Genomic DNA, 115343 nt, shown 5'->3' with positions numbered 1-115343 from the left:
AGCCAGTCCTCGGTGAAGCGGGCGAAGCGGATCTCGTCGCGGGCGTCGACCGCGCCGCCCTCGTACAGCAGGCCCACCGTCGTGCCGTCGACGGCCGCCATGTCGGAGTAGCCGGACCAGTCGGTGGTGACGACCGTGCCCCGGTCCACGGTGTCCCAGGTGCGCCCGCCGTCGTAGGAGGAGCGGACCATCATCGTCCGGCGGCGGTCGGGGTCGGCCGGAGCGGACAGCAGGAGCCGGTCGCCCAGGCGTACGGTCGCGCCCTGGACCTGCGGGGTGTAGAGGTCCGGGAGGTCGCGGAAGGGCGTGGCGAAGCTGTCGCCGCCGTCCCGGCTGAGGGTCTGGGCACGGTGGCCCAGATCGGTGCCGTCCTGTTCCCGGCCGCTGACGAGGACGGCGCCGTCGGTGCGCTCGGTGAGCGTCACCTCGGACGGCTTCTGCCGGAACGTGCCGTCCTGGGCTATGGGCCAGGAGTCAGTGGCGCCGACCCGCCAGCGGTCGCCGCCGTCGTCGCTGACGATGAGGGCGGCGTGGTTCGCGGTGACCCGGCTGCCGTCCCACGTCTCGGTGTTGACACCGAAGACGAGCCGCCCGGCGTGCTTGCCGCGGGTGAGCTGGATGCCGTGCACGGGCCCGGTCGCGTACCAGGAGTTCCAGTGCGCGGGCAGGATCTGGTCGCTCAGGTCGCGCGGCTTCGACCAGGTCCTGCCGTCGTCGTCGCTGTACTGCAGATGCGGGGTGCGGTCGCAGGGGACGGTGCAGTTCCCGGCGTCCGTACGGCCGGTGTTGTACGTCTCGGCCAGCAGGATCCGGCCGGTCCTGCGGTCCACGAGGGGCGCCGGGTTGCCGTGCGTGTCGCCGGCGCCCTCGGTGACGACCTGGAGCGGTCCCCAGGTGCGGCCGCCGTCGGTGGAGCGCTTGAGGACGAGGTCGATGTCGGCCGCGTCACCGCAGTTGAGGACGCGGCCCTCGGCGAAGGCGAGCAGCGTGCCGCTCGTGGTCCGCACGATCGCCGGGATGCGGAAGCAGGCGTAGCCGGGGTCCTGGGAGGCCTTGAAGAGGACCTGCTGTTCGAACTCCGGTAAGGCCGTGGCCGGTCGGGCCTGGGCGGGGAGGGCCGGCGCGAGCAGCGCGGCGGCGGCGAGAACGGCTGTCAGGGTGGATCTCAGACGTGCGCGAAGACTTGACGGCATGGTGCGACCTGCCCTTCATGCGTCTGTCGGCTGGACCACCGAGCCATGGGAACGGACATCCGGGCAGCTGATGCGGACAACCGGACATCCCACGTCCCATGTGTGGGGCCACAGACGGTACTTGGACTCACAGACCCCCCACAAGAAGCGTGCGTCAGGGGATCAGGACGACCTTTCCGCGGTTGGCCCGCGCCTCGATCTCCCCGTGTGCCTTCGCGGCGTCCGCCAGGGCGAACTCCCCGTGGACGGCGGGCTCGATCTCTCCCGCCGCGAACAGCCGCCACAGCTCCTCGCGCCACCGCTCATACAACTCCGGCTGCCCGCGGGCGATACGGGCCATCTGGAACCCGATCACCGACTTGGCGCCCACGAGCAGGTCGTGTGCCCGGACGGTGCCGCCGCCCGAGCTGTACGCCACCAGTCGTCCTCCCGGGGCGAGTGCGCCGAGGGCCGGGGTGAGCAACTCTCCGCCGACCGCGTCCAGGGCGTAGTCGACCGGGGCGCCCCAGCCGTCCTCGCCGTAGGTGACGACGTGGTCGGCGCCCAGGCCGCGGACGAAGCCGGTCTTCGCCGGGTCGGAAACGGCCCCCACGACCCGTCCGGCGCCCCGCGTCCTGGCCAGCTGAACGGCCAGATGGCCGACGCCGCTCGCCGCCGCCGTGACCAGGGCCGCCTCGCCGGGCTCGGGCCGTGCCGCCGCCAGGGCGCCTAGGGCGACCAGGCCGCTGCGGACCAGGGCGACCGCGTCGACGGCGCGGGCACCGTCCGGGACCGGGGAGGCCATGGCCTCGTGCAGGAGGGCGAAGTCGGCGTAGCCGTGGCCGAAGCAGAGCCCGGTCACGCGGTCGCCGGTGCCGAAGCGGGTGACGCCCTCGCCGACGGCCGTGACCTCCCCGGCGATCTCGCCGCCGAGCGGGACGGGCTCGGCCGCCTCGGTGACCTTGCGTACGACCGGGAGCGTGACGCCGATCGCCTGCGCGCGTACGAGCAGTTCTCCGGGGCCGGGCTCGGGGACCGGAGCCTCCTCCACGAACAGGGGGCCGCCTCGGGATTCGTAGCGGACGCGGCGCATCGCACCTCCGGAGTCATTGGTCATCCCAACGAATTCATTGGGGAGCCCAACGGTATAGGACGATCATAGGAAGGACCAACGATTTCTTGGCTAGGCTGCGGCCATGTCGGAAGCCCCTCTCCCCGCGATCCGCTCCCTGCCCAGCTGGCTGCTCGGCCGCGCCGCCGCCCGCGGCCGGACCCTGGTGGCAGAGGCGCTGGCCGAGGAGGACATGAGGATGTGGCACCACGTGGTGCTGTCCGCCGTCCGTGACCTGGGGCCCGTCGCCCAGGCCGACCTCGGCCGCGGGATCCGGCTCGACCCCAAGGACCTGGTCGGCATCCTCGACGACCTCCAGTCCGCGGACCTGGTGCTGCGCGAGCCCGACCCGAGGGACCGCCGCAAGAACGCGGTGTCCCTCACCCCACGGGGAGCCCGGCTGCTCAAGCGCTGCGAGAAGGCGGCCCGGGCCGCCAACGACGAGCTGCTCGCCCCGCTGTCGGCGTCCGAACGCGAACAGTTCACCGGGATGCTGCGCCGGATATCCGGCACCGCCGACTGAAGGCGTGAGACGTCGCCTCCCGCCTGAGACGGGGCCCCTGCGGCGCAGGGGGCGCTCCCCGCCGGTCGGGGCCCCGCCGCCGTGTCGCGGAGGAACCTGCTCAGCCCTGGGCGGCCGCGGCCCGCAGAGCGATCCGGTCCTCACCCGCGTACACGTTCATGGAGCCGCCCCGCAGGAAGCCCACCAGCGTCAGGCCCGTCTCGGCGGCCAGATCCACCGCAAGCGACGACGGCGCCGACACCGCGGCCAGGACCGGCAGGCCGGCCATCACGGCCTTCTGTGCCAGCTCGAAGGAGGCCCGGCCCGAGACGAGCAGGATCGTCCGCGACAGCGGCAGGTCCCCGTTCTGCAGGGCGCGGCCGACCAGCTTGTCGACCGCGTTGTGCCGGCCGACGTCCTCCCGGACGTCCAGCAGCTCGCCCTCCTCGGAGAACAGCGCCGCCGCGTGCAGGCCCCCGGTCCGGTCGAAGACCCGCTGGGCCGCGCGCAGCCGGTCGGGCAGGCTCGCCAGCAGCTCCGGGGTGACCCGGACCGGGGGAGTGTCGGCGATGGGCCACCGTGCCGTCGTGCGCACCGCGTCCAGCGACGCCTTGCCGCACAGGCCGCAGGAGGAGGTGGTGTAGACGTTCCGCTCCAGCGTGATGTCGGGGATCACCACGCCGGGGGCCGTCTTCACGTCGACGATGTTGTAGGTGTTCGAGCCTCCCCCACTCTCGGCTCCGCTCGAGCGGGAGGTGCCCCCAGCCGTCGCCCCGGCGCAGTAGACGATGTTCTGGAGGTCGTCCTGCCCGCCCAGCACCCCCTCGCTCACCAGGAATCCCGCAGCCAGGGCGAAGTCGTCGCCCGGGGTGCGCATGGTGATCGCCAGGGGCTTGCCGTTGAGCCGGATCTCCAGGGGTTCCTCCGCGACGAGCGTGTCCGGGCGGCTGGAGACCACCCCGTCCCGGATGCGGAGTACCTTGCGTCGTTCCGTGACCCGTCCCATGTCCTGATCAGCCCCGGTTCTGTACGTGCTGGTAGCCGAAGCGGCCCTTGATGCAGAGATTGCCGTGGGTCACCGGGTTGTCGTGCGGCGAGGTGACCTTCACGATCTCATTGTCCTGCACGTGCAGCGTCAGGTTGCAGCCCACTCCGCAGTACGCGCACACCGTGGTCGTCTCCGTCTGGCGCGACTCCTCCCACGTACCCGCCGCGCGCATGTCGAACTCGGACTTGAAGGACAGCGCACCCGTGGGGCACACCTCGATGCAGTTCCCGCAGTACACGCACGCCGAGTCGGTCAGCGGCGCGTCGTGCTCCACGGCGATCCGGGCGTCGAAACCGCGCCCGGCGACCGAGATCGCGAAGGTGTTCTGCCACTGGTCGCCGCAGGCGTCCACGCACTTGTAGCAGAGGATGCACTTGTCGTAATCGCGCACGTACAGGTCGTTGTCGACCTTCGGTTCCTCGTTGAGCCGGGCCGCGTCGGGGCCGAAGCGGTCGGGCTTCGCCTCGTACTCCTTGAGCCACGCGGCGACCTTCGGCGTCGTCGACAGGTCCACGGAGGACGCGAGCAGTTCGAGGACGATCTTCCGGCTGTGCCGGGCCCGTTCGGTGTCCGTGCGCACCTCCATGCCGGGCTCGGCCTTGCGGGAGCAGGCCGGCACGAGTGTCCTGGCCCCCTCCACCTCGACGACGCAGACCCGGCAGGCGTTCTTGGGCCGGAGCGTGTCGCCCTCGCACAGCGTCGGGACGTCCTTCCCGGCGGCCCGGCAGGCGTCGAGGATCGTCGAGCCCTCGGGTGCCCGCACCGGCTCCCCGTCGAGCGTGAACTCCAGCAGCCGGCGCGGGATCCCCAGCGGTGTGACGGTCATTCGTACGCCCCCAGACGGTCGATGGCGGATTCCACGGCGTTCCACGCGGTCTGCCCGAGACCGCAGATCGAGGCGTCCCGCATCGCGCGGCCCACCTCCCGCAGCAGCGCGATGTCCCCGGCGGCGTCGGCGCCGGTGCGCTCCACGATCCGGTGCAGCGCCTCTTCCTGCCGCACGGTCCCGACCCGGCAGGGCACGCACTGCCCGCACGACTCGTCCCGGAAGAACTCGGCGATGCGCAGCAGGAGCCGGGGCAGGGGCACGCTGTCGTCGAAGGCCATCACGACCCCCGAGCCGAGCGTCGTGCCGGCCTCCCGCGTCCCCTCGAAGGTGAGCGGAACGCCGAGCTCGTCGGCCCGGACGAAGCCGCCGGCCGCCCCGCCGAGCAGTACCGCCCGCAGCCCGTCCCGCACCCCGGCGAGCGTGAGCAGGTCGCCCAGCGTCGCGCCGAACGGCAGCTCGTAGACACCGGGCCGCTCCACGCTCCCCGAGACGCAGTACAGCTTCGGCCCGGTGGACCGGTCCGTGCCGATCGCCGCGTAGGCCGGGGCGCCCATCGTGAGGATCGGCAGGACGTTGACCAGCGTCTCGACGTTGTTCTCCACCGTCGGCTTGCCGAACAGGCCCTTCTCCACCGGGAACGGCGGCTTCGAGCGGGGCTCGCCCCGGTAGCCCTCGATGGAGTTGAACAGGGCCGTCTCCTCACCGCAGATGTAGGCGCCCGCGCCGCGCCGGATCTCGATGTCGAAGGCGTAGCCCTGGCCGAGGATGTCGTCACCGAGCAGTCCACGCGCGCGTGCCTGCGCGATCGCGTGCTCCAGCCGGCGCAGGGCGCGCGGGTACTCGCCGCGCAGGTACAGATATCCCCGGTGGGCGCCGGTCGCGTACGCGGCGATCGTCATCGCCTCCACCAGCGCGTACGGGTCGCCCTCCATGAGCACGCGGTCCTTGAAGGTGCCCGGCTCCGACTCGTCGGCGTTGCAGACGAGGTAGTGCGGATGGTCCGGCTGGGACGCCGTGGCCTGCCACTTGCGGCCGGTCGGGAAGGCGGCTCCGCCGCGCCCGGCCAGGCCCGAGTCGGTGACCTCGCGGATGACCCCGGCCGGGCCCAGCTCGAAGGCCCGGCGCAGGGCCGTGTAGCCGCCGTGGGCGCGATAGTCGTCGAGGGACGCCGGGTCGACCACGCCGACGCGGTGGAGCAGCATCAGGCCGTCCTGCCCGGCCTGGGGCACCGCCAGGGCGGCGGGCGGCTCCTCCGGCGCCGAGTCGGGGGCGCTCGCGGCGAGGACGGCCTTCTCGACGGTCGCCGGCGCCGGCACCGCCGTACGCACGGGATCCCCGGCCCTGATCGCGAGCGCGGCCGGGGCCCGTTCGCACAGACCCAGACACGGGCTGCGCTCGACCGACACACCGCTGCCGAGACCGAGCCGGGCCTCGATCCCGGCGCACAGCTCCGGCGCCCCGGCCGCCGCGCACGCCAGGTCCGTGCACACCTGGAGCACGGTCGCCGGGCGGGGCTTGACCGAGAACATGGCGTAGAAGGTGGCCACCCCGTACGCCTCCGCCGGCGGCACGGTCAGCCGCCGGCACAGATAGTCGAGGGCGCCGTCGCTGATCCAGCCGATCCGGTCGTTGAGGGCGTGCAGCCCCGGCAACAGCAGGTCGCGGCGGTCCCGGGCCGCGCGCCCGCCCCGCGCCCACCGGAGATCGGCATCGGAGCGATCGGCGCCCTCCCAGGAGGACTCCGGAGGCCCGAGCAGGGCGTCGACGGCCGCCCGTTCCTCGTCCGTCGGCTTGCTGTCACCGAAGTGCAGGTCCACAGTGCGTCACCCCACGATCGTCGCGATGGGCAGCTTCTCGATCCGGATCGCCGACGCCTTGAACTCCGCCGTCCCCGCGATCGGGCAGTTCGCCTCGATCGTCAGCGCGTTGGTGTCCACCTCGTCGGGGAAGTGCATGGTCATGAAGGCGAGCCCGGGCCGCAGCGCGGTGTCCACCCACACGGGCGCGGTCACCGACCCGCGCCGCGAGGTGACCTGGACCTGCTCACCGACCACGACCCCGTAGCGCTCGGCGTCCTCCGGGCACAGCTCGATGAACTCGCCGCGCCGCAGCGGCGAGGCGTAACCACCGCTCTGCACCCCGGTGTTGTACGAGTCGAGCCGCCGCCCGGTGGTCAGCCGGATCGGGTACTGCTCGTCGGTGAGGTCCACGGGCGGGTCGTGCTGCACGATCCCGAAGGGGGCGAGCCGGCCACGTGCCGAGGGGTCGGGCTCCCACAACCGGCCGTGCAGATAGGCCGGTTCGAGCCGGTCCGTGCTGGGGCACGGCCACTGGATGCCCTGGTGCTCCTCCAGACGCTCGTACGTCATGCCGTAGTGGTCGGGCGAGACGGACCTCAGTTCGTTCCACACGGTCTCGGCGTCGGCGTACTTCCAGTCGTGGCCGAGGCGGGCCGCGAGGTCGCAGAGGATGTCGATGTCCTCGCGCGCCTCGCCGGGCGGAGTGACGGCCCTGCGGACGCGCTGCACCCGCCGCTCGCTGTTGGTGGTCGTGCCCTCGGTCTCCGCCCAGCCGGCGGTGGCCGGCAGGACGACGTCCGCGAGTTCGGCCGTCTTCGTGAGGAAGATGTCCTGGACGACGAGGAAGTCGAGGGCGTTGAGCCGCCGTACGGCCTGCTCGCTGTCGGCCTCCGACTGGGCCGGATTCTCGCCGATGCAGTAGACGGCCTCGATGCCGCCGTCCTCCATCGCCTCGAACATCTCCGTGAGATTCAGTCCGTAGTGCGGCTGGATGACGGTGTCCCAGGCCGACTCGAACTTCAGCCGGGTGTCCGGGTCGAGGATGTCCTGGAAGCCCGGCAGCCGGTTGGGGATCGCCCCCATGTCGCCGCCGCCCTGCACGTTGTTCTGCCCGCGCAGGGGCTGCAGGCCCGAGCCGTAGCGGCCGACATGGCCGGTGAGCAGGGACAGGTTGATCAGGGCGCGGACGTTGTCGGTGCCGTTGTGGTGCTCGGTGATGCCGAGGGTCCAGCACAGCTGGGCGCGTTCGGCACGGGCGTAGGCGTGCGCCAGCTCGCGGATGGCGGTGGCCGGTACGCCCGTCACCTTCTCGGCGAGCGACAGCGTCCACGGCTCGACCAGCGCCCTGTACTCCTCGAAGCCGGTGGTCGCCCGCTCGACGAACGCCTCGTTGGCGAGGCCCGCGTGGATGATCTCGCGGCCGATCGCGTGCGCCATCGGGATGTCGGTGCCGACGTTGAGGCCGAGCCAGCTCTCCGCCCACTCGGCGGTCGAGGTCCGGCGCGGATCGACCGCGTACATCCGGGCCCCGTTCCTGATCCCCTTCAGCACGTGCTGGAAGAAGATCGGATGCGCGAAGCGGGCGTTGGAGCCCCACATCACGACGAGGTCCGTGTGCTCGATCTCCTCGTACGACGAGGTCCCGCCGCCCGAGCCGAACGCCGCCGACAGGCCGGCCACGCTCGGGGCGTGACAGGTGCGGTTGCAGGAGTCGACGTTGTTGGTGCCCATGACGACCCGGGCGAACTTCTGCGCCACGTAGTTCATCTCGTTGGTGGCACGGGCGCAGCTGAACATCCCGAAGGCGCCGCGGTTGCGGGCGATGCCCCGGGCGGCCCGGTCCAGGGCCTCCTCCCAGCTCGCCTGCCGGAAGGGCTCGTCGCGGGAATCACGTACGAGCGGGTGGGTCAGCCGGGTGTAGGTCTTCGGGCTTCGATCGCGTTTCCTCATGCGGCGCTCCTCAGCGCGAGCAGGTCCGAGATGGCGTGCACGGTGCGCAGGGTGGGCACCTCCACGCCGGTGATCTCCGCCAGCTCGACGACCGCCGCGAGGAGTACGTCGAGTTCGAGCGGCTTGCCACGCTCCAGGTCCTGGAGCGTGGAGGTGCGGTGGTCGCCGACCCGCTCGGCGCCCGCGAGCCGGCGCTCGATGGAGACGCCGACCTCGCAGCCGAGGGCCTCGGCGACCGCGAGCGTCTCGGTCATCATGATCTCGATGACCTTGCGGGTGCCGCCGTGCAGGCACATCTGCCGCATGGTCGCGCGGGCCAGCGCGCTGATCGGGTTGAAGGAGATGTTGCCGAGCAGCTTGACCCAGATGTCGTCCCGCAGACCGGACTCCACCGGGCACTTGAGCCCACCGGCCTGCATCGCGTCGCTGAAGGCGAGACAGCGGGCCGAGAGGCTGCGGTCGGGCTCGCCGATCGAGAACCGCGTGCCCTCCAAGTGCCGTACGACGCCCGGCCCTTCGAGCTCGGTCGCCGCGTAGACGACACATCCGACGGCCCGTTCGGGCGCGAGCACCGCACTCACCGCGCCGTCCGGGTCCACGCTCTCGACGCGGTGGCCGTCGAACGGGCCGCCGTGCCGGTGGAAGTACCACCAGGGGATGCCGTTCTGGGCCGCGACGACCGCCGTCGTCCCGTGCAGCAACGGCGCGATCAGCGGCCCGCACGCCGCGTACGCGTTGGCCTTCAGGCCCAGGAAGACGTAGTCGACCGGGCCCACTTCGGCCGGGTCGTCGGTCGTGTGGGGGTGAGCGGTGAAATCGCCGCGCGGGCTGCGCACCCGGACTCCGTGCTGCCTCATGGCCGCCAGATGCGGTCCACGGGCGATGAGATGTACATCGGCACCCGCGCGGTGGAGCGCGGCGCCGACGTAGGCGCCGATGGCACCGGCGCCGAGGACTGCGACTTTCACGGGAACACTCCGTTCGGTTTGAGGGATACCGCGGAGGTGTGACTGCCGTACGACCGCTCAGGAACCGCCGTGCGGCTTGTGTCGACGAAATATTGTCTACAGTATGGAGGTTGGGGCGGCAAGGGTCCGTGCGGCGACCGTTCGGCGCATGCTGAATACCGCTCACCGCATACGATCGACGCGCCGCCTTTTCAACTCCCGTGCGACTGCCTACCGTCCGGGAATCATGAGTCCCCCAGTCGCGCCCCCGGGCTGGAGCCGCTGGCTCGTCCCGCCCGCTGCTCTCTCCGTACATCTCTCCATCGGCCAGGCCTACGCCTGGAGCGTGTTCAAGCCGCCCCTCGAGTCCGCGCTCGGTCTCAGCGGCACGCAGAGCGCGCTGCCCTTCCAGCTGGGCATCGTCATGCTGGGCCTGTCCGCCGCGTTCGGCGGCACGCTCGTGGAACGCAACGGCCCCCGCTGGGCGATGACCGTCGCCCTGGTCTGCTTCTCGTCCGGCTTCCTGCTCTCCGCGCTGGGCGCGTCCCTGGAGCAGTACTGGCTGATCGTGTTCGGCTACGGCTTCGTCGGCGGCATCGGCCTCGGCATCGGTTACATCTCGCCCGTCTCCACACTGATCAAGTGGTTCCCGGACCGGCCCGGCATGGCCACCGGCATCGCCATCATGGGCTTCGGCGGCGGCGCGCTCATCGCCTCCCCGTGGTCGGCGCAGATGCTGGAGTCGTTCGGCGGGGACAGCTCCGGGATCGCGATGGCGTTCCTGGTGCACGGCCTGTCGTATGCCGTCTTCATGCTGCTGGGCGTGCTGTTGGTCCGGGTTCCGCCTCATGCCTCAGGGGCGCGGGGAACTGCGCGACAAGCCCCCATCGGCCCGCAGGTATCCGCGAAACAGGCGCTGCGCACTCCCCAGTTCTGGCTCCTGTGGACCGTGCTCTGCATGAACGTCACCGCCGGCATCGGCATCCTGGAGAAGGCCGCGCCGATGATCACGGACTTCTTCGCGGACACCTCCACCCCGGTGTCCGTGACGGCCGCCGCCGGCTTCGTCGCCCTGCTGTCGGCGGCGAACATGGCGGGCCGCATCGGCTGGTCCTCGACGTCCGACCTGATCGGCCGCAAGAACATCTACCGCGTCTACCTGGGCGTCGGCGCGCTGATGTACGCGCTCATCGCCCTGTTCGGCGACACCTCCAAGCCGCTGTTCATCCTGTGCGCGCTAGTCATCCTCTCCTTCTACGGCGGCGGCTTCGCGACGATCCCGGCGTATCTGAAGGACCTGTTCGGCACGTACCAGGTCGGCGCCATCCACGGGCGGCTGCTCACCGCCTGGTCCCTGGCCGGTGTGCTCGGGCCGCTCATCGTGAACTGGATCGCCGACCGGCAGGAGGAGGCGGGCCGGCACGGCGCGTCCCTGTACGGGCTGTCGTTCGTCATCATGATCGGCCTGCTCGTCGTCGGCTTCGTCGCCAACGAACTCGTCCGGCCCGTCCACCCCCGCCATCACGTCCCGCAGCCGAAGGAGGCCGAGAGTGTCCAGCAGCAGTCAGAGTCCGCCTAGCCCGGACCGGCGGTGGCTGATCGCCCTCGCCTGGGTGTGGGTGGGCGTACCGCTCGCCTACGGGCTGTACGAGCTCGTCCGGAAGGCGACACAGCTGTTCACCGGGTAAGGCCTGTGGCGGGACCGGGCCCCGGCGACAGGTGCCCGGGCGTCCGAGGTCCTGACCGAAGCTGACAACCCTGGTGCTCGTTTCCTGTTGCCTTGGCTGCCGTCGTACCCGTGAGTCACTGATCAGACTGGTGGGTCACGCTACCCAAGGCAACGAGGGGGACCCACCCACATGAACGGCTCGCGCATCGCCGCCGTCGGCCACTACCAGCCCGCCAAGGTGCTCACCAACGAGGACCTGGCGGGCCTGGTGGACACCAGTGACGAGTGGATCAGGAGCCGGGTGGGCATCCGCACCCGCCACATCGCCGGGCCCGACGAACCGGTCGACGAGCTGGCCGCCCACGCCGGCGCCAAGGCCCTCGCGGCGGCCGGCCTCGCCCCCGCCGACATCGACCTGGTGCTGGTCGCCACATCCACCGCCGTCGACCGCTCGCCCAACATGGCCGCCCGGGTCGCGGCCCGCCTCGGGATGCCGCAGCCGGCCACGATGGACCTCAACGTCGTGTGCGCCGGTTTCACCCACGCCCTGGCCACCGCCGACCACACCGTTCGCGCGGGGGGCGCGAGCCGTGCGCTGGTCATCGGGGCCGACAAGATGTCCGAGGTGACCGACTGGAGCGACCGCAGTACCTGCGTGCTCGTCGGGGACGGGGCCGGGGCCGCGGTGGTCGAGGCCGCCGAGGAGTCCGGCATCGGGCCGGTGCTGTGGGGTTCGGTGCCCGAGATGGGGCGCGCGGTGCGGATCGAGGGCACGCCCCCGCGTTTCGCCCAGGAAGGGCAGAGCGTCTACCGATGGGCGACCACGCAGCTGCCGCCCATCGCGCGCCGGGCGTGCGAGCGGGCCGGTCTTGAGCCGGCGGACCTCGCCGGGGTCGTCCTGCACCAGGCGAACCTGCGCATCATCGAACCCCTCGCCGAGAAGATCGGTGCCGTGAACGCCGTCGTCGCGCGCGATGTCACCGAGTCCGGCAACACCTCCGCCGCGAGCATCCCGCTCGCCTTCTCCAAGCTCGTCGAACAGGGCGCGGTCTCCACCGGCGACCCGGTCCTGCTGTTCGGCTTCGGCGGGAACCTGTCGTACGCGGGACAGGTCGTCCGCTGCCCCTGAGCCCTCAGGCGGCCGTGGTGTGACGCGGCCAACTGCCCGAAACCCTGGCCCTTGTGCGCCGTAGACTGTAGACGAAAGACAATCGATACTGACTCTGCGGCGACACCGGCTGCCGCCGCGCTGTGCACGGCCCTGCCGAGGAGGGGGACCGCGATGCTGTCGACAGGCCTGCCCCAGGGGGCGGTACCCAAGCTGGAACGCCCGGGTCCGCTGCGTGACCGTGTCTACGAGGCACTTCTCGAACTCATCACCACGCGTGCCCTCCAGCCCGGCCAGCACCTCGTCGAGAGCGAACTCGCCGGGCATCTGGGGGTCTCACGGCAGCCGGTGCGCGAGGCGCTGCAGCGGCTCAACACCGAGGGGTGGGTCGATCTGCGGCCCGCCCAGGGCGCGTTCGTGCACGAGCCGACGGAGGAGGAGGCCGACCAGCTCCTCACGGTCCGTACGCTCCTGGAGGCCGAGGCGGCCCGCCTCGCGGCGGCCAACGCGAACAGCGCGGGCCTCGCCGCCCTGGAAACCCTCTGCGCGGAGGGCGAGAAGGCCGTCGAGGCCGACGACGTGGACGGCGCCGTCGCCATGAACGCCCGCTTCCACGCCAAGATCATGGAGCTCGCCGGCAACGCCGTCCTCGCCGAACTCGCCGCCCAGGTCGACCGCCGCGTGCGCTGGTACTACACGCCGGTGGCCCGCCGGCGCGGCCACCAGTCCTGGATCGAGCACCGCGAACTGATCGCGGCGATCGCCGACCGGGACGAAGGGCGGGCCACCCAGCTGATGCGCGAACACACGGAGCACACGCGGCGGTCGTACCACGCGCGGGCGCGTTCGTAGGGCCCTCAGCCGGCTGCCAGCACCGCCTGGGTCTGCGTCGTCTGGCCCACCAGGGTGCCGTCCTCGTCGTGCAGGTCCGTCCGGACGGCGATGAACGAGCGTCCCACGTGAACGGGCCGTGCCTCGGCGCGGACGACGCCCGACCGCATGGCGCGGAAGAAGTTCGTCTTCGACTCGACCGTCGAGGTGCCCGCGCCCGGCGGCAGATTGAGGAAAGCGCAGACCGCGCCGGCCGTGTCGGCGAGCGCCATCAGGGCTCCCCCGTGCAGCGCTCCGCCCACCGTGCACAACTCCGGAGCCCAGGGAAGCACGGCCCTGACCCGGGCGGGGGTGGCCTCCTCGAGGGCGATGCCCAGCTTCCCGGCGAAGGGCACCGCCTTCACCAGTGCTTCGGGGGCAGGGGTGTCGCTCATGGGGACCTCCGGACGTCGACGACGCGTGCTGGTGCCAGCCTGACCTGGGCCGCGCTCACGGTCGATTACCTGCCACGTAAGACCCGCCCTTCGTGTCTTTGTCCTGTGAGTGGAAAAAGTAGAGGGCAATTCCTGCGCGACTTCTTCCCACCTCCGGCAGCCGCTGCTACGTTCCCTTCGAAAGCAAGCCACTGATGTGGCGGAAAACCGGCGCGCACAGGCCGATCGAGGCGGGGAGGGGCTCGTGAGACGTATGACCGCACGACCCGGAAACGCCCACCAGGCCCGACTGCTCACGCTGTTGCGCGACGGCGGACCCAACTCCCGTGCCCAGCTGGGCGACCAGGTCGACCTCTCGCGGTCCAAGCTCGCCGTGGAGGTGGACCGGCTGCTGGAGACGGGGCTGGTCGTGGCCGACGGACTCGCCGCCTCGCGCGGTGGCCGCCGCTCCCACAACATCCGGCTCAACCCCGGTCTGCGCTTCCTCGGCGTCGACATCGGCGCGACCTCGGTCGACGTCGCCGTCACCAACGCCGAACTGGAGACCCTCGGCCACATCAACCAGCCCATGGACGTACGCGAAGGTCCGGTCGCGGTCTTCGAGCAGGTCCTGGCCATGGCCGCGAAACTGAAGGCCTCCGGGCTCGCGGAGGGGTTCGACGGCGCCGGTATCGGCGTGCCGGGCCCGGTCCGTTTCCCCGAGGGCATCCCGGTGGCACCGCCGATCATGCCCGGCTGGGACGGCTTCCCCGTGCGGGAGGCGCTCAGCCAGGAACTCGGCTGCCCGGTCATGGTCGACAACGACGTGAACCTCATGGCGATGGGGGAGCAGCACGCGGGCGTCGCCCGCACCGTCGCCGACTTCCTCTGCGTCAAGATCGGCACCGGCATCGGCTGCGGCATCGTCGTCGGCGGTGAGGTCTACCGCGGTACGACGGGCAGCGCCGGCGACATCGGGCACATCCAGGCCGTGCCCGACGGCCGTCCCTGCGCCTGCGGCAACCGGGGCTGCCTGGAGGCCCACTTCAGCGGGGCGGCCCTCGCCCGCGACGCCACGGAGGCCGCCCAGCAGGGGCTTTCGGCCGAACTGGCATCGCGGCTGGAGACGAACGGCGGCCTCACCGCCGTCGACGTCGCCGCCGCGGCCGCCGCGGGCGACGCCACCGCACTCGACCTGATCCGCGAGGGCGGCAATCACACCGGCCAGGTCATCGCCGGCCTGGTCAGCTTCTTCAACCCGGGCCTTGTGGTGATCGGCGGCGGGGTGACCGGCCTCGGCCACACGCTGCTCGCTGCGATCCGCACCCAGGTCTACCGCCAGTCGCTGCCGCTGGCGACCGGCAATCTGCCCATCGTCCTGGGCGAGTTGGGACCCGCCGCCGGTGTCATCGGCGCGGCCCGGCTCATCAGCGATCACCTGTTCTCACCTGCGTAAGCACTCGTACGACAGGCTCACCCGCACGATCCGCTGCTCTGCCCTGCCCTGCCCTGATCACGCCTGTTCGAAAAGCGCCCTGAAACCGGCCCGCACGCCCGCCAAGGGGAATTCGCATGGCACCAGAACCACCGCTGCTCAGCATGTCCGGCATCACCAAGTCGTTCCCCGGAGTCCGGGCGCTCGACGGCGTCGACCTCGACGTCCAGGCCGGTGAGGTGCACTGTCTGCTCGGCCAGAACGGCGCCGGCAAGTCGACCCTCATCAAGGTCCTGGCCGGTGCCCACCAACCCGACACCGGCACCATCCGCTGGCGCGGCGAGGAGGTCACGCTCCGCTCGCCGATCGCCGCCATGCGCCTCGGCATCGCCACCATCTACCAGGAACTCGACCTGGTCGAGCATCTGTCGGTCGCCGAGAACGTCCACCTCGGTCATGAGCCGACCGCCGCCGGGTTCGTCGTACGCGGGAAGACGGCACGCGAGTCGACCGCTCGGCTCCTCAAGCGACTCGGGCATCCGGAGGTCGATCCGGCCCGCCTGGTCGGGGAGTTGTCGGCCGCGCAGCAGCAGATCGTGTCCATGGCGCGGGCGCTCTCCCACGACGTGCGGCTCATCGTGATGGACGAGCCCTCCGCCGCCCTCGACCCGGACGAGGTCGACAACCTCTTCCGCATCGTCGGCGATCTCACCGCCGCCGGAGTCGCCGTCGTCTACATCTCGCACCGTCTGGAGGAGATCCGGCGCATCGGCGACCGGGTCACCGTGCTGAAGGACGGGCGGGCCGTCGCGAACGGGCTTCCGGCGAAGTCGACACCGACCCGCGAGGTCGTCGCACTGATGACGGGCCGCAACGTCGAGTACGTCTTCCCCGACCGGCCCGTCTCCCCGCCGACCGGAGAATCGGTTCTCCGGATTCAAGGGCTGGCCCGCCAGGGGGAGTTCGAGCCCTTCGACCTGGAGGTGCGGCCCGGCGAGATCGTCGGCCTCGCCGGACTCGTCGGCTCGGGCCGCTCCGAGATCCTGGAGACCGTCTACGGGGCCCGCAAACCGACGTCCGGTCAGGTACTGGTCGACGGACGGCCCTTGAAGCCGGGCAGCGTACGGGCCGCCGTCCGGGCCGGACTCGGACTCGCCCCCGAGGAACGCAAGGCCCAGGCCCTGCTGATGCTGGAGTCCGTCACCCGCAATGTGTCGGTCTCCTCCATGTCCCGCTTCTCGCGCGGCGGATGGATCGACCGGGGTGCCGAACTCGGTGCCGCCCGGGCCGCGACGCGCGAGCTGTCGCTCAGGCCGGACAACCCCTCCGTTCCCGTGCGCACCCTGTCCGGCGGCAATCAGCAGAAGGCCGTCCTGGCCCGCTGGCTGCTGCGCGGCTGCCGGGTGCTGCTGCTCGACGAACCCACCCGCGGCGTCGACGTCGGCGCGCGCGCCGAACTGTACGCCGTGGTCCGCCGGCTGGCCGACGAAGGCCTCGCCGTGCTGCTGGTCTCCAGCGAGGTGCCCGAGGTACTCGGCCTCGCCGACCGCGTCCTGGTGCTGCGCGAGGGCCGTGTCGTCCACACGGCACCCGCGCGCGAACTCGACGAACACCGCGTACTCGACCTGGTCATGGAAGGAAGCCCGGCGTCATGACGCAGCCCGTCTCCCCGCCGCGGGACAGCACCGCCAAGGTGCCCCAGGCCCAGCCCCCGGCCTGGCGCGGCCTGCTGGCCCGCGCCGACGTCCGCACCCTCTCCCTGCTCGGCGTGCTCGCCGCGCTGATCCTCGTCGGCGGCATCACCAAGCCCGACGAGTTCCTCGACACCCGCAACCTGCAACTCGTCCTCACCCAGGCCTCCGTGGTCGGCGTCGTCACCGTCGGCATGACCTTCGTCATCGTCTCCGGCGGCATCGACCTGTCGGTCGGCGCGATCGTCGCCCTCGCCTCGGTGTGGGCGACCACGGTCGCCACCCAGGAGTACGGCTTCGCCGGAATCCTCTTCACGTCGATGATCGTCGGAGTCGGCTGCGGCCTGGTCAACGGGGTGCTCATCGCCTACGGCGCGATGGTGCCGTTCATCGCCACCCTCGCCATGCTGGCCTCCGCCCGCGGCCTCGCCCTGCAGATCACCGACGGCAAGACACAGATCGTCACCGTGCCCTCCGTCCTCGACCTGGGCGAACGCGACGCCTACATCCTCGGCATCCCGCCCCTGGTCCTGGTCTTCGCCGCCGTGACGGTCATCGGCTGGCTGGTGCTCAACCGCACCACCTTCGGCCGCCGCACCGTCGCCGTCGGCGGCAACCCGGAGGCCGCCCGGCTCGCCGGCATCGACGTACGCCGCCAGCGGCTCTACCTCTATCTGCTGTCCGGGCTGTGCTGCGGCATCGCCGCCTTCCTGCTGATCGTCCTGTCCGGCTCGGGCCAGAACACCAACGGCAACCTCTACGAACTCGACGCCATCGCCGCCGCGATCATCGGCGGCACGCTGCTCACCGGCGGCCGCGGCACCATCACCGGCTCCGTGCTCGGCGTCCTGATCTTCTTCACGATCACCAACATCTTCGCCCTGAACAACCTGCAGAGCGACGTCCAGCAGATCGCCAAGGGCGCGATCATCGTCGCCGCCGTGCTGGTCCAGCGCCGTACCGCGAGCACGACCTGAGGAAAGGGTTCACCGCCATGACAGAGATCACGAGCCGCAGAGGACTGCTCTTCGGGGCCGCCGCCGTCTCCGCCGGTGCCCTCCTCACCGGCTGCACGAGCAACGAGCCCTCCGACTCCAAGGACGAGCCGGCCGGCAACGACCAGCCCGCCGCCGACGACAAGCCGGGCAAGAAGGTCACCATCGGCTTCGCCGGACCGCAGGCCGACCACGGCTGGCTCAACGCCATCAACGACAACGCCAAGGAGCGCGCCGAGAAGTACTCGGACGTCACGCTGGAGATCACCGAGGGCTCCAACGACACCGCCCAGCAGATCGGCCAGATCGAGACCCTCATCAACAAGAAGGTCGACGTCCTGGTGGTGCTGCCCGCCGACGGCAAGGCCCTCACCCAGGTCGGGCTGAAGGCGATGCGCGCGGGCATCCCGGTCGTCAACCTCGACCGGATCTTCAACACCCCGCAGGCATACCGCTGCTGGATCGGCGGCGACAACTACGGCATGGGCCTCAACGCCGGGCACTACATCGGCGAGAAGCTCAAGGGGAAGTCGGGCGCCCGCGTCATCGAACTGGCGGGCCTGGACAACCTGGAGCTGACCAAGCAGCGCACCAAGGGCTTCGACGACGCCCTGAAGAACTACCCCAACATCAAGAAGGTCGCCCGCCAGGCCGCCGACTTCACCGTCGAGTCCGGCCAGGCCAAGATGGCCCAGCTGCTCCAGGCCCAGTCCAAGTTCGACGCGCTGTGGAACCACGACGACGACCAGGGTGTGGGCGCGCTGCGGGCCATCGAGCAGGCCGGGCGCGACGGCTTCCTGATGGTCGGCGGCGCGGGCGCGCTCTCCGCCTTCCAGGCCATCAAGCAGGACGACGGCGTGCTCAAGGCGACGGTTCTGTACCCGCCGACCATGGCCGCCTCCGCGATCGACCTCGCCCGCGCCCTCGGCCAGGGCAAGGGCGTCGGCGGCATGGCGGAGTTCGAGATCCCCGCGTCGATCACGCTCTACTCGGCCGTCGTCGACAAGACCAACGTCGACCAGTACATGCCCACCGGCTTCCAGTGACCGGTTCCGCCCCCGCACCCCCCACGTGCGCGACCCCGACCAGGACGAGGAGGACTCCCACATGGGACAGCCGCAGCAGCAGTCAGAAGGGACCGAGGAGGCAGGCAAGCCACCCCTGCGCGTGGGGATGGTGGGCTACGCCTTCATGGGCGCCGCCCACTCCCAGGGCTGGCGCACCGCGGGCCGCGTCTTCGACCTGCCGCTGAACCCGGTTCAGGCCGCGATCTGCGGCCGGGACCGGAACGCCGTGCGGGCGGCGGCCGACCGGCACGGCTGGGCGTCCACCGAGAGCGACTGGCGTGCCCTGGTCGAACGGGACGACATCGACCTCGTCGACATCTGCACCCCCGGCGACAGCCACGCCGAGATCGCCCTCGCCGCCCTGGCCGCCGGCAAGCACGTCCTGTGCGAGAAGCCCCTAGCCAACACCGTCGAGGAAGCCGCGTCGATGGAACGCGCGGCCGAAGAGGCGTACGCGCGCGGCCAGGTGGCGATGGTCGGCTTCAACTACCGTCGGGTGCCGGCCACCGCCCTGGCCCGCCGGATGGTCGACGAGGGCCGCCTGGGCAGGCTGCGGCACGTGCGCGTGACGTACCTCCAGGACTGGCTCGTCGACCCGGAGTTCCCGCTGACCTGGCGGCTGCGCAGGGAGCAGGCCGGCTCGGGCTCGCTCGGCGATCTGGGCGCGCACATCATCGACCTCGCGCAGTACCTGACGGGGGAGCGGCTGGCGGGCGTCTCCGCGCTGACGGAGACCTTCGTACGGGAGCGGCCGCTGCCCACCGGCGCCACGAGCGGCCTGGCCGCGGTCTCCTCGGCCGGCACCGGCCAGGTCACCGTGGACGACGCCGCCCTGTTCACCGCCCGCTTCCCCTCCGGCGCCCTGGCCTCCTTCGAGGCCACCCGCTACGCGACCGGCCGAAAGAACGCCCTGCGCATCGAGCTCAACGGCGAGCGCGGCTCGCTCGCCTTCGACCTTGAGCGGCTCAACGAGCTGTCGTTCCACGACGGCACCGAGCCGGGCGCGGAGGCCGGCTTCCGCCGGATCCTCGTCACCGAACCCGACCACCCCTACCTGGACGCCTGGTGGCCGCCGGGCCACGGCCTCGGCTACGAGCACACCTTCGTCCACCAGGCCCGCGACCTGGTCCACGCCGTCGCCGAGGGCCGCCGCCCCGAACCCTCCTTCGCCGACGGGCTGCAGGTGCAGCGCGTGCTCGCGGCGGTCGAGGAGAGCGCGGAGAAGAACTCCGTCTACACGCCGATCGCCCTCTGAGGAGGCTGACGCGGATGCCGCGTACGTTCACGCTGTTCACCGGCCAGTGGGCGGACCTGCCCCTGGAGGAGGTCTGCCGGCTCGCCCGCGACTTCGGCTACGACGGCCTCGAACTCGCCTGCTGGGGCGACCACTTCGAAGTCGACAAGGCGCTCTCCGACCCGGGGTATCTCGACGGTCGCCGGGCTCTGCTCGACAAGTACGGCCTCAAGTGCTGGGCCATCTCCAACCACCTCGTCGGCCAGGCCGTCTGTGACGCCATCATCGACGAACGCCACCAGGCCATCGTGCCGGGCGCGGTGTGGGGCGACGGAGACGCGGAAGGCGTACGGCAGCGGGCCGCGGAACGCATGAAGGACACCGCGCGCGCCGCGGCCGCCTTCGGTGTCGACACCGTCATCGGTTTCACCGGCTCCGCCATCTGGCATCTGGTCGCCATGTTCCCGCCCGCTCCCGACGCGATGATCGAACGCGGCTACCAGGACTTCGCCGACCGCTGGAACCCGATCCTGGACGTCTTCGACGCCGAGGGCGTGCGGTTCGCGCACGAGGTGCACCCCAGCGAGATCGCCTACGACTACTGGACGACGGTCCGCGCGCTGGAGGCGGTCGGCCGGCGCCCCGCCTTCGGCCTCAACTTCGACCCGTCGCACTTCGTGTGGCAGGACCTCGACCCGGTCGGCTTCCTCTGGGACTTCCGCGACCGGATCTACCACGTCGACTGCAAGGAGGCCCGCAAGCGCCTCGACGGACGCAACGGCCGGCTCGGCTCCCACCTGCCCTGGGGCGACCCGCGGCGCGGCTGGGACTTCGTCTCCGCCGGGCACGGCGACGTCCCGTGGGAGGACGTCTTCCGGATGCTGCGCTCCATCGACTACCAGGGCCCGGTCTCGGTCGAGTGGGAGGACGCCGGCATGGACCGGCTCCAGGGGGCGCCCGAGGCGCTGACCCGGCTGAAGGCCTTCGACTTCGACCCACCGAGCGCGTCCTTCGACGCGGCGTTCAACAGCTGAACCAGGACATCGAACCTCCGGGGTGACGGCGCACCCCGGCGCCCGCACCGCACGTCTACGCACCCACCCCGTACGGCCCACCCCGTTCCCGGAGGGACTTCGTGCACAGAACCAGCCTCAGAAGCACCCGCACCCCCAGGCATCCCGGGCGTCCCGGGCTTCGCGCCACCGTCGCCCTGTTCACCGGCCTGCTCCTGGCCGTGGGCACCCCGGCCACCGTCGCCGGCGCCCACCCCGGCCACCCGGAACACGACGATCCGGCGGCCGCCGAGGGCCAGTTCCAGCAGGTGCCGCTCGCCAAGGGCGAACCCGAGACGGGCGAGCCGATGTCGCTCGCCGTGCTCCCGGACCGCAGCGTGCTGCACACCTCGCGCGACGGCACGCTGCGCCTCACCGACCAGGGCGGCGTCACCAAGGTCGCCGGCAAGCTCGACGTCTACAGCCACGACGAGGAGGGCCTGCAGGGCGTCGGCATCGACCCGGACTTCAAGAACAACCGGGCGATCTACCTCTACTACGCCCCACCGCTCGACACCCCCGCGGGCGACGCCCCGGAGACCGGCACCGCCGAGGACTTCAAGAAGTTCGACGGCGTCAACCGCCTCTCCCGCTTCACCCTCAACGCCAACGGCACGCTGAACAAGGCCAGCGAGAAGAAGGTCATCGACGTCGCGGCCTCCCGCGGCATCTGCTGCCACGTCGGCGGCGACATCGACTTCGACGCGGCCGGCAACCTCTACCTGTCGACCGGCGACGACACCAACCCCTTCGCGTCCGACGGCTACACGCCCATCGACGACCGTGAGGGCCGCAACCCCGCCTTCGACGCCCGCCGCAGCTCCGCCAACACCAACGACCTGCGCGGCAAGATCCTGCGGATCAAGGTCGCCGAGGACGGCTCGTACACCGTCCCGGACGGCAACCTCTTCGCCCCGGGCACGGACAAGACCCGCCCCGAGATCTACGCGATGGGCTTCCGCAACCCGTTCCGGATGAGCGTCGACGACAAGACCGGCACCGTCTACGTCGGCGACTACGGCCCCGACGCGGGCGCCGCCGACCCCAAGCGGGGCCCGGGGGGACAGGTCGAGTTCGCCAAGGTCACCAAGGCCGCCAACTTCGGCTGGCCGTTCTGCACCGGCGACAACGACGCGTACGTCGACTACGACTTCGCCACCAAGGAGTCCGGCGAGCCGTTCGACTGCAACGCCCCGAAGAACACCTCGCCGTACAACACGGGCCTGACCGACCTGCCGCCCGCGCAGGCCGCCTGGATCCCGTACGACGGCGGATCCCTGCCCGAGTTCGGCAGCGGCTCCGAGTCCCCGATGGCCGGCCCGGTCTACCGCTACGACCCCGAGCTCGACTCCAAGGTGAAGTTCCCCGAGGCCTACGACGGTGACTTCTTCGCCGGTGAGTTCGGCCGCCGCTGGATCAAGCGGATCGAGGAGAACACCGACGGCTCCGTCGCGAAGATCAACGACTTCCCGTGGACCGGCACGCAGATCATGGACATGGAGTTCGGTCCGGACGGCGCGCTCTACGTCCTCGACTACGGCGTCTCCTGGTTCCAGGGCGACGAGAACTCCGCCCTGTACCGGATCGAGAACGCCGAGGACGGCTTCTCGCCGATCGCCGAGGTCAGCGCCGACAAGACGTCCGGAGCGGCCGGCCTGAAGGTCAAGTTCACCGGCTCGGCCAAGGACGCCGACTCCCCGGACCTCACCTACAGCTGGGACTTCGGCGACGGCACCAAGGGCGAGGGCCTCAACCCCACCCACAGGTACAAGAAGGTCGGCACCTACACCGCGACCTTCACCGCCAAGGACGCCGAGGGCAACACCGGCAACGCCAGCACCCGGATCGTGGTCGGCAACACCGAGCCCAAGGTGCGGATCGACATCCCGGCCAACGGCGCCCTGGCCGAGTTCGGCAAGCCCGTCCCCTTCAAGGTGACCGTCACCGACCCCGAGGAGACCGTCGACTGCTCCAAGGTCAAGGTCGCCTACAGCCTCGGCCATGACTCCCACGCCCACGAGCTGACCAGCGAGATGGGCTGCGAGGGCACCCTGAAGCCGCCCCCCGGTGACGGCGGCCACGACCCCAACGCCAACATCTACGGCGTCGTCGGCGCCAGTTACACCGACGGCGGGGCGAACGGCCAGGAGACGCTGACCGGCACCGCTCGCGCCGTGCTCCAGCCGCTGCACCGCCAGGGCGAGCACTTCACCACCCAGTCGGGCGTGACAGTGATCGAGAAGACCGGCGCCAACGGCGGCAAGACCGTGGGCAACATCGACGACGGCGACTGGATCTCCTTCAGCCCCTACCGGTTCGACGGGCAGAAGAAGATGACCGTGCGGGCCTCCTCCGGCGGCGCGGGCGGCTTCATCGAACTGCGCACCGGCTCGCCCGACGGACCGCTGCACGGCTCGGCGTACATCCCGCCGACCGGCGGCTGGGAGACCTTCCAGAACGTCGACGTACCGCTGCGGTCCCTGCCCAAGAAGACCACGGACATCTACCTGGTCTTCAAGGGCGGCGAGGGCGCGCTGTACGACGTGGACGACTTCGAGTTCTCCAAGGAGCCGTTCAAGGGCGGCAAGAAGGTCCTGGTCTTCTCCAAGACCGCCGGCTTCCGGCACGACTCCATCCCGGCAGGCATCGCCGCCCTGAAGGAGCTCGGCGGCCCGGCCGGCATCACGGTCGACGCGACCGAGGAGGCCCGTCAGTTCACCACGACCAACCTCGCCAAGTACGACGCGGTGGCCTTCCTGTCCACCACGGGTGATGTCCTCAACGCCGAGCAGCAGAAGGCCTTCGAGGACTACGTGGCGGGCGGCGGCGGTTACCTGGGCATCCACGCCGCGGCCGACACCGAGTACGACTGGCAGTTCTACGGCGGCCTCGTCGGCGCCTACTTCGACTCGCACCCGGCCATCCAGAAGGCCACCGTCCGCGTCGAGGACCACGACCACCCGTCCACCGGGCATCTGGACGACGCCTGGGAGCGCACGGACGAGTGGTACAACTACCGCACCAACCCGCGTGAGCAGGCCAAGGTCCTCGCCACCCTGGACGAGACCAGCTACCAGGGCGGGAACATGAAGGGCGACCACCCGATCGCCTGGTGCCAGAGCTACGGCGGCGGCCGGTCCTTCTACACCGGCGGCGGCCACACCAAGGAGTCCTACGCCGAGGAAGCCTTCCGCGCCCACCTGCTCGGCGGCCTGCAGTACGCCACCGGCCAGGTGAAGGCGGACTGCAAGCCCAGCAAGGACTACCGGAAGATCTTCAACGGCCAGACCCTGGACGGCTGGAAGCAGGCAGGCCCCGGCAAGTTCACCGTCAAGGACGGCGTGATGGAGTCCGAGGGCGGCATGGGCCTGCTCTGGTACCAGGCCAAGGAGCTGAAGTCGTACTCCCTCAAGCTCGACTGGAAGATGCGGGGCGACGACAACTCCGGGATCTTCGTGGGCTTCCCCGCCTCCGACGACCCCTGGTCCGCGGTGAACAAGGGCTACGAGATCCAGATCGACGCCACGGACGCGGCCGACCGCACCACGGGCTCCGTCTACTCGTTCAAGTCGGCGAACATCAAGGCCCGTGACCAGGTTCTGCGGCCGCCCGGCCAGTGGAACTCCTACGAGATCAAGGTCCAGGGCGAACGCCTCCAGGTGTTCCTCAACGGAGTCAAGATCAACGACTTCAGCAACAAGGACCCCCAGCGGAGCCTGACCGACGGCTACATCGGCCTCCAGAACCATGGCGCCGACGACCAGGTCTCCTTCCGCAACATCCAGTTGAAGGAACTGCCCGTCAAGGGCGACTGAACGGCGGCGGGCGGGGGACGCCGGACCCCCGCCCGCCGTCTCCCTTCCCCCCTCGGGTTCGCGCACGACCAGGAGGCTGCCCATGTCCGCGTCCCTCTCCCGACCGCGTGCGGGGGTGTGGCTGATCGGAGCCCGGGGCTCCGTCGCCACCACCGTCGTCACGGGGTGCGCCGCCATCACCGCGGGACTCCACCCGCCCACCGGCATGGTGACCGAGACCCCGGCGTTCACCGACAGCGGTCTGCCCGCGCTGTCCGACCTCGTCTTCGGCGGCCACGACACCCTCGACTGCCCCCTGCCCAAACGCGCCGAGACCCTGACCGCCGGCGGTGTCCTCCCGCCGGGCGTCGCCACCGCCGTCGCCGCCGACCTCGCCGCCGCCGACCGGGAGATCAAACCCGGTGGCCCCACCCCGGGGGACACCAGAAGCGAGGCCGAGCTGATCACGGCCTTCGCCGACGACATACGCGACTTCGCGCACCGCCACGAGCTGGAGCGAACCGTGGTGGTGAACGTCGCCTCCACCGAACCCGCGTCCCAGGGCCCCGACGCCCCGCTCCCCGCCAGCACCCTGTACGCGCTGGCCGCCCTGCGCGCGGGCTGCCCCTACGTCAACTTCACCCCCTCCGAGGGCATCCACCACCCCACCGCCGCCCGCGAGGCCGAGCGGAGCGGCCTGCCGTACGCCGGCCGGGACGGCAAGACCGGACAGACACTGCTGCGGGCCGTGCTGGGCCCGATGTTCGCGCAGCGGTCGCTGAGGGTCCGGGCCTGGTCCGGCACGAACCTGCTGGGCGGCGGCGACGGCGCCGCCCTCGCCGACCCGGCCGCCGCCGCGGCGAAGAACGCCGGCAAGGAACGCGTCCTCGCCGACACCCTCGGCACCGTCCCCGAGGGCGAGGTCCACATCGACGACGTCCCGGCCCTCGGCGACTGGAAGACCGCCTGGGACCACATCGCCTTCGACGGCTTCCTCGGCACCCGCATGATCCTCCAGACCATCTGGCAGGGCTGCGACTCGGCGCTCGCGGCACCCCTCGTACTGGACCTGGCCCGCCTCACGGCCCGCGCCCACGAGGCAGGGCTGTCCGGTCCGCTCGACGCCCTCGGCTTCTACTTCAAGGACCCCGTCGGGGACGGGCCGTCCGGTCTTGCCGAGCAGTACGAGGGACTGGTCCGGTTCGGGCGGAGCCTGGGGCAGGCCGGTGAAGAGGGCCAGGGCAGCAGGTCGGTGACACAGCCCGACGGGACGGGGGAGGCGCTGTGACGCCGCGCGAAAACTCTTGCGGATGCCTTGAGGGCGCGTCCACAGCCGCTCCTGGAGGCGGCGCCGGTGACACGACCCCCTGTGCATGCACCGGCCGGTCACAGCGCGGACGTGCCTGGGCCGAACTTCTCCGTCTGCCCGCCCTGTTCAGCGTCCCGGGCGACGCCCTGGCCGGCACGGCCGCCACCGGCGCGGCACCCAACGCCCGCACCCTGCTCGCCATCGGCTCCTCCCTCTGTCTCTACGAGGCCGGCATGGCCCTCAACGACTGGGCGGACCGCGACATCGACGCCGTCGAACGCCCGCACCGCCCCCTGCCCTCCGGCCGCATCCGCCCCTCCGCCGCCCTCACGGCGGCCTGTGCCCTCACCGGCGCCGGACTGGCCCTCGCCTCCGGCGCCGGCCGCCCCGCCCTGGCCGTCGCCGTGCCCCTCGCGGCGACCGTCTGGGCGTACGACCTCGGCCTGAAGCACACCCCCGCGGGCCCCGTGGCCATGGCCGCGGCTCGTGGACTCGACCTGCTCCTGGGAGCCGCCGCGACGACCGGCCGCACCCGACCGGCACTCCCCTCAGCGGCCCTCCTCGGCATCCACACGCTGGCCGTCACGACGGTCTCCCGTCAGGAAGCCCAGGGCGGTTCGCCTCTGGCCCCCTTGGCGGCGCTCGCGACGACCGCCCTGCTGACCCGTGTGGTGACGCATCGGCCTTCAGAGCACCGAGGGGTAACCGCTCGTGACCATCTCGGGCCAGGAGCGACTCGGCCTCCAGGACCTGTGCCCGGCCGGAAACCCGCGGCACACCTCAGTCCCGCGAGGCCGCCGGAGAGCGGCATGGCGGTCACCACCGCTCTCGCGGCCGCCTACGTCGCGGCCACCGCCCGCCCCTACTTCCACGCCACGCTCAACCCCTCACCTCCGCTCACCCAACGAGCCGTCGGCGCCGGCGTCCGCGCCACGATCCCCCTTCAGGCCGCCCTGACCGCCCGCTCCAAGGGCAAGGCCACGGCCCTCCTCATCGCGGCCCTGGCCCCGCTGGGAGCGAGGTTCGCGAAGAAGGTGAGTGTGACGTGACTCCGGAGAACTCTCCTCTCGATCCCCTCCAGCCCCTGCAGCCGCTCCGCTTCGGCTACGGCACCAACGGTCTGGCCGACCTCCGGCTCGACGACGCGCTCTCCCTCCTCGCCGATCTCGGCTACGACGGCGTCGGTCTGACGCTCGACCACATGCACCTCGACCCCCTCGCCCCCGACCTCGGCACCCGCACCCGACGGGTCGCGCGGCGGCTGGACGCGCTCGGCCTGGGCGTCACGGTGGAGACGGGCGCCCGCTATGTGCTCGACCCGCGCCGCAAACACGGTCCCTCCCTGCTGGACCCGGACCCCGGTGACCGGGCGCGCCGGGCCGACCTCCTCGTCCGTGCCGTGCGGGTCGCGGCCGACCTCGGCGCCCACGCGGTCCACTGCTTCAGCGGAGTCCTCCCGGACGGCACCGACACGGACACCGCGTGGAAGCGTCTCGCCGAGACCCTCACGCCCGTCCTGGACGCCGCCGCCTCCGCCGGCATCCCGCTCGCCGTCGAACCCGAACCGGGCCACCTCCTCGCCACCCTGGCCGACTTCCACCACCTCCGCCGCACGCTCGGCGGCCCCGAGCCTCTGGGCCTCACTCTCGACCTCGGCCACTGCCAGTGCCTCGAACCCCTCTCTCCCGCCGACTGCGTGCGCGCCGCCGCACCCTGGCTGCGGCACGTCCAGATCGAGGACATGCGGCGCGGTGTCCACGAGCACCTCCCCTTCGGAGACGGGGAGATCGACTTCCCGCCGGTCCTGGCGGCCCTCGCCGCCACCGGCTACCAGGGCCTGACCGTCGTCGAACTGCCCCGCCACTCCCACGCCGGCCCGCACTTCGCCGCGCACTCCCTCCCGTTCCTCCGCCACGCCGAGCGGACCGCGGCCACCACGTCGCCCCACCCCGCTCCGGCCCTCCAGCAGGCCGCGCCACCCCACGGCGCTCCCTCCGCCACCTCTGAAGGGAGCAGCACCCCATGACCCAGCCCGGCGCCACACCGGCGGCGAGAACCGACAGCACCACCCACACCGGCCAACCCGGTCCCGGTACCGCTCTCACCCCCTCGCCCGCCGATCTCCGCCGCCACCTCACCACCCACCTCGACCGAGCCGCCCGGTCCTGGCTCGAGCACGCCCTCGACGAGGCCGCCGCCCACCCCGGCATCCACGGGCCGATCTCCCCGTGGGAGCTGCGTCTCGCCGAGGCCGGTCGCCGCTGCGGTGCCGCGCACGCCGACGTCGCCCGGGTCCTCATCCTCCACGCGGCCCGCGCCGGCGCCGACGCCCTGACCCGGGTGTACTTCCAGGGCACCGCCGACGAGCGCCGCGCCGTCCTGCACGCCCTGCCCCACCTCGTGTCCGGCCCCGCCGCCCTCCCCCTGGTCGAGGACGCCTTGCGCACCAACGACACCCGGCTCCTCACCGCCGCCGTCGGCCCGTACGCCGCCCGGCACCTGGCCGCCCACGACTGGCGCCACGCCGTGCTGAAGTGCCTGTTCACCGGCGTCCCCGTCGAGCACGTGGCCGACCTGCCCCGGCGCGCCCACGGCGACGGCGAACTCGCCCGCATGCTGGGCGACTACGCCGCCGAGCGCACCGCCGCCGGCCGCACCGTCCCCGAGGACCTGTACCGCGTCCTGGACCTGACCGAGTCCGTGACCCCGGCCCCCGGCACGGACCACCCCCACGGCAAGGAGTCCTGATGCGCATCTTCGACCCCCACATCCACATGACCTCCCGGACCACCGACGACTACGAGGCCATGTACGCCGCCGGCGTCCGCGCCGTCGTCGAGCCCTCCTTCTGGCTCGGCCAGCCCCGCACCTCGCCCGCCTCCTTCCGCGACTACTTCGACTCGCTGCTCGGCTGGGAACCCTTCCGCGCCGCCCAGTACGGCATCGCCCACCACTGCACGATCGCCCTCAACCCCAAGGAGGCGAACGACCCGCGCTGCGCGCCCGTCCTCGACGAACTGCCCCGGTATCTCGTCAAGGACAACGTCGTGGCCGTCGGCGAGATCGGCTATGACTCGATGACCCCCGCCGAGGACACCGCCCTCGCCACACAGCTCCAGCTCGCCGCCGACCACGGCCTGCCCGCCCTGGTGCACACCCCGCACCGCGACAAGCTCGCCGGCCTGCGCCGCACCCTCGACGCCGTCCGGGAGTCCGCCCTGCCCCCGGAACGCGTCCTGGTCGACCACCTCAACGAGACCACCGTCAAGGAGGCCAAGGACAGCGGCTGCTGGCTGGGCTTCTCCGTCTATCCGGACACCAAGATGGACGAGGAACGGATGGTCGCGATCCTGCGCGCCTACGGCACCGAGCAGGTCCTGGTGAACTCCGCCGCCGACTGGGGAAGGAGCGACCCCCTCAAGACCCGCAAGGTCGGCGACCTGATGCTGGCCGAGGGCTTCGACGAGGACGACGTCGACCGGGTGCTGTGGCGCAACCCCGTCGCCTTCTACGGGCTCAGCGGCCGGCTGAACCTCGACGTCACCGGCACCGAGGCCACGCACGAGGGCAACTCCATCCTCCGCGGCGCCCCGAAGGATCCGCACGAGCCGGATCCGGGCCCGGGAGACGGCGACGAGCCGGCTCGCGTCCCCGTCGCGGAGGCGTGAACCATGCGCTTCCGCCACCCCGACGGGTCCACCGTCCACCTCGCCTACTGCACCAACGTCCACCCCGCCGAAACCCTCGACGGGGTCCTCGCCCAGCTCCGTGACCACTGCGAGCCCGTCCGCCGCCGGCTGGGCCGCGACCGGCTCGGGATCGGGCTGTGGCTCGCCAAGGACGCCGCACACGCCCTCGTCACCGACCCGTCCGCGCTGCGCGGCCTGCGCACCGAACTCGACCGGCGCGGCCTCGAAGTCGTCACTCTCAACGGCTTCCCCTATGAGGGCTTCGGCGCCGAGGAGGTCAAGTACCGCGTCTACAAGCCGGACTGGGCCGACCCGGAACGCCTCGACCACACCACCGCCCTGGCCCGCGTCCTCGCGGGGCTCCTCCCCGACGACGTGGCCGAGGGCACCATCTCCACCCTGCCCCTCGCCTGGCGCACCGCGTACGACGACGAGCGCGCGGAGACCGCCCGCACCGCCCTGCGCACCCTCGCCGAACGCCTCGACGTCATCGAGGAACTGACCGGCCGCTCCATCCGCGTCGGCCTGGAACCGGAACCCGGCTGCGTCGTCGAGACCACCCGCGACGCCATCGCCCCGCTCACCGAGATCGGCCACGACCGCATCGGCATCTGCGTCGACACCTGCCATCTCGCCACCTCCTTCGAAGATCCGGACACCGCCCTGGACGCCCTCACCGGGGCCCGTGTCCCCGTCGTCAAATCCCAGCTCTCCGCCGCCCTGCACGCCGAGCACCCCCATCTGCCCGAGGTCCGCGAGGCACTCGCCGCGTTCGCCGAACCCCGCTTCCTGCACCAGACCCGCACGGCCACCGCCGCCGGCCTGCGCGCCACCGACGACCTCGACGAGGCCCTCGCGGGCCACACCCTGCCGGACGGCGCACCCTGGCGCGCCCACTTCCACGTCCCCCTGCACGCGGCCCCCGCCGCGCCTCTCACCTCCACACTTCCGGTCCTGAAGTCCGCACTGACCCGGCTCGTCGGCGGCCCGGCCCCGCTCACCCGCCACCTGGAGGTCGAGACCTACACCTGGCAGGCCCTCCCGCCCGAGCTGCGCCCCCGGGGCCGCACCCAGCTAGCCGAGGGCATCGCCGCCGAACTCACCCTCGCCCGCGACCTGCTGACGGACCTCGGCCTGAAGGAGCTGCCATGAGCACCCACCCTTCCGCCCCGGGCACCCACCCGGCCCCGGCAGGCCCCACACCCCTCCTCGTCCTCGACGTCGTCGGCCTCACCCCCCGGCTCCTCGACCACATGCCCCGTCTCAAGGCGCTCGGACAGTCCGGCTCCCGCGCAGCGCTGGGCACCGTCCTGCCCGCCGTCACCTGCGCCGCCCAGTCCACGTTCCTCACCGGCACCATGCCCTCGGAGCACGGCATCGTCGGCAACGGCTGGTACTTCCGCGAACTCGGCGACGTTCTCCTGTGGCGCCAGCACAACGGGCTCGTCGCCGGCGACAAGCTCTGGGACGCCGCCCGCCGCGCCCACCCCGGCTACACCGTCGCGAACATCTGCTGGTGGTACGCCATGGGCGCCGACACCGACTTCACCGTCACTCCCCGTCCGGTGTACTACGCCGACGGCCGCAAGGAACCCGACTGCTACACCCGGCCGGCCGAGCTGCACGACGAACTCACGGAAAAGTTCGGCACGTTCCCCCTCTTCCACTTCTGGGGCCCCGGAGCCGACCTCTCCTCCAGCCGGTGGATCATCGACGCGACCCGCCACATCATCCGCACCCGGCACCCCGACCTGACGCTCTGCTACCTCCCTCACCTCGACTACGACCTGCAGCGCTTCGGCCCCGACGACCCGCGATCCCTGAAGGCGGCCGCCGACCTGGACGCCGCCCTGGCCCCGCTCCTGGACGACGCCCGCGCCGAGGGCCGCACGGTCGTCGCGCTGTCCGAGTACGGCATCACCCGTGTGAGCCGGCCCGTCGACATCAACCGTGCTCTGCGCCGCGCCGGCCTCTTGGAAGTGCACACGCAGGACGGCATGGAGTACCTCGACCCGATGGCGTCACGTGCCTTCGCGGTCGCCGACCACCAGATCGCCCATGTCTATGTGCGCAGCCCCGAGGACCTCGACGCCACCCGGGCCGCCCTCGACGGTCTGCCCGGCCTCGGCCAACTCCTCGACGACGAGGGCAAGAAGGCCCATCACCTCGACCATCCGCGCGCGGGCGAACTCGTCGCCGTGGCGGAACCCGACGCCTGGTTCACGTACTACTACTGGCTCGACGACGCCCACGCGCCCGACTTCGCGCGACTCGTCGAGATCCACCGCAAACCCGGCTACGACCCGGTCGAGCTCTTCATGGATCCCCTCGACCCCTACGTCAAGGTCAAGGCGGCCACCGCACTGGCGCGCAAGAGACTCGGCATGCGCTACCGCATGGCGGTCGTGCCCCTGGACCCCTCACCTATTCGCGGCAGCCACGGCCGCCTTCCGGCGAGCGACGACGACGGTCCGCTCCTCATCTGCTCCACCCCCCGTGCTGTCGGTGACCGCGTCGCGGCCACCGATGTGAAGTCACTGCTGCTCGAACTCGCCGGTCTCGGCTGAGGACAGAGCCTCAGTCCCGACTGGTCACAAGTGAAGCACTCACCACTGACAACGCCCCGCGATCACGAGGAGTTCCACGCATGAGCCGCTTCTCCCAGCCCGATCCCGAGCTCACCCACCGCCTCAGCAGACGCGGCATGCTCGGCGTGGCCGCCGGCGCCACCGCGGCCGCCCTGCTCGGTGCCGCCGCCCCCGCGACCGCCGCCGGCGGCAACGCGACGGCCGCCACCGGCACCGCGTCCGGCGCCAAGGGCCGCGGCCGCCCCGTGCTGCCGCCCGGCCGCCTCGGCATCCAGCTCTACAGCCTGCGCGACAAGGTCTCCACCCTCGGCTTCGGCCCCGTCTTCGCCGAACTGGAGAGATACGGCTACGACGAGGTCGAGTTCGCCGGCTACACGCAGGGCTCGGCGGGCCCGATCACGCTGGCCCAGCTCAAGCGGCTGGCACGGAACCACGGCCTGAACCCGATCGGCAGCCATGTCGGCTACTACTCCAACGACCCGGCCGCCTACACCTTCGCCCAGAACCTCACCAAGGTCCTCGACGACGCCCAGGCCCTCGGTCTCAAGCACATCGGCACGGCTGCGGGCCCGTTCCGCTACGGCTCCACCGTCGACGCCTGGAAGCGCGCCGCCGAGGACTTCAACACCTACGGCGCCGCGGCGAAGGCCCGGGGCATGAAGTTCTACCAGCACAACCACTCCGAGGAGTTCTCCTTCGCCACCGACAACCCCAAGGTCCGCCTCTACGACATCCTGCTCAAGGAGACCGACCCGGACCTCGTCTACCTGGAGATGGACATCTACTGGGCGTACGTCGGCCAGTTCCGCTTCTCCAAGCGGCCCGACGGAACACCCGCGCCGTTCGAGCCGCTGAACTACGTCCTCCGCAGGCCTGACCGCTACCCGCTGTTCCACGTGAAGGACGGCGAGAGCGACCCGTCGAACCCGTACGGCTACAACATGACCGACGTGGGCGACGGCGACATCGACTACCAGCGGTTCATCTCCGCCGTCACCCGGCTGCGCGGCCACCGCATGGCCCACCACTGGCAGGCCGAGCACGACAACCCGGCCGAGTCGTTCACGTTCGCGCGCCGCTCCAGCGCGCACCTGCACTCCCTGAGGGAGAAGTGCTGAGGGCCGTACCGGCATGAGGAGGCCCCTCCCGCGTCAGGGAGGGGCCTCCTCACAGGTGGGACGGTCAGCCCACGAGCCCTGTCCGGGCGCGTCACGGTCAGGCCGTGTCCTCGCCGAGCGGTTGTGGATTGGGAACGATGCGGCTCTCTTCCTTGTCGCGTCCCGGTGGGGAGAGGAACAGTGCCACGCAGCCGGCGAAGAGCGAGATCGATCCGGCCAGGATGAAGGCACCGGAGTGCCCCCAGGCGCCGACGACCACGGCACCCATGCCCGCTCCCAGACCGGAGACGAGCTTGGCGCTGTAGACCATGCCGTAGTTGGACGCGTTGTTGTTCTCGCCGAAGTAGTCCGCGGTGAGGGCCGCGAACATCGGGAAGATCGCGCCGCCGCCGAAGCCGGAGATCGCGGAGAAGATCAGGAACAGGGTCAGGTTCTTGCTGTCCGCCGACCAGAGGATGCCGAACTGGGCCAGGCCCAGGATGACGCACACGGCGAGCAGGCACCGCTTGCGGCCGTAGAGGTCGGAGAGCCAGCCGATGACGCCACGGCCGGTACCGTTGACGATCGCCTTGAGGGACATGGCCGTGGCCACGATCCCGCCCGCGAATCCGGCCTCCTCGCCGATGTCCACCTGGAACGCGATACCGAAGATGTTCACGCCGGACGTGCACGCCAGGCAGAACCACATCAGGGCCACCCGGCCGGTCTTCCACGCCTCCTTGGGGGTGTACTGGTGGACCGCCGGCGGGTTCATCCGCAGCGAGCGCGCCGCACGCGGGTCGGCGGGCGGGTTCAGCGGGTCGATCGCGGCGGGCCACCAGTTCTTCGGCGGGTCCCTGAAGAAGTAGCCGGAGAACGCGACGATTCCGGCCAGGAACACACCCACCGAGACCAGCACCCAGCGGAAGTTGGTCAGGTCCATGTAGCCGTTGAAGAGGAAGACGAAGGGCACCGAGCCGTAGGCGAAACCGCCGTTGACGAAGCCGGTCTTGCCGCCCTTGCGCTCCGGGTACCACTTGCCGACCATGTTGACGCAGGTGGCGTACACCATGCCCGCGCCCATGCCGCTGAACATGCTGAAGCCGATGTAGGCGAAGACGACGTGCGGCGCGAACGCCAGCGACAGATAGCCCAGCAGGGTGCCCGTCGCCCCACACATCATCGCCCAGCGGGCCGGCAGCTTCCCGCTCTCACGCAGTTTGCCCGCGGGGAAGGCCACCGCGGCCTGGAAGAAGACCCAGACGGTCATCATCCAGAAGATGTGCATGCTGTTCCAGCTGTGCGCCGTGTGCAGGGTGTCCTCGGCGGAGGCGAACGCGTACTCGGCGGAGGAGATGCCCATCATGCCGATCCACGGCAGGATCACCATCCACTTGCGCTTGCGCCCCATGATGTCGATGTCGGACTCGCCGACGCGATAGACGCGTCCGTTCTTGTCGGTCAGCTCGCGATAGGCGGCGACCCGTGGAACGTCGGTGGTTGTCACGTGGATTGCACCCCTTGCGTCGAAAGATCTGGCCAGCGCCCCCTGTCCCATGCCTTTCGTGCGCGTACGGGTCCCGGGGCCGGCCGACGCGCACCGTCGGCCGGCCCCCGCTCCCTCACCTCATGTACCGCCCCCCAGCACCCCCGCCTCCCGCGCCCAGCGGTACTTGGCGCCGAGCACGGCCACCGGCTTCTCGGTCGTGTACGGGTACGCCACGACCCCGCGCTCGAAGAGGTACTGGCAGGCCTCCTCGACCTCCACATCGCCCGCGAGCGACGCCACGACGGGCTTCTCGATGCCCCGCTCCCGGAACTCGGCCACCACGCGCGCGGTGAGCTCCGCGAAGACCATCGGAGGGGTGACGATGGTGTGCCAGTAGCCGAGGACGAGCGCGTGGATGCGCGGGTCCTCCATCCCCAGCCGGATCGTCGCCTCGTACGTCGACGGCGGCTCGCCCCCGGTGATGTCCACCGGGTTGCCGGCGGCCCCGAAGGGCGGGATGAACTTCCGGAACGCCTCGTCCAGGTCGGGCGGGATCTCCATCAGCGACAGGCCGTTGTCCGTCACCGCGTCCGAGAGGAGCACGCCGCTGCCGCCGGCCCCCGTGATGATGACGACGTTGTCGCCCTGGGGTGCGGGAAGCACCGGCAACGCGCGCGCGTACTCCAGCATCTCGTTCAGCCCAGGGGCCCGGATGACCCCGGCCTGCCGCAGGATGTCGTCGTAGACGGCGTCATCGCCCGCCAGGGCACCGGTGTGCGAACCGGCCGCCTTGGCGCCCGCCGCCGTACGCCCCGCCTTCAGCACGACCACCGGCTTCTTCGGTACGGTCGCCCGCGCGGCCTCCACGAAGGCGCGCCCGTCCTTGAGGTCCTCCAGGTGCATCGCGATGCACTCGGTGTGCGGGTCCTCCCCGAACCAGGTCAGCAGGTCGTCCTCGTCCAGGTCCGATTTGTTGCCGAGCCCCACGATCGCCGACACACCCGTCTTGGTCGTGCGGGCGAAACCCAGGATCGCCATCCCGATGCCGCCCGACTGCGAGGTCAGCGCGACCCCGCCCTTGACGTCGTACGGCGTGCAGAACGTGGCGCAGAGATCCTGCCAGGTGGAGTAGTAGCCGTAGATGTTCGGACCCAGCAGCCGTACGCCGTGCCGTTCGGCGATCTCCACGATCTCCGCCTGGAGTTCGTGCTCGCCGGTCTCGGCGAAGCCGGAGGGGATCAGCACGGCGTTCGGGATCTTCCTGCGTCCCACCTCCTCCAGGGCCGAGGCCACGAACTTGGCGGGGATCGCGAAGACCGCCACATCCACCTCACCGGGAACGTCCGTGACACTCTTGTACGCCTTGCGGCCCAGGATGTCATCGGCCTTGGGATTCACCGGGTGGATGTCCCCGGCGAAGCCCCCGTCGACGAGGTTGCGCATCACGGAGTTACCGATCTTGCCCTGCTCGTTGGAGGCGCCGATCACGGCGACCGAGCTCGGCTGCATCAGCCGGCGCATGGACGCGAGGATCTCGTCCCTGGAGTACCGACGGCGCGGCGGGGGCTGCGACTCGGCGAGGATCACCCGGATGTCGGCCGCGACCGCGCCCTCCGCCGTCGCGATCACCGGATTGAGGTCCACCTCGGCGATCTCCGGGAAGTCCGCTACGAGTTCGGACACCCGGCGGATCTGCTCGGCCACGGCCCACCGGTCCACACCCGCCTGGCCGCGCACCCCGCGCAGGATCTCCGCCGAGCGGATCGAGTCCAGCATCGACAGGGCCTCGTCGGCGTCCACCGGGGCGAGCCGGAAGGTGACGTCCTTCAGGACCTCGACGAGCACCCCGCCGAGCCCGAACGCGACCACCTTCCCGAACGTCGGGTCGGTGACCGCGCCGACGATGACCTCCTGCCCCTTCGGCAGCAGCTCCTGCACCTGCACACCGTCGATGCGGGCGTCCGCGTCGTAGGCGCGCGCGTTGTCGACGATGGTGTGGAACGCGGCCCGTACGTCCGCGGCTCCCTCGACGCCGACGACCACCCCGCCGGCGTCGGTCTTGTGCAGGATGTCCGGCGAGACGATCTTCATCACGACGGGCCCGCCGAAGCGCGCCGCGAACGCCACGGCCTCCTCGACGTCGGTAGCCAGCTCCTCGCCCGGTACGGCGATCCCGTACGCGTCGGCGATCACCTTGCCCTCGGGCGCGGTAAGCGCGGTCCGCCCCTCGGCCCGCACGGAGTCGAGGAGGCCGCGTACCCGCAGAAGGCGGTCTTCTGCCATCACGTCAGATCACTCCGTTCGACTTGAGCAGGCGCATTTCCTCGTCGCCGAGGCCGAGTTCGCCGACGTAGACCTCTTCGTTGTGCTCGCCGAGCAGTGGTGAGCCGGTCACCTCGACGGGGGAGTCCGACAGCTTGAGCGGGCTGCCGACGGTCACGAACTCGCCCCGCTGCGGGTGCGGGACGGTGACGACCATCTCGTTGGCGACCAGCGAACGGTCCTCGATGATCTCCCGGGTGGACAGGATCGGCCCGCACGGGATGTTGTGCGCGTTGAGCCGCTCCAGCACCTCCCACTTGGGCAGCGTCGAGGACCACTCCTCGATCAGCTGGAACATCTTGTTCAGCTTGGGCAGCCGCGCCTCGGGCGTCGCCCACTCGGGGTCGTCGGCCAGTTCGGGCCGGCCGATGAGCTCGCTGATCGGCTGCCAGCCGACGGGCTGCACGATGACGTACACGTAGTCGTTCGGGCCGCCCGGCGCGCACTTGACCGCCCAGCCGGGCTGGCCGCCGCCGGACGCGTTTCCGGACCTGGGAACCTCGTCGCCGAAGTCGTCGTTGGGATATTCACGGAGCGGGCCATGTGCCAGCCGCTGCTGATCCCTCAGCTTCACCCGGCAGAGGTTGAGGACGGCATGCTGCATGGCCACGTTGACCCGCTGACCGCGCCCGGTGTTCTCCCGCTGGTACAGCGCCGCGAGAATCCCCGCCACGGCGTGCACCCCCGTCCCCGAGTCCCCGATCTGGGCTCCCGTCGCCAGCGGCGGCCCGTCCTCGAAACCGGTGGTCGACATCGACCCGCCCATGGCCTGCGCGACGACCTCGTACGCCTTGAAGTTGGTGTACGGGCCCTCGCCGAACCCCTTGATGGAGGCATAGACGATCCGTGGATTGATCTCCTGGATGCGGTCCCAGGTGAAGCCCATCCGGTCGACCGCGCCCGGTCCGAAGTTCTCGACCATGACGTCGGAGCGCCGGATCAGCTCCGTGAGGATCTCCTTGCCGCGTTCGGTCTTGGTGTTGAGGGTGATGCTCCGCTTGTTGCAGTTGAGCATCGTGAAGTACAGGGAGTCGACGTCCGGCAGATCACGCAGCTGCTTGCGCGTGATGTCGCCGGTCGGCGCCTCCAGCTTGACGACGTCCGCGCCGAGCCAGGCGAGCAGCTGGGTCGCGGAGGGCCCGGACTGGACGTGGGTCATGTCCAGGACGCGGATGCCTTCGAGGGCCTTGGTGGACGGAGCAGTCATCGGGGCACCTCACTTGTACATGGTCTGGTTCATGGTTCCGGGGGCGTACGCGTCGGGGTCGACCCAGACGTTGATCAGGGACGGCTTGCCCGACTCGCGGGCGCGCCTCAGGGCCGGGCCGATGTCGGCGGGGTCGCGGACCTCCTCGCCGTAACCGCCCAGCATCTGGGCGAACTTGTCGTAGTGGACGTCGCCGAGGGTGTTGCCGATCCGCTCGCGGTCCTTGCCGTACTTGGCGGCCTGGCCGTAGCGGATCTGGTTCATGGAGGAGTTGTTGCCGACGATGCCGACGAACGGGAGGTCGTAGCGGACGAGCGTCTCGAAGTCCCAGCCGGTGAGGGAGAACGCGCCGTCGCCGAAGAGCGCGACGACCTCCTTGTCGGGCCGCGCCTGCTTGGCCGCGAGCACGAAGGGGACGCCCACGCCGAGCGTGCCCAGGGGGCCTGGGTCCATCCAGTGCCCGGGTGACTTGGGCTGTACGACCTGCCCGGAGAAGGTGACGATGTCGCCGCCGTCTCCGATGTAGATCGAGTCCTCGGTGAGGAAGTCGTTGATCTCGCTGACCAGGCGGTACGGGTGGATGGGTGAGGCGTCCGACCTCAGGCTCGGCAGCCGCTTCTCCAGAGCGGTCTGCTCGGCCGCCCGCAGCTCGTCCAGCCACTCCTTGCGCCTGGACGCACCGCCGTTGACGCGTCCGGAGGCCGCCTCGGTCACCGCCTTCAGCACCAGCCCGGCGTCGCCCACGATGCCGAGGTCGATGTCGCGGTTCTTGCCGACCGTGCGGTAGTCGAGGTCGATCTGCACGACGGTCGCCTCCGGTGACAGCCGCTTGCCGTAGCCCATGCGGAAGTCGAAGGGCGTACCGACGATGACGATCACGTCGGCGTTGGAGAAGGCGTACCGGCGCGACAGCTGGAAGTGGTGCGGGTCGCCGGGCGGGAGGGTGCCGCGGCCGGCGCCGTTCATGTACGCCGGGACGTTCAGGGTGCGCACCAGCTCGATGGCCGATCCGGTGCCCCGGGTCGTCCACAGCTGGCTGCCGAGCAGGATGGCCGGCTTCTCGGCGTGCACCAGCAGGTCGGCGAGCTTCTCGATCGCCTCGGGGTCGCCGGCCGAGCGGGTCGAGGCACGGTAGGCACCGGACTGGGGCACCCGGGCCTTGGCCGCGGGCACCTTGGCGTCCAGCACGTCACGCGGGATCTCCAGGAAGGAGGGCCCGGGCGCGCCGTGGAAGCACTCGCGGAACGCCATGGAGACCAGGTCCGCCGCGCGTGCCGTGTCCGGCACGGTCGCCGCGAACTTGGTGATGGGGCTCATCATGTCGACGTGCGGCAGGTCCTGGAGGGACCCCATCTTGTGCTGGGTGAGGGCCCCCTGACCGCCGATCAGCAGCATGGGCGACTCCGCGCGGAAGGCGTTGGCGACACCGGTGACGGCGTCGGTCGTCCCCGGGCCCGCGGTGACCACCGCGCAGCCGGGCTTGCCGGTGATGCGCGCGTAGCCGTCGGCGGCGTGGGCGGCGACCTGCTCGTGGCGTACGTCGACGACCTCGATGCCCTCGTCGACGCAGCCGTCGTAGATGTCGATGATGTGGCCGCCGCACAGCGTGTAGATGCGGTCGACCCCCTCGGCCTTGAGCGCCTTGGCTACGAGATGACCACCGGAAATCACGTCCTGGGTGTCGTCGGGCATGGCGAAGTCCTGTCCCTTCGTAGGGGGTTGGAACGGCTCGCAGTACATTGCATACAGTCGACGAATACTGTATGAAGCTTGTTATCCCGCATCCGGTGGGTGGTGTCCAGGGGGCGTGCGCCATTTCTCGGGAGTCTGGGGGCCGCTCCCCAGAAGACTCGGCAGTCAGGAGCCTGAATGGACCTGTACGAACACCAGGCAAGGGAACTCTTCGAAGAACACGGCATCTTGGTGCCGCGGGCCGAGGTGACGGACTCGGCCAAGGAGGCCCGCGAGATCGCACGTCGCCTCGGCGGACGGGTCGTGGTCAAGGCGCAGGTGAAGACCGGAGGGCGCGGCAAGGCGGGCGGTGTGAAGCTCGCCGCCGACCCGGCCGCCGCCGAGCTCACCGCCCGTCAGATCCTCGGCATGGACATCAAGGGCCACACGGTCGGCAAGGTGATGCTGGCCCAACCGGTCGACATCGAGACCGAGTTCTACGTGTCCTATGTACTCGACCGCGCCGCCGGCCACTTCCTCGCGATCGCCTCGGCGGAAGGCGGCATGGAGATAGAGGAGGTGGCGGCCGGCCGTCCCGAGGCCGTGGCCCGTGTCCCCGTCGACCCCGCCGAGGGCGTCACCTCCGCCAAGGCCGGCGAGATCGCCCGGGCGGCCGGGCTGCCGCCGCAGACCGTCGACGTCCTCGTACGTCTCTGGGACGTCCTGGTCCGCGAGGACGCCCTCCTGGTCGAGGTGAATCCGCTCGTCCGCACCCGGCAGGGACAGATCCTCGCCCTCGACGGCAAGGTCACCCTCGACGACAACGCCCGTTTCCGACAGGCGAGATGGGGTGCTGACGAAGGAGGGCACGACGACGCACTCGAGGCCGCCGCTGCGGCCAAGGGCCTCAACTACGTCAAGCTCGACGGTGAGGTCGGCATCATCGGCAACGGTGCCGGACTCGTCATGTCGACCCTGGACGTGGTCGCGGGCTGCGGCGCGCGCCCCGCCAACTTCCTCGACATCGGCGGCGGAGCGAGCGCCCAGGTCATGGCGGACGGACTGTCGCTGATCCTCTCCGACCCGGACGTGAAGTCCGTCTTCGTCAATGTCTTCGGCGGGATCACCGCCTGCGACGCGGTCGCCGACGGCATCGTCCGGGCCCTGGCCACCGTCCGGCTGACCAAGCCGCTCGTCGTGCGCCTCGACGGCAACAACGCGGCCCGGGGCCGGGCCGTCCTCGACGAGCACGCACATCCGCTGGTCCAGCAGGTCACCACCATGGACGGCGCCGCCCGCCGCGCCGCCGAACTCGCCACCGCGGCCTGAGGAGAGGGAACGCCATGGCCATCTACCTCACCAAGGAGAGCAAGGTCCTCGTCCAGGGCATGACCGGCGGCGAGGGAATGAAGCACACCCGGCGCATGCTCGCGGCCGGTACGGACGTCGTCGGCGGAGTCAACCCGCGCAAGGCGGGCCGCACGGTCGACTTCGACGTCCCTCATGGCCTGAAGGGCCCGGGAGGCGCCCCCACGGCCGTGCCGGTCTTCGGCTCGGTCGCCGAGGGCATGCGGGCGACCGGAGCGGACGTCACCGTCGTCTTCGTACCGCCCGCCTTCGCCAAGGCGGCCGTCGTCGAAGCCGCCGACGCGGGCATCGGCCTCGCGGTCGTCATCACCGAGGGCATCCCTGTCCACGACTCCGTCGCCTTCACCGCGTACGCCAAGGAGAAGGGCACCCGCATCGTCGGCCCCAACTGCCCGGGCCTCATCACCCCCGGCGAGTCCAACGCGGGCATCATCCCGGCCGACATCGCCAAGCCGGGCCGTATCGGCCTGGTCTCCAAGTCGGGCACGCTGACGTACCGGCTCATGTACGAGGTGCGCGACATCGGCTTCTCCACGTGCGTCGGCATCGGCGGCGACCCGGTCGTCGGCACCACGCACATCGACTGCCTCGCCGCCTTCCAGGACGACCCCGACACCGAACTGATCGTCCTCATCGGCGAGATCGGCGGCGACGCGGAGGAACGCGCGGCGGCGTACATCCGCGAGCACGTCACCAAGCCGGTCGTCGGCTACATCGCCGGATTCACCGCACCCGAGGGCAAGACCATGGGCCACGCGGGCGCGATCGTGTCCGGCTCCTCCGGCACCGCGCGGGCGAAGAAGGAGGCACTGGAGGCGGTCGGGGTGAGCGTGGGAAGCACACCGACCGAGACCGCGAAGCTCGTGCCGGCGCGTCTCGAAGGCCGATAGCGGTCCGCCCAAGGCCGATCCCCGCCCCCGACTGTGCACCGAGAGCGGAGCAACCCCATGGCACCCACCCTCACCCTCAAATCCGGCACGTCATGGCCCGACGCGTGGCAGCGCTGCCGCACCGTCGCGCCCGAGGCCTTCCGCGACGACCGGGTCCTCAACCTCTGGAACTCCGCCTGGCAGGCGGACGGCAGTGTCCTGCCCGCCGTCAGCCCGGTCGACGGCAGTCCCATCGCCGGGCCGCCACGCCTGGACGGATCCACCGCCCACCGGGCCGTGCGCGCGGCCCTCGATCAGCACCGCGCCTGGCGGCACGTCCCCCTGCCGGAGCGCAGGGCCCGCGTCGCCGCCACGCTCGACGCCCTCGCCGAACACCGCCGGCTGCTCGCACTCCTGCTCGTCTGGGAGATCGGCAAGCCCTGGCGGCTCGCCCAGGCGGACGTCGACCGGGCCATCGACGGGGTCCGCTGGTACGTCGACGGCATCGAACCGATGGTCGCCGAACGGGCCCCGCTCGACGGCCCGGTGTCCAACATCGCCAGCTGGAACTACCCGATGAGCGTGCTCGTTCACGCATTACTGGTGCAGGCACTGGCAGGCAACGCGGTCATCGCCAAGACCCCGACCGACGGCGGTGTCGCCTGCCTGACCCTGGCCAGTGCCCTCGCCGCGCGCGAGGGGATCCCCGTGACCCTCCTCAGCGGCAGCGGAGGCGAGCTGTCCCAGGCGCTGGTGCGGGCGCCCGAGATCGGCTGCGTCTCGTTCGTCGGCGGCCGCGACACCGGCGCCGCGGTGGCCACGGCCGTCGCCGACCTCGGCAAACGACACGTACTCGAACAGGAAGGACTCAACACCTGGGGCATCTGGAACTACTCGGACTGGGACGCGCTCACCGCGCTGGTTCCCAAGCTCTTCGACTACGGCAAGCAGCGCTGTACCGCGTACCCGCGCTTCGTCGTCCAGCGGCACCTGTTCGACGCGTTCCTGGCGGCGTACCTCCCGGCGGTCCGCGACGTCAGGGTCGGCCACCCGCTCGCCGTCGAGAGGACCGACGACCCGTACGCCGAGCTGGACTTCGGGCCGGTGATCAACGCCGCCAAGGCCAAGGAGCTCCAGGACCAGGTCGCCGAGGCGATCGAGCGCGGCGCCGTGCCGCTGCACCGCGGCAGCCCGGCCGACGCCCGCTTCCTGCCCGGCCAGGACACCTCCGCCTACGTCCAGCCGGTCACCCTCCTCAACCCGCCCTCGTCCTCTCCGCTGCACCACGCGGAGCCGTTCGGCCCGGTCGACACGATCGTCCTGGTCGACACGGAGGCGGAGCTGCTCGCCGCGATGAACGCCTCGAACGGCGCGCTCGTGGCCACGCTGTCCACCGACGACCGGGCCACCTACGAGCGGCTCGCCCCGCACATCCGCGCCTTCAAGGTCGGCCACGGCAGGCCCCGCTCCCGTGGCGACCGCGACGAGCTCTTCGGCGGGCTCGGCGCGTCCTGGCGCGGCGCGTTCGTCGGCGGCGAGCTGCTGGTGCGCGCGGTGACGCGGGGACCGGCGGGGGAGCGGCTGCCGGGCAACTTCCCGGAGTACCAGCTCCTGCCGTGAGGAGGAACCCCTCGGACTCAGCCGATGCCCTGTCGGTCCGGGCGCAGGGCGAACGCGCGGTCCGATGGGGACGGTTCGGCCTGGTCGACCGCCTGGCGGAGCAGTGCGCGGTGGCGCAGCAGCGGCTCCCGCCGTTCCGCCGGCACGAGCAGGAGCAGGTCGTCCAGTCCGGCCAGCATGCGCCGGGAGACCTGCGGGCTCCCGATGGCGCACCCCCGTACCTCGGTGAACCCGAGATCCACCAGCTCGGTCCACCCCGGCACGGGCTGCACCAGCCGCACCGCACCGGCCCGGTCCCGGTGCAGGGCGGTGTCCAGCGGGCGCCGGCTCAGCGAGGCCAGGAACTGGATGACGCGGTCCAGCGCCTGGACGGCGGTCGTCGGATCGTTGATCGCGGGCGACAGGGCGCGCAGCGCGATGTCGGACAACTGGCGCAGTCCGAAGCCGAGATCCTGGTGGTAGGTCCGCTCCACCCCGACCGAGGCCGTGTAGCGCAGCGCCCCGCGTGGCGGGGCCGGACCTCCGTGGACGGCCAGTACGGGCGTACCGGGCACCACGAAGTCCCCGATCCGCGGGATCAGCCGCAGCACGACCCCGTGCTTGCGCGCCACCCGCACCAATCGCGCGATGTGCACGTCCCGCAGCACACCCGCCCGGCCCTCGTGCGGTACCCACGCGGTCGCGGAGCCGAGGAGGGCTGCTTCTTCGTGCCCGTCGCGCCCGTCGTGTCCGCCCGTCGGCACGGGCATCGAGGCGGCCACCCGGAAGGACTCCGTGGCGATCCGCGCGATGACATGGCTGATCCGCATCAGTCGCAGAGTGGTGTTCACGTACAGCACGAAGAGGAACAGGCTCAGCGCGACCATGCAGAGCGTGAGGACCGACTGCACCAGCGGCACCGACGCCACGTCACGAGGGTCGTCGGCGGTGTCGAAGGACGTCAGGACCAGCAGGGTCAGCACGAAGGTCGCCAGGAACACCGCGAAGGTCGCCTTGGTGATCCGGCTCCGCACGAAGAGCCGCACCACGCGCGGGGTGAACTGCCCGCTCGCCATCTGCACGGCCACCAGCGAGATGCTGAAGACCACACCGATGAAGGTCATCATCGCCGAGCCGACCACGGTCACGACGGCCTTCGCGTCCTCCGCGAAGCGCAACAGCTCGTCGAGCGTCTCGTAGTCGCCGTCCTCCTGGAGCGCGTCGACGATGACCGTGTCGAGAACCTGCGCTCCCACCCAGACCACGAAGACGCTCACCATGGCCAGGGTGGGAGCGAACCAGAACGTGTCCCGCAGATGCTCCCGGAGCGGCGACAGCGCACGCGGGCGGCGACCCGGAGCGGGGCTCTGCGTAACCATCCAGTCACTCATGGTGTGACCCTAGGGGTATCGGGCCGCGAGGTCCCGGACCCCCGCCAGGCGGACGGAAACGCAGGTGAAAGGCACTCCGAAACCTTGGTATTGTTGTCCATGTCGCCGCGGGGAGCACTCCTGGCCAGGCGACGGACACCTTGTCCGGGTGGCGGAATGGCAGACGCGCTAGCTTGAGGTGCTAGTGCCCTTTATCGGGCGTGGGGGTTCAAGTCCCCCCTCGGACACAGATCAGCTCGGGCGGGTCGGGAAGTTTCCCGACCCGCCCGAGCTGTTTGCTCACTCCCTGTATCCCCGCAACTTGCGGTACAGCGTCGCCCGGCCGATGCCCAGCGCGGCCGCCGCGCGTGCCTTGTTGCCGCCGTGGCGGCGCAGTGCCTCCAGGATCGCGGCGCGCTCGGCGTGCTCCATCGGGCTGAGGGGGCGCGCGGCCGGTCCTTCGCGCACCGGGTCCGGGAGTTCGGTCCGGCGGACGGGGCCGGACATCCGCCGCTGCTCCGCCAGGGCCCGGACGACATGGGCCAGCTCGGTGACGTTCCCGGGCCACGGGTACAGCTCGAGCGCGCGCAGGGCGTCCAGGGTCCAGGTCAGCGGGGGCTGTCCGGGCACCGGCCGAGGCGCGAGGACCGGCAGCAGTTCCCGGATGTCCTCGGCGCGTTCCCGCAGTGGGGGCAGGGTCACCGAGCGGGCGGACAGTTTGTCCAGCAGGCGCTGCAGGCAGGGGCCGACCTGCGCGCCGGGCGTGTAGGTGACCAGGACGCGGGCGTCAGGGCGCGTGTCGAGCAGGGAGTTGAGCGCGGCGACGCCCGGCTGTTCGAGGCGCTCGGCGTGCCGCAGCAGGAGGGGCCGGTCGGCCGGCCACGCGGTCAGGGCCCCGTCGAGCCCGGTGTCCCGCGCCGCGTCGGCGATCCGGACGGCACCCTGGCCGAGCAACTCCCGGGCCAGCGCGGACTTGCCCGTTCCGCGCTCACCGGTCAGCAGCAGCGGCTCCGGGGAGCGCGCCAGTTCGACGGCACGCGCGACGGCGTGCCGCCATGGGACCGAGGAGCCGGTCAGGGTGACGGGCGGGCGCGGCGAGGCCGGCGCCTGCGGTACGGGATCGGCGACTGGTTCCAGTACGGCGACGATCCCGAGGACCGTGCCGTCGTCCAGACGCGCGGGGGTGATTCGCGCGGTGTACCCGGCTCCCTCGATCACCCCCGCCCCACTCACACCGCCGTCATCGAGCCGCGCGGTGAGCCCGCCGGGCCGCGCGGTGAGTCCGCCGGGCCCGGCGGGCAGGGCGGTCCCTTCCGTCTCACCCGCGCCGCCCCCAAGTCGCGCGGTACGCCCGGCTTCCCAGGCGGACTCCTCCGTCCCGCCCGCGCCATCCCCACGCCGCACGCTCACCGCCGTACGCTCCAGCGCATCGAGCACCTCCGGCGTCAGCAACCGCTGCGCAGCGTCGCTGACCAGCCGGTTGCGGCCGTCCAGGGCGACCACGGCCAGGTCGGGTCCACGCGTCCCGTCCGGCCCGGCCGCCCGCAGATACGCGTCCAGCAGCACCCGTTCGGCCCGCCCCGCCCGCGCGCGCAGTTCCGTCTCGACCGCGGCCGCGGCGGCCTCGGCGAGTGCCGCCTGCGGATGCGGTGAACGCGTGGTGCTCAGCCGCGAGGCGACGGTCACCGTGCCGAGCACCTGGGCGCTCTCCGGGTCGAGCAGCGGGACGGTGACCGCGGACACGTCCTGCCACCGGTCGAGGAAGTGCTCCGGCCCGTGCATCTCGGCCCGGCGCCGGGTGCGCAGGGCCAGGGCCGCGCTGTTGTTGCCGACCTCCTGCTCCGACAGAACGGGGCACGTCTCGAGCCCGGGCACGCTCCCCGCCGTCCAGAGCACGCGCAGCCGCTCGTCGGTGAGGATGAGCAGCGGCCTGCCCGCGCCCAGGGCGGGGACGATCCGGTCGAGCACCGGGCGGGCGGCGTCGAGCAGGGCCGACTCCACCGGTGGTACCGGACGAACCGCCGGTTCCTTCAAGTCGTGCGGCACGCCGAAGAACCGCGCCCGCCGCCACGCCGCGGCCACTTCCTCCGGTACGCCGTCGGGCAACGCGCGCCCCGTCAGGAAGCGTTCGCGGGCGTCGTACAGCGAGGGAAGGGCGGCGGCGGAGGTGTGCTCTGTGGTGGTCACGACATGTTCCACCGTATCGGGCTCCGTTGAACGGACAACAACTGCCGTGTCCGGAACGTCCGGCCCACACGATGTCTCGTAATGAGACACCCGCCTTCCGCCGATCCCCTCCATGATCATGAATGGCCGAAGTCCGATTCCCCCCGCAGGAGCGCCCCGTGTCCACCGTCGTCGAGACCGACGTCCTGATCGTGGGCAGCGGCCCGGCCGGTGCCTCGGCCGCGCTCGCCCTGAGCACCTACGGCGTGCCCAACCTCGTGGTGACCCGCTACGCGAGCCTCGCCGACACGCCCCGTGCGCACATCACCAACCAGCGCACCATGGAGGTGCTGCGCGACCTCGGCGTGGAGCAGGAGGTCGTCGCGCAGGCGACCCCGCAGCACCTGATGGGCAACACGACCTTCTGCACCAGCCTGGCGGGCGAGGAGCTGGGCCGGGTGCGCTCCTGGGGCAACGACCCGCTCGTCCAGGCGGAACACGAACTCGCCAGCCCCACCCGCATGTGCGACATGCCCCAGCACCTCATGGAGCCGGTCCTCGTAGACGCGGCCGTCGCCCGTGGCACCCGGCTGCGCTTCGAGACCGAGTACCTGTCCCACACCCAGGACGCGGACGGCGTCACGGCCACCGTCCGCGACCGGCTGCGCGGGGACACCTACGAGATCCGCGCCAAGTACCTGATCGGCGCCGACGGCGGCCGGTCGAAGGTCGCCGCGGACGCCGGGCTGCCGATGGGCGGCCAGATGGGCGTGGCCGGCAGCGTCAACATCGTGTTCGAGGCGGACCTGACGAAGTACACCGCCCACCGGCCGTCCACCCTCTACTGGGTCCTCGCGCCCGGCGCGACGGTCGGCGGCATCGGCGCGGGTCTGGTGCGCTGTGTCCGGCCCTGGAACGAGTGGCTGATCGTGTGGGGCTACGACGTCACCGCGGGCGCCCCCGATCTGACCACGGCGTACGCGGAATCCGTCGTCCGCCAGCTCGTCGGCGACGACGACATTCCCGTGACCATCAAGTCGTCCTCCGCGTGGACGGTCAACGAGATGTACGCGGAGAGGTACGCCAACGGCCGCGTCTTCTGCGCCGGCGACGCCGTGCACCGGCATCCGCCGTCCAACGGCCTCGGCTCCAACACCTCCATCCAGGACGCCTACAACCTGGCCTGGAAGCTCAAGCTCGTCCTCGACGGCGCCGCCCACCCCAGGCTGCTCGACAGCTACACCGCCGAACGCGCACCCATCGGCCGGCAGATCGTCACCCGCGCCAACCAGTCCATCCGCGAGACCGCCCCCGTCTTCGAGGCCCTCGACGGGCTCTCCCCGCAGACCCCCGAGCAGCTGTGGGCCAACATCGCCGCCCGCAAGGACGCCACCGAGGCCGCCGAGAAGCAGCGCGCTCAACTGCGCGAGGCGATCGCCTTCAAGGTGTACGAGTTCAACGCGCACGGCGTCGACCTCAACCAGCGCTATCCGGCCGAGAGCTCTGCCGCGATCGTCCCGGACGGCACGCCCGACCCCGGCTTCGCCCGCGACCCCGAGCTGCACCACCAGCCGTCCTCCCGCCCCGGCGCCCGGATCCCGCACGCCTGGATCACCTCCGGCACCCGCACGCTCTCCACCCTCGACACGGTCGGCCGGGGCCGCTTCACGCTGCTGACCGGCATCGGGGGAGAGGACTGGGTGCGCGCGGCCGAGGCCCAGGACATCGAGATCGCCACCGTGGTGATCGGTCCCGGGCAGGAGTACGAGGACCCGTACGGCGACTGGGCGCGGCTGCGCGAGATCACGGACACCGGCGCCCTCCTCGTACGCCCCGACGGCTTCGTCGCCTTCCGGCACGCGTCCGCTGCTCCGGACGCCGGAGAACTGCTCGCGGACACGCTGCGGCGGATCCTCGGTCACGCCTGAACGCGCGATCATGGAGGAAGCGGACGCCTCATGGAAGAAGCGGACGTCGACGAAGGGGAGCCGACATGACCACCGACGCGACGGGGGCCGGCGTCACGGAGCAGGCCCTCGCCAGCCTCCGCGGGAGCGCCGACCCGCGGCTGCGCGAGCTGCTCACCGGACTCGTCCGCCATCTCCACGACTTCGCGCGGGAGACGCGGCTCACGCAGGAGGAGTGGGAGCGGGCGATCGCCTTCCTCACGGCGACCGGGCAGGCCTGCACCGACACCCGGCAGGAGTTCATCCTGCTGTCGGACGTGCTCGGTCTGTCCATGCTCGTGGAGACCGTCAACGCCGACCGTGCGCCCGGGGCCACCGAGTCGACCGTGCTGGGTCCCTTCCACATGACCGAGTCGCCCGTCCGTGAACTCGGCGACGACATCGACCTGGTGGGCGGCGGCGAGCCGTGCGTGATCAGCGGCCGGGTGCTGGCGCGGGACGGCACACCGCTGCCCGGCGCCGTCGTCGACGTCTGGCAGGCCGACGACAAGGGCTACTACGACGTCCAGCAGCCCGGCGTCCAGCCCGCGGGCAACGGACGCGGGCTGTTCACCGCCGACGCCGAGGGCCGCTTCTGGTTCCGCACCTGCGTTCCCGCCGCGTATCCGATCCCCACCGACGGTCCGGTCGGCGGGCTGCTGAGCGCGACCGGCAGGCACCCGTACCGTCCCGCGCACATCCACTTCATCGCCACGGCCGAGGGACACACGCCCGTCACCACCCACATCTTCGTGGCGGGCGGGGAGTACCTGGAGAGCGACGCGGTGTTCGCCGTGAAGCAGAGCCTGGTCAAGGATTTCGCGGAGACCGACGACCCCTCCCTGGCGAAGGAGTTCGGCGTGCCGAACCCCTTCCGGCTCGCCCGGTTCGACCTCGTCCTGGAGCGTGCCGTATGACGTTCCGGAGCGAGTTCTCGTACGAGACCCGGCCCGTGCGGGTCGTCTTCCGGCCCGGCGCGGCCGTCACCGCGACCCCGGACGAGGCCGCGCGCCTCGGCCTGCGGCGCCTGCTCGTGGTGTGCGGCAGCCGGGGCGAGACGGTCGCCCGGGCGGTGGCGGACGCGCTCGGCGACACCTGTGCGGGAGTGCACGCCGAGGCCCGGATGCACGTACCCGCCGAGGACGCCGACCGCGCCGTCGAGGCGGTGCGCGCGGCCGGGGCGGACGGGTGCGTCGCGGTCGGCGGTGGCTCCGCGATCGGGCTCGGCAAGGCCATCGCCCTGCGCACCGGGCTGCCGCTGATCGCCGTGCCGTCGACCTACTCGGGCTCCGAGATGACTCCGGTCTGGGGCCTGACCGAGCACGGCGCCAAGCGCACCGGCCGCGACCCGGTCGTCCAGCCCCGCAGCGTCGTCTACGACCCCCGGCTCACCCTCTCCCTGCCCGTGCCGCTGACCGTGACCAGCGGCGTCAACGCGCTGGCGCACGCCGTCGAGGCGCTGTACGCCCCGGACGCCTCGCCGCTCGTCTCGGTCATGGCCGAGGAGGGCGTGCGGGCGATGGCCGGCGCACTGCCGCACCTGGTCGCCGACCCGCAGGACCTGGACGCGCGCGGCCGGGCGCTGTACGCGGCGTGGCTGTGCGGCGCGTGCCTGGGCGCGACCACCATGGGGCTGCACCACAAGATGTGCCATGTGCTGGGCGGCACCTTCGGGCTGCCGCACGCCGAGACCCACACCGTGGTGCTGCCGTACGCCCTGGCCTACAACGCCCCCGCCGCCCCGGAGGCGTTGACCGTACTGGAGCGGGCCCTCGGCACCGACGACGTGCCGCGCACCCTGTGGGAGCTGGCCGGACGCCTCGGCGCACCCCGCTCCCTCGCCGAACTCGGCCTCACGGAAGCCGACCTGGCACCGGCGGCGGCCCGGGTCGCGGGCGAGCCGTACGCCAACCCGCGCCCGGTGACGGCGGACGGGGCCCTGGCCGTGCTGCGGGCGGCGTACGAGGGAGGGCGGCCAGGGCCCGCCTAGAGCCGGTGGGAAACCGGGTGCGGGCTGTCGGTCCCGTGGTGTGTGATCGGGGCATGGCGATTGTCTTGGGCGAGCCGGGACCCGACGGGCTGGGCGAGGCCGTGGGCGTGCTGCGTGAGTGGCAGTACGAGGGGGCGCCGATGCAGTTGCATCCGGGCGACCTGGGCTGGTTCTGGCGGTCCGGCGCCGAAGCGACCGCCGCGGCGGTCCGGACCTGGAGCCGGAACGGACGGATCCTCGCCGTCGGTCTGCTGGACGGGCCCGGGCTGCTACGGCTGACGATCGCGCCCGCCGCCCATCGGGACGAGGAGCTGGCACGGCAGCTGGTCGCGGACGTGACCGAGCCGGAACGCGGCGTGCTGCCCGAGGGGAAGGCGAACATCGAGGCGCCGATGGGCGCGCTGGTCCAGGACCTGTTGTCCGAGAACGGCTGGAACACCGACGAGCCGTGGACCCCGCTGCGCCGCGACCTCACGGAGCCGGTGAAGGACCCGGGCGTACGGATCGAGGTGGCCGGACCGGAGCAAGCACATGTCCGGGCCGCCGTACAGCGAGCATCGTTCGACGGGTCCAGGTTCACGGACGGGCACTGGCGCGCGATGGCGGCCGGACTGCCGTACGCCGACGCCCGGTGCCTGGTCGCCTACGACGACCAGGGCAACGCGGTGGCGGCGGTGACGGTGTGGTCGGCCGGTCCGGGCAGGCCCGGGTTGCTCGAACCGATGGGTGTGCACCGGGAACATCGCCGTCACGGCTACGGCAAGGCGATCACCGTCGCCGCGGCGGCCGCACTCCAGGAGTTGGGCTCCTCGAGCGCGCTCGTCTGCACTCCGAGCTCCAATGCCGGCGCCGTCGCCACCTACAAGGCAGCCGGCTTCCGTCAACGCCCCGAGGTCCGGGACCTGTACCGGCCCGCCTAGGCCCTGTCCGGGAAGGTCCCCGGAACCCCATGTGCCCGGCGCGGCGTCTTGGATCTTGTCACCACAGATCCGCACGGAGGCCGGCCCAGCTCATGGCACACGACGGAAACCGCTCGACCGACGGCATAGGCGGTGCACTCGACGTCATCAGGCGCCACCGTCGCCCGCTGTACAGCTTCACCTTGCTCGTGTCCGTCCTGACCGCCACGCTCGGCTGCGCGATCCTGGCCGGCGGATTCGCGGCGGCATGGGACGCCTTCGAGAACGTCCGGGACTACGCGGACCGCAACATCGCCAACGAGGACTCCTACGTGGCCTACGCCGACGGCGGCCTGCCCCCGCTGGTACGGGTCGGCGCCGTGGTGTCGGTGCTGCTGCTCGTGCTGGGACTCCTCGTCGTCTCCGTCCTGCACACCGCGTACGCCGTCGGCGACTCTCATGCCACGCGCGACGGCGGGCCGCTCTCCATCCGCGAGTTGTGGCGGCGCACCCGTCGGCGGTTTCCCGCCGCCCTCGCGGTCAACGCGCTGACCGGACTGGCTGTGGGCGCCGTAGAGCTGGCGGCCCTGGTGCTGTGGGGCCTCGTCGAGAGCGGCGAGGTGCCGGGTGTCGAGCCCACGCCGCTGGGCGAAACCGCGTCCCCGCAGTACACACTGGTCGGGTGGGTGCTGCCGATCGCCGTCGGGTGTCTCGGCCCGCTGCTGTACTCCCGCCTGGCGCCGGCCACCGCCGAGACGGTGCTGGAGCGCCGTTCCCCGTTCGTGGCGCTGTACCGCTCCTGGGTGCTGACCCGCCCCGCACGATGGCGTGTCCTCGGCGTGGGCGCGCTGGTCACCGCGGTCGCCGTGCTCGTCTTCTGGTTGGCCCAATACGCGGCCGCTCCCCTCGCCCACTTCGCCGGACTCGGCATGCTGTGGCTCAGCGACGACAATGTGTGGATCACCGGCGTGCTGGTGCTGATCCTGCCCACAGCCGTGGCCCTTCTCCTGCTGCCCCCGGTGGTGATGCCGCTGGTGTGCGCGGTGTTCGCCCGGCTCCACGGAGAGCTGCGCGCTCGTGAGGACGCGGGGACCGCGTCCGGTTGACCGGCCCCCGCAAGCCAGACCTCTCCATGGAGAGGCCACGCGATCGCGGACGGTAGGTGACCGCAAGGGCTCCTACGGTCGTGGCATGACGCAGACGCAGAAGATTCTTGTCACCGGTGCCACCGGAACCGTCGGCCGCCAGGTGGTCACCGAACTGCTCGCCCGGGGCCACGCGGTCCGCGCCCTCACTCGGGACGCCGCGAAGGCCGTCTTCCCGGACGGTGTCGAGGTCGTCGAGGGCGACCTGACCGACCCGGGCAGCGTGGCCCCCGCCCTGGAGGGGATCACCGGACTTCATCTGATCACCTTCGGCGGGGCGGCCTTCACCCCGCTGGAGACCGGCCCCCGGATCCTGGAACTGGCCCGCTCGGCCGGTGTCCGCCGGATCACCGTGCTGCACGGCGGCGGGCCCACCCCGTTGGAGGACGCGGTGCGCGGCGACGACGGAGTGAGCTGGACCGTGCTCATGCCCGTCGAGTTCATGGCCAACGCCCTGGAGTGGGCGGACGGAATCCAGGCGGCGGGCGAGGTGCGGGAGCCGTTCGTCGCGCGGCTGAGTGCCATGGTCCACGAGGGCGACATCGGAGCCGTCGCAGCGGTCGCGCTCACGGAGGAGGGGCACGCGGGCCAGGAGTACGTCATCACCGGGCCCGAAGTGCTCACCGTCGGCGACAAGGCGGCGGCCCTCGCCGCCGCGGCCGGCCGGGAGATCGCCTTGGTCGAGCTGACCGAGGAGCAGGCCGTCGCCCAGTGGCGGGCGGCGTTCCTCCCCGAGGACGTGATCGGCTTCCTGCTCGAGGCGTACGGGAACACACCGGAGGTGGGCCGTACGGTGTCCGGCACCGTCGAGAAGGTCACCGGCCGCCCGGCCCGGACCTTCGCCCAGTGGGCCGGCGAACACGCCGAGGTTTTCCGGAAACGGGCCTGACTGTCTCGTATTGAGACACCCGTCCCGGAGCCCGCTGCCGCAAGATCGAAAAGGGGGGTGTGACCGCAACAGGGTGCGGCCGTCGGCGTGCGCTGAACCGCCGTGCGTACGGCCGTGCCACCTGATGAAAGGTGAACATCATGGCCCTCGCACTGCTCCGGCGTCGGCGGCTCAAGGGCGCCTCCGCCGCGGCGGCGGGCCTCGCGCTCCCCCTTCCGTCCGGCGCGGGTGCCGTGGCCCGTGAGGTCGTGGACCCGATGGGCTCGCCCCTGGCGGCCGCGGACGTCACCGTCACCGCCCTGGACACCCACCGGGTGGCCGCCCGCGGGACGACCGACCCGTACGGCTACTTCCTCGCCGCGCTGCCGCCCGGCCGGTACAGCCTGATGGTCGCGGCGGAGGGCCTGCGGCCGCACCGCGAGACGATCGAGATCGGCACGGGTACGTCGACGCCCACCGAGCGCGTCTGGCTGCAGCCGGCGGAGGCGCTCCAGCTGCCGGCGCCCGGAACCTGGCTCTTCGACCCGCCGCACACCGCGATCCGGTTCATCGCCAAGCACGTCGGCATGGCCAACGTCCACGGCCGATTCGAACGCTTCGACGGCGGGATCCAGATCTCCCAGGACATGACCGACTCCCGGGTGTCCGTCCGCATCGACGCCTCCAGCATCACCACCGGCAACACCACCCGCGACAACCATCTGCGGTCAGCCGACTTCCTCGACGTCGAACGCTTCCCGTACATCGACTTCAACAGCACCCGCTTCGCCTATCGCGGCGGCAGCAAGTGGTCACTGCTTGGCTCCCTCACGATGCACGGCGTGAGCCGCTCCGTCTCGCTCGACACGACGTATCTCGGCACGGTGAACGGCGGCTACGGGCAGGAGCTGCGCTGCGCGGCCCTGGCGACGGCGGAACTGCACCGCGAGGACTACACCCTCAACTGGCGCACCATGCTGGCCCGGGGCATCGCCGTGGTCGGGCCGACGGTCCAACTGGAGCTGGACGTCCAGGCGATGTACCGCACCCACGACACCCCGACCCCGCCGGAATAATCCCTGGCCCGATTCCACCCGCCCTCCCTACACTCACGGAGTACCCGGCGCCGCCCACGACGTGAGCGGCGCGCGCCGTCGTGACGAATGAAGGGAGACCGCCATGCGTGACCACACCGCTGTCGCCGTCTCCCTGTCGCGCTACGAGGTGATCCTCGTGTCCTCGTCGCTCCGGTGCCCGCTGCGCGGCCGGCGCCGGATGACCGGGACGAACGCCTGAGAAGCGCTTCCTTCGGCCTGCTGACCTAGCGTCACAGGCCGAGGCAAGCGTGTGTCACCACACCTGCCTCGCCCGGAAATCGCGCTGCCCCCTTCCTGATCGCCTCGAAAGGCCATGGGCCGTGCGCACCAACCACAACCCGCTCGCCGTCGTCCGCAACCTCGGCATCCTCGCCCACGTCGACGCCGGCAAGACCACCGTCACCGAACGGATCCTGTTCGCCACCGGAACCACGCACAAGCGCGGCGAGGTCCACGACGGCACGACCGTCACGGACTTCGACCCGCAGGAGCGGGACCGGGGCATCACCATCTTCGCCGCGGCGGTGAGCTGCGCCTGGGACGGTCACCGGATCAACCTGATCGACACGCCGGGGCACGTCGACTTCGCCGACGAGGTGGAGCGTGCGCTGCGGGTACTCGACGGTGCGGTGGCCGTGTTCGACGCGGTGGCCGGGGTGGAGCCGCAGAGCGAGTCGGTGTGGCGGCAGGCCGACCGGCACGGCGTACCGAGGATCGCGTTCGTCAACAAGATGGACCGTGCCGGAGCCGACCTCGACGCGGTCGTGGCATCGATCCGGGAGCGGCTGCACCCGGCACCGCTGGTCGTGCAGTTGCCGGTCGGCGCGGAGGACGCCTTCACCGGCGTCGTCGACCTCGTACGCCTGCGCGCGCTGCTGTGGACCGACGGTGACGCCTGCGAGGAGGTGCCGGTCCCGGACGATCTCCGGGACGAGGCCCTGGCACGTCGCCGGGCGCTGGAGGAAGCCGTGGCGGAACTCCATCCGGGCGCGCTGGAGGAGTTCTGCGACACGGGCACGCTCGGCGAGCGGACCCTCTCCTCGGCGCTGCGGGACCTGACCCGGGACGGCGACGGCGTGGTCGTGCTGTGCGGCTCCGCCTACCGCAACCGCGGTGTCGAGCCGCTGCTCGACGCGGTCGTGGCGTATCTGCCGTCGCCGCTGGACGTGCCGCCCATCCGGGGCACACACGACGACGAACAGCAGGAACGGCCCGCCGACCCGGCGGCACCGCCGGCGGCCCTCGCCTTCAAGGTGCACGCCACCCCGACGGGCCGGCTGACCTACCTGCGGATCTACTCGGGGACGATCGAGAAGGGAGACACCCTGTGGGACGCGAGCGCACGGCGCACCGAGCGGATCGGCCGGATCCTGCGCGTCCAGGCCGACCGGCACGCGCCGCTGGACCGGGCGGTCGCCGGCGACATCGTCGCCGTCGTCGGGCTGAAGTCCGCCCGTGCCGGCTCGACCCTGTGCGCGCCGGATGCCCCGCTCGTCCTGGAGCCTCCGGGCGTGCCCGAGCCGGTGGTCTCGGTCGCGGTCGAGTCCCGCAGGGCCGGTGACACCGACCGGCTGGCGTCGGGGCTCGCACGGCTGACCGAGGAGGATCCCTCGCTGGTCGTGCGGACCGACCCGGAGACCGGGCAGACGGTGCTGTCGGGCATGGGTGAACTGCACCTGGAGGTGGCGGTGGAGAAACTCCGGCGCGAGCTGGGAGTGGACGTCAACATCGGCCGTCCCAGGGTCAGTTACCGCGAGACGGTCGGCCAGGGCGTCTCCGGGCTGGTGTTCCGGCACGTCAAACAGGACGGCGGTGCGGGGCAGTTCGCCCATGTCGTCCTCGACGTGGAGCCGTACGACGGTGGCTTCGCCTTCCGCTCGGCCGTCGTCGGCGGGCGTGTGCCGCAGGAGTACGTCCGGGCGGTCGAGGCCGGCTGCCGGGACGCCCTCACCGAAGGGCCGCTCGGCGGCCACCCGGTGACCGGGCTGCGCGTCACGCTCACCGACGGGGCGACCCATGTGAAGGACTCCTCGGACACGGCGTTCCGCACGGCCGGCCGCCTCGGCCTCCGCGAGGCCTTGCGCGCCTGCGCGATGATCCTGCTGGAGCCGGTCGTCGAGGTCACGGTCACCGTGCCCGAGGACGCGGTGGGCGGTGTGCTCGGCGACCTCGCCGCCCGGCGTGGCCGGGTGACCGGCTCGGCCACCCGGGCGAGCGCGGCGATCGTCACCGCGACCGTGCCGCTGGCCGAACTGTTCGGCTACGCGACCCGGTTGCGCAGCCGCACCCAGGGCCGCGGCACCTTCACGGCGCGGCCGACCGGCTATGCGCCGGCGCCGGTCGCTACGCCCGTGCGGTAGCGCTCGGCCGGGCCTCTCCCGTTCCGGCAAGGAAAGGGGAGAGGCCCGGCCCGCTCATGGCCCGGAGCAGTGCGGCGAGGGTGGTGCCCTGCCCGGGTCGAGGAAGCGCTGAAGGGGGCTTCGGGGCGCAGTCCCTACCGCGGGCGACACGGCGGGCGACGCAGGCGGATATCGCGGGTGCTGTAGACCACTCGCAGCCGCCGTACGTCCGCACCGCCTGCTCAAGGCCGGCGCGCCTGCTCAAGGCCGGCGCGTCGGCTGGTGGCCGGTGTCGCCCCGGTCATCGTTCGCCGATCCTCAGACCTGGTCGGCGATCGGGGTGGAGTGCGCCCGCCTGGTGTGGTTGGCGATGCTCGCCGGGGCGCCGGCGTAGTCGCAGGACGAGCACCTCTGCCACACGCCCTCGGACACGGCCCGGGTGCTCACCGAATGTCCCGGACCGTATCCGTGTCCGTGCAGCAACTGGGCCACGGAGGAGCCGTACTCGACTGCCAGCAGTGCCGCCTCGGCCACCTTGTCGTGACCGGGGGCGAAGAAGGATCCGGCGCCGACCTTCTTGGCGCATCCGCACCAGCAGGTGCCGGTCGGGGTGAGGTGGGGGAGAGGCTTCGTCGTCATGGCGTCACCGTAGGTCAACGACGATGTCCGGACAGGGAGTTTGCCGTGTTCGCGGAGACGGGCTCGACCGGGCGAGAGGCCGTGACGGGTCGGCTGGGGAGTCCTCGGGCAGTCGGCCGCAGCCGGCGCTGTCTCTGGCCAACGATGACGTGCGGCGTGAGGCCCCAGAATGCTCACTGGAGGAGCGCAGCAACCGCCGATCCCGTGAAGCACCGCTTCCCACACCGCCTGTTTCACGCGATCGGGTGATGCTGCGGAGGGGCGGGCACGGGCCGGCTTCGCGGGCCGTTCGAGCTGGTGACGGGGAACTTCTCGTCCATTGTCATCACGGCAGCGGGAGCACACCATGGGCCTGCACTTCCACCGCAACCCCGACGGCACGACGACCGGGCGCAACGAGGCGAACGGCTTCACTGTGACGCATGCCGAAGAGGAAGAGGTGAAGCGGCAGTTGTACGAGGACGCCGGGTGGGAGTACACGCCTCCTCCGCCTCCGGTTCCGCCCGGGTTCCATCGGTTCTCCTTGGTGCACGACGAGTTCCGGACCACCGGGTTCGGGGACGAGCGGTATGCGGGGCTGCGGGCGCGTCCGCCGGACGGGTGCGTGCCGGTCGACTGGGGGTGCTTCGCCCTGGAGTGCGAGCGCCAGGGAAGGACGCTCATGGACGCGGTCGTCGGCACCGTCGCGGAGGTCCGCCGAGAGCACGGGCTGGTGATGAACAGCCTGGGTGTGGAGAAGCCCGAGGAATGGTTCGACGCGGACAACAAGAACGGATACGCGGCGAAGATCGTCGCGCACTTGGTGCTGATGGCCGCCGACCGCGCCAGACTGCTCGGGTACGGGCGAAAGGACGTGGTCCGGTTACTCGATGCCACGGGGATCGAGTAACCGGTGGGATGAGTCAGCGCAGGGCGGCCGGTCCCGGGACGAAGTCTGGATCCACCTGTGCCGCCAGGTCCTCTCCCGTGCGTGCGTCCGCCCAGGCCCGGACGTTGCGCACGTGGAACTCGACGGCGTGCCGGTGGAGTCGGTCCCAGTCGCGGGGGTGGGAGTCGACTGCCTCGCGGAGGACGGTGAGGGCGTGACGGTTGTGGGGCTCCAGGGATGCCAGGGGGTCCGGGCCGCCCTGTACGCGGCCCTGCTCGGCGGAGCGGACCCAGGGGGAGTGGACCAGGTGGGTCAGGAGGTCGTCCCCTACCTCTTCCTTGAGGAAGAGCAGGTCCTCCTCGCACGTCACCTTGTTGCCGACCACGGCGACACGGATGCCGAACTCACGGGCGTGGTCGCGGTACTGGCGGTAGACCGAGACGCCCTTGCGGGTGGGTTCGGCCACCAGGAAGGTGAGGTCGAAGCGGGTGAAGAGGCCGGAGGCGAAGGCGTCCGCGCCCGCTGTCATGTCGACCACGACGTACTCGCCGGGGCCGTCCAGCAGATGGCCGAGGTACAGCTCGATCGCGCCGAGCTTGGAGTGGTAGCAGGCCACGCCGAGGTCGGACTCGTCGAACTCGCCCGTGACCATCAGGGGCACGCCGCCCGCGCGGCCGACGTGCCGGGCGTGGAGTTCGTCGTCGCCGAGCGGGCGCAGAAGGCGGGAGCCGCGTCCTGGGGGAGTGGTCTTGATCATCGCCTCGCGGGAGGTGATGCGGGGGTTCGTGCCGCGCAGGCAGTCCTTGATCGAGGACAGGTGGGCGCCCAGGGGAAGGGCGGACTTCTCCTGCCCGCCGAGCGCCTCGGCCAGGTGCTGGTTGATGTCGCCGTCGATGGCGAGGACCGGGGCGCCGGAGCGTGCCAGGTGGCGGGAGAAGAGTGCCGACAGCGTGGTCTTGCCGCTGCCGCCCTTGCCGACGAACGCGATCCTCACGGCCGCTCCACCTTGTTGAAAATGGATGTCATGTGGCTAGGTTTAGGGAGTGGTCACCGTCACTGTCAAATCGGTTGGGCCGTATGGGACTTGTCCTTTACCCAGGGCCCGGTTCACCCGGCCGATCGCTCGCGTCCGCCTGATGCATATGCTGTGCAAGTGCGTCCCCACAGCATCAAGAGCCGCCCCCGGTTCCTCGCCGCCCTTGTCCTCGTTCCGTGCCTGGCCGGCTGCTTCGCCTCCCCGGGAGGGGAGTCGTCGTCGAACGGCGGGCAGTCGGGCTCCCGGCTGCGCGTGGCCCTCGCCTTCCCGCCCGCCGAGAACTTCTCGCCGTACGGAGCCGACGCCACGCTCCTCAGCCGTCTCGGCGTCACCGAGGGCCTGACCGCCCTGGACGCCAACGGCGCCGCGGCCCCCGCGCTCGCCGAGTCCTGGCGCCGCGAGGACGACCGCACCTGGAGGTTCACCCTGCGTGAGGCCACCTTCCAGGACGGCGCGGACGTCACCCCGTCCGCCGTGGCCGCGGCTCTCACCCGCGCCACGAAGGCGAAGCCCGCGCCCGCCGCCCTCGCCGGTGTCTCGCTCGACGCGAAGGCCGACGGCGACCGCGGCCTACGCGTCACCACGGCCGCCGCCGACCCCGTCCTGCCCATGCGGCTGTCCAGCCCGAGCCTCGCGATCCTCTCCCCGAAGGCATACGGCGAGAAGGGCAACCCCGACCCGGTCGGAACCGCCACCGGGCCCTTCGAGATCACGAAGGTCAACGGCGGCGGCTCCGCCACCCTCGACCGCTTCGACGACTACTGGGGCGGCCGCGCCCAGGCCTCCGGCATCGACGCCCGCTTCGTCAAGGACGGCACCGCACGCTCCAACGCGGTCCGCACCGGCGACATCGACATCGCCGAGGCGATCCCCGTCGCCCAGGCCGCCACCCTCGACAAGGCGACCCTGAAGGAAGCCGGCACCACCCGCACCACCAGCCTGCAGCTCAACACCAGGACCGGTCCCTTCAAGGACCCGAAGCTGCGCGCCGCCGCCCGCACGGCGATCGACTCCTCCACCATCGTCAAGGGCGTCTTCGAGGGGTACGCCGACCCGGGCGCGGGCATCTACGGCCCCGCCGTCACCTGGGCCGAGAGCAAGCGGGTGAAGCCGGCCGGACGTGCGGACGCCGCCGAGCCCGACGGTGAGCGGATCACCCTCGCCACCTACGACAACCGGCCCGAGCTGCCCGAGACCGCCCAGGTGGTGCAACAGCAGCTGGAGAAGGCCGGCTTCAAGGTGAAGCTGGAGGTGCGCGAGTACTCACGGCTGGAGAGCGACGCGCTCGCCGGGAAGTTCGACGCGTTCATCGGCGCTCGCAACAGCCTCCTCGACACCGGCGACCCCGTCGGCGTCCTCGGCAGCGACTACACCTGCGACGGCAGCTACAACCTGGCCCTGCTGTGCGACAAGAACGTCGACCGGGCCGTCACCAAGGTCGACGGCACCGACGGCACCGGTGAGCGGCAGGACGCCGCCATGGCCGCCGAGGCCGCGATCCTCGGCACGGACGCCGTCGTGCCGCTGGCCCACCAGCAGATCATCGCCGGCGTCTCCACCGAGGTCCGGGGCGTCGTCCTCGACCCCTACGAGCGGACCCTGGTGGGTACCGGGACGCGCCGTTGAGGCTCCTTCACGCGGGCAGCTTGGTGTCGACCACGCAGCTGATCTCGACCAACTGCCCGGGGAAGGTCAGCTCGGTGACGCCGAGGGCCGTGCTGACCGGGCGGTGGGCGCCGAAGTACGCCCGGTTGGCCTTGGCCAGCACATCGGTGTGGCGCACCAGGTCCACCGCGTACAGCGTCTGGGAGACGATCTGGTTGCGCGTGACGCCGTAGTGGGCCAGGACCTTGTCGATGTTGACATGGGTCCGCTCGAGCTGCGTGGCCCAGTCGTCCTCGGGGCGGAAGCCGCCCGCCTCGTCGAACGCGAGCTGCCCGGAGACATGGATCAGGTCGCCGGACCTGATCGCCTGGGCGTAGCCGAAGTGGGTCTCGGCGGGAATGGCGTGGTCGTAGACATCGGGAGTCGTCACAGTTCCAGTCCTTCCGTCGAGCACGCGCCTGCGTGCTCTCTTGCGGTTACTCGGGAACTGTAGGAGAGTGACCGCCGACCTGGAAGAACGCACTTTTCGGTGACTGGGGAACCAGATGGTGACCAAGCAGGAGTTGAGCGGTCTGCCCGCGGACGCGGATCTGCGGCGGGCGGACTCGCTGGCGCGTGAGATCTTCTCGGACGTGGCCAACAAGTGGGCGCTGCTGATCATCGAAGCCCTCGGTGAACGCACCCTGCGCTTCAGCGAGTTGCGTGACGAGGTCGAGGGCGTCAGCCACAAGATGCTCACCCAGAACCTGCGGATGCTGGAGCGCAACGGCCTGGTCGACCGGAAGGTGCACCCCACCGTGCCGCCGAAGGTCGAGTACACGCTCACCGAGCCGGGCCGGGCCCTGCGGGCCACGGTCGACCTGCTCTGCGGCTGGACCCACCAGTACCTCGGTCATATCGAGACGGCGCGAGGGCGCTTCGGGGCCTGACCGGCCGGGGCGTCAGCTCGCGACCAGTTCCCGTACCTGCCGCCGGGCCGCGCTCTCCTCGACCCGCGAGGTCCGGTACAGCCACAGCACGTCACGCCCGAACGACCACACCAGCAGGCCCAGGGCCAGGGCGGCGACCCCGAAGTTGCCCGCGTACGGCAGCAGACCGGCGCCCGCCACCAGCAGGAGCACGCCCTGGAGTGCCGCGACCGTCTTGCGGCCGGTGCTCGGCGGGAGGGCGGCGGTCAGCCAGGGCCAGACCCGCGCGGCGGCGACGAAGACGTACCGCATACCGCCGATGAGCAGCACCCACGGGCCCAGCTCCATCGACACGTACACGCTCAGCACCAGGATCAGGAACGCGTCCACCTCCATGTCGAAGCGCGCGCCCAGCGCCGTCGAGGTGCCCGTGCGGCGGGCCACCTTGCCGTCGACGCCGTCGAGGATCAGGGCGACCGCCGTCAGGCCGACGAACAGCGACACGGGCGGCGAACTCTGGAAGGAGTCCGCGACGAGCGCGGTGACCCCGCCGACGAGGGTGGCGCGGCCGAGGGTGACCCGGTTGGCCGCGCCGAAGGAGCGCAGCCGGGAGCGGTGCAGGGCCCGGGAGAGCACCGCCCAGGTGGCGAGGGCGAACGCGAGGCCGGTCAGCCAGCCCGCAGGGCCCATCCCGATCGCAGTGCCGATCAGGGCGAGCAGCAGGATCTGCACTCCCGCCCCCAGGGCGGTCTCCTGCTGTACGAGCCTCGCGTCGTAAGTGTTGTTCAGGGCCACCGAACACCCTCCGGCCGTGTGACAGAGTCGATCAACGCCGCTACCTTGTGCGCGGCCTGTGCACCCCTCGGTACGCAAGCAGCTTCCCGATCGTTCAGGAGGACTTCGATGAAGCACACCGCACGGGCGTTCTGGATCGACTCGCCTGGGCGAGGCGGCATCCGGGACGTCACCCTGCCGGACCCCGGCGAGGACGAGGTCCTGGTCCGCACGCTGTATTCCGGCGTGAGCCGCGGCACGGAGACGCTCGTCTTCCGCGGCGGCGTGCCGGCCAGCCAGCACACGGCCATGCGGGCACCGTTCCAGGAGGGTGACTTCCCGGGCCCGGTGAAGTACGGCTACCTCAACGTCGGCCTGGTGGAGAAAGGGCCCGAGGAACTGGTCGGCCGTACGGTGTTCTGCCTCTATCCGCACCAGAGCCGGTACGTCGTCCCTGCCCATGCCGTCACACCCGTACCGGACACCGTGCCGGCCGAACGGGCCGTGCTCGCCGGGACCGTGGAGACCGCCGTCAACGCCCTGTGGGACGCCGCGCCCCTGGTCGGCGACCGGATCGCCGTGGTCGGCGGCGGCATGGTCGGCTGCTCGGTGGCCGCCCTGCTCGCCCGGTTCCCCGGCGCTCGCGTCCAGCTGGTCGACGCCGACCCGTCCCGCGCCGCCATCGCCAAGGCCCTGGGCGTCGGCTTCGCCACCCCCGCGGAAGCCCAGGTCGAGTGCGACCTGGTCGTCCACGCCAGCGCCACCGAGCAGGGACTCGCCAGGTCCCTGGAACTCCTCACCGCGGAAGGGACCGTGCTCGAACTGAGCTGGTACGGCGACCGGCAGATCAGCCTGCCGCTCGGCGAGGCCTTCCACTCCCGGCGGCTCGTCATCCGCTCCAGCCAGGTCGGCACCGTCTCCCCGGCCCGCCCGAACCGCACCTACGCCGACCGGCTCGCCGTCGCCCTCGACCTGCTCGCCGACCCGGCGCTCGACGCCCTCGTCACCGGCGAATCCGCCTTCGAGGAGCTGCCGGACCTGCTGCCGAGGCTCGCCTCCGGCGAGATCCCCGCGCTGTGCCACCGCGTTCGCTACGACGAAAGCGAGTGACCCGTACGACGAGAGCGATTGGCGCATCGGATGACGATTCGTTCCATCCGGTACGACATCGGTACGACAAGAGCGCCTGACCTGAGAAAAGACGTAGCGGAGGCTGAACAGGGGAAGGCAAGCAGCCGTATTACCCGGCATCCCCGGCAGCCAACAGCGGGGGAGCAGACGCGCCGCACCTGGAGGGTCGTCCGTTGTTCAGCATCACCGTCCGCGATCACATCATGATCGCCCACAGCTTCCGTGGCGACGTCTTCGGACCGGCGCAGCGCCTGCACGGGGCCACGTTCCTCGTGGACGCCACCTTCCGGCGCGAGCAGCTGGACGAGGACAACATCGTCGTCGACATCGGGCTGGCCACCCAGGAACTCGGAGCCGTTGTCAGCGAGCTGAACTACCGCAACCTCGACAACGAACCCGACTTCGCCGGTGTCAACACCTCCACGGAGTTTCTCGCCAAGGTCATCGCCGACCGGCTCGCCGAGCGCATCCACAAGGGGGCGCTGGGCGAGGGCGCCAAGGGCATCGCGGGCCTGTCCGTCACCCTGCACGAGTCGCACATCGCCTGGGCGAGTTACGAGCGTGCGCTGTGACCGACACGACCATCGAGCGGCCCGGGCAGACCGGCCCGGCACGCCTGAACTACGTTCCGGTGCAGCACGCCGCCCTGAAGAACGCCGAGATCATCCCCATGTCCCTGCGCACCGTGCACTTCGTGCTCCCGGGCGGCATCGACGACCCGGCGGCACCCAGCGGCGGCAACGCCTACGACCGGCGCGTCTGCCTGGACCTGCCCGGCTTCGGCTGGCAGGTCACCAAGCACGCCGTCGCCGGTGACTGGCCCCGGCCGGGAGCTGCGGCCCGTACGGAACTGGCCCGCGCCCTGAGCGAACTGCCGGACGGTGCCGCCGTCCTGCTCGACGGCCTGGTGGCCTGCGGGGTCCCGGAGATCGTCGTGCCGGAGGCGGAACGGCTGCGCATGGCCGTCCTCGTCCATCTCCCGCTCGGCGACGAGACGGGGCTCGACCCGGCCGTGGCCGCCGAACTGGACGCCAAGGAGCGGGCGGTGCTGCGGGCGGTGCCGGCGGTCATCGCCACCAGCGACTGGGCGGTCCGCCGCCTGGTCTCCCACCACGGCCTTCCCCCGGAGCGGGTCCACGTCGCGGCCCCGGGTTCCGACATCGCACCCCTCGCGCCCGGCACCGACGGTGTCTCGCGTCTGCTGTGCGTGGCCGCCGTGACCCCGCGCAAGGGGCAGCACCGGCTGGTGGAGGCGCTGGCCACGGTGACCGACCTGCGGTGGAGCTGCGTCTTCGTCGGCAGCCTCACCCAGGAGCCCGAGTACGTCGCCCATCTGCGGTCCCTCATCGCCGAGCACGGCCTCGAGGACCGGCTGGAGCTGGCGGGCCCGAAGTCCGGCGCCGCACTCGACGCCAGTTACTCCACCGCCGACCTGATGGTCCTCACCTCCTACGCCGAGACCTACGGCATGGCCGTCACCGAGGCACTGGCCCGGGGCATCCCGGTCATGGCCACGGACGTCGGCGGGCTCCCCGAGGCGGTCGGCCGCGCCCCCGACGGCGGCGTGCCGGGCATTCTCGTCCCGCCGGAGAACCCCGCCGCCATCGCCGCCGAACTGCGCGGCTGGTTCGGCGAGGCGGATGTACGGCGTCGCCTCAAGGCCGCCGCCCGCAGTCGCCGCGCCTCCCTCGGCGGCTGGGCGACGACCGCACAGAGCCTGGCGGCGGTACTGCGCCGGCTTCCGACCGAACCCCGGAGGGCCGCATGACGAACCCGGCGACGACCCAGCAGAGCGGGGCGATTCCGACGCAGCCCGGACCCAGAGAGGTCGCCGAGCCGAAGGAGGCCCTCATGCCGGTGGACGCCACGGCTCCGAAGCCGGGTGGCACCGCGACGGCACCGGGGGACGCGGTGATCGCGTGGGCGGGTGACGCCGTTCCCGACGGCGCCGTCATCCCGGGCGCCGGCCCCAGTGGCACACCCGGCTCGCGGCCCACCGTGAAGCTGCGCGAGGCCGACCCCGACGATCCGCCCCGCTACGCGCCCGAGTGGCTGGAGCTGCGCGAGCCGGCCGACGCCGCCGCGCGGGCGCACGACCTGCTCGACCCGCTGCGCATCCGGCTCGCCAACCTGCCGGGGAAGTCGGGCGTCGCCATCCACGACCTGGGCTGCGGCACCGGGTCGATGGGCCGCTGGCTCGCCCCCCGTCTGGACGGTGCCCAGCACTGGGTGCTGCACGACCGCGACCCCTACCTGCTGCACTTCGCCGCCGTCGCCAGCCCGCGCTCCGCCGCCGACGGCAGCCGGGTCTCGGTGGAGACGCGGCGCGGTGACGTCGCCCGCCTCACGCCGGACGCCCTGAAGGGCGCGTCCCTGGTGACGGCCTCCGCGCTGCTGGACGTCCTCACCCGCGAGGAGATCGACAACCTCGCCGCCGCCTGCGCCGGTGCCGGCTGCCCCGCCCTGCTGACGCTGTCCGTCGCCGGGCGTGTCGAACTGACCCCGTCCCACCCGCTGGACACGGAGATCGCCCAGGCGTTCAACGAGCACCAGCGCCGCGACGGCCTGCTCGGCCCGGACGCGGTCACGGCGGCGGCCGAGGCGTTCTCCGAACAGGGCGCGACCGTACGGCTGCACCCGAGCCCCTGGCGGCTCGGCCCCGAGCAGGCCGCGCTCACCGAACAGTGGCTGCGCGGCTGGGTCGGCGCCGCCGTCGAGCAGCGCCCCGACCTGCGCGATCGCGCGGATGCCTATCTGACCGAACGCCTGGCCGCCTGCGCCGCCGGCGAGTTGCGCGTCCTCGTCCACCACACCGATCTCCTGGCCCTGAGCCGTCCGGCGGGCGGAGCGTCATGAGCCCCCAGGCGACGGGGACACGTCCGCGACCGACGTCCATCGAGAGCGACCGGCTGCCCCGGAGCGGCGACAGCGGCAGTCCGCTCGGGGCACCCGATGCCCCGGCACCGGAGGCCTCTTGCCCTGCCGGTTCCCCGTCGCCCGGCCCGGTCCGGGCCGCCCTGGCCCGTATCGGCTCCCGCAAGGTCCGTACCCATCTCGGCACCCTCGCCGGGATCGCCATCCTCGGTGTGCTGTTGTGGCGGCTCGGTACCGGTGTCTTCCTGGACGGGCTGAGCCGGATCGACGGGACGTCGTTGCTGCTGGCGCTCGGGATCGGGCTCGTCACCACGGTGTTCAGCGCGTGGCGGTGGGCGCTGGTGGCCCGGGGGCTCCGGATCCGGCTGCCGTTCGGACCGGCCGTCGCCGACTACTACCGCGCGCTGTTCCTCAACGCGGCGCTGCCCGGCGGCGTCCTCGGCGACGTGCACCGGGCGGTCCGGCACGGGCAGAGCGAGGGTGACCTGGGCCGGGGCGTGAAGGCGGTCGTTCTCGAACGGGCCGCCGGGCAGATCGCCCTGTTCGCCGTCGGAGCCGTGGTGCTGCTGACCATGCCGTCCCCGGTGCTGGCCGAGGCCCGGCACATCGCCCCGCTCGCGGCCCTGGCCGCGGTGGGCGCCCTCGCCGTCGTCCTCGCCCTGCGCATGAACCGGGCGACGCCCTCACGCCGGGGCCGGAAGCTGCGCGGGGTCCTCGCGGAGGCACGTGAAGGGCTGCTGTCCCGCCGCAACGCGCCCGGAGTCATTGTCTCCTCCGTGGTCGTTCTGGCAGGTTACGTGGCCATGTTCGTACTCGCCGCCCGTGTCGCCGGGACCACCGCCTCGGTGGCCGTCCTGCTGCCGCTCGCGGTCCTCGCGCTGCTGGCGATGGGGCTGCCGCTGAACGTCGGCGGCTGGGGGCCGAGGGAGGGCGTCACCGCCTGGGCGTTCGGCGCCGCGGGTCTGGGCGCCGGCCGGGGACTCGCCGTCGCGGTCGTCTACGGGGTGCTCAGCCTCGCGGCGAGCCTGCCCGGCCTGATCGTCCTCGTCGTCCGCTGGCACACGGGCCTGCGCGGCCGGTCCCGAGCCGCCGCGGCCGCAAGCGACTACCCGTCAGCCCCGCCGTCCGCGGAGGTCAGCATCGAGAAATACGCTCCGAAGGAATCGGCGAGGCTCGCCAGGAGTTCCTTCCCCTTTTCCGCCGAGCCCAGCGAAGGACGGCCGATGACACCGGAATCGGTATAGCCGGACATGCCGAGGGTGAGCAGATGACGCCGGTCGTCAGCGACGAAATCGGAGGTCTCATATCCGGGTCGGAGCATTTCGGGATGAGCGTGCAGAAGGATGGAGGTTTCTATTTCCCCCGCGTGCATGTCGGTGAGCAGCGAGGTGACCACACCCGCCCGCTCCCGCGCCTCCTCCCAGTCCTCCGCGGCCGGGAAGAGAGCCATCCGCTCACCGCGGGCGGAGGACTCCTGAACCACGTTGCCCAGTACGTAGTTTCCGCCGTGCCCGTTGACCACCACCAGGGCCTCGACGCCGGACCGGCGGAGCGAAGCCGCAATGTCCCGTACCACCGCATGAAGGGTCACCGAGGAGATGCTGACGGTCCCCGGCCAGGCCGCGTGCTCGTGCGAGCACGAGATCGTCACCGGAGGAAGGAGGTGCACCGGGTACGCGCCGGCTATCTCCCGCGCGACGGCACAGGCGACGAGCGTGTCGGTAGCCAGGGGAAGAAACGCACCGTGCTGCTCGAAGCTCCCCACGGGAAGCACCGCGACCTGCCGTGAGACACCGGCGCCCCGCGTCCGTACGTCTTCCGTGGTGTCCGCCGGCACCAGATCACTCATAACGTCACGGCCTTTCGTCTCTGCTTAGGAACTCGAGAATCATGACAGAAAAAATTGGTGTACTCGGCAAGAAGTCACCGCAGCGGACCGGCGTGGAACGCGTCGTGAATGCGCCCTTGCCCACCGTGTACGGGAAATTCCAGGCGGTCGGCTACCTGGACCACGACCGCGGTGACGAACAGGTGGCGCTGGTCTACGGCGAGCTCGGCACGGACGACGTTCTCATCCGGCTGCACTCGGAGTGCCTGACCGGCGACGCCTTCGGCTCCCAGCACTGCGAGTGCGGCGACCAGCTCGACGCCGCCCTGCGCGCGGTCGTCGCCGAGGGCGCCGGTGTCGTCGTCTACCTCAGAGGGCATGAAGGCCGTGGCATCGGCCTGCTCGCCAAGCTGCGCGCGATGGCCCTGCAGGCGGAGGGCCTGGACACGGTGGAGGCCAACCTCGCCCTGGGGCTTCCGGTCGACGCCCGCGACTACGGGGTGGCCGCCCGGATCCTGGAGGACCTGGGCGTGAAGTCCGTCCGCCTGATGTCCAACAACCCGCGCAAGCGCGACGCCCTGGTGAGCCACGGCATCCAGGTCGCCGAGCAGGTGCCGCTGCTGATCCCGCCGTGCGAGAACAACATCACCTATCTGCGGACGAAGCGGGAGCGTCTCGACCACCACCTGCCCCATCTGGACGCCGTGGTCAGCTCCTCCTGAGGCGCCGGGTGCCCGCGCGGGCGGGCTCCGGTTCTCCTCGGCGTGACCTGGGCGCATTCGTGCGCGACCCGAAGGCGGGCCGCGTACGCTTCGTGGACGTCAGCCCCTTGAGCGTCGGCCCCCAGCGGCCGACGCCTCACGTCCGGAGGCCCCCCTGGTATGAGCGAGCTCCAACTGTGGCTGCGCCACGAGGCCCGAACGACCGAGCGACGCACACCGATCGTGCCCGACGACGCCCGGCGGCTCGTCGGGAACGGAGTGGAACTGACCGTCGAGGAGTCCCCCCAGCGGGTCTTCCCGATCGAGGAGTACGAGGCGGCCGGCTGCCGTGTCGCGCCCTCGGGCTCCTGGGTGACGGCGCCGCGGGACGCCGTCGTGCTCGGCCTGAAGGAACTGCCCGCAGACCCGGCGGAACTGACGCACCGGCACATCTTCTTCGGCCACGCCTACAAGGGCCAGCCGGGAGCAGCCGACCTGCTGGGCCGGTTCACCGCCGGAGGCGGCACGCTGTTCGACCTGGAGTACCTGGTGGACGACACCGGGCGGCGCCTCGCCGCCTTCGGTTTCTGGGCCGGCTATCTGGGCGCCGCCCTCGCGGTGCTCCAGCACCGGGGCCGGCTGCGGGCACCGCTGACGCCCACCACCAAGGAGGAGCTGGACGAGACCCTCAAGCCCGCCGCCGACGACGCCGAGTTCACCGGCCTGGTCATCGGCGCCCTGGGGCGCAGCGGCCGCGGTGCCCGGGTGGCGTTCGCCGCCGCCGGGGTCGACCCGACCTGCTGGGACCTCGCCGAGACCCGCGACCTGGACCGCCGCGCCCTGCTGGACCACGACGTGATGGTGAACGCGGTGCTCGCCACCACCCCCGTCCCGCCCTTCCTCCGCGATCAGGACCTCGACACCCCGGACCGCCGGCTGCGCACCCTGTGCGACGTGACCTGCGACGTCGGCTCCCCGCTCAACGTCCTTCCGGTGTACGGCGACACCACCGACTGGGACGAGCCCGTACGCCGGCTGCGCGACGACCCTCCGCTCGACCTGATCGCCATCGACAACCTCCCCTCCCTGCTGCCGCTGGAGTCCAGCGCCGACTTCTCGGCCGCCCTGTATCCGCATCTCCTCGACCTCGGCGTCGCCGGGCCCTGGGGGCGCTGTCTGGACCGGTTCCATCAGGCCTGCCGCGAACACGGACTCGACAAGGGGGAGTTCGATGAGCACTGACCCGGTACCCGCGAGCGGCACCGTCCACTGGATCGGCGCCGGCCTCTCCACCGGCAGCGGACTGGCCGCGCTCTGCGACACCGCCGAGCGCGTACGGCTCTGGCACCGCACCGAGAGCCGCGCGGCCGACGCCCTCGGCCGACTGGGCCTCGCCGGACGGGCCGAGCCCCGCGCGTACGCGCTGTCCACCCTCGCCGCCGAACTCGCCCCCGGTGACGTCGTTGTGTCCATGCTCCCCGCGCCGGAGCACGCGTCGCTGCTCGCCGAGTGCGTACGGCAGGGAGCGCACTTCGCCTGCTCCAGCTATGTGTCCCCGGCGGTGCTGGAACAGGTGCCCGCCGCCGAGAAGGCCGGCGCCGTCGTCCTCACCGAGGCCGGGCTCGACCCGGGCATCGACCATCTCTTCGCGCACGCCCTCGTCGCCCGGGCCCGGGACGCCATCGGTGACGGGACCCCTGCCTCGTACACCCTCACCTCGTACTGCGGCGGTGTTCCCGCCGTCCCGAACGACTTCACGTACCGCTTCAGCTGGGCACCCGCGGGTGTTCTCAACGCCCTGCGCTCCCCGGCCCGTTACATCGAGGGCGGTGCCGAGACCGTCGCCGACCGTCCGTGGGAGGAGACCCGGCCGCATGTCGTCGAAGGGGAGACGTTCGAGGTCTATCCCAACCGCGACAGCGTCCCGTTCGTCGCGCAGTACGAGCTCCCCGACGCCTGGACGCCGCGGACGTTCGTACGCGGCACCCTGCGTCTGGAGGGCTGGCTGCGGGCCTGGGACGGCGTCTTCGAGGAGCTGAAGAGGGGCGACGACACCCGGATCGCCGCCCTGGCCCAGGATCTGGCCGCCGCCTACCCCACCACGGAAGAGGACCGTGACCGGGTCGTTCTCGCCGTGTCGCTGGAAGTACGGGCCGAGACCGGGCGGACCTGGGCCGGCGGCTGCCTCTTGGACCTGGTGGGGGACGCGGGGGAGAGCGCGATGGCCCGCTGCGTCTCACGCACCCTCGCCCTGGGCGTCCGCCACGTCCTGGACGGCTCCCTGCCCCCGGGTCTGAACCGCGCCGCCGAGACGGCCGCCCGGTCCGAACAGTGGCTGCGTGAACTCGCCCAGGACAGAGTCGAGTTCACCCTGCGCGTCGACCAGTAGCGGGGCTCAGTCCGACAGGGCCTCGTGGACCAGCCTCTTCAGGTCCCGGAACACCGTGTGCGAGGACCGGGGCCGCACCTGCGTCATGAACTGCACCGTCAGGTCGCGGCCCGGGTCCACCCAGAACGTCGTCGTCGCCACCCCGCTCCAGCCGTAGGCGCCGAGTCCGGACGGCACGAGCGTGCGGGACGGGTCGATGACGACGGAGCAGTTGAGGCCGAAGCCGACCCCGTCGTTACCCGGCTCGTCATGGGCGGGACGGCTGCCGAAGGCGCGCAGGTCGGCGCCGTCGGGCAGGTGGTTGCGGGTCATCAGGTCCACGGTCCCGGGCGCGAGGAGCCGCACGCCGTCGAGTTCGCCGCGGCGGCGCAGCAGCTCCATGAAGCGGTGGTAGTCGTGGGCGGAGGCCACCATGCCGCCGCTGCCCGACAGGAACCGCGGCCGGCCGCGCAGCGGCAGCCCCGGGATCGGCTCGATGCCGCCGCCGCCCTCCTTCTCGCCGTACATCTCCGACAGCCGGGGCGCCTGCTCGTCCGTGACGTGGAAGCCCGCGTCCGTCATGCCGAGGGGGCCGAAGACCCGCTCGGCACAGAACACGTCGAGCGGCTGCCCCGACACGACCTCGATGATCCGGCCCAGGACATTGCTGGCCACCGAGTAGTTCCACTCGGTACCCGGCTCGAACTGCAGCGGCAGACTCGCGTACACCTCGATGGTCTCGGCCAGGTCGGCACCCGGCGGCACGGACGACTCCAGGCCGGCCGCGCGGTACAGGGCGTCGACGGGGTGGGTGTGGTAGAAGCCGAAGGTCAGACCCGAGGTGTGGGTCATCAGGTGCCGGACGAGTATGGGGCCGTCGGCCGGGCGGGTCCGTACGCCGGCCCCGGAGCCGCCGACGTACACGCGGGGCTCGGCGAAGGCCGGCAGATGGTCGGCGACCGGGTCGTCCAGCGACAGCCGGCCCTCCTCCACCAGCAGCAGTGCGGCGACCGCGGTGACCGGCTTCGTCATGGAGTAGACCCGCCACAGCGTGTCGGGCTCGACCGGGAGCCCGGCCGCGATGTCGCGCAGCCCGCGCGTCGCCAGGTGCGCGACGCGTCCGGCGCGGGCGACGGACACGAGGAAGCCCGGCAGCCGCCCCTCGTCGACCAGTCGGGCGAAGTGCCGGTCCATGTCGTCCAGCACCCGCGGATCCAGCCCCGCCTCACCCGGATCGGCCTCTTGTCGCAGCTGTGCCATCGCTCTTCCTCCGTCGCGCTCGTCGAGGTGAGATCCGGCATACCCCGCCCGGACCGCGCAGGAACAGGTGAATGACACAGGTCACCGGTACCGTCGGAACGGGACGGCCACAGCCTGTTCGAGATCAGGTCCGACACTCCGGAGAGCAGCCCATGAGGATCCACATCACCAGTGTCTTCGTCGACGACCAGGAGAAGGCCCGGAGCTTCTACACCGACGTGCTGGGCTTCGTGAAGAAACACGACGTCCCGGTGGGGACGGACCGGTGGCTGACCGTGGTCTCCCCGGAGGATCTCGACGGGACGGAGCTGCTCCTCGAGCCCTCGGGCCATCCGGCGGTGCAGCCGTACAAGACGGCGCTGGTCGAGGACGGCATCCCGGCCGCCTCGTTCGCCGTGGACGACGTGCGGGCGGAGTTCGAGCGGCTGCGCGGGCTCGGGGTGCGGTTCACCCAGGAGCCGCTGGAGATGGGCCCGCTCACCACCGCGGTGCTGGACGACACCTGCGGCAACCTCATCCAGATCGTGCACACCAAGTCCTGAGAGCCACGGCCTAGGTCGTGGGGTGCAGGTCGGATGGCCGATGGTGCCCGGGGCGGTCGGCTTCCTAGGCTGCGAGACGGGTCGTCGTCGCGGCCCGGGACGCCACGAGAAGAGGTCGCCATGCCCGTGAACGGTCGCAGTCACATCCGCGTCGCCCGTCCCTCCCGGGACCTCGCCGCGGCCGAGCGGTTCTGGAGGGAGGGGCTCGGGCTGGACGTGGTGTGGCGGGCCGAGGGTGGGGGCGAACCAGGGGAGCACGATCTGCTGATGCTCGGTTGGCCCGACGCCGACTGGCATCTGGAGCTCGTGTACGAGGCCGCCCGGCCGGTCGAGCCCCGTCCCACCGAGGAGGACCTGCTGGTGATCTACGCCGACGGCCCGGTCCCGGACGATCTGATCGCCCGCCTGGAGCAGCACGGCGGCAAGCGGGTGGAATCCCCCAACCCCTACTGGAACGAATGGGGTGTCACCATCGAGGACCCCGACGGCTACCGGCTCGTGCTGTGCCGGCGAGCCTGGTCCAACAGCTGAAGACCGGCCTCCGAGGGGCGCGGGGCTGTATCGATTCGCGGCTCCGCCGCGCGGGCGCGACCAGCCCCACGCGCCCGCACCCGGTACCCAAGTCTGGTCAGACTGTCACCTTGTCCGGCTGAACGGTTCCCCGAGCGGCACGCTCACCGAGCACCTCCGTGGGAGCCCGGTGCGTCTCACGCGCCGACACCGCCGCGATCACCGGCGGCACGCACAGCGCCGCCGTGAACAGCGCCACCGCCGACCAGTCGTCGCCGTCCGGCCCGGCGATCTGCGCGGCGAACGTCACCGCGAAACCGGCCGCGGCGAAACCGATCTGCGTGCCGATGGCCACGCCGGACAGCCGGACCCGGGTCGTGAACATCTCGCCGTAGAAGGCGGGCCAGACACCGTTCGCGGCGCTGTAGACCACGCCGAAGCAGAGGATGCCCGTCAGGAACGTCAGCGGGTAGGAGCCCGTGGAGACGGCCCACAGGTACAGGAACATCGTCACCGCGCTGCCCGCCGCGCCGATCAGGAACACCGGGCGGCGGCCGATCCGGTCGGACAGCGTGGCCCACAGCGGGATCGCGGCGAGCGCGACGACATTGGCCAGGGCGCCCACCCACAACATGGCGGTGCGCGACATGCCCACCGCGTCGCTGGTGGCGTACGCCAGCGCCCACACCGTGAAGATCGTGCTGACCGAGGCGATGAGCGCGCCCCCGATCACCCGCAGCACATCCGCCCAGTGCTCGCGCATCAGCACCACCAGCGGCAGTTTGACGACGCCCTCCTCGGCGGCCTGCTGCGCGAAGGCCGGGGTCTCGTCCAGCTTGCGCCGGATGACGTAGCCGACGACGGCGACTCCGACGCTCAGCCAGAACGGCACCCGCCAGCCCCACGACAGCAACTGCTCCTCGGGCATCGCGGCGACCGGGATGAAGACCAGCGTGGCCAGCAGCTGGCCGCCCTGGGTGCCGCTGAGGGTGAAGCTGGTGAAGAAGCCGCGCCGGCCCGGCGGCGCGTGTTCCAGCGTCATGGAGTTGGCGCTGGCCTGTTCGCCCGCCGCCGAGATGCCCTGAAGCACCCGGCACAGCACCAGCAGGACCGGGGCGAGGGTGCCGACCTGGCCCCGGGTGGGCAGACAGCCGATGAGAAACGTCGACAGGCCCATCAGCATCAGCGTGAAGACCATGATCTTCTTGCGGCCGAGCTTGTCCCCGAAGTGGCCGAGGACCAGCGCGCCGACCGGGCGGGCGGCGTACGCGACGCCGAACGTGGCCAACGACAGCAGGGTCGCGGTGGCCGGGTCGGACTCGTCGAAGAACACGGCGGGGAAGATCAGCGCGGCGGCACTGCCGTAGATGAAGAAGTCGTAGTACTCCAGTGCGCTGCCGATCCAGGCGGCGGTCGCGGCTTTCCTGGGCTGACCGGGTGGGGCGGCGGCCCCTTGGGGCGTGGCGGGGACGGACACGGCGGCTCCTTGGCGGGCTCCACCCTAGGTGGAGTGAGACGAACGGCGAGCAGAGAGGGCGGGCCGGATCGCGGCTAATTAACCCACTGGGTAGTTAGCAGGGGATGGCCAGTGATGCTGCGCCCGCGTGCCGCCGGTGTCAAGAGGTTGCGCGCCGGACGTTCAGTCCGCCGTGCGCTCCGCCGTGAGATACGCGATCACCATGTCGCCCAGCATGGCGCGGTAGTGCGCGCGCTGCGCCGGGTCCAGCAGGTCGCGGCCGAACAGCGCGCCGAACGTGTGCCGGTTGGAGACCCGGAAGAAGCAGTAGGAGGAGATCATCGCGTGCAGGTCGACGGCGTCGACGTCGGCCGTGAACAGGCCCGACTCCTGGCCCGACGCCAGGATCCGGCGGATCACGTCCAGGGCGGGGGAGCCGATCTTGCCGAGCTTCTCGGAGGCGGCGATGTGCTGCGCCCCGTGGATGTTCTCGATGCTGACCAGGCGGATGAAGTCCGGGTGCTGCTCATGGTGGTCGAAGGTCACCTCGGCCAGCCGCCTGATCGCCGCCACGGGGTCCAGATGGTCGACGTCGAGCTGCTGCTCGGCCTCCCGGATCACGCCGTACGCCCGCTCCAGCACGGTCGTGAACAGCTGCTCCTTGCCGCCGAAGTAGTAGTAGATCATCCGCTTCGTGGTGCGGGTGCGGGCGGCGATCTCGTCCACCCGGGCCCCGTCGTAGCCGGCGCGCGCGAACTCCTGCGTGGCCACGTCGAGGATCTCGGCCCGGGTGCGGGCGGCGTCACGGATGCGCTCGCCAGGACGTGCCGGTTCTTCGACGCTGGTCATCAGGTTCCTTCGGGCGGAGGGGCCGGTGCCGGTGATTGTAGAAGCAGGGGGGCGCCCGCCCGTGGGGTCTTCCCGAGCCCGCCCTCGGCTGATATAGCTAACGTACTAGTTCGTACATTAGTGAGCTGCTCGGGAGGCCCGTGTGCCCAAGGACTCGTATCTCGTCGGACTGATCGGTTCCGGCATCGGCCCCTCGCTCAGTCCGGCGCTGCACGAGCGGGAGGCCGACCGCCAGGGCCTGCGCCTGCTGTACCGGCTCATCGACATCGATCCGCTCGGGGTGCCGCCCGAGGCCGTGGGCGATCTGGTGCGGGCCGCCCGCGACCTGGGCTTCGACGGGCTCAACATCACGCACCCCTGCAAGCAGCTCGTCATCGGGCACCTGGACGCGCTCACCCCGCAGGCCGAGGCGCTGGGCGCGGTCAACACCGTCGTCTTCGAGGACGGCCGCGCCGTCGGCCACAACACGGACGTCACCGGCTTCGCCGCGTCCTTCGCGCGCGGGCTGCCCGACGCACCGCTGGAGCGGGTCGTGCAGCTGGGCGCCGGTGGCGCGGGCGCGGCCGTCGCGCACGCCACGCTGACCCTCGGCGCCGAGCGGGTCACCGTCGTCGACGCGCTGCCGGAACGGGCCGCCGCCCTGGCCGGCTCCCTGAACCGCGCCTTCGGCCAGGGCCGTGCGGCCGCCGCGCCCCCGGAACGGCAGGCCGAGCTGCTCGCGCACGCCGACGGCATCGTCCACGCCACGCCCACCGGCATGGCGGCCCACCCCGGCCTGCCCCTGCCCGCCGGCCTGCTCCACCCCGGGCTGTGGGTCGCCGAGGTGGTCTACCGCCCGCTGGAGACCGAACTGCTGCGCACCGCCCGCGCGCTGGGCTGCGCCACCCTCGACGGCGGCGGCATGGCCGCCTTCCAGGCCGCCGACGCGTTCCGCCTGTTCACCGGGCGGGAACCCGACGCCGCGCGGATGCTGACGGACCTGACCGAACTGGCCGGGGCCGTAGCGGCACCGAACTAGGGGGTTCCGAGTCCGAACGACACGCCCAGAGAGAGGTACCGACGTGCGTACGTCCATCGCCACCGTCTCCCTCAGCGGATCCCTCACCGGGAAACTCGACGCCGCCGCCCGGGCCGGCTTCGACGGGGTGGAGATCTTCGAGAACGACCTGCTGGCCAGCCCCCTCACCCCCGAGGACATCCGCGCCCGCTGCGCCGATCTCGGCCTGACCGTCGACCTCTTCCAGCCCATGCGGGACATCGAGGCCGTGCCCGAGGCCGAGTTCGCCCGGAACCTGCGGCGGGCCCGCCACAAGTTCGAGCTGATGCGCAGGCTCGGCGCCGACACCGTCCTCGTCTGCTCCAGCGTCTCCCCGCAGGCGGTGGACGACGACGCCCTCGCCGCCGAACAGCTCAGCCGGCTCGCCGACCTCGCGCGGGAATCCGGCGTCAAGGTGGCCTACGAGGCGCTCGCCTGGGGGCGGCACGTCAGTACGTACGACCACGCCTGGCGCATCGTCGAGGCGGCCGGCCACCCGGCGCTCGGCACCTGCCTGGACAGCTTCCACATCCTCTCGCGCGGCTCGGACCCCAAGGGCATCGAGGACATCCCCGGCGAGAAGATCTTCTTCCTCCAGCTCGCCGACGCCCCGCTGCTCGCCATGGACGTCCTCCAGTGGAGCCGCCACTACCGCTGTTTCCCCGGCCAGGGCGGCTTCGACGTCGCGGGCCTGGTGCGGCACGTCCTGAGCACCGGCTACGACGGCCCGCTCTCCCTGGAGGTCTTCAACGACGTCTTCCGGCAGGCCGACGCAGGCCCGACCGCCGTGGACGCCCGGCGCTCCCTGCTGGTCCTCCAGGAGACGATCGGCCGGGCACCCCTGCCCGACCCCGTCGTCCCCACCGGCGTCGCCTTCGCCGAGCTGGTCACGTCCGACGCCGAGCCCCTCAGCGCCCTGCTCGGTTCCCTCGGCTTCACCCGCACCGCCCGGCATCGCGGCAAGCCCGTCGCCCTGTGGGAGCAGGGCGAGGCCCGGATCCTCGTCAACACCGGTCCGGCGGTCCGCCGGGACGTCACCCAGCTCGCCGCGATCGGGCTGGAGTCACCCGACCCGGCCGCGGCGGCCCGGCGTGCCGAGGCACTGCTGGCCCCCGTCCTGCCCCGCCGCCGCGCACCCGAGGACGCCCCGCTGGACGCGGTCGCCGCCCCCGACGGCACGGAACTCTTCTTCTGCGCCACCGGCCGCCCGGGCCTGCCCGACTGGCGTGCCGACTTCGAGGACACCGGCCCGGCACCCGCCCCCACGGGCATCCGCCGTATCGACCACCTCGCCCTGACCCAGCCCTGGCACCACTTCGACGAGGCCGCCCTCTTCCACCGCGGGGTACTCGGCCTGCACGGTCAGGAGAGTGTGGACGTCGCCGACCCCTACGGTCTGCTGCGCAGCCGCGCCGTCACCAACGCCGACGGCAGCGTCCGGATCGCCCTCACCGTCGGCGCCGCGCCCACGGACGAGTCCGTTCAGGCGCAGCACATCGCCCTCGCCACCGACGACGTGGTCGCCGCGGCCCGCCGCTTCCGCGAGGCCGGCGGCCGGCTGCTGCCCGTCCCGGCGAACTACTACGACGACCTCGCCGCCCGCTTCGAGTTCGCCGACGGCGAGCTGGAGACCTACCGCGACCTCGGCATCCTCTACGACCGTGACGCCCACGGCGTCTTCCGCCACTGCTACACCCGGACCATCGGCCGCGTCTTCTTCGAACTGGTGCAGCGTGACGACGGCTACCGGGGTTATGGCGCCTCCAACGCCCCGGTACGGCTGGCGGCCCAGCACGGGGTGCGGGCCCTCACTGGCGGCTGACGGTCCGGGTGATGCCCGTGACGACCGTCGTGGCGAGGATCCAGCCGGTGAGGACGAGGGCGTAGGACAGCCACTGGTAGCCGTCGGCCGGCGCGAACGCCCCCTCCTGCCCGAAGGAGATCACGGGCAGGAGCAGGTCGAGCGTGTAGAACACCGGGTTGAACTGCGGGGCCTCGTCCGCCTTCAGGGGCTGGGGGTGGTGCAGCGCGTAGGCGAGGGAGCCGATCACGAGCAGCGACACCAGCCAGCCCGCGGCCCGCAGGGGGCGGAAGCCGTAGCCGACGGTGGCGTCCTGCACATAGCCCCAGAGCCTGCCGTACCAGGGGAGGGTGCCGCGGTGGCGGCGCTGCTTGGCGAGCTGGACCTGGCGGGCGGCGTGGTCGTCGCCGATCCGGCGGTAGGCGGCGGTCAACTGCTCGTAGGCGTGCGGGACATAGCCCTCGCCGTCGCGCTCCAGCATCGCCAGACGGCGCTCGGCGGGCGCGTGCGGTGTGAGGGAGGTGTAGACGAGGCTGTCGAGCAGGACCTCCTCCGGGACCACGTCCGGCTCCAGCCACAGGACGTCCAGCTGGGCGCGGCGCAGGTTGAGCGTGCCCTCCATGGGCGGGCTCTTGCGCAGCCAGACCTCCCCGATGGTGCAGCTGCTGGCCCGCAGCGCGGCGTCACCGGGGTTCGACAGGCGCGCGTGCGACAGGTCGAGACGGCCCTCGATCCGGGCGCCGCGCAGGCCGATCCAGCCGTGCACCTCCACACCGCGCAGCAGGACGTCGCCTTCCACGGCGGCCAGTTCCGCGTCGAGGACGACGTCACCCCTGCTGCCTTCCAGCCGGGCCTGGCCCAGGTCGACGGACCCGGCGACCGACGCGCCCGTCAGGCGCACCCCGCCCCGCGCCCGCAGGCCCGGCGCCGACAGGCCGTCCCCGATGGTCACATGGTTGAGCTGGAGCGCCGGCTGACCGGCGGACAGTGCGCCGATGTCGGCGCGGTCCAGGAACAGCGCCCCGGAGATCTGTGCGCCGCCGAGCCGTACGGGACCGTCGAACAGGCAGTCCGACATGCGCAGGACGCCGTCCACCCGCAGGGTGGCGGCGTCCAGGCCGGGCAGGACGGAGTCGCGCAGATTCAACTGGCGCAGGCGCGCCGCGTACAGCACAGGGACGTTCTCGAAGTAGCAGTGACTCAGGCGCACGGCGTGATCGATTTCGCCGTACTTGAGGTCGAGCGACCCGGTGATCCGCGCACCCCCCAGTCTGAGGGCGGCGGTCTCCCCGTCCTCCTGCGGAGCGCTCAGCAGCAGGGCCCGCAACACGTCCGCGCGTACGGTCCGTTCGGGGCCCCAGTCCGCGCCCCGCTCCGGATCCTCGTCCGCCGACTCCCGGAAGTCCACGTCCCGCCCGCGTGAGAAGGCGCGCCACACCCGCTCCTCGGCGGGTGTCATATTGTCGATCTCCATCAGCGGGGACTCTGACGCCCCGGCCGGAGGCTGTCAAGCCACCCTCAACTCGCCCCCGGCCGAGATGCGTTACGCCCTCACGTTCCACTCCGCGATCACAGGCCGGTCGTGCTCGGTGGACAACCGGCTGACCGTGCCCGTCTCCAGGCGGAACAGTCGTCCTTCGGCCGCGGACAGGCCCAGGCGGCGGGCTGTCAGGGCGCGGAGGAAGTGGCCGTGGGCCACCAGCATCACATCGCCCTCGGGCAGCGCCTCCGCCACCCGGGACAGGACGCGGTCGGCGCGCTCGCCGACCTCCTCGGGGGACTCGCCCGGCTTGCCGTCGGCGCCGGGCGGGCCCCCGTCGGTCCACAGGTCCCAGTCCGGGCGGCTGCGGTGTATCTCGTCGCTCGTGACGCCCTCGTAGGCGCCGTAGTACCACTCGTGCAGGTCCGGCTCCCGCACGGCCCCCGTCAGGCCCGCGAGTTCGGCGGTGCGCACCGCGCGGGTGAGGGGGCTCGTGAGGACCAGCGCGAAGGGGCGGCCCGCCAGCAGCGGAGCCAGCGACTCGGCCTGTTCCTCACCGCGGGGGGTGAGGGGCAGGTCGGTGAAGCTGGTGTGCTGTCCGCTCCGGCTCCACTCCGTCTCGCCGTGACGGACCATCAGCAGATCGCCCACGGTGTTACGCCTTCTTCGCGGACTCGACGGCGTGGCCGCCGAACTGGTTGCGCAGCGCCGCGATCATCTTCATCTGCGGAGAGTCGTCCTGACGGGAGGCGAACCGGGAGAAGAGGGAGGCGGTGATCGCGGGCAGCGGTACGGAGTTGTCGATCGCGGCCTCCACGGTCCAGCGTCCCTCACCGGAGTCCTGGGCGTAGCCCCGGAGCTCCTCCAGGTGCTCGTCGTCGTCCAGGGCGTCCACGGCCAGGTCCAGCAGCCAGGAGCGGATGACGGTGCCCTGCTGCCAGGAGCGGAACACCTCGCGGACGTTGTCGACCGAGTCCACGGCCTCCAGCAGCTCCCAGCCCTCGGCGTAGGCCTGCATCATGGCGTACTCGATGCCGTTGTGGACCATCTTCGCGAAGTGCCCGGCACCGACCTTGCCCGCGTGGACGAAGCCGTACGGGCCCTCCGGCTTGAGCGCCTCGAAGATCGGCAGCAGAGGGTCGACGTACTCCTTCTCGCCGCCGACCATCAGGGCGTAGCCGTTCTTCAGGCCCCACACGCCGCCGGAGACACCCGCGTCGACGAAGCCGATACCGCGCTTGCTCAGCTCCTCGGCGTGCTTCTCGTCGTCCGTCCAGCGGGAGTTGCCGCCGTCGACGACCGTGTCGTAGGGCTTGAGGAGGCCCGCCAGCTGGTCGATGACGTGCTGGGTGGGCTCGCCGGCCGGGACCATGACCCAGACCGTGCGCGGCGCCTCCAGCTGGTTGACGAGGTCGGCCAGACTGGTCGCGTCGGACTTCTCGGGGTTGGTGTCGTAGCCGATGACGGTGTGGCCGGCGTTGCGCAGGCGCTCGCGCATGTTGCCGCCCATCTTGCCGAGACCCACAAGACCGATCTGCATGTCAGTTCACTTCCCGAAGATTGCGGTAGGCGGCCACCAGCGCGGCCGTGGACGGGTCGAGACCGGGGACATCCGCGCCCTCGGTCAGGGCGGGCTCGACGCGCTTGGCGAGGACCTTGCCGAGCTCGACGCCCCACTGGTCGAAGGAGTCGATGTTCCAGACCGCGCCCTGCACGAACACCTTGTGCTCGTAGAGGGCGACCAGCTGGCCCAGGACCGACGGGGTCAGTTCGGTGGCCAGGATCGTCGTGGTCGGGTGGTTGCCCTGGAAGGTGCGGTGCGGCACCTGCTCCTCGGGCACGCCCTCCGCCCGCACCTCCTCGGCGGTCTTGCCGAAGGCGAGCGCCTGCCCCTGAGCGAAGAGGTTGGCCATCAGCAGGTCGTGCTGCGCCTTCAGCTCGTCGCCCAGCTCGGCGACGGGCCGCGCGAAGCCGATCAGGTCGGCGGGGATGAGCTTGGTGCCCTGGTGGATGAGCTGGTAGTAGGCGTGCTGCCCGTTGGTGCCGGGCGTGCCCCACACCACCGGCCCCGTCTGCCACCGGACGGGACGGCCCTCGCGGTCCACCGACTTGCCGTTGGACTCCATGTCGAGCTGCTGGAGGTAGGCGGTGAACTTCGACAGATAGTGGCTGTAGGGCAGGACGGCGTGCGACTGGGCGTCGAGGAAGTTGCCGTACCAGATGCCGAGCAGGCCCATCAGCAGCGGGGCGTTGGCCTCGGCGGGGGCGTTGCGGAAGTGCTCGTCGACGATGCGGAAGCCGTCGAGCATCTCGCGGAAGCCGTCCGGGCCGATAGCGATCATCAGGGACAGACCGATCGCGGAGTCGTACGAGTAGCGGCCGCCGACCCAGTCCCAGAACTCGAACATGTTGTCGACGTCGATGCCGAACCCGGCGACCTTCTCGGAGTTCGTCGAGAGCGCCACGAAGTGCTTCGCGACCGCCTTCTCGTCGCCTCCCAGGCCCTTGAGCAGCCAGGACCGCGCAGAGGTGGCGTTGGTGATCGTCTCGATGGTGGTGAAGGTCTTGGACGCGACGATGAACAGCGTCTCCGCCGGGTCGAGGTCGCGCACGGCCTCGTGCAGGTCGGAGCCGTCCACGTTCGACACGAAGCGGAACGTCAGATCCCGCGCGGTGAACGGCCGCAGCGCCTCGTACGCCATCGCCGGGCCGAGGTCGGAGCCGCCGATGCCGATGTTGACGACGTTGCGGATGCGCTTGCCGGTGTGGCCGGTCCACTCCCCGGAGCGGACACGGTCGGCGAAGCCGGCCATCTTGTCGAGCACCGCGTGCACGCCCGGGACGACGTTCTCGCCGTCGACCTCGATCACCGTGTCCCGGGAGGCGCGCAGCGCGGTGTGCAGCACGGCCCGGTCCTCGGTGACGTTGATCCGCTCGCCGCGGAACATGGCGTCGCGCAGCCCGAACACGTCGGTGGCGGTGGCCAGCTCCTGGAGCAGGGCCAGCGTCTCGTCGGTGACCAGGTGCTTGGAGTAGTCGATGCGCAGGTCGCCCACGCGCACGACGTAGCGCTCGGCGCGCCCCGGGTCCGCGGCGAACAGCTCACGCAGGTCCGGCTGCGGCAGGGTGTCCGTGCGGTGGTCCTCCAGGGCGGTCCACTCGGGCCGCCGGGTGAGCTCGGGGGAGCCGGAGGGGGAGTCAGACATGAGCGGGGGTCTCCTCGGTGGCCTCGCCGTTCAGGGCGATGGCGTACATCTCGTCGGCGTCGAGGCGCCTGAGCTCCTCGGCGATGAGTTCGGAGGTGGCACGGACCTTCAGTGCCAGGGTGCGGGAGGGCTGGCCCGGCAGGGTCAGCGTGGCCAGCGGGCCCTCGGGGCGGTCGATGACGGTCTCGCCGCTCTCGGTTCCCAGGCGCACGGCCGTGACGACCGGTCCGGCGGTGACCACGCGGTCGACCCGGACGTGCAGTCGCGCCTCCAGCCAGCGGGCCAGCAGCTCGGCGGCCGGGTTCTCGGCCTCGGCCTCCACGGCCGCCGAGGTGATCCGTGCCCGGGCCTGGTCCAGCGCGGCGGCCAGCATCGAACGCCAGGGCGTCAGCCGGGTCCAGGCGAGGTCGGTGTCGCCGGGCGCGTAGGAGCGGACCCGGGTCTGGAGTGTCTCCAAGGGGTTCTCGACGGCGTAAAGGTCGGTGATCCGCCGCTGGGCCAGTGCCCCGAGCGGGTCCTTGGATGGCACGTCCGGGGCGTCCACCGGCCACCACACCACCACCGGCGCGTCCGGCAGCAGCAGCGGCAGCACCACCGAGTCGGCGTGGTCGGACACCTCGCCGTAGGTCCGCAGCACCACCGTCTCGCCGGTGCCCGCGTCGGCGCCCACCCGGACCTCGGCGTCCAGCCGGGAATGGGTGCGGTCGCGCGGGGTGCGGGCGTGCCGCTTGATGACGACCAGGGTGCGCGAGGGGTGTTCGTGCGAGGCCTCCTCGGCCGCCTTGATCGCGTCGTAGGCGTTCTCCTCGTCCGTGACGATCACCATCGTCAGGACCATGCCCACGGCGGGAGTGCCGATGGCCCGGCGCCCCTGCACCAGCGCCTTGTTGATCTTGCTTGCCGTGGTGTCGGTCAGGTCGATCTTCATGGCCTGCGCCAGCTCCGTCCGTCTCGTGCGAGCATCTCGTCGGCTTCCGCGGGTCCCCAGCTGCCCGACGCGTACTGCGCGGGCCTGCCGTGCGTGGCCCAGTACCGCTCGATCGGGTCGAGGATCTTCCAGGACTCTTCCACTTCCTGGTGACGGGGGAACAGATTGGCGTCGCCCAGGAGGACGTCAAGGATCAGCCGTTCGTACGCTTCCGGGCTCGATTCGGTGAACGACTCGCCGTAGGCGAAGTCCATCGTCACGTCCCGGATCTCCATCGACGTACCCGGCACCTTGGAGCCGAACCGGACCGTCATGCCCTCGTCCGGCTGGACGCGGATGACGATCGCGTTGGCGCCCAGCTCCTCGGTCGCGGTGGAGTCGAAGGGGGAGTGCGGGGCCCGCTGGAACACCACGGCGATCTCCGTCACCCGGCGGCCGAGCCGCTTGCCGGTGCGCAGGTAGAACGGGACGCCCGCCCAGCGGCGGTTGTCCACCTGGAGCCTGATCGCGGCGTACGTGTCGGTCTTCGACGAGGCGTCGATGCCGTCCTCGTCCAGATAGCCGTGCACCTTCGCACCGCCCTGCCAGGCCGCCCCGTACTGGCCGCGCACGGTGTTCTTCCCCAGGTCCTCCGGCAACTGCACGGCCCGGAGCACCTTCAGCTTCTCGGTGAGCAGCGACGCCGCGTCGAAGGCGGCCGGTTCCTCCATCGCGGTGAGCGCCATCAGCTGGAGCAGGTGGTTCTGGATGACGTCACGGGCCGCGCCGATGCCGTCGTAATACCCCGCGCGGCCGCCGATGCCGATGTCCTCGGCCATGGTGATCTGCACATGGTCGACGTATGACCGGTTCCAGATCGGTTCGAACATCTGGTTGGCGAAGCGCAGCGCCAGGATGTTCTGGACGGTCTCCTTGCCGAGGTAGTGGTCGATCCGGAAGACCTGCTCCGGGTCGAACACGTCGTGCACGATCGTGTTCAGCTCCTCGGCCGACTCCAGGTCGTGACCGAACGGCTTTTCGATGACCGCGCGGCGCCAGGAGCCCTCGGGGGCGTTCGCCAGCCCGTGCTTCTTCAGCTGCTGGGCGACCTTCGGGAAGAACTTCGGCGGCACCGAGAGATAGAAGGCGTAGTTGCCGCTGGTGCCCCGGGACGCGTCCAGCTCCTCGACGGCGGAGCGCAGCTGCTTGAACGCCGTGTCGTCGTCGAAGTCGCCCGGGATGAACCGCATGCCCTCGGCGAGCTGCTGCCAGACCTCCTCGCGGAACGGGGTCCGCGCGTGCTCACGGACCGCGTCGTGCACCACCTGAGCGAAGTCCTGGTCCTCCCAGTCCCGGCGGGCGAAGCCCACCAGCGAGAAGCCCGGCGGCAGCAGACCGCGGTTGGCCAGGTCGTACACGGCCGGCATCAGCTTCTTGCGGGACAGGTCACCGGTCACACCGAAGATGACGAGCCCGGACGGACCCGCGATCCTGGGCAGCCGGCGGTCGCGCGCGTCGCGCAGGGGATTGACGAAATCGGCCTCGGTGAACTCCGGGCGCGGGCCGGCCTCGGCCGTGCCGCTCACCCCGGTCCGCTCGACCCCGGCCGCCTCCTGAGCCGCCACGGCCTCCTTCTCCTCCTTGGTCCCCTTGGTCTCCTGTTCGGCCGTCTGGGGGATGCCCTCGCTCATTCCGCGTCAACTCCCTTGCTGTTCAAGGACTTGGTGACCGCGTCCAGCAGGTCCTGCCAGGCCACCTCGAACTTGGCCACGCCCTCGTTCTCCAGTTGCCGCACCACCTCGTCGTACCCGATGCCGAGCCGTTCGACGGCCGCCAGGTCGGCGCGGGCCTGGGCGTAACCGCCGGTGACCGTGTCGCCCTGGACGTCACCGTGGTCGGCGACGGCGTTCAGCGTGGCCTCCGGCATGGTGTTGACCGTGCCGGGGGCGACCAGTTCGTCCACGTACAGGGTGTCCTTGTATGCCGGGTCCTTCACACCGGTGGAGGCCCAAAGGGGGCGCTGCCGGTTCGCGTGGGCCCCGCCCAGCGCCTGCCAGCGCGGTCCGGCGAAGACCTGCTCGTACGCCTCGTAGGCGAGCCGCGCGTTGGCCAGGGCCGCCCGGCCCTTCAGAGCGAGGGCCTCGTCCGTGCCCAGCAGCGTCAGCCGCTTGTCGATCTCGGAGTCGACGCGGGAGACGAAGAAGGACGCCACCGAGTGGATGGCCGACAGGTCGAGACCGGCCGCCTGTGCCTTCTCCAGGCCGGCGACATAGGCGTCCATCACCTCGCGGTAGCGCTCCAGCGAGAAGATCAGCGTCACGTTCACGCTGATGCCCGCGCCGATCACCTCGGTGATCGCCGGCAGACCGGCCTTCGTCGCCGGGATCTTGATCATCACGTTGGGGCGGTCCACCAGCCAGGCCAGCTGCCGGGCCTCGGCGACGGTCGCCGTCGTGTCGTGGGCGAGGCGCGGGTCGACCTCGATGGAGACCCGGCCGTCCCGGCCGCCGGTGGCGTCGTACACCGGCCGCAGGACATCGGCGGCGGCGCGGACGTCGGCGGTGGTCATCATCCGGACGGCCTCGTCGACCGTGACGCCCCGCACCGCCAGATCGGCGAGCTGCGCCTCGTAGCCCTCGCCGGAGCCGATGGCGGCCTGGAAGATGGACGGGTTGGTGGTGACGCCGACGACGTTCCTCGTGGCGACGAGCTCGGCCAGGTTGCCGGACTCGATCCGCCGGCGCGACAGGTCGTCGAGCCAGATCGACACGCCCTCGTCGGACAGGCGCTTGAGTGCTCCCGCGCTCGCGGTCGCTTCGGTCACAGTGATCATCTTCTTTCGGGCGTTCGGATCAGTCACGCGCGGCGGCGAGGGACTCGCGGGCCGCGGCGGCGACGTTCTCGGAGGTGAAGCCGAACTCGGCGAACAGGGTCTTGGCGTCGGCGGAGGCGCCGAAGTGCTCCAGGGAGACGATGCGTCCCGCGTCCCCCACGAACCGATGCCACGTCAGGCCGATACCGGCCTCGACCGCGACCCGGGCCTTCACGGACGGCGGCAGCACCCGCTCGCGGTACTCGTGCGGCTGCTCCTCGAACCACTCCACGGACGGCATCGACACCACCCGGGTGCCGATCCCCTCGGCCTCCAGGGCCTCGCGCGCGGCGACGGCCAGCTGCACCTCGGAGCCCGTGGCGACGATCACCACGTCCGGCACCTCGGTCGAGGAGTCCGCCAGGACGTAGCCGCCGCGCGCCGCGTCCGGGTTCGGCTCGTACGCCGGCACGCCCTGGCGGGTGAGCGCGAGGCCGTGCGGGGCCGGGTCGGTGGTGTGCCGCCTGAGGATCTCGGCCCAGGCGATGGCGGTCTCGTTGGCGTCGGCCGGGCGTACGACGTTCAGGCCCGGGATGGCCCGCAGCGCGGCCAGGTGCTCGACCGGCTGGTGGGTCGGGCCGTCCTCGCCCAGGCCGACCGAGTCGTGCGTCCACACGTACGTCACCGGGAGCTGCATCAGGGCCGACATCCGCACCGCGTTGCGCATGTAGTCGGAGAACACCAGGAAGGTGCCGCCGTAGACGCGGGTGTTGCCGTGCAGGGCGATGCCGTTCATCTCCGCGGCCATCGAGAACTCGCGGATGCCGAAGTGGATCGTCCGGCCGTACGGGTCGGCCTCCGGCAGCGGGTTGCCCCGGGGCAGGAAGGACGAGGTCTTGTCGATCGTGGTGTTGTTCGAACCGGCCAGGTCGGCCGAGCCGCCCCACAGCTCGGGGACGACCGTGCCGAGCGACTGGAGGACCTTGCCGGAGGCGGCCCGGGTGGCGACCGCCTTGCCCGGCTCGAACACCGGCAGGGCGTCCTCCCAGCCCTCGGGCAGCTCGCCCTTGCTGACGCGGTCGAAGGTGACGGCGCGCTCCGGGTTGTCACCGCGCCAGGCGGCGATCCGCTTGTCCCAGGCGGTGCGCGCCTCGGCGCCCCGGTCCAGGGCCTCGCGGGTGTGGGCCAGCACCTCGTCGGCGACCTCGAAGGTCCGCTCCGGGTCGAAGCCGAGCAGGCGCTTGGTGGCGGCGACCTCGTCCTCGCCGAGTGCCGAGCCGTGAGAGGCCTCGGTGTCGCGCGCGTTGGGGGCGGGCCAGGCGATGATCGTGCGCATCGCGATGATCGAGGGGCGCCCGGTCTCGGCCTGAGCCGCCCTCAGGGCCGCGTGCAGCGCGCGTACGTCGACGTCGCCGTCCTCCTGCGGCTCGATCCGCTGCACATGCCAGCCGTAGGCCTCGTACCGCTTCAGCACGTCCTCGGAGAAGGCGGTCGCGGTGTCGCCCTCGATGGAGATGTGGTTGTCGTCGTAGAGGAAGACCAGATTGCCGAGCTTCTGGTGGCCGGCCAGCGAGGAGGCCTCGGCGGAGACGCCCTCCTGGAGGTCGCCGTCGGAGACGATGGCCCAGACGGTGTGGTCGAAGGGCGACTCGCCCCGCGGGGCGTCCGGGTCGAACAGGCCGCGCTCGTAACGGGCCGCCATCGCCATGCCGACCGCGTTCGCGACGCCCTGGCCGAGCGGGCCCGTGGTGGTCTCCACGCCCGCCGTGTGCCCGTACTCGGGGTGGCCCGGCGTCTTCGAGCCGTGCGTGCGGAACGCCTTCAGGTCGTCCAGCTCCAGCTCGTAGCCCGCGAGGTACAGCTGCGTGTACAGGGTCAGCGAGGTGTGGCCGGGTGACAGGACGAAGCGGTCACGGCCGGCCCACTCCGGGTCGGCGGGGTCGTGCCGCATCACCTTCTGAAAGAGCGTGTAGGCGGCCGGCGCGAGGCTCATCGCGGTGCCGGGGTGGCCGTTGCCGACCCTCTGGACGGCGTCCGCCGCCAGAAGACGGGCGGTGTCGACGGCACGCCGGTCGAGTTCGGTCCATTCGAAGCTGTCCGCTGTCTGCGTGCTCATCTTCAAGAAGTCCTCGATAGGAGCGAAGTGGCTGGTCTGACGTGTTCAAAATTAAAAGTCTGACTTTTTCGACGGAAGGTCGCCGTGTGCCAGGGTGTGGTGAAAGTGGGACACCCAGAGGCAGTGCGGGGCGCGAACGGGGCGGTACGAGACAGACATGGCGGACAGAACCATCGAAGACGGCGACGGGATCAGAACGTTCCCCTTTCCGGTCGAGCTGAGCGTCGGCGGTGTCGGCATGCAGGTCGGCCCGATGGGCACCGGCCGCACCTGGCACGCCGACGCGCCGCTGGAGCGCGTGCACCGCATCGACTTCCACGTCGTGATGCTGTTCGCCGAGGGCCCGGTCCGGCACATGGTCGACTTCACCGAGCACGAGGCCGGGGCCGGGGACCTGCTGTGGATCCGCCCGGGACAGGTCCACCGCTTCTCGCGGACGAGCGAGTACCGCGGAACGGTGCTCACCATGCAGCCGGGCTTCCTGCCCCGCGCGACCGTCGAGGCCACCGGCCTGTACCGCTACGACCTGCCGCCGCTGCTGCGTCCCGACCCGGCCGAACTCGCCGGTCTGCGCGCCGCGCTCGAACACCTGCGGCGCGAGTACGAGGACACGGCCACGCTGCCGCTCAGCCTGCACACCGCCGTCCTGCGCCACTCGCTGACGGCGTTTCTGCTGCGGCTCGCCCATCTGGCCGCGAGCGCGGCGGAATCGGTACGCCGGCGGTCGGACTCCACCTTCACTCTCTTCCGGGACGCCGTGGAGCGGGACTTCGCCACCAACCACAGCGTCAGCGCCTACGCGGACGCGCTCGGCTACTCCCGCCGCACCCTGGTCCGCGCGGTCCGCGCCGCCACCGGCGACACCCCCAAGGCATTCATCGACAAGCGCGTCGTGCTGGAGGCCAAGCGGCTCCTCGCCCACACCGACCTGCCGATCGGCCGGGTCGGCGCGGCGGTCGGCTTCCCCGACGCCGCGAACTTCTCCAAGTTCTTTCACCAGCACACGGACCAGACCCCGGCGGCGTTCCGGGCGGACCTGCGCTGAGGGCAGCGGAAAGGGGCCCCACGCGCGCGTGGAGCCCCCTGTCGAGACTCGTCAGCGCCCGAAGGTGAACCAGTTGACGTTGACGAAGTCCTGCGGCTGGCCGCTGGTGAAGGTCAGATACACGTCGTGCGTGCCCGTCACGGCGCTGATGTTCGCCGGGATCGTCCGCCACGACTGCCAGCCCCCGGTGCCGCCCACCGCGAAACTCCCGACAGGCGTGCTGCCACGGCCGTCCAGCCGCACCTCGACCAGCCCGCTGACGCCGCCCGTCGCACCGCTCGCGACCCGGGCGCTGAACTGCCGGGCCGCCGAGGAGCCGAAGTTGACGCCCTTGAAGTGCAGCCAGTCGCCGCCCGCCAGCGAGCCGACGTTCTGGCCGCCGCCGGAGTCGGTCGTCGTCTCGGTGCTCACCCCGGACTGGCCGTCGTAGGACTCGGCCTGGATGGCGGAGTAGGCGTCGCGGTTGCCGGTCGGCGGGGGCGTGGTGCCGCCGCCGGACGACAGCACCTGGACGTAGTCGACGACCATCGCGTGGCCCGGCTGTGTCCCGGCGTCCGGGCCGCCGCCGAACGCGTCCGGGAAGCCGCCGCCCATCGCGACGTTCAGGATGACGAAGAAGCCGTGGTCGGTGGCGTTCTTCCAGGTCGTCGCGTCGACCTGGTTGGCGCGCACGGTGTGGAAGCTGACGCCGTCGAGGTAGAAGCGGATCTCCTCGACGCCGGTCGAGCGGTCCCACTCCATCCGGTAGGTGTGGAAGCCGGCCTGGCAGGTGGTGCCCTGGCAGGTGGTCGAACCGCCGATACCGCTCGTCTCGTTGCAGGGGCCGCCCGGCGAGGTGCCGCAGTGCATGGTCGCGAACACCGTGTTCATGCCCTGGGTGTTCTCCATGATGTCCAGCTCGCCGACGGCCGGCCAGTTCCAGTAGTCGCCGCGGTAGGGGGCGCCCAGCATCCAGAACGCGGGCCAGTAGCCCTTCGCCGCTGCCCCGGTGACGTTCGGCACCTGGATGCGCGACTCGACGCGGAGTGTGCCGCCGGCCGGGGGCTGGAAGTCGGTGCGGTTGGTCTCGACGCGGCCGGAGGTCCAGTTCCCGGCGGCGTCCCGCCGGGGGGTGATGCGGAGGTTGCCGTTGCCGTCGAGGGAGACGTTGTCCGCGCTGCTCGTCATCGTCTCGATCTCGCCCGTGCCCCAGTTGGCCGGGCCGCCCGGGTAGCCCTTGCCCGTCGCGTACCGCCAGTTGGAGGTGTTGACGCCGCTGCCCGCGGCGCCGTTGAAGTCGTCCACGAACATCTGCGTCCAGCCCGACGGGGGCGGCGGGGCGGAGGCGTTCGCGGCCGGGGTTGCGGCGGTGGTGGCGGCCGCCGCGAGGCCGAGCGTGCTGACGACGGCGACGAACGCCCGCCGCAAGGGGCGGCGTCTGTGGGAGGTGCGGGAGGTATCGCTCATGGGGGGATGCCTCTCGAGTGGAGGGGTGAGAGCGCTCTCAAAGTGCCGCCAATGTGCTCCACGTCACCCAGGTCGTCAAGAGGTAAAGCCGGGAAATGTGCGGGCCGGTCGGTGAGTGCACAGCTTGAACGGGGCGTCAGGTGAGGGCTCGCTCCGGCTGCCACCCCAGGGCCCGTGAGATCCCCCGCGCCGCCACCCGTACCGCGGGGGCCAGTACGGGCACCTGGGCGTCGGCATGCGGCACCACGATGGACACGGCGGCGGTCACCGTGCCGTCCGCCGCCCGTACCGGGGCGGCCACCGACAGGGCGTCGTCCGTGATCTGACGGTCGCTCACCGCGACACCGGTGCGGCGTACTTCTGCCAGCTCCCGCCGCAGCCGCGCCGGTTCGGTGATCGTGTACGGCGTGAAGGACGCGAGTTCGCCCGCGCAGTACTCCTGCTGGAACGACGGGTCGCCGTGGGCCAGCAGGGCGAGCCCGACGCCGGTGGCGTGCAACGGCCAGCGGGCGCCGACGCGTATGTGCACGCCGACCGCCGACCGGCCCGAGAGCCACTCGATGTAGACGACGTCGGACCCGTCCCGCACGGCCAGTTGCACGTTCTCGTGCGTCGCCTCGTACAGGTCCTCCAGATACGGCAGCGCGATCTGCCGCAGGGCGAGGCCGCGCGGCGCCAGCGCGGCGAGCTCCCACAGCCGGAGCCCGACGTGGTAGACGCCGGACTCGTCCCGCTCCAGGGCGCCCCACTCGGTGAGCGCGCCCACCAGCCGGTGGGTGGTGGTCAGGGTCAGCCCGGCCCGCCGGCTGATGTCCGTCAGGCACAGCGCCGGGTGCTCGTGGTCGAAGGCCGCGAGCACGGACAGCAGCCGGTCGGGCGCGGTGGGGCCGGTCATGGCCGGTTGTCTCCCGGGTGGGCGAGGTCGTGGGGGCGGGGGTAGGCGGTCGGGCGGTGGGGAACGTAGCGGGCCGCGGTCGTCGGGTCCTCCTGCCCCGCGCGGGAGTTGAGCGTGCCGGGCGTCACGTCCCAGTGGCCCGTGTCCAGGCGGTCTTCCAGGGTGTCCAGGGCGGCCAGCGTCTCGCCGGTGGTGAAGGTGCAGTGGCCGGGGCCGTCGACGTACGCCTGGCGCAGCAGCCCCGCCGAGCCGCCGGCCGTGGCCGCCCGCCGGTAGGCGCTCTCGGCCTGCACCGGGATCAGCGCGTCACCCGTCGTGTGGATGTTCAGCTGGGGGTCGGTGAGCCGGCCGGAGAGCACGCTGGTGTTCCGCATCCACCCCACGGCCGAGGGGTCGGCGGAGATCCGGGGCGCCCGGGCCAGGGCCGAGAGGTCGGTACGCAGGGACAGACCCGCCTCCTTGTAGAGCTCGGTCACCTCTTTGTACAGCGGGGACCGGGCGAGCAGGGCGGTGTAGTCGACGCCGGTGTTCCAGGACGGGTTGCCGCCCGCCCGGCTCTCGGCCTCCTGCCGCCAGCTGAAGGCGGGCCTCTGGATGAGCCCTCGGACGGCGGCCAACTGGTTGGACTGCTGGGTCCCCCAGTCGGTGGGGCCCGGCTTCGGCTGCGAGGCGTCGTTGTAGCCGGGGATGTTGTGCAGGGCGGCGGCGAGGCCGATGCGGGCCCGGCCCTCGGGGGTCTGCTGGGCGGCGTCGACCTTCGTGGTGAGGCTCTTCGCGGCGGCGACCGCTTCGGCCTGGTCCGTGAACCCGGCGAGCCGGATCCCGGAGCCCGGGGCGAGCAGTGTGCGCAGTGCGAACACCGGGTCCAGGGTGCTGTTCCAGTTGGCGACGCCGCCCTGCACCAGCCCGCACATCGACAGCGAGCCGTCGAAGCGGTCGGCGTGCCGCTCGGCGAGCATGGTGGTGACGAAGCCGCCGTACGAGGTGCCCCAGGCGAGTGTCCGCCGGGCCGGTCCGAACTTCTCGGTGAACAGGTCCAGCGTGGCGAGCTGGTCGGGCACCGCTTCGGTGACCGCCCAGCCGTTCGTCGCGTACGAGGAGCCGATCAGGGCGTAGCCCTCGGCCAGCAGCTTGTCCAGGGCGGCCGTGCTCGGCGTGTTCTGGGCCCGCTTGGGGGATCCGGCCGGGGCGTAGCCGTGGCTGTACAGCAGCACCGTGCCGTTCCAGGACGCGGGTACGTCCATCACGTAGACCGCGCCGGAGGAGAGCTCGCCCTCCAGGTGGGCGTCGGTGGCGTCGGCCGCCTGCGCGGGCAGGGCGGTGGCCACGGACAGGCAGGTGGTCAGGAGAGCGAGGCGGATCCTCAACGCGGGGTTCCTTCCAGAGTGGGGGTGGCGGCGGGGGAGTCCAGGGCGTCGGTGTGCGTCTCGCGCAGCCGCCACACGGTCACGGCGGTGATCGCCGCGCCGGCGCACAGCAGCAGCGAGACTGGCGTGCTGCCACCCCCGTACGAGGCGAGGAGGCTGCCGGCGATCAGCGGGGAGAAGCCGGCGCCGACCAGGGTGGCCGCCTGGTAGCCGAGGGAGGCGCCGGTGTAGCGGACGCGGGTGCCGAACATCTCGGTGAGCAGCGCGCCGAGCGGCCCATACATCGTGGACTGGGCGACACCGTGACCGAGGGCGAGCGCGAGGATGAGCAGGCCGGGGGAGCCCGAGTCGACCAGGGCCAGCACGGGGAAGGCGAGCGCGGCCGAGGCGATGGCGCCGGCGAGCACGACGGGGCGGCGGCCGACCCGGTCCGACAGCGCGGACGCGGCGGGCAGGATGGCGAGGGCCACGCAGGAGGCGACGGTCACCGCGGTCAGCACCTGCGGCCGGGTGTACCCCTCGTCGACGGCGTAGGAGATCATGAAGCTCGTCAGCAGCGACTGCGTGGTGAACGCGCCGATGCCGACGCAGGCGGCGAGCAGCACGGGCTTCGGGCGGCGCAGCAGCTCCACGATCGGAGGCTTGTCCACCGGCTCCCGCTTGGCCTGCGCGAACAGCGGGCTCTCGGCGACCTTGAGGCGCACGAACAGTCCGACGGCCAGCAGCACGATGCTGAGCAGGAACGGCACCCGCCAGCCCCAGGAGCGGAAGTCGTCGTCGGGCAGGCCGGCGACGAGGGTGACCACACCGGCCGACAGCACGGAGCCGAGCGGGGCGCCGAGCTGGGTGAAACTGGACCACAGACCGCGCCGGGAGCCCTGCGTCTTCTCGGCGTGCTCGACGACCATCAGCATGGCGCCGCCCCACTCGCCGCCGATCGCGATGCCCTGCACGACGCGCAGGGCGACGAGCAGGACGGGGGCCCAGACGCCGATCGCGTCGTAGGTGGGCAGCAGGCCGATGAGGAAGCTGCCCAGGCCCATCAGGACCATGGTCAGCAGCATCATCGACTTGCGTCCGATCCGGTCGCCGAAGTGGCCGAAGACGATGCCGCCGAGCGGGCGGGCGAGATAGCCCGCGGCGAAGGTCCCGAAGGCCGCGATGGTGCCGACGGCCGGGTCGGCCTGGGGGAAGAACAGGTCGCCGAAGACGAGCGCGGCGACCGTGCCGTAGACGAGGAAGTCGTAGAACTCGACGGTCGTGCCGAGCAGGCCGGAGATGGCCACGCGGCGCAACTGCCGTGAATCCGGGGCGGGTTGAGCGGCTGAGGGGGATGGCTGCACGGGGAGCTCCCTGGGGACGGGTCTCGGATAGCCCGTGAAGTTATGCATCCATCGTGCAGCAGTCAATCATTTGCACAACATCAGTTCAGGCCGTCCTCCGCGATCCGCAGCAGCAGTGCGTGCAGCGTCTCCCGCTCGGCCTCCTCCAGCGGGCCCAGCAGTTCGTTGGTCACCCGCAGCCCGGCCTCGTCGGTGTCGCGCAGGAACGCGCGGCCGCTCTCGGTCAGGGCGACGATCCGGCTGCGGCGGTCGTCGGGGGAGGGGCGGCGCTCGGCGAAGCCCAGCTTCTCCAGGTCGTCGACCAGGCCGACGATGGCGCTCGGGTCGTAGCCGAGCCGGGTGCTCAGCTCGCGCTGGAGGGCGCCCTCGGTGGTGGCGAGGAAGCGCAGCACCGCGTAGTGGCGCAGGCGCACGCCCGACTCCTGGAGGCAGGCGTTGAAGAGCTGCCCCGAGCGCAGGCCCAGGCGGTACAGCAGGTAGCCCGTGTCGGCGTGCAGCCCGCGCATCCACGGCTCGTGCGCGTCGATGGGCTTCGGGGTGACGTTCTGGCGTGCGATGGCGGGCTCCCTGTGCTCGTTGCTTCCTGGGATTCCAGCATCTCGCACCCGTGGGTCATCAACAACTATTGACGTCAACAATTATTGCTCTTAGCTTCGATCTCGAAGCCGCACCACCCGCATCAGCTCGTGAAGGGACCCACCCGTGCCCAGCATCGATCTCTCCGGCAAGGTCGCCGTCGTCACCGGCAGCGGCCGGGGCCTCGGCCTCGCCTACGCGCATGCCCTGGCCGCCCACGGCGCGTCCGTGGTGGTCAACGACGTCGACGAGGCCGTGGCCGAGGCGGCCGTGAAGTCCATCGAGGAAGCGGGCGGCCGGGCCGTCGCCGAGGTCGTCCCGGTCGGCAGCTCCGAGGCCGCCGAGCGGCTGGTGAACCGCGCGGTCGAGGAGTTCGGCCGACTGGACGTCCTCGTCACCAACGCGGGCATCCTGCGCGACAAGGTGCTGTGGAAGATGACCGACGAGGACTTCGACGCGGTGATCACCACCCACCTCAAGGGCACCTTCACCTGCGCCCGCGCCGCCGCCGTCCGGATGCGCGAGCAGGGCGAGGGCGGCTCGCTGATCCTCGTCGGCTCCCCGGCCGGACAGCGCGGCAACTTCGGCCAGACGAACTACGCCGCCGCCAAGGCCGGCATCGCGGCGATGGCCCGCACCTGGTCCATGGAACTGGGCCGCGCGAACATCACCGTCAACGCGATCGTGCCGGTCGCGGCGACCGCGATGACCGAGACGATCCCGGCCTTCGCCCCGTACATCGAGGCCATGCGCGGCGGCGAACCGCTGCCGGACTTCCTGCGCAAGGGCGAGGGCTTCGGCACCCCGGAGGACTGCGCGGCCCTGGTCCCCTTCCTCGCCTCCGAGTCCGCCCGGGGCATCACCGGCCAGGCCATCGGCATCGGCGGCGACAAGGTGGCACTCTGGTCGCATCCGCAGGAGATCAGGGCGGCGTACGCCGACGGCGGCTGGACCCCCGGCGCCCTGGCCGACGCCTGGCCCACCTCGGTCGGTGCCGAACCCCAGTCGGTCGGCATCCCGGCGCCGAAGTTCCCGGAGGCGTGATGGCCCCCTCGATGAACGCAGACGACCTCGTCGCGATCGACGTCCACACCCACGCCGAGGTGTCCTCCAAGGGCCACTCCTCGCTGGACGACGACCTGCACGACGCCTCCTCCGCCTACTTCAAGGTCGAGGGCAAGCGGAAGCCGACCCTGGAGGAGACCGCCGCGTACTACCGCGAGCGGAAGATGGCCGCCGTGATCTTCACGGTCGACGCCGAGTCCGCCACCGGCACCCCGCCCGTCCCCAACGAGGAGGTCGCCGAGGCGGCCGCCGCCAACGCCGACGTCCTCATCCCCTTCGCCTCCATCGACCCCTTCCGGGGGAAGGCGGGCGTCAAGCAGGCCCGCCGCCTGGTCGAGGAGTACGGGGTGAAGGGCTTCAAGTTCCACCCCAGCATCCAGGGCTTCTTCCCCAACGACCGCTCGGTGGCCTACGACCTGTACGAGGTGATCGAGGAGACGGGCACCATCGCCCTCTTCCACACCGGCCAGACGGGCATCGGCGCCGGAGTCCCCGGCGGAGGCGGCATCCGCCTCAAGTACTCGAACCCCCTCCACGTGGACGACGTCGCCGCCGACTTCCCGCATCTGAAGATCATCCTGGCGCACCCGTCGTTCCCCTGGCAGGACGAGGCCCTGGCCGTCGCCACGCACAAGCCGGGCGTGCACATCGACCTGTCCGGCTGGTCGCCGAAGTACTTCCCGCCGCAGCTCGTGCAGTACGCGAACACCCTGCTGAAGGACAAGGTCCTCTTCGGCTCCGACTTCCCCGTCCTCACTCCCGACCGCTGGCTCGCCGACTTCGGCAAGCTGACGATCAAGGAAGAGGTCCGGCCGAAGATCCTCAAGGAGAACGCCGCCCGCCTGCTCGGGCTGACGAAACCGTAAGGGGCGTGACATGCGCAACGAGGGACTGGGGTCATGGCCCGCACGCCGGGCCCGCAAGACCCCGCACCGCACCGCCCTGATCCACGGCGACACCACCCGCACCTACGCCGGCCTGTACGAGCGCACCACCCGCCTCGCCCACGCCCTGCGCGAGCGGGGCATCCGGCGCGGCGACCGCATCGCCTACCTCGGCCCGAACCACCCCTCCTACCTGGAGACCCTGTTCGCGGCCGGCACGCTCGGCGCGGTCTTCGTCCCCCTCAACACGCGCCTGGCCGGCCCCGAGATCGCCTACCAGCTCGCCGACTCCGGCGCCAAGGCCCTCGTCTACGGCCCGTCACACGCCGGTCTGGTCGCGGGACTCCCGGGCAGCACGGATGTGCGTACGTACGCCGAGGTGGGCGCCGAGTACGAGGAGGCGCTGGCGTCGGCCTCCGAAGAGCCCATCGACACACCGGTCACTCCGGACGACACCTGCATCATCATGTACACCTCGGGCACGACCGGCCGCCCCAAGGGCGCCATGCTCACCCATGGCAATCTCACCTGGAACGCGGTCAACGTCCTCATCGACCATGACCTGGTCGCCGACGAACGAGCCCTGGTCTCCGCCCCGCTGTTCCACACCGCCGGCCTGAACATGCTGACGCTCCCGGTCCTGCTGAAGGGCGGCACCTGCGTCCTGGTCGAGGCCTTCGACCCCAACGCCACCTTCGACCTGATCGAGCGGCACCGGATCACCTTCATGTTCGGCGTGCCGACGATGTTCGACCAGGTGGCCAGGCACCCGCGCTGGCCGGGGGCGGACCTCTCCTCGCTGCGGATCCTGACCTGCGGCGGCTCCCCGGTCCCCACCCCGCTGATCGCGGCCTACCAGGAGCGCGGACTGACCTTCCTGCAGGGCTACGGCATGACCGAGGCCGCGCCCGGCACGCTGTTCCTGGACGCCGAGCACGCCGTCAGCAAGGCGGGTTCGGCGGGCGTGCCGCACTTCTTCAGCGACGTACGCGTCGTACGGCCGGACCTCGGGCCGGTCGACGTCGGCGAGGTCGGGGAGGTCGTGGTCCGCGGACCGCACGTCATGCCCGGCTACTGGGGACTGCCCGAGGAGACGGCCGCGTCCTTCGTGGACGGCTGGTTCCGCAGCGGCGACGCGGCCCAGGTCGACGAGGACGGCTACGTCCACATCGTCGACCGCCTCAAGGACATGATCATCTCAGGCGGGGAGAACATCTACCCCGCCGAGATCGAGGACCAGCTCCTCGCCCACCCGGACATCGTCGAGTGCGCGGTCATCGGCGTGGCGGACGACAAGTGGGGCGAGGTGCCGCGGGCGGTCGTCGTCCCCCGCGAGGGCTCCGCGCTCGACCCCGACGAGGTGCTCGCGTCGCTCGCGGGACGCCTCGCCAAGTACAAGATCCCGAAGTCGGTCGTCGTCGCGGACGAACTGCCGCGCACCGCCTCCGGAAAGCTCCTCAAGTCCCGCGTGCGCAAGCGCTACGGCACCAACTCCTAGCGAAGGACAGCTGTATGAGCATCACCGTCAACGGTCTCGACGAACTGAAGAAGCTCGCGGGCGGCGACCTCGGCACCAGCGAGTGGATCGAGGTCACGCAGGAGCGGATCGACACCTTCGCCGACGCGACCGGGGACCACCAGTGGATCCACGTGGACCCCGAGAAGGCCAAGGAGGGCCCCTTCGGCGCCCCCATCGCGCACGGCTACCTCACGCTCTCCCTCTTCATCCCGCTGTTCACCGAGCTGCTGGATGTCCAGGGCGTGACGACGAAGGTCAACTACGGCCTCAACAAGGTGCGTTTCCCCTCACCCGTGAAGGTCGGCTCCCGCATCCGGCTGACGGCCAGGCTCGCGGAGGTCGAGGACGTGCCGGGCGGCGCGCAGATCACCGTCGAGGGCGCCATCGAGATCGAGGGCGGCTCCAAGCCGGCGGCGGTGCTGCAGAGCCTGTCGCGGTTCTACGCCTGAGGCCGCGCGGGCACCAGGTCGAGCAGGCGTTCCGAGGCGTCGCGGGCGAGCGGTGACAGCCGGTCGTGCACGGACCGGAACGTCTTCTCGGCCTGGTCCGCCGGCCAGTCGTCCGGGAGGTGTTTGACGGGCAGGCGCGGATCGCGCCGGACGATGCCCAGCCACTCCGTCTGCAGCCGCAGCCGCAGCACGAGCGCGTCGTCGGCCTCCGGCAGGCCGTCCTCCCAGGGCTGCCAGCGTCGTACGAACGCCTCGTAGTGCCCGGCCAGGTCGGACAGCTCCCAGGTCTCCTCGATCATCTGGCCGATGTCCATGCCGGTGTCCGCGTGGGCCCGGAAGACCTTCACATGGGCGGACAGGCCGAGCTCGGCGACCAGTGCCGACACGTCGACCTCGCCCGGGGCGATCCACAGGCCGTTGAACAGCGGGCCGAAGCCGCTCCAGGTCAGCTGGGAGCGCAGGTCGTGGCGCTGGCGCTGCCAGGACTCGGGCAGGGAGAAGCCGAGCAGGGTCCAGGTGCCGTCCCAGTGCCGGTTGACGGCGCCGGTCTGCCAGATGCGCCGCTCGCCGTCGCGCAGCACCGCCTCCGAACGCTCGGTCAGCCCGAAGTACATCCGGCGGCCCTCACGCTGGCGGCGCAGCAGGTCACGGCCCACCATGCGGGTCAGCGTCGAGCGGGTCGCCTGCTCGCCGATCCCGGCCCGGGCGAACACGTCGATGACGCTGCCCGAGTACACGCACACATCGCGCCCGAGCACCTGGTCGCCCAGGAACGTCAGCATGAGGGACTGGGGCCGCAGCGACTCTTCACCGGTCACGCGGCCCACCGTACCTCCGCCGGATCAGTCCATGACCTGCTGGTACCCGGGGTCAGGAACCCTCGACATCGACGAACACCGGGTTCGTATAGAACCACGTGTCCGCCCACGGGTCACCGTCCCCGGGCGCGTGCGGGACCGGCCCGTGCGGGTCGACCGAGGCACCGAGGTAGCCGGTGCCGTTGCGGTTGCCGTCGCTGCCGCGCAGCCGGACGTAGAAGGACTCGTCCCCGGCGGTGAGCGGGATGCGCAGTGTGTACGTCCCTTTGCGGCCGCTGACGTCCTTCGTGTGTACGACCTTGGTGTCCGGCGCCTTCCAGGTGTCCCGGTCGGTGACGGGGCCCCGCACCGCGCCCCGGATCACGTCGACGTGCCGGAGCTCGGGCAGGATGCCCTGCGCGTTGGGGCGGGAGGCGGTCGTGACGGTGACGTACAGGCTGATCCTCTCGCCCTTGCGGACGCGCAGCCGGCCGCCCAGGGTGACGCCGCGACCGGCGTCGCAGTCCCGCTTGACCCGGACGTCGAGCCCGTCGAGCAGATGCCCGTGGTCCAGCCAGACGCGGCCCGCGCGCAGGCCCGCCATGACAGCGCGATAGCCGTAGCGGGTGACACCGACGTGGGTGCGACTGAACTGGCCGGGCCAGAAGTCGCTGCCGGGCTGCGGGGTGTCGGTGTTCACCGGGTCGGGGAGCTTGCCGGTGTTGTCGAAGTTCTGTCCGGTCGGCCAGTCGCCGTTCTTCCAGGTGTCGAAGACGGTCCGGTGGTTGTCGGAGTTGGTGGTGATCGAGAACAGACTGCCCTCGGCGAGCAGCGCGTCCCACAGCCCGCCGACGGTCGCCGTCGCCCAGTCGAAGCCGCCGTACGTCAGATAGGCGTCCGCCGGGTAGCCGGACCAGGACTGGGCGGACGGCTTGTTCTCGTACTCGCCGCGGATCGAGGTCGTGCCGCGCCAGCCGGGGATGGCGGCACCCTGGGCGCCGGGGGCACCCTCCATGCCGATCATGATCTCGGGAGCCGCGTCCCGCCAGTTGCGCATCTCGTGCGGGGAGTCGATCCCGAGCCGCAGCGGGTGGTTGGCGAGCACGAGGACGTCGTCGACATAGCCCGAACGGCGCTGCTCGGCCAGCCACTTGATCGCCTTGACGGCGTGCGCCTCGTTGCGGGCCGTGTCGGTCGCGCCGGCCGAGCCCTCGGTGTAGTTGAGCAGCTTGCCGTCGTAGGCGAGCTCGAACTGCGTGAGCAGATCCACCTCGTGGGGGCCGGGCGCCGCGAACACCGTGCAGTGCTCGGCGGCCGGGATGTACCACTCCAGGCCCTGGAAGATCAGCTGACGCGGGTTCTCCGCACGGGCTTTGAGGATCTCCTCGTGCTCCAGCTGCGCGCCGTAGTAGGCGTGCCCGAAGTTGGAGTGCTCGTTGAACACCATCCAGTCCAGGCCGTACTTGGCGGCGGCCTTCGCCTGCTGGGAGAACGTGTACTTGGCGTCGTGGCTGTAGACGGAGTGGACGTGGTGGTCGCCCACCAGATACGCCAGCCGCGGGTCGTCGCCGCCGAGGCGCTGCGGTGAGGCCGCGGCGGGCACGGCGGCCGAGCCGAGGGTGAAGGCGGCGCCGAACAGGCCCGCGCGGCGCAGGAGTCCGCGCCTGGACAGGCCCTGCGGATCGAGTGCGGCGGGTGAGACGGAGGGGTCGGCCCAGTCGGGCAGCTGCTGCTCGGTCATGGTGATCCTCGAGAAGGGAGTCAGTGCGTCATGAAGGAGGTGACGGGCAGCGCCCGTTCGACGATGCGGACGTCACCGAGACGTCCGTGCAGGATCTGGTCGATCTTCCCGCCGTACTCGTAGCCGCCCAGCAGCCACGGCAGGCCCACGGAAGTGATGCCGACGGAGGACGCCTTGGGATTACGGAGTACCGGGCAGCCCTCGACGTACAGCGTGCTGTGCTTGCCGTCGTTGACGACCGCGAGGTGCCACCACGTCTCCAGCGGGGTCTCCTGAGCCCAGTTGGTGGCGATGCCCTGCTGGTTGAGCGGGCGCATCGCCCACTGCGGTTCACGGTCGTTGGACAGCGACAGTGTGGCCAGCGGCTCGTCCGGGTCGTCGGCGGTCTTGCCGGCGGCGCCGCCCGTGCCCGTGCGCGAGACCAGGCCCGACCAGGCGTTGTGGTCCGGGTCCCAGTCGGCGGGCAGACGGTAGAACGCCTCGATGGTGTAGCCGTCCTCGAAGGTGGCCGAGTTGAGCGGGGCGCCGTCGACGGTGCGCAGATAGGCGCCCTTCAGCGGCGACTTGAAGCCCTGGAACTCCAGGCTGCCGTGGCCCGGCTGGTCGGGGTGGTGGTCCGCCGACCAGCCCAGGGCGCCGCCGCCCACCGTGACGAGCGAGAGGTCGTTGCCGCGCCCGGACAGGTCGCGGACGGTGCCGGCCGTACTGTCCGTGCCGTCGGCGGGCTTGTCGAAGCGCCAGTACGCCATCGTGCCCGGGACCAGCAGCTTCGCGGCGGGCCTGGCCGGCCGCGCGGGCACCGGGGCGAAGCCGGAGAAGCGCTGCTGGAAGTCGATCTCGACGGAGAACCGGTCGGCGTCGCCGCTCAGCTCCATCTCCTGCCGCTCCAGCTCGTTGAGCCCCTTCCCGGCCCGGCCCAGGATCCACGGGGAGACCGTCTCCACGTCGATGACGTTCCGGTCCAGGTCGAAGCGGTAGAGACGGATCATGGCCGCGCCGCCGAAGTAGCGGTTCTGGTAGTTCGTCAGATGCAGATGGACGTCGTGCCCGGCCGCGTTCTTCCGCGTCGCGCGGGCGGCGGGCCAGTAGTGCCCGTTGAGGGTGAGGAAGATCTGGTCGTGCTCCCCGACCAGTTGGTCCCACAGCTGCTGCCCGTACTCCGACAGGGAGTCGTCCTCGACGACCAGTTCGTGCGTCGTGAGGATCACCGGCGTCTTCGGGTGCTTCGCCAGAACCTCCTTCGCCCATGCGTAGCCCTGCGGCGACAGCCGCCAGTCCAGGGCCAGCACCATCCACTCCCGGCCGCCCGCCGTGAACAGGTGGAAGGTGTTGTAGCCGTCCGGGGAGGCGCCGCCGAACGTCGGCTTCCCCTGGAACCGCCGCGGGCCGAAGGCGTCCAGGTACGGCGTCGCCCCGCGCTGGTCGGTCGTCGACGACTTCACGTCGTGGTTGCCGGCCAGGACGCTGTAGCCGACGCCCCGCCGGTCCAGCAGCCGGAACGCCTCGCCGATCGCCGCGAACTCCTCCTTCGCGCCGTTTTGCGTGAGGTCCCCGAGATGCGACAGGAAGACGAGGTTCTCCTCCTTGCCGTGCTCCAGCAGATAGCGCAGTGACGCCTCCACCGGGGCCTTGTCGATGCTCGGCCCGTCGAAGAGGTACTGGGTGTCGGGCATCACGGCGAGCGTGAAGCGGCGGCTGTGCGGATCGGGACGCCAACTCGACGGCGCCGCCACGGCGGTGGCGGCCGGCAGCGCGGCCACCACTCCGGCGGTCGCGCCGAGCAGCGCCGTGGCACGAAGGAAACTGCGTCTTCCGGCACCGGCCTGGGGCGCCTCGCCCAGGTCGTGGTCATGCGAAGTGCACACGGGTGCTCCATGAGGTGACAGAGAAGAGAGGTGACAGAGAAGGGAGGGGAGAACTCAGAGAACGCGCAGCGTCCAGCTCCAGCGATGGACGCCGGCCGAGACGAGATAGGAAGCGAAGGTGTCGGGCCCGCACGACGCCGTGCCAAGACCGCGGTGCGCCACGTCGATGTGCACCACGCACCCGGCACGCGGCACCAGTTCGTCGTGATGCGCCGCCGAGGCGAGGTCGGCCGCGCGATGGCGGGTCACGGACACCTGGCAGGGCCGGTCCAGCCGCACCGCCAGTCCGGTGGCGTCCGGCGCGGACAGCGTGAACCGCCGTACGCCGTGCCGCCCGCCGCTCTCCTGCGGCCGCAGATACGGCGTGAACAGCTCGTCCACCGGCAGACCGTGGTGGCCTACGGGCGCGCCCGCGCCCCGGTCCGGATACGACTCCCAGGGGCCCTGCCCGAACCACTCCAGCAGGTTCAGCCCGGCGACCGTCTCGAAGACCGACCCGACCCGGGCCACGTCGTCCAGCGCCTCGGGCAGCTCGGCGCTCTCCTCCACCAGCAGCCCGCCCTCGACGGCCGTGAACACCTGCTCGTGCCGGACGGTCCCGCCCGGGCAGAGAAGGTCGGCGACGACGGCCACCCGTCCCGGGTCACGCCGTACGGCGACGACCTTCCGGGTGGGCGCGTCGAGCCCCCAGTCCCGCCAGCGGCCCGCCATACCGCCCAGTTCGTCGTTGTCGGTGGGCGCCCGCCACAGGGACAGCGTGGGCGCGGCCGCCAGCAGAGGATGGACCAGCAGCCCGTCCTCGTCGACCTCCACCGGGCGGTTCGTGACCGGCGTGTGCCGCACCGGTTCCGCCGCCCGCAGCCGCACCTGCGGCAGGCACACGACCGTGCCGCGCGGCGCCCAGGCCTCGTCCCCGGCCGTCGTGACGCGCAGCGTCAGCCAGGCCTCGCCGCCGTCCTCCGGCAGCTCGAACGGCAGCGGCACGGCGGCCGTCTCGCCCGGCCGCAGATCGGGCAGCTCGGCGGGAGCGGTCAGCGTGCCACCGTCGGCGAGGGACAGCTCCCACGCGCCGGACAGCCAGTCCAGGCCCCGGAAGTGCTGGTGGTTGCCGAGGACGATGCCCTCGTGCCGGAAGCACTCGATCCGCACCGGCGCGGCGATCTCCCGGTGCTCGAACATCACGGGTTTGGGGGTGCGGTCGGGGAAGACCACCCCGTCGGCGATGAAGGCGCCGTCGTGGTCGCTCTCCCCGAAGTCGCCGCCGTACGCCCAGCGATGCCCGGGCGCGGCGACACCGTTGTCATAGAGCCCGGCGCCCCCACGCCCGGCCGGTCTGCCGTCGTCCACACGCTGGAGGATGCCGTGGTCCCAGAACTCCCAGATGAACCCGCCCTGAAGACCCGGGGTGGCCTCGATGGCCTCCCAATGGTCGGCCAGCGTGCCGTTGCTGTTGCCCATGGCGTGCGAGTACTCGCACTGGATGAGCGGCTTGGTCTGGGTCCCGGACATGGCGTGCGCCAGGCACTCCTGGAGGGGCGCGTACATCGGGCAGGCGATGTCGGAGGCCAGGTCCGGATCGGCCCAGCCGAGCTTGGCTGCGCCCTCGTACTGCACCGGGCGCCGGGCCGGGTCGTGCCGGCGTACCCAGCCCGCCGCCGCGTCGTGGTTCGCGCCGTAGTCGGACTCGTTGCCCAGCGACCAGATGATGACCGACGGGTGGTTCTTGTCCCGCAGCACCATCCGCGCGACCCGGTCGACGAAGGCGCCCAGATAGCACGGGTCGCCGGCGATCTCGTGCGCGTGGTCGTGGGACTCGATGTCCGCCTCGTCGACGACGTAGAAGCCGAGCTCGTCGGCCAGGTCGTACAGGGACGGGTCGTTCGGGTAGTGCGCGGTGCGGATCGCGTTGAAGCCGAACCGCTTGAGCAGGACGAGGTCCGCGCGCATGTCGTCGTACGACACCGTCCGGCCGGTCAGCGGATGGAAGTCGTGCCGGTTGACGCCCCGGATGAACACGCGCTCGCCGTTGACCAGCAGGTCCCGGCCGGAGATCTCGACGTCACGGAAACCGATCCGGTGGTGCGAGGTGTCGGCGACCGTGCCGTCGGCGCGGTGCAGCCGTACGGTCAGCCCGTACAGCTCGGGCGTCTCGGCGGTCCAGGTGCGCACGTCCGGCACGGCGGTCCGCAGCCGGGCCTCGCCGAGGAAGTCGGAGACGCGCTCGTCCTCGGCGTTGGCGCGGTCGAACTCCGTGTCCTGGGTGAGCAGGTGCCCGTCCAGCTCCGCGCTGACGTACCAGCCCTCGGGCAGTGGCCCGCCCGTGTCCCGCACCCGGCAGTCCACCCGCAGGTCGCCGTCCCGCCGGGCCCGCACGGCCACGTCCGCGAGATGCAGCGGGTCCCGCGCGTACAGCAGCACCGAGCGGGTGATCCCGCCGTGCCACCAGTGGTCCTGGTCCTCGATGTGCGAGGCGTCCGACCACTTCACGACGGTCAGCCGCAGGGTGGCCCGCTCCCCGGGGCGCAGCACCGGCGTCAGATCGAACTCGGCGGCCAGATGGGAGTCCTTGGAGATCCCGACGGGCCGCCCGTCCACATGCACCAGCAGCACGCTCTCGGCGGCCCCCACCTGGAGCACGATCCGCCGTCCGGCCCACTCGGCCGGCACGTCCACCGCACGCTCGTACACGCCGGTCGGGTTGGCCGCGGGCACCTCGGGCGGGAACTCGGCGAACGGCATGCGGATGTTCAGGTACCGCGGGAGGTCGTCCGTGCCCTGCATGGTCCACACACCGGGTACGTACGACGACGACCAGACCTCCCCGAGCGGGGCGTCCGGCGCGGGCAGCAGCTGGAAGCGCCAGTCGCCGTCGAGGGAGACGGCCCCGGCCCGCCGGTCGACGGCGTTCATGGGCAGCCGCCCCCAGGAGGTCACCTCGGGTGCCTCCCAGGGGCGCAGGGCGAGCAGGGGATCGAGAGGTGCGTCGGTCATGACCATTCCGGAGTCGGTGCGGTGGGGCGGGGCAGGACGCGGCCCGGCAGGCCCCAGGTGGGGTCGACGGGGATACCGAGTCGGTCCAGGACGGTGGGGGCGATGTCGATGAGGCGGGGCGAGTCGAGCCGGGCGCCTACGGGCCCGGCGGGCCCGCCCGGTTCGGCGAGCACGACGAAGACCTCCCGCTCGGCACGCGTGTCACCGCCGTGGCCGCCGGAGTCGAGGTGACCGTGGTCCGTGGTCACCAGCACGGTCCAGCGCTCCCCGGTGCGTGCCGGGTCGGAGCGCCGGGCGTCGATCGCCTCCAGCAGCCGTCCGAGGTGCGCGTCCTGGGCGAGGAGGGCGTGATCGTAGGCGGGGGAGAGGGGGCCCGTGGCGTGGCCCGCCTCGTCGGTGGCGCCGAAGTACACGAACACCACGTCCGGGTCGTCGTCGGTGAGCCAGCGTGCCGCGGTGTCGGCGACGCGGCGGTCCGCGCTCGCGTAGCCGTCGGATTCGCCGTCGTAGTAGACCCGTCGGCCGATCGCGGGGCCGAGGACACCGCGGCGGACCAGCTCCGGCCAGGACACCGCGGCAGCGGTGCGCAGACCGGGCCGGGCCGCCGCGGCGAGGCTCAGGACGTCGGGGTGGCGGGCGTAGTCGGCGCCGGTGAAGTCGTTGCCGGTCACTCCGTGACGGTCGGGCCACACCCCGGTCAGCACGCTCGACCAGCCCGGCCCGGAGTCGGTGTAGGCCATGCTGGTCGACGGCCCGTTCCCGGCCCGGCCGTCGGCCTCCCCGTAGGGCAGCAGGCTCGTGCCGTGGGCGCCCCTGGCCATCAGGCCGTGCAGCACGGGTGCCGCGGACGCGGAGAGGGCCAGCCGGTCGAAGCGCAGCCCGTCCATGCCCACCACGAGCACCTTGCCGTACGCGTTCGCGTCGCGGTCCGCCACCGCCTGCCCCTCTCTTCTCTCGTGCTCGCCGCACGGCCTGTGCCGAGCGGGTCAGGTGCCCTGCACGGCCCCTTCGGTGGCGCCCGCGATGAACCCGCGGGCGAAGATGGTGAACACCACGACCAGCGGAATCGACGCCATGAGCACACCGGCCATGACCATGCTGTAGTCGGTCGTGTGGCCGACATGGAGCTGGGCGAGCACCACCTGCAGGGTGAGGTGGCCCGGGTCGGTGAGCACGACGAGCGGCCAGATGTAGTCGTTCCAGGCACCGACGAAGGCGTAGATGGCGAGGAAGGACAACGCGGGCTTGATCATCGGCAGCACGATGTTCCAGTACTGCCGGAAGAACCCCGCCCCGTCGATCCGCGCGGCGTCGAGGAGTTCGTCCGGCACACCGTTCTCGATGTACTGGCGCAGCCAGAAGATGCCGAAGGCGTTGGCGAGGGCGGGCAGGGCCAGCGCCTTCAGCGTGCCCACCCAGCCGATGTCCGACATGAGGATGAACTGCGGGAGGACGGCCAGCTGGAGCGGCAGCATCATGAACCCCACCAGCATGGCGAACAGCACCTTGCGGCCGGGGAAGTCGAACTTGGCGAAGGCGAACGCCGCCAGGGAGTCCACGAACAGCACCAGGACGGTGGTCACGGACGCGACGAGGAGCGTGTTCAGCATCGACCCGAAGAAGTCGATGGTGTCGAGCACGTGCCGGATGTTCTCCAGCAGATGGGAGCCGAAGGTCAGCTTCGGCGGGCTCTTGTAGATGTCCTCGGTGGTGTTCGTCGCCATGACGATCGTCCACACGAACGGGAAGACCGAGATCAGCACGGCAAGCGCGAGGACGATGTGCGCGGTCAGGCCCTTGGGACGCCGCGCCCGCCTCTTGACCACTGCGGTCATGACTTCCTCCCGCGCTGGACGACGCGCCAGTTGATGACGACCAGCACCATGATCAGTACGAAGAAGGCCCACACGATGGCCGCGCCGTAGCCGTAGTCGTTGTTGACGAAGGCCGACTGGTAGAAGTACAGCAGCGTGGTCAGGCCCGCCTGGCCGGGACCACCGAGGTTCGGGTTGGCGGCGTTGCTGCCGAAGAGGACCTGGGGTTCGCTGAAGCTCTGCAGGCCGTTGATCGTCGAGATGATGACGGTGAACAGGATGATGGGCCGCATGATCGGCATGGTGATCTGGAAGAACGTACGGATCGGACCGGCGCCGTCCAGCCTGGCCGCCTCGTAGATCTGCGTGGGGATCGCCTGGAGGCCGGCCAGGTAGATGATCATGTTGTAGCCGGTCCACATCCAGGTCATCAGCAGTGCGATGACCAGCTTGATCAGCCACGGATTGCTCAGCCACGGCACGGGTGAGATGCCGACCGTGCCCAAAATGGCGTTGACCAGGCCGAAGTTGTTGCTGAACACCGCGCCGAAGAAGATCGACACGGCGACGATCGAGGTGACGTTCGGTATGTAGAGGGCGATGCGGTAGAAGCCCTTGAAGCGCCGCACCGAGTGCAGCAGTGTCGCCAGCACCAGGGCGCCGAACAGCGTGGGGACGGTGGACAGGACCCAGATCACCAGGGTGTTGCGGATCGACATCCAGAAGATCGGGTCGTCCCAGAGGAACCGGAACTGCTGAAGACCGACGAACTGGATGGTGCCCATGCCGTCCCAGCGCTGGAAGGCCAGGTACAGCGAGTAGAAGACCGGGACGAACGAGAAGACGCCGAAGATCAGGAAGAAGGGCGAGATCGCCAGGTACTGCCGCCAGTAGGACAGCACCCTGCGACGTGGGGGCCGCACACCGCCCGCGGGCGGTGTGCGTCGCGGGCGGAAGCGGGCCGGGCCCGGCCCGCCGGGGTGCCGGGGCACCGCGGCGGAACCGGTGACCGGAGGTGACGTCACCTCACTTCACCCCCTGTCGCCGGGCGATCTGCTTGGCCTGGCCGACCGCGTCCTTCCAGGCGTCATCGGGCTTCACGCCCCGGGCCTCGATGCTGGTCAGCCCGGTCTTGAAGGGAGCCATGACGGCGGCGTCCGCGGGTGCCTCGTAGCTGGCCGGGATGGCCTTGGCGGCCGGGCCGAAGACCTCGATGACCTTCTGGCCGCCGAAGAAGGGGTCGCCGCCCGTCATGGCCGGCATGGAGTACGCCGCCGGCGCGGCGGGGAAGATCGCGGCGTCGGCGAAGCCCCGGGCGTCGTTCTCCGGGCTGAGGATCCAGCTGATGATCTTGAATGCCTCTTCGGGGTTCCGGCACTGCTTGGGCAGGGCCAGGTACGAGCCACCCTGGTTGGCCGGTCCGCCGGGCATCGCGCAGACCCGCCAGTTGCCCTTGGTGCCGGGGGCCGCCTGCTCGATGTCCAGGGCGTGCCAGGCCGCGCCGAGTTCGGTCGTCAGGCTCTTGCCGATGGCGGCGTTCCAGGTGTTGTCGTTGATCTTGGCGTCGAGCCCGAGGGTGTAGGGGCGGACCGCCGTGGTCCAGGCCTTGCGGATGTGGTCCTGGTCGCCGATGAAGCGGTTGTCCCTGTCGATGAACCGCTCGGTGCCCTGCCCGACCACCATGTCGAACACCGAGCTGATGTTGTTGACCAGGTAGGTACCGGGCAGCTTCTTCCTCAGCTCGGTGCCGAGCGCGAAGTAGTCCTCCCAGGTCCCGGCCTGGGCGGCGACCTTGTCGGGGTCGGTGGGCAGCCCGGCCTTGTCGAACAGGTCCGCGCGGTAGAACAGCGCGGTGGGGCCGATGTCGATCGGGAATCCGATCTGCTTGCCGTCCTCGGTCCGGGCGAGCTTGGTCTTCCAGTCCAGGTACTGGGACGAGATGTCCTTGAAGCCCAGGTCGTTCAGGTCGAGGAAGCGGTTCGCGTTGGGCAGGAAGGACGCCATGTCCTCGCCCTTGACGCCGGTGATGTCGGGCACGGAGGTACCCGCCGCGAGGGTGGTGGTGAGCTTCGACTTGAAGTCGCCGCCGATGGAGGCGACGGTCAGCTTCACCTCCTTGCCGAAGTGCGTCTTCGCCTCGGCGACCACCTTGTCGCTGAGCGCGCCTCCCCAGTACCACAAGGTGAGGTTCTTGCCGTTCTTGCTACCGGCCGAATCCGAGCCGTTGCCGCATGCCACGGTCAGACCGGAGGCGGCCGCGGTGAACGCTGCGGCCTGGAGGAAGCGTCTGCGGGAAAGGTCCACGGGTCACTCCTGTTGTTGCTGTTCGACGTGGAGAGGGGTGCGGGGATCAGTGCCGCCGTTCGGAGGCGCGTGGGCCGACGGACGTGTGAGGGGCCGGCGGGGTGAGGGGGGCGTACGCGACCGCCGGCCCGGGGTCCGCCGGGAGCCGGTCGGCCAGGAAGCCGTACGAACGCTTCAGTTCGGGATCGGTCAGGGAGTGCCACCAGCGGTGCACGCCGTACCAGCCGGGGGCGGCCAGCGCCCCGCCGTGGTGTCCGACGGACAGCCCGGCCGCGAGCACCGCGAACCGCAGCCGCTCCGCCAGCGGCCAGCCGCCGAGCGAGGCGGTGACGAAGGCGGCGCCGAAGACGTCCCCGGCGCCCGTCGCGTCGAGCACGTCGACGTCGAGGGCGGGCACGTCCGCGTACTCGCCGGTGATCTGGTCGACGGCCAGTGCGCCGTCCCCGCCCCGGGTGACCACGGCGACCGGCACCAGCTCGGACAGCGTGCCGAGCGCGGCCACCGCGCTGTCGGTGCGGGTGTAGGCCATGGCCTCCGTCTCGTTCGGGAGGAAGGCGTGGCACAGGGCCAGCTGCTCCAGGAGAGCGGTCGGCCACTCCTGGGTGGGGTCCCAGCCGACGTCGGCGTAGACCTGCGTGCCGTTGGCGGCGGCCTTGGCGAGCCACTCGCGCGGTTCGGCCTCGAGGTGGACGAGGGCGGTGCGTGCCGCGGGCGGGTCGCCCATCAGCACGTCCTGCGAGTACGGCGGCTCCTGGCCATGGGTGAGCAGGGCGCGGTCGTGGCCGAAGGCGACGGAGACGGTGACCGGGGTCGGCCAGCCGTCCGCCGTCCGGGAGAGCGAGAGGTCGATGCCCTCCTGGTCGCACAGGACGTCACGGCAGTGTTCGCCGTAGAAGTCGTCGCCGAACACGGTGGCCAGGGAGGTCCTGAGGCCGAAGCGGGAGGCCGCCACCGCGAGGTTCGCGATGCCTCCCGGGCCGCAGCCCATGCCCTCGGTCCAGATCTCCTCGCCGGGCGTCGGCGGCTTCCCGAGCCCCGTGAGGACGAGGTCGTAGAAGAGCAGCCCGGTCAGCAGCACATCGGGCCGGTCGTCGTCCACGGATGTGTCCTCTCGCTCGAGTTCGACGGAGATCGTCAAAACTCTTCATTTCCGTGACCGGAATCGTGCGCTGCTCGGAGAGATTGGTCAATACCCGAGCAGAACTGAGCATGGAAATGATTGAAGATGACGAGTAGTGTTCCGGCCGTGCTGGCAGAACGACGACACCAACTCATCCTGCGGGCCCTTCGCTCCGGAGGCCCCGCGGCTGTGACCGACCTCTCCGAGCGGCTGGGTGTGAGCCCCGCCACTATCAGGCGTGACCTGGTCAAACTGGAAGAAGACGGTCTTCTCACCCGCGTCCACGGCGGCGCCGTCGTCGAGGAGGGCGACCAGCCCTTCGCCGAGGTCGCCGAGGTGCGCGTGTCCGAGAAGGACGCCATAGCCGAGCGCGCCGCGGCGCTCATCGAGGACGGCCAGTCGGTCCTGCTGGACATCGGGACCACCGCCTACCGCCTGGCCCGGCAACTGCACGGCCGCCGGCTCACCGTGATCACCAGCAACCTGGTGGTCTACGAGGAACTCGCCGACGACGAGGGCATCGAACTGGTCCTGCTCGGCGGCATGGTCCGCCGCGAGTACCGCTCCCTGGTCGGCTTCCTCACCGAGGACAACCTGCGCCAGCTGCACGCCGACTGGCTCTTCCTCGGCACCAGCGGCGTACGGCCCGGCGGGCAGGTCATGGACACGACGGTCGTGGAGGTGCCGGTCAAGCGCGCCATGATCAAGGCCAGTGAGAAGGTCGCCCTGCTCGCCGACACGGCGAAGTTCCCCGGGCACGGGATGGCGAAGGTCTGCGGTCCCGAGGACCTGGACGTGGTGGTGACGAACGCGCCGGTCGACACGGCGACGCGGGCCTCCCTTCAGGAGGCAGGCGTCGAGGTCGTCGTGGCGGGAAAGGTGCAAGCGTGAAGCTGACGATTCTGGGCGGCGGAGGATTCCGTGTGCCGTTGGTGTACGGGGCGCTCCTCCAGGACCACGCCGAGGGCCGGGTGACACACGTCGTCCTGCACGATCTGGACGCCGGACGGCTGTCGGCGGTCACCCGTGTCCTCGCCGAGCAGGCGGCCGGCGTCCCCGACGCGCCCGACGTGAGCGCCACCACCGACCTCGACGAGGCCCTGCGCGGCGCCGACTTCGTGTTCTCCGCGATCCGCGTCGGCGGCCTGGAGGGCCGCGCGAACGACGAACGGGTGGCCCTGGCCGAGGGCGTCCTCGGCCAGGAGACGGTCGGCGCCGGCGGCATCGCCTACGGCCTGCGCACGGTCCCGGTCGCCGTCGACATCGCGCGGCGGGTGGCCCGGCTCGCGCCCGAGGCCTGGGTCATCAACTTCACCAACCCGGCCGGCCTGGTCACCGAGGCCATGTCCCGCCACCTCGGCGACCGCGTCATCGGCATCTGCGACTCACCCGTAGGCCTCGGCCGCCGCATCGCCCGCGTGCTCGGCGCGAACCCCAAGGAAGCCTGGATCGACTACGTCGGCCTCAACCACCTCGGCTGGGTGCGCGGTCTGCACGTCGCCGGCCGCGACGAACTGCCGCGCCTGCTCAGCGACCCCGACCTGCTCGGCTCCTTCGAGGAGGGCAAGCTCTTCGGCGTCGACTGGCTCCGCTCCCTCGGCGCGATCCCCAACGAATACCTGCACTACTACTACTTCAACCGTGAGGCCGTACGGGCCTACCAGCAGGCCGAGAAGACCCGCGGTGCCTTCCTGCACGACCAGCAGGCCCGCTTCTACGCCGAGATGAGGAACCCGGACG

At 71.4% G+C, this 115343-nt stretch carries 96 protein-coding genes, 1 tRNA gene and 1 pseudogene (2 of these 98 only partly in view); 54 read left to right on the top strand and 44 right to left on the bottom strand.

Annotation, left to right across the window (positions count from 1 at the left end; all coding sequences use genetic code 11):
• A protein-coding gene (locus ACZ58V_RS10915; protein WP_471289575.1) for an exo-alpha-sialidase crosses the window boundary here: on the bottom strand, nt 1-1193 show its 5' portion. 679 nt of this gene lie to the left of the window's left edge; only the first 1193 of its 1872 coding nucleotides appear in the window; its start codon is at nt 1191-1193; its stop codon lies beyond the left edge, outside the window.
• A 154-nt stretch (nt 1194-1347) separates the two neighbouring features.
• Nucleotides 1348-2265, bottom strand: coding sequence for a quinone oxidoreductase family protein (locus tag ACZ58V_RS10910; protein ID WP_471289943.1), 918 nt, complete (start codon nt 2263-2265; stop codon nt 1348-1350).
• 103 nt (nt 2266-2368) lie between these two features.
• On the opposite strand from ACZ58V_RS10910, the gene ACZ58V_RS10905 reads away from it, so the two are divergent.
• The gene (locus tag ACZ58V_RS10905) at nt 2369-2806 is read left to right on the top strand and encodes a MarR family winged helix-turn-helix transcriptional regulator (RefSeq protein WP_468184028.1); all 438 of its coding nucleotides are present in this window, start codon (nt 2369-2371) and stop codon (nt 2804-2806) included.
• 100 nt (nt 2807-2906) lie between these two features.
• Here ACZ58V_RS10905 and fdhD read toward each other — a convergent pair whose 3' ends face one another.
• Genes fdhD through ACZ58V_RS10880 form a run of 5 tightly spaced genes read right to left on the bottom strand, consistent with a single transcriptional unit; the run spans nt 2907 to nt 9379 of the window.
• Nucleotides 2907-3791, bottom strand: a complete 885-nt coding sequence (fdhD, locus tag ACZ58V_RS10900) for a formate dehydrogenase accessory sulfurtransferase FdhD (RefSeq protein WP_468184031.1) — start codon at nt 3789-3791, stop codon at nt 2907-2909.
• A gap of 7 nt (nt 3792-3798) precedes the next feature.
• A complete protein-coding gene (locus ACZ58V_RS10895) occupies nt 3799-4659 on the bottom strand; it encodes a 2Fe-2S iron-sulfur cluster-binding protein (protein ID WP_184588413.1) in 861 nt (286 codons plus the stop codon).
• Nucleotides 4656-6479 (bottom strand): NAD(P)H-dependent oxidoreductase subunit E, encoded by a 1824-nt coding sequence (locus tag ACZ58V_RS10890; RefSeq protein WP_471289572.1) that lies wholly within the window; start codon nt 6477-6479, stop codon nt 4656-4658. The genes ACZ58V_RS10895 and ACZ58V_RS10890 overlap by 4 nt, the downstream gene beginning before the upstream one ends.
• A gap of 6 nt (nt 6480-6485) precedes the next feature.
• Nucleotides 6486-8411, bottom strand: coding sequence for a molybdopterin oxidoreductase family protein (locus tag ACZ58V_RS10885; RefSeq protein WP_471289570.1), 1926 nt, complete (start codon nt 8409-8411; stop codon nt 6486-6488).
• Nucleotides 8408-9379, bottom strand: coding sequence for a 2-dehydropantoate 2-reductase (locus tag ACZ58V_RS10880; RefSeq protein ID WP_471289568.1), 972 nt, complete (start codon nt 9377-9379; stop codon nt 8408-8410). Before ACZ58V_RS10880 ends, ACZ58V_RS10885 begins: the two co-directional genes overlap by 4 nt.
• A gap of 226 nt (nt 9380-9605) precedes the next feature.
• Between ACZ58V_RS10880 and ACZ58V_RS10875 the strand changes: the two genes are divergently transcribed.
• The 4 genes from ACZ58V_RS10875 to ACZ58V_RS10860 all read left to right on the top strand — a co-directional run bounded on the left by ACZ58V_RS10875 (nt 9606) and on the right by ACZ58V_RS10860 (nt 12987).
• Nucleotides 9606-10937 (top strand): OFA family MFS transporter, encoded by a 1332-nt coding sequence (locus tag ACZ58V_RS10875; protein ID WP_468184041.1) that lies wholly within the window; start codon nt 9606-9608, stop codon nt 10935-10937.
• Nucleotides 10909-11046 carry an MFS transporter small subunit gene (locus ACZ58V_RS10870; RefSeq protein WP_189726171.1) on the top strand — a complete coding sequence of 46 codons (138 nt, stop codon included), beginning with the start codon at nt 10909-10911 and terminating at the stop codon, nt 11044-11046. Before ACZ58V_RS10875 ends, ACZ58V_RS10870 begins: the two co-directional genes overlap by 29 nt.
• Nucleotides 11047-11217: 171 nt before the next feature.
• Nucleotides 11218-12156 (top strand): beta-ketoacyl-ACP synthase III, encoded by a 939-nt coding sequence (locus ACZ58V_RS10865; protein WP_468184044.1) that lies wholly within the window; start codon nt 11218-11220, stop codon nt 12154-12156.
• A 153-nt stretch (nt 12157-12309) separates the two neighbouring features.
• Nucleotides 12310-12987 carry a GntR family transcriptional regulator gene (locus ACZ58V_RS10860; RefSeq protein ID WP_468184046.1) on the top strand — a complete coding sequence of 226 codons (678 nt, stop codon included), beginning with the start codon at nt 12310-12312 and terminating at the stop codon, nt 12985-12987.
• 5 nt (nt 12988-12992) lie between these two features.
• Here ACZ58V_RS10860 and ACZ58V_RS10855 read toward each other — a convergent pair whose 3' ends face one another.
• Nucleotides 12993-13400, bottom strand: a complete 408-nt coding sequence (locus ACZ58V_RS10855) for a PaaI family thioesterase (protein ID WP_468184049.1) — start codon at nt 13398-13400, stop codon at nt 12993-12995.
• Nucleotides 13401-13653: 253 nt separating this feature from the next.
• Here ACZ58V_RS10855 and ACZ58V_RS10850 point away from each other — a divergent pair, with 253 nt between their 5' ends.
• From ACZ58V_RS10850 to ACZ58V_RS10780, 15 genes are all read left to right on the top strand, one after another.
• Nucleotides 13654-14835, top strand: coding sequence for an ROK family transcriptional regulator (locus ACZ58V_RS10850; protein WP_184588398.1), 1182 nt, complete (start codon nt 13654-13656; stop codon nt 14833-14835).
• Nucleotides 14836-14951: 116 nt separating this feature from the next.
• On the top strand, nt 14952-16469 hold the full coding sequence (locus ACZ58V_RS10845) for a sugar ABC transporter ATP-binding protein (protein ID WP_468184051.1): 1518 nt from the start codon (nt 14952-14954) through the stop codon (nt 16467-16469).
• Complete coding sequence (locus ACZ58V_RS10840) at nt 16466-17482, top strand: ABC transporter permease (RefSeq protein ID WP_468184054.1); 1017 nt, start codon at nt 16466-16468, stop codon at nt 17480-17482. Before ACZ58V_RS10845 ends, ACZ58V_RS10840 begins: the two co-directional genes overlap by 4 nt.
• Before the next feature lie 17 nt (nt 17483-17499).
• Complete coding sequence (locus ACZ58V_RS10835) at nt 17500-18546, top strand: substrate-binding domain-containing protein (RefSeq protein ID WP_468184057.1); 1047 nt, start codon at nt 17500-17502, stop codon at nt 18544-18546.
• Between the two features lie 61 nt (nt 18547-18607).
• Nucleotides 18608-19822: a Gfo/Idh/MocA family protein gene (locus tag ACZ58V_RS10830; protein ID WP_468184059.1), complete on the top strand. Its 1215-nt coding sequence runs from the start codon at nt 18608-18610 to the stop codon at nt 19820-19822.
• Nucleotides 19823-19836: 14 nt separating this feature from the next.
• Entirely contained in the window at nt 19837-20835 is a 999-nt protein-coding gene (locus ACZ58V_RS10825; protein ID WP_471289563.1) for a sugar phosphate isomerase/epimerase family protein, read from the top strand.
• 101 nt (nt 20836-20936) lie between these two features.
• Nucleotides 20937-24668, top strand: coding sequence for a ThuA domain-containing protein (locus ACZ58V_RS10820; RefSeq protein ID WP_471289561.1), 3732 nt, complete (start codon nt 20937-20939; stop codon nt 24666-24668).
• Between the two features lie 82 nt (nt 24669-24750).
• The gene (locus ACZ58V_RS10815) at nt 24751-25935 is read left to right on the top strand and encodes an inositol-3-phosphate synthase (RefSeq protein ID WP_471289558.1); all 1185 of its coding nucleotides are present in this window, start codon (nt 24751-24753) and stop codon (nt 25933-25935) included.
• Complete coding sequence (locus ACZ58V_RS10810; protein WP_471289556.1) at nt 25932-27005, top strand: SCO3242 family prenyltransferase; 1074 nt, start codon at nt 25932-25934, stop codon at nt 27003-27005. Before ACZ58V_RS10815 ends, ACZ58V_RS10810 begins: the two co-directional genes overlap by 4 nt.
• The gene (locus tag ACZ58V_RS10805; protein ID WP_471289554.1) at nt 27002-27982 is read left to right on the top strand and encodes a sugar phosphate isomerase/epimerase family protein; all 981 of its coding nucleotides are present in this window, start codon (nt 27002-27004) and stop codon (nt 27980-27982) included. The genes ACZ58V_RS10810 and ACZ58V_RS10805 overlap by 4 nt, the downstream gene beginning before the upstream one ends.
• Nucleotides 27979-28704: an EboA domain-containing protein gene (locus ACZ58V_RS10800; RefSeq protein ID WP_468184074.1), complete on the top strand. Its 726-nt coding sequence runs from the start codon at nt 27979-27981 to the stop codon at nt 28702-28704. Before ACZ58V_RS10805 ends, ACZ58V_RS10800 begins: the two co-directional genes overlap by 4 nt.
• A complete protein-coding gene (locus ACZ58V_RS10795; protein WP_468184077.1) occupies nt 28704-29624 on the top strand; it encodes a TatD family hydrolase in 921 nt (306 codons plus the stop codon). Before ACZ58V_RS10800 ends, ACZ58V_RS10795 begins: the two co-directional genes overlap by 1 nt.
• Before the next feature lie 3 nt (nt 29625-29627).
• Complete coding sequence (eboE, locus tag ACZ58V_RS10790) at nt 29628-30797, top strand: metabolite traffic protein EboE (protein WP_471289552.1); 1170 nt, start codon at nt 29628-29630, stop codon at nt 30795-30797.
• Complete coding sequence (locus ACZ58V_RS10785) at nt 30794-32212, top strand: nucleotide pyrophosphatase/phosphodiesterase family protein (protein WP_471289549.1); 1419 nt, start codon at nt 30794-30796, stop codon at nt 32210-32212. The genes eboE and ACZ58V_RS10785 overlap by 4 nt, the downstream gene beginning before the upstream one ends.
• Before the next feature lie 80 nt (nt 32213-32292).
• Nucleotides 32293-33351 (top strand): sugar phosphate isomerase/epimerase family protein, encoded by a 1059-nt coding sequence (locus ACZ58V_RS10780; RefSeq protein WP_468184084.1) that lies wholly within the window; start codon nt 32293-32295, stop codon nt 33349-33351.
• 97 nt (nt 33352-33448) lie between these two features.
• Here the strand turns inward: ACZ58V_RS10780 and ACZ58V_RS10775 are convergent, their stop codons facing one another.
• The 4 genes from ACZ58V_RS10775 to ACZ58V_RS10760 form a co-directional block, all read right to left on the bottom strand.
• Nucleotides 33449-34837 (bottom strand): OFA family MFS transporter, encoded by a 1389-nt coding sequence (locus ACZ58V_RS10775; RefSeq protein ID WP_468184086.1) that lies wholly within the window; start codon nt 34835-34837, stop codon nt 33449-33451.
• 120 nt (nt 34838-34957) lie between these two features.
• Nucleotides 34958-37102 carry an acetate--CoA ligase family protein gene (locus ACZ58V_RS10770; protein WP_468184089.1) on the bottom strand — a complete coding sequence of 715 codons (2145 nt, stop codon included), beginning with the start codon at nt 37100-37102 and terminating at the stop codon, nt 34958-34960.
• 4 nt (nt 37103-37106) lie between these two features.
• Complete coding sequence (gene frc, locus ACZ58V_RS10765) at nt 37107-38348, bottom strand: formyl-CoA transferase (protein WP_471289547.1); 1242 nt, start codon at nt 38346-38348, stop codon at nt 37107-37109.
• A 9-nt stretch (nt 38349-38357) separates the two neighbouring features.
• Entirely contained in the window at nt 38358-40040 is a 1683-nt protein-coding gene (locus ACZ58V_RS10760) for a thiamine pyrophosphate-binding protein (RefSeq protein WP_471289545.1), read from the bottom strand.
• Nucleotides 40041-40217: 177 nt separating this feature from the next.
• On the opposite strand from ACZ58V_RS10760, the gene sucC reads away from it, so the two are divergent.
• From sucC to ACZ58V_RS10745, 3 genes are read left to right on the top strand one after another with little or no spacing between them, the layout of a single operon-like run.
• On the top strand, nt 40218-41348 hold the full coding sequence (sucC, locus tag ACZ58V_RS10755; protein WP_468184095.1) for an ADP-forming succinate--CoA ligase subunit beta: 1131 nt from the start codon (nt 40218-40220) through the stop codon (nt 41346-41348).
• Between the two features lie 14 nt (nt 41349-41362).
• Nucleotides 41363-42277 carry a succinate--CoA ligase subunit alpha gene (gene sucD / locus ACZ58V_RS10750; RefSeq protein WP_471289542.1) on the top strand — a complete coding sequence of 305 codons (915 nt, stop codon included), beginning with the start codon at nt 41363-41365 and terminating at the stop codon, nt 42275-42277.
• Between the two features lie 57 nt (nt 42278-42334).
• Nucleotides 42335-43876 (top strand): aldehyde dehydrogenase family protein, encoded by a 1542-nt coding sequence (locus tag ACZ58V_RS10745; protein WP_471289539.1) that lies wholly within the window; start codon nt 42335-42337, stop codon nt 43874-43876.
• A gap of 17 nt (nt 43877-43893) precedes the next feature.
• On the opposite strand, the gene ACZ58V_RS10740 is transcribed toward ACZ58V_RS10745, so the two are convergent.
• A complete protein-coding gene (locus tag ACZ58V_RS10740; protein WP_471289537.1) occupies nt 43894-45246 on the bottom strand; it encodes a DUF2254 domain-containing protein in 1353 nt (450 codons plus the stop codon).
• A 142-nt stretch (nt 45247-45388) separates the two neighbouring features.
• Here ACZ58V_RS10740 and ACZ58V_RS10735 point away from each other — a divergent pair.
• Nucleotides 45389-45473 (top strand) — tRNA-Leu (locus ACZ58V_RS10735).
• A gap of 52 nt (nt 45474-45525) precedes the next feature.
• On the opposite strand, the gene ACZ58V_RS10730 is transcribed toward ACZ58V_RS10735, so the two are convergent.
• Nucleotides 45526-47412 (bottom strand): helix-turn-helix domain-containing protein, encoded by a 1887-nt coding sequence (locus tag ACZ58V_RS10730; RefSeq protein ID WP_471289535.1) that lies wholly within the window; start codon nt 47410-47412, stop codon nt 45526-45528.
• Between the two features lie 122 nt (nt 47413-47534).
• Here ACZ58V_RS10730 and ACZ58V_RS10725 point away from each other — a divergent pair, with 122 nt between their 5' ends.
• The 8 genes from ACZ58V_RS10725 to fusA all read left to right on the top strand — a co-directional run bounded on the left by ACZ58V_RS10725 (nt 47535) and on the right by fusA (nt 57696).
• The gene (locus ACZ58V_RS10725) at nt 47535-49319 is read left to right on the top strand and encodes an FAD-dependent oxidoreductase (protein ID WP_471289533.1); all 1785 of its coding nucleotides are present in this window, start codon (nt 47535-47537) and stop codon (nt 49317-49319) included.
• Between the two features lie 65 nt (nt 49320-49384).
• Nucleotides 49385-50254, top strand: coding sequence for an intradiol ring-cleavage dioxygenase (locus ACZ58V_RS10720; RefSeq protein ID WP_471289531.1), 870 nt, complete (start codon nt 49385-49387; stop codon nt 50252-50254).
• Nucleotides 50251-51327 (top strand): maleylacetate reductase, encoded by a 1077-nt coding sequence (locus tag ACZ58V_RS10715; protein ID WP_471289528.1) that lies wholly within the window; start codon nt 50251-50253, stop codon nt 51325-51327. Before ACZ58V_RS10720 ends, ACZ58V_RS10715 begins: the two co-directional genes overlap by 4 nt.
• A 53-nt stretch (nt 51328-51380) precedes the next feature.
• On the top strand, nt 51381-52247 hold the full coding sequence (locus tag ACZ58V_RS10710; RefSeq protein ID WP_471289526.1) for a GNAT family N-acetyltransferase: 867 nt from the start codon (nt 51381-51383) through the stop codon (nt 52245-52247).
• 92 nt (nt 52248-52339) lie between these two features.
• Complete coding sequence (locus tag ACZ58V_RS10705; protein WP_471289524.1) at nt 52340-53332, top strand: hypothetical protein; 993 nt, start codon at nt 52340-52342, stop codon at nt 53330-53332.
• Between the two features lie 85 nt (nt 53333-53417).
• Nucleotides 53418-54260: an SDR family oxidoreductase gene (locus ACZ58V_RS10700; protein WP_468184123.1), complete on the top strand. Its 843-nt coding sequence runs from the start codon at nt 53418-53420 to the stop codon at nt 54258-54260.
• 140 nt (nt 54261-54400) lie between these two features.
• Nucleotides 54401-55315: a YceI family protein gene (locus ACZ58V_RS10695; RefSeq protein ID WP_468184126.1), complete on the top strand. Its 915-nt coding sequence runs from the start codon at nt 54401-54403 to the stop codon at nt 55313-55315.
• Between the two features lie 341 nt (nt 55316-55656).
• On the top strand, nt 55657-57696 hold the full coding sequence (fusA, locus tag ACZ58V_RS10690; RefSeq protein ID WP_471289521.1) for an elongation factor G: 2040 nt from the start codon (nt 55657-55659) through the stop codon (nt 57694-57696).
• 297 nt (nt 57697-57993) lie between these two features.
• Here the strand turns inward: fusA and ACZ58V_RS10685 are convergent, their stop codons facing one another.
• Nucleotides 57994-58314 (bottom strand): hypothetical protein, encoded by a 321-nt coding sequence (locus ACZ58V_RS10685; protein WP_468184131.1) that lies wholly within the window; start codon nt 58312-58314, stop codon nt 57994-57996.
• A gap of 346 nt (nt 58315-58660) precedes the next feature.
• Between ACZ58V_RS10685 and ACZ58V_RS10680 the strand changes: the two genes are divergently transcribed.
• The gene (locus ACZ58V_RS10680) at nt 58661-59203 is read left to right on the top strand and encodes a hypothetical protein (RefSeq protein ID WP_471289519.1); all 543 of its coding nucleotides are present in this window, start codon (nt 58661-58663) and stop codon (nt 59201-59203) included.
• A gap of 13 nt (nt 59204-59216) precedes the next feature.
• Here ACZ58V_RS10680 and ACZ58V_RS10675 read toward each other — a convergent pair whose 3' ends face one another.
• The gene (locus ACZ58V_RS10675; protein ID WP_471289515.1) at nt 59217-60176 is read right to left on the bottom strand and encodes an ATP-binding protein; all 960 of its coding nucleotides are present in this window, start codon (nt 60174-60176) and stop codon (nt 59217-59219) included.
• Nucleotides 60177-60329: 153 nt separating this feature from the next.
• Between ACZ58V_RS10675 and ACZ58V_RS10670 the strand changes: the two genes are divergently transcribed.
• On the top strand, nt 60330-61844 hold the full coding sequence (locus tag ACZ58V_RS10670) for an ABC transporter substrate-binding protein (protein ID WP_471289512.1): 1515 nt from the start codon (nt 60330-60332) through the stop codon (nt 61842-61844).
• 7 nt (nt 61845-61851) lie between these two features.
• Here ACZ58V_RS10670 and ACZ58V_RS10665 read toward each other — a convergent pair whose 3' ends face one another.
• Complete coding sequence (locus ACZ58V_RS10665; RefSeq protein ID WP_471289509.1) at nt 61852-62253, bottom strand: Rid family hydrolase; 402 nt, start codon at nt 62251-62253, stop codon at nt 61852-61854.
• A 115-nt stretch (nt 62254-62368) separates the two neighbouring features.
• Here ACZ58V_RS10665 and ACZ58V_RS10660 point away from each other — a divergent pair, with 115 nt between their 5' ends.
• A complete protein-coding gene (locus ACZ58V_RS10660) occupies nt 62369-62752 on the top strand; it encodes a winged helix-turn-helix transcriptional regulator (protein ID WP_189726133.1) in 384 nt (127 codons plus the stop codon).
• 12 nt (nt 62753-62764) lie between these two features.
• Here ACZ58V_RS10660 and ACZ58V_RS10655 read toward each other — a convergent pair whose 3' ends face one another.
• On the bottom strand, nt 62765-63526 hold the full coding sequence (locus tag ACZ58V_RS10655; protein WP_468184141.1) for a CDP-alcohol phosphatidyltransferase family protein: 762 nt from the start codon (nt 63524-63526) through the stop codon (nt 62765-62767).
• A 108-nt stretch (nt 63527-63634) separates the two neighbouring features.
• On the opposite strand from ACZ58V_RS10655, the gene ACZ58V_RS10650 reads away from it, so the two are divergent.
• From ACZ58V_RS10650 to ACZ58V_RS10630, 5 genes and pseudogenes are all read left to right on the top strand, one after another.
• The gene (locus tag ACZ58V_RS10650; RefSeq protein ID WP_471289508.1) at nt 63635-64615 is read left to right on the top strand and encodes a zinc-dependent alcohol dehydrogenase; all 981 of its coding nucleotides are present in this window, start codon (nt 63635-63637) and stop codon (nt 64613-64615) included.
• 194 nt (nt 64616-64809) lie between these two features.
• Complete coding sequence (locus ACZ58V_RS10645) at nt 64810-65208, top strand: 6-pyruvoyl trahydropterin synthase family protein (RefSeq protein WP_184588322.1); 399 nt, start codon at nt 64810-64812, stop codon at nt 65206-65208.
• Complete coding sequence (locus ACZ58V_RS10640; RefSeq protein ID WP_471289506.1) at nt 65205-66404, top strand: glycosyltransferase family 4 protein; 1200 nt, start codon at nt 65205-65207, stop codon at nt 66402-66404. Before ACZ58V_RS10645 ends, ACZ58V_RS10640 begins: the two co-directional genes overlap by 4 nt.
• On the top strand, nt 66401-67492 hold the full coding sequence (locus ACZ58V_RS10635) for a methyltransferase domain-containing protein (protein WP_468184151.1): 1092 nt from the start codon (nt 66401-66403) through the stop codon (nt 67490-67492). The genes ACZ58V_RS10640 and ACZ58V_RS10635 overlap by 4 nt, the downstream gene beginning before the upstream one ends.
• Nucleotides 67489-68472: pseudogene (locus ACZ58V_RS10630) on the top strand (lysylphosphatidylglycerol synthase transmembrane domain-containing protein); the annotation flags it as partial. The gene ACZ58V_RS10635 and the pseudogene ACZ58V_RS10630, both read left to right, overlap by 4 nt.
• Nucleotides 68473-68615: 143 nt before the next feature.
• Here ACZ58V_RS10630 and ACZ58V_RS10625 read toward each other — a convergent pair.
• A complete protein-coding gene (locus tag ACZ58V_RS10625) occupies nt 68616-69359 on the bottom strand; it encodes a creatininase family protein (protein WP_468184153.1) in 744 nt (247 codons plus the stop codon).
• 41 nt (nt 69360-69400) lie between these two features.
• On the opposite strand from ACZ58V_RS10625, the gene ribA reads away from it, so the two are divergent.
• The 3 genes from ribA to ACZ58V_RS10610 all read left to right on the top strand — a co-directional run bounded on the left by ribA (nt 69401) and on the right by ACZ58V_RS10610 (nt 72428).
• A complete protein-coding gene (gene ribA, locus ACZ58V_RS10620; protein ID WP_468184156.1) occupies nt 69401-70060 on the top strand; it encodes a GTP cyclohydrolase II in 660 nt (219 codons plus the stop codon).
• 159 nt (nt 70061-70219) lie between these two features.
• Nucleotides 70220-71281, top strand: a complete 1062-nt coding sequence (locus ACZ58V_RS10615) for a saccharopine dehydrogenase (protein ID WP_471289503.1) — start codon at nt 70220-70222, stop codon at nt 71279-71281.
• The gene (locus ACZ58V_RS10610) at nt 71271-72428 is read left to right on the top strand and encodes a saccharopine dehydrogenase family protein (protein ID WP_471289501.1); all 1158 of its coding nucleotides are present in this window, start codon (nt 71271-71273) and stop codon (nt 72426-72428) included. Before ACZ58V_RS10615 ends, ACZ58V_RS10610 begins: the two co-directional genes overlap by 11 nt.
• Nucleotides 72429-72434: 6 nt before the next feature.
• Here the strand turns inward: ACZ58V_RS10610 and ACZ58V_RS10605 are convergent, their stop codons facing one another.
• On the bottom strand, nt 72435-73667 hold the full coding sequence (locus tag ACZ58V_RS10605) for a serine hydrolase domain-containing protein (protein ID WP_471289499.1): 1233 nt from the start codon (nt 73665-73667) through the stop codon (nt 72435-72437).
• A gap of 152 nt (nt 73668-73819) precedes the next feature.
• Here ACZ58V_RS10605 and ACZ58V_RS10600 point away from each other — a divergent pair, with 152 nt between their 5' ends.
• Together ACZ58V_RS10600 and ACZ58V_RS10595 are read left to right on the top strand one after the other, a co-directional pair.
• Entirely contained in the window at nt 73820-74209 is a 390-nt protein-coding gene (locus tag ACZ58V_RS10600) for a VOC family protein (protein ID WP_468184166.1), read from the top strand.
• Nucleotides 74210-74329: 120 nt separating this feature from the next.
• Nucleotides 74330-74740, top strand: coding sequence for a VOC family protein (locus ACZ58V_RS10595; protein ID WP_471289498.1), 411 nt, complete (start codon nt 74330-74332; stop codon nt 74738-74740).
• Between the two features lie 97 nt (nt 74741-74837).
• Here ACZ58V_RS10595 and ACZ58V_RS10590 read toward each other — a convergent pair whose 3' ends face one another.
• Together ACZ58V_RS10590 and ACZ58V_RS10585 are read right to left on the bottom strand one after the other, a co-directional pair.
• Nucleotides 74838-76196 carry an MFS transporter gene (locus ACZ58V_RS10590; RefSeq protein WP_471289496.1) on the bottom strand — a complete coding sequence of 453 codons (1359 nt, stop codon included), beginning with the start codon at nt 76194-76196 and terminating at the stop codon, nt 74838-74840.
• 162 nt (nt 76197-76358) lie between these two features.
• Nucleotides 76359-77024, bottom strand: a complete 666-nt coding sequence (locus tag ACZ58V_RS10585) for a TetR family transcriptional regulator (RefSeq protein WP_468184173.1) — start codon at nt 77022-77024, stop codon at nt 76359-76361.
• A 142-nt stretch (nt 77025-77166) separates the two neighbouring features.
• On the opposite strand from ACZ58V_RS10585, the gene ACZ58V_RS10580 reads away from it, so the two are divergent.
• Both ACZ58V_RS10580 and ACZ58V_RS10575 read left to right on the top strand, forming a co-directional pair.
• Complete coding sequence (locus ACZ58V_RS10580) at nt 77167-78042, top strand: shikimate dehydrogenase (protein WP_468184175.1); 876 nt, start codon at nt 77167-77169, stop codon at nt 78040-78042.
• A 43-nt stretch (nt 78043-78085) separates the two neighbouring features.
• Nucleotides 78086-79882, top strand: coding sequence for a bifunctional sugar phosphate isomerase/epimerase/4-hydroxyphenylpyruvate dioxygenase family protein (locus ACZ58V_RS10575; RefSeq protein WP_468184178.1), 1797 nt, complete (start codon nt 78086-78088; stop codon nt 79880-79882).
• Here ACZ58V_RS10575 and ACZ58V_RS10570 read toward each other — a convergent pair.
• From ACZ58V_RS10570 to tkt, 8 genes are all read right to left on the bottom strand, one after another.
• Complete coding sequence (locus tag ACZ58V_RS10570) at nt 79869-81335, bottom strand: membrane-associated oxidoreductase (RefSeq protein WP_471289494.1); 1467 nt, start codon at nt 81333-81335, stop codon at nt 79869-79871. The genes ACZ58V_RS10575 and ACZ58V_RS10570 overlap by 14 nt on opposite strands.
• 69 nt (nt 81336-81404) lie before the next feature.
• The gene (locus ACZ58V_RS10565) at nt 81405-81992 is read right to left on the bottom strand and encodes a histidine phosphatase family protein (protein ID WP_471289491.1); all 588 of its coding nucleotides are present in this window, start codon (nt 81990-81992) and stop codon (nt 81405-81407) included.
• Between the two features lie 4 nt (nt 81993-81996).
• Nucleotides 81997-82881: a phosphogluconate dehydrogenase (NAD(+)-dependent, decarboxylating) gene (gene gnd, locus ACZ58V_RS10560; RefSeq protein ID WP_468184185.1), complete on the bottom strand. Its 885-nt coding sequence runs from the start codon at nt 82879-82881 to the stop codon at nt 81997-81999.
• 1 nt (nt 82882) lies between these two features.
• Complete coding sequence (gene pgi, locus ACZ58V_RS10555) at nt 82883-84547, bottom strand: glucose-6-phosphate isomerase (RefSeq protein ID WP_468184187.1); 1665 nt, start codon at nt 84545-84547, stop codon at nt 82883-82885.
• Entirely contained in the window at nt 84540-85475 is a 936-nt protein-coding gene (gene opcA, locus ACZ58V_RS10550) for a glucose-6-phosphate dehydrogenase assembly protein OpcA (protein ID WP_471289488.1), read from the bottom strand. Before opcA ends, pgi begins: the two co-directional genes overlap by 8 nt.
• Nucleotides 85472-87145 carry a glucose-6-phosphate dehydrogenase gene (gene zwf / locus ACZ58V_RS10545; RefSeq protein WP_468184192.1) on the bottom strand — a complete coding sequence of 558 codons (1674 nt, stop codon included), beginning with the start codon at nt 87143-87145 and terminating at the stop codon, nt 85472-85474. Before zwf ends, opcA begins: the two co-directional genes overlap by 4 nt.
• On the bottom strand, nt 87142-88287 hold the full coding sequence (gene tal, locus ACZ58V_RS10540) for a transaldolase (RefSeq protein WP_471289485.1): 1146 nt from the start codon (nt 88285-88287) through the stop codon (nt 87142-87144). Before tal ends, zwf begins: the two co-directional genes overlap by 4 nt.
• A gap of 19 nt (nt 88288-88306) precedes the next feature.
• On the bottom strand, nt 88307-90382 hold the full coding sequence (gene tkt, locus ACZ58V_RS10535) for a transketolase (protein ID WP_471289482.1): 2076 nt from the start codon (nt 90380-90382) through the stop codon (nt 88307-88309).
• A gap of 157 nt (nt 90383-90539) precedes the next feature.
• Between tkt and ACZ58V_RS10530 the strand changes: the two genes are divergently transcribed.
• Nucleotides 90540-91427: a helix-turn-helix domain-containing protein gene (locus tag ACZ58V_RS10530; protein ID WP_468184201.1), complete on the top strand. Its 888-nt coding sequence runs from the start codon at nt 90540-90542 to the stop codon at nt 91425-91427.
• A gap of 51 nt (nt 91428-91478) precedes the next feature.
• Here the strand turns inward: ACZ58V_RS10530 and ACZ58V_RS10525 are convergent, their stop codons facing one another.
• From ACZ58V_RS10525 to ACZ58V_RS10505, 5 genes are all read right to left on the bottom strand, one after another.
• Nucleotides 91479-92873 (bottom strand): glycoside hydrolase family 16 protein, encoded by a 1395-nt coding sequence (locus ACZ58V_RS10525; protein ID WP_471289480.1) that lies wholly within the window; start codon nt 92871-92873, stop codon nt 91479-91481.
• A gap of 136 nt (nt 92874-93009) precedes the next feature.
• Nucleotides 93010-93768: an IclR family transcriptional regulator gene (locus tag ACZ58V_RS10520; protein WP_468184206.1), complete on the bottom strand. Its 759-nt coding sequence runs from the start codon at nt 93766-93768 to the stop codon at nt 93010-93012.
• Nucleotides 93765-95135 (bottom strand): alpha/beta hydrolase family protein, encoded by a 1371-nt coding sequence (locus tag ACZ58V_RS10515; RefSeq protein WP_471289478.1) that lies wholly within the window; start codon nt 95133-95135, stop codon nt 93765-93767. The genes ACZ58V_RS10520 and ACZ58V_RS10515 overlap by 4 nt, the downstream gene beginning before the upstream one ends.
• Nucleotides 95132-96421, bottom strand: a complete 1290-nt coding sequence (locus ACZ58V_RS10510; protein WP_471289477.1) for an MFS transporter — start codon at nt 96419-96421, stop codon at nt 95132-95134. Before ACZ58V_RS10510 ends, ACZ58V_RS10515 begins: the two co-directional genes overlap by 4 nt.
• 137 nt (nt 96422-96558) lie before the next feature.
• Nucleotides 96559-96984, bottom strand: a complete 426-nt coding sequence (locus ACZ58V_RS10505; protein WP_471289941.1) for a MarR family winged helix-turn-helix transcriptional regulator — start codon at nt 96982-96984, stop codon at nt 96559-96561.
• Between the two features lie 196 nt (nt 96985-97180).
• Here ACZ58V_RS10505 and ACZ58V_RS10500 point away from each other — a divergent pair, with 196 nt between their 5' ends.
• Genes ACZ58V_RS10500 through ACZ58V_RS10485 form a run of 4 tightly spaced genes read left to right on the top strand, consistent with a single transcriptional unit; the run spans nt 97181 to nt 100971 of the window.
• The gene (locus ACZ58V_RS10500) at nt 97181-98098 is read left to right on the top strand and encodes an SDR family oxidoreductase (protein ID WP_471289475.1); all 918 of its coding nucleotides are present in this window, start codon (nt 97181-97183) and stop codon (nt 98096-98098) included.
• An 11-nt stretch (nt 98099-98109) separates the two neighbouring features.
• Nucleotides 98110-98985, top strand: coding sequence for an amidohydrolase family protein (locus ACZ58V_RS10495; RefSeq protein ID WP_471289472.1), 876 nt, complete (start codon nt 98110-98112; stop codon nt 98983-98985).
• Between the two features lie 10 nt (nt 98986-98995).
• Nucleotides 98996-100501 (top strand): acyl-CoA synthetase, encoded by a 1506-nt coding sequence (locus ACZ58V_RS10490; protein ID WP_468184213.1) that lies wholly within the window; start codon nt 98996-98998, stop codon nt 100499-100501.
• 14 nt (nt 100502-100515) lie between these two features.
• A complete protein-coding gene (locus ACZ58V_RS10485) occupies nt 100516-100971 on the top strand; it encodes a MaoC family dehydratase (RefSeq protein WP_189726100.1) in 456 nt (151 codons plus the stop codon).
• On the opposite strand, the gene ACZ58V_RS10480 is transcribed toward ACZ58V_RS10485, so the two are convergent.
• The 9 genes from ACZ58V_RS10480 to ACZ58V_RS10440 all read right to left on the bottom strand — a co-directional run bounded on the left by ACZ58V_RS10480 (nt 100962) and on the right by ACZ58V_RS10440 (nt 113582).
• Nucleotides 100962-101789, bottom strand: coding sequence for a PaaX family transcriptional regulator (locus tag ACZ58V_RS10480; protein ID WP_471289469.1), 828 nt, complete (start codon nt 101787-101789; stop codon nt 100962-100964). The two genes, ACZ58V_RS10485 and ACZ58V_RS10480, sit on opposite strands and share 10 nt — an antisense overlap.
• Nucleotides 101790-101841: 52 nt before the next feature.
• Entirely contained in the window at nt 101842-103509 is a 1668-nt protein-coding gene (locus ACZ58V_RS10475; protein ID WP_471289467.1) for a PHP domain-containing protein, read from the bottom strand.
• Nucleotides 103510-103529: 20 nt separating this feature from the next.
• The gene (locus tag ACZ58V_RS10470; RefSeq protein ID WP_471289465.1) at nt 103530-105374 is read right to left on the bottom strand and encodes a LamG-like jellyroll fold domain-containing protein; all 1845 of its coding nucleotides are present in this window, start codon (nt 105372-105374) and stop codon (nt 103530-103532) included.
• A gap of 54 nt (nt 105375-105428) precedes the next feature.
• Complete coding sequence (locus tag ACZ58V_RS10465; RefSeq protein WP_471289464.1) at nt 105429-108365, bottom strand: glycoside hydrolase family 2 TIM barrel-domain containing protein; 2937 nt, start codon at nt 108363-108365, stop codon at nt 105429-105431.
• Complete coding sequence (locus tag ACZ58V_RS10460) at nt 108362-109300, bottom strand: alkaline phosphatase family protein (protein WP_471289462.1); 939 nt, start codon at nt 109298-109300, stop codon at nt 108362-108364. The genes ACZ58V_RS10465 and ACZ58V_RS10460 overlap by 4 nt, the downstream gene beginning before the upstream one ends.
• Before the next feature lie 51 nt (nt 109301-109351).
• Nucleotides 109352-110200, bottom strand: coding sequence for a carbohydrate ABC transporter permease (locus tag ACZ58V_RS10455; RefSeq protein WP_468184231.1), 849 nt, complete (start codon nt 110198-110200; stop codon nt 109352-109354).
• Nucleotides 110197-111081: a carbohydrate ABC transporter permease gene (locus ACZ58V_RS10450; RefSeq protein ID WP_471289940.1), complete on the bottom strand. Its 885-nt coding sequence runs from the start codon at nt 111079-111081 to the stop codon at nt 110197-110199. The genes ACZ58V_RS10455 and ACZ58V_RS10450 overlap by 4 nt, the downstream gene beginning before the upstream one ends.
• 124 nt (nt 111082-111205) lie before the next feature.
• Nucleotides 111206-112483 (bottom strand): ABC transporter substrate-binding protein, encoded by a 1278-nt coding sequence (locus ACZ58V_RS10445; protein WP_468184234.1) that lies wholly within the window; start codon nt 112481-112483, stop codon nt 111206-111208.
• Between the two features lie 46 nt (nt 112484-112529).
• A complete protein-coding gene (locus tag ACZ58V_RS10440) occupies nt 112530-113582 on the bottom strand; it encodes a carbohydrate kinase family protein (protein ID WP_189726094.1) in 1053 nt (350 codons plus the stop codon).
• Nucleotides 113583-113729: 147 nt separating this feature from the next.
• Here ACZ58V_RS10440 and ACZ58V_RS10435 point away from each other — a divergent pair, with 147 nt between their 5' ends.
• Nucleotides 113730-114494 (top strand): DeoR/GlpR family DNA-binding transcription regulator, encoded by a 765-nt coding sequence (locus ACZ58V_RS10435; protein WP_189726315.1) that lies wholly within the window; start codon nt 113730-113732, stop codon nt 114492-114494.
• Nucleotides 114491-115343, top strand: partial view of a 6-phospho-beta-glucosidase gene (locus tag ACZ58V_RS10430; RefSeq protein WP_468184239.1) — the 5' portion only. Its footprint extends 485 nt past the window's final position; only the first 853 of its 1338 coding nucleotides appear in the window; the start codon lies at nt 114491-114493; its stop codon lies off the right edge, out of view. The genes ACZ58V_RS10435 and ACZ58V_RS10430 overlap by 4 nt, the downstream gene beginning before the upstream one ends.

It is taken from the genome of Streptomyces sp. NPDC040589, assembly GCF_055594445.1.
Note: the sequence above shows the minus strand (reverse complement) of the source record. Positions and strands in the feature narration are given on the sequence as shown.

Excerpts from the sequence above, each read along its gene's own strand:
- ACZ58V_RS10905 (WP_468184028.1), top strand. The coding sequence starts at position 2,369 with ATGTCGGAAGCCCCTCTCCCCGCGATCCGCTCCCTGCCCAGCTGGCTG.
- opcA (WP_471289488.1), bottom strand. The coding sequence starts at position 85,475 with ATGAAGATCGACCTGACCGACACCACGGCAAGCAAGATCAACAAGGCG.
- ACZ58V_RS10615 (WP_471289503.1), top strand. The coding sequence starts at position 70,220 with ATGAGCGAGCTCCAACTGTGGCTGCGCCACGAGGCCCGAACGACCGAG.
- ACZ58V_RS10835 (WP_468184057.1), top strand. The coding sequence starts at position 17,500 with ATGACAGAGATCACGAGCCGCAGAGGACTGCTCTTCGGGGCCGCCGCC.
- ACZ58V_RS10520 (WP_468184206.1), bottom strand. The coding sequence starts at position 93,768 with ATGACCGGCCCCACCGCGCCCGACCGGCTGCTGTCCGTGCTCGCGGCC.
- ACZ58V_RS10855 (WP_468184049.1), bottom strand. The coding sequence starts at position 13,400 with ATGAGCGACACCCCTGCCCCCGAAGCACTGGTGAAGGCGGTGCCCTTC.
- ACZ58V_RS10475 (WP_471289467.1), bottom strand. The coding sequence starts at position 103,509 with ATGACCGAGCAGCAGCTGCCCGACTGGGCCGACCCCTCCGTCTCACCC.
- ACZ58V_RS10740 (WP_471289537.1), bottom strand. The coding sequence starts at position 45,246 with ATGAGTGACTGGATGGTTACGCAGAGCCCCGCTCCGGGTCGCCGCCCG.
- gnd (WP_468184185.1), bottom strand. The coding sequence starts at position 82,881 with ATGCAGATCGGTCTTGTGGGTCTCGGCAAGATGGGCGGCAACATGCGC.
- ACZ58V_RS10815 (WP_471289558.1), top strand. The coding sequence starts at position 24,751 with ATGTCCGCGTCCCTCTCCCGACCGCGTGCGGGGGTGTGGCTGATCGGA.
- ACZ58V_RS10720 (WP_471289531.1), top strand. The coding sequence starts at position 49,385 with ATGACCACCGACGCGACGGGGGCCGGCGTCACGGAGCAGGCCCTCGCC.
- ACZ58V_RS10530 (WP_468184201.1), top strand. The coding sequence starts at position 90,540 with ATGGCGGACAGAACCATCGAAGACGGCGACGGGATCAGAACGTTCCCC.
- ACZ58V_RS10850 (WP_184588398.1), top strand. The coding sequence starts at position 13,654 with ATGACCGCACGACCCGGAAACGCCCACCAGGCCCGACTGCTCACGCTG.
- ACZ58V_RS10795 (WP_468184077.1), top strand. The coding sequence starts at position 28,704 with ATGCGCATCTTCGACCCCCACATCCACATGACCTCCCGGACCACCGAC.
- eboE (WP_471289552.1), top strand. The coding sequence starts at position 29,628 with ATGCGCTTCCGCCACCCCGACGGGTCCACCGTCCACCTCGCCTACTGC.
- ACZ58V_RS10700 (WP_468184123.1), top strand. The coding sequence starts at position 53,418 with ATGACGCAGACGCAGAAGATTCTTGTCACCGGTGCCACCGGAACCGTC.
- ACZ58V_RS10780 (WP_468184084.1), top strand. The coding sequence starts at position 32,293 with ATGAGCCGCTTCTCCCAGCCCGATCCCGAGCTCACCCACCGCCTCAGC.
- ACZ58V_RS10635 (WP_468184151.1), top strand. The coding sequence starts at position 66,401 with ATGACGAACCCGGCGACGACCCAGCAGAGCGGGGCGATTCCGACGCAG.
- tal (WP_471289485.1), bottom strand. The coding sequence starts at position 88,287 with ATGATCACTGTGACCGAAGCGACCGCGAGCGCGGGAGCACTCAAGCGC.
- ACZ58V_RS10895 (WP_184588413.1), bottom strand. The coding sequence starts at position 4,659 with ATGACCGTCACACCGCTGGGGATCCCGCGCCGGCTGCTGGAGTTCACG.
- sucC (WP_468184095.1), top strand. The coding sequence starts at position 40,218 with ATGGACCTGTACGAACACCAGGCAAGGGAACTCTTCGAAGAACACGGC.
- ACZ58V_RS10845 (WP_468184051.1), top strand. The coding sequence starts at position 14,952 with ATGGCACCAGAACCACCGCTGCTCAGCATGTCCGGCATCACCAAGTCG.
- ACZ58V_RS10770 (WP_468184089.1), bottom strand. The coding sequence starts at position 37,102 with ATGGCAGAAGACCGCCTTCTGCGGGTACGCGGCCTCCTCGACTCCGTG.
- sucD (WP_471289542.1), top strand. The coding sequence starts at position 41,363 with ATGGCCATCTACCTCACCAAGGAGAGCAAGGTCCTCGTCCAGGGCATG.
- ACZ58V_RS10485 (WP_189726100.1), top strand. The coding sequence starts at position 100,516 with ATGAGCATCACCGTCAACGGTCTCGACGAACTGAAGAAGCTCGCGGGC.
- ACZ58V_RS10525 (WP_471289480.1), bottom strand. The coding sequence starts at position 92,873 with ATGAGCGATACCTCCCGCACCTCCCACAGACGCCGCCCCTTGCGGCGG.
- ACZ58V_RS10710 (WP_471289526.1), top strand. The coding sequence starts at position 51,381 with ATGGCGATTGTCTTGGGCGAGCCGGGACCCGACGGGCTGGGCGAGGCC.
- ACZ58V_RS10875 (WP_468184041.1), top strand. The coding sequence starts at position 9,606 with ATGAGTCCCCCAGTCGCGCCCCCGGGCTGGAGCCGCTGGCTCGTCCCG.
- ACZ58V_RS10490 (WP_468184213.1), top strand. The coding sequence starts at position 98,996 with ATGCGCAACGAGGGACTGGGGTCATGGCCCGCACGCCGGGCCCGCAAG.
- ACZ58V_RS10625 (WP_468184153.1), bottom strand. The coding sequence starts at position 69,359 with ATGAGTGATCTGGTGCCGGCGGACACCACGGAAGACGTACGGACGCGG.
- ACZ58V_RS10785 (WP_471289549.1), top strand. The coding sequence starts at position 30,794 with ATGAGCACCCACCCTTCCGCCCCGGGCACCCACCCGGCCCCGGCAGGC.
- frc (WP_471289547.1), bottom strand. The coding sequence starts at position 38,348 with ATGACTGCTCCGTCCACCAAGGCCCTCGAAGGCATCCGCGTCCTGGAC.
- ACZ58V_RS10660 (WP_189726133.1), top strand. The coding sequence starts at position 62,369 with ATGGTGACCAAGCAGGAGTTGAGCGGTCTGCCCGCGGACGCGGATCTG.
- fdhD (WP_468184031.1), bottom strand. The coding sequence starts at position 3,791 with ATGGGACGGGTCACGGAACGACGCAAGGTACTCCGCATCCGGGACGGG.
- ACZ58V_RS10745 (WP_471289539.1), top strand. The coding sequence starts at position 42,335 with ATGGCACCCACCCTCACCCTCAAATCCGGCACGTCATGGCCCGACGCG.
- ACZ58V_RS10505 (WP_471289941.1), bottom strand. The coding sequence starts at position 96,984 with ATGCGCGGGCTGCACGCCGACACGGGCTACCTGCTGTACCGCCTGGGC.
- ACZ58V_RS10585 (WP_468184173.1), bottom strand. The coding sequence starts at position 77,024 with ATGACCAGCGTCGAAGAACCGGCACGTCCTGGCGAGCGCATCCGTGAC.
- ACZ58V_RS10830 (WP_468184059.1), top strand. The coding sequence starts at position 18,608 with ATGGGACAGCCGCAGCAGCAGTCAGAAGGGACCGAGGAGGCAGGCAAG.
- ACZ58V_RS10685 (WP_468184131.1), bottom strand. The coding sequence starts at position 58,314 with ATGACGACGAAGCCTCTCCCCCACCTCACCCCGACCGGCACCTGCTGG.
- ACZ58V_RS10705 (WP_471289524.1), top strand. The coding sequence starts at position 52,340 with ATGGCACACGACGGAAACCGCTCGACCGACGGCATAGGCGGTGCACTC.
- ACZ58V_RS10760 (WP_471289545.1), bottom strand. The coding sequence starts at position 40,040 with ATGCCCGACGACACCCAGGACGTGATTTCCGGTGGTCATCTCGTAGCC.
- ribA (WP_468184156.1), top strand. The coding sequence starts at position 69,401 with ATGACAGAAAAAATTGGTGTACTCGGCAAGAAGTCACCGCAGCGGACC.
- ACZ58V_RS10860 (WP_468184046.1), top strand. The coding sequence starts at position 12,310 with ATGCTGTCGACAGGCCTGCCCCAGGGGGCGGTACCCAAGCTGGAACGC.
- ACZ58V_RS10865 (WP_468184044.1), top strand. The coding sequence starts at position 11,218 with ATGAACGGCTCGCGCATCGCCGCCGTCGGCCACTACCAGCCCGCCAAG.
- zwf (WP_468184192.1), bottom strand. The coding sequence starts at position 87,145 with ATGAGCGAGGGCATCCCCCAGACGGCCGAACAGGAGACCAAGGGGACC.
- pgi (WP_468184187.1), bottom strand. The coding sequence starts at position 84,547 with ATGTCTGACTCCCCCTCCGGCTCCCCCGAGCTCACCCGGCGGCCCGAG.
- ACZ58V_RS10595 (WP_471289498.1), top strand. The coding sequence starts at position 74,330 with ATGCCCGTGAACGGTCGCAGTCACATCCGCGTCGCCCGTCCCTCCCGG.
- ACZ58V_RS10650 (WP_471289508.1), top strand. The coding sequence starts at position 63,635 with ATGAAGCACACCGCACGGGCGTTCTGGATCGACTCGCCTGGGCGAGGC.
- ACZ58V_RS10495 (WP_471289472.1), top strand. The coding sequence starts at position 98,110 with ATGAACGCAGACGACCTCGTCGCGATCGACGTCCACACCCACGCCGAG.
- ACZ58V_RS10840 (WP_468184054.1), top strand. The coding sequence starts at position 16,466 with ATGACGCAGCCCGTCTCCCCGCCGCGGGACAGCACCGCCAAGGTGCCC.
- ACZ58V_RS10885 (WP_471289570.1), bottom strand. The coding sequence starts at position 8,411 with ATGAGGAAACGCGATCGAAGCCCGAAGACCTACACCCGGCTGACCCAC.
- tkt (WP_471289482.1), bottom strand. The coding sequence starts at position 90,382 with ATGAGCACGCAGACAGCGGACAGCTTCGAATGGACCGAACTCGACCGG.
- ACZ58V_RS10825 (WP_471289563.1), top strand. The coding sequence starts at position 19,837 with ATGCCGCGTACGTTCACGCTGTTCACCGGCCAGTGGGCGGACCTGCCC.
- ACZ58V_RS10600 (WP_468184166.1), top strand. The coding sequence starts at position 73,820 with ATGAGGATCCACATCACCAGTGTCTTCGTCGACGACCAGGAGAAGGCC.
- ACZ58V_RS10680 (WP_471289519.1), top strand. The coding sequence starts at position 58,661 with ATGGGCCTGCACTTCCACCGCAACCCCGACGGCACGACGACCGGGCGC.
- ACZ58V_RS10715 (WP_471289528.1), top strand. The coding sequence starts at position 50,251 with ATGACGTTCCGGAGCGAGTTCTCGTACGAGACCCGGCCCGTGCGGGTC.
- ACZ58V_RS10695 (WP_468184126.1), top strand. The coding sequence starts at position 54,401 with ATGGCCCTCGCACTGCTCCGGCGTCGGCGGCTCAAGGGCGCCTCCGCC.
- ACZ58V_RS10800 (WP_468184074.1), top strand. The coding sequence starts at position 27,979 with ATGACCCAGCCCGGCGCCACACCGGCGGCGAGAACCGACAGCACCACC.
- ACZ58V_RS10570 (WP_471289494.1), bottom strand. The coding sequence starts at position 81,335 with ATGGAGATCGACAATATGACACCCGCCGAGGAGCGGGTGTGGCGCGCC.
- ACZ58V_RS10455 (WP_468184231.1), bottom strand. The coding sequence starts at position 110,200 with ATGACCGCAGTGGTCAAGAGGCGGGCGCGGCGTCCCAAGGGCCTGACC.
- ACZ58V_RS10910 (WP_471289943.1), bottom strand. The coding sequence starts at position 2,265 with ATGCGCCGCGTCCGCTACGAATCCCGAGGCGGCCCCCTGTTCGTGGAG.
- ACZ58V_RS10605 (WP_471289499.1), bottom strand. The coding sequence starts at position 73,667 with ATGGCACAGCTGCGACAAGAGGCCGATCCGGGTGAGGCGGGGCTGGAT.
- ACZ58V_RS10725 (WP_471289533.1), top strand. The coding sequence starts at position 47,535 with ATGGCCGAAGTCCGATTCCCCCCGCAGGAGCGCCCCGTGTCCACCGTC.
- ACZ58V_RS10465 (WP_471289464.1), bottom strand. The coding sequence starts at position 108,365 with ATGACCGACGCACCTCTCGATCCCCTGCTCGCCCTGCGCCCCTGGGAG.
- ACZ58V_RS10610 (WP_471289501.1), top strand. The coding sequence starts at position 71,271 with ATGAGCACTGACCCGGTACCCGCGAGCGGCACCGTCCACTGGATCGGC.